This window comes from Sinorhizobium sp. 7-81, from assembly GCF_030124405.1.
GTDB classification, from domain to species: domain Bacteria; phylum Pseudomonadota; class Alphaproteobacteria; order Rhizobiales; family Rhizobiaceae; genus Sinorhizobium; species Sinorhizobium psoraleae.
This window is the reverse complement of sequence record NZ_JASKLT010000001.1, coordinates 670,413-785,159: the sequence shown is the minus strand read 5'-3', so window position 1 is coordinate 785,159 and position 114,747 is coordinate 670,413. Positions and strand designations below refer to the sequence as shown.

Genomic DNA, 114,747 nt, shown 5'->3' with positions numbered 1-114,747 from the left:
ATGCACGTCGACCTGATCGGCTATGATCGCGTTGCGCAGCGCCTGTTCGAGCTGCGTGGCGCGCTTCATCTCCTGGGCGATCTCCTGCGAATAGACGGTGATCTGGCCACGACCGCGCCGTTTCGACCGATAGAGCGCTGTGTCGGCGCTCTTCAGCAGGTCTTCAAAGCTATTGCCGGCGAAAGGATAGACCGCGAAGCCGAAGGACGCCGACAGGCGGACGTTGCGATCGCCGAGATCGAAGGGCGCCGACAACACTTCCTTCAGCACGCGGCCAAGCTTTTCGGCGCCCTTGCGCTCGAAGATCAGCGGCAGGACGAATGCGAACTCGTCGTCCGAGGTGCGTGTCACGGTCGCACCTTCCGGAACGCAGGCTTTCAGGCGGTGTGCGACCTGGCAGAGGATCTGATCGCCGGCTTCCGGCCCGAACAGGTCGTTGATCGGCTTGAACCCATCGAGATTGGCAAGGCCTATCGTGAACGGCGCCGGGTCGCTCGCGCGCTCCGCGGCAAGCTCGCAGACCTTTTGCCGCAAATGCCGGCCATTACCCAAGCCAGTCAGTTGATCGATGAGCGGAACGGGAGGCGGCACCTCGACAATCTCATGACCTGCGGCCTGCCTCCACATCATGGCCGCAAGCTCTCGCGGCGGGCTGGCGCAGGCGCTAGGAAACGGCCGCGGCGCAGCGACCCTCGCCGACGGAGATGGATCTCCCGCGTCGGCGAAAGCAGTGGCTGGGCGGCTGGACGAAGCGCATTCATTGCTGCGAGGCTCTACACTTTCTGGCAGTTCGATGCAGACGATGACAATCGGGGGTTAACAATCCCATATCGCCTCGCTATCAAATCTTCCGTCGGCATCCCTAATTCTGGCGAATTGACAAGATTGGAGCCTCAGCCGACGGCACGCATGTTCCCCATGGGCATGTATTTTCTGAGGATCGCTTCGATCATGTCCGGGCTGACCGGTTTCATGATGTGGTCGTCCATCCCGACCGCTTCACATTGCCGAAGGTCGATATCGAGCGCCTGCGCGGTCACCGCAATGATCGGTGTTCGCCGGTCGGTCCCCTTTTCGGCATCGCGGATGGCCGCTGCGGCATCGAAGCCGTTCATGACCGGCATCGATACGTCCATGAGGACCAATGCCGGCTGAAGTTCGTGCCAGAGCTCTACCGCCTCCCTGCCATTCGCGGCGATCCGATGGGAAACCCCGAGCCCCTCCAGTATCTGGGCGAAGACGAACTGGTTGATCTGATTGTCCTCGGCGACCAGCACTTCAATGTCCGGCGCGTGCGTTCCGGGCGCAACATCGCTTTCAAAGGAGATTTCCCAGTCCGCCTGCGAAAGCGACGCCCGCGCCTGTGGACGCTCGGCGCAAGCGCGAAAGATCTCCGCGAGCAGGTGGCCGGCATCGATGTCGCCGGAGATCTTGAGGACAGGGCTTGCATGCCAGCCGGCAAGGACACGCCTGAGCTCCGAGAAGGCGCCATCGAGCACCAGGATATCGAGCTTTACCCCGGAATGTTCGGCAGCCGATGCGAAAGTCTCGAGTTCGCCGATGTTGCGCACAGCACAAGCATCGAGACCGGAACCGCGCAGACGCGCAACGAGCCGTTCCTCCACGCTTCGGTCGCCGGTCGCCAGCAGCACGCGCAGTCCACGCGCGGGCAGGGTCTCGATCATCGATCCCGCTTCGACCAGTTGCTGAACATTCAATGCACGAAAGGGATCGTAGAAATTCTGTGCCGGCGTAAAGATGCTGTAGTCCAGAATCTGCAGGCCGCTGCCGCCCTTGTTCTCACCCGTGCCGTGATACCAGGCCGCGATATCGGTGACGTCGTTCATGCAGGTCACGACGAAATGGCGGCCGGGCATGCCGATGCGATATTTGCGCGTCACGACCCAGAGATCGCTGCCATCGGCGCGCACGATATGTTCCGCTTCCGAATATGGCTTGCCGGTTTCGAGCACCAGTCGATCCGACTGTTCGAACCGCTCCGCCAGTTCGGCGTCGACGAGATCCCAGGCGGAGCGCCCGAGGATCGTCTCCTGCGTCAGATCATGAATTGTGCAGAACGCCTTGTTGACGGCGATGTAGTTGAGGTTTCGGTCTTTGACGCAGATCGGATTCGGCTGCGCGTCGAGAATCTCTTCCGTCAGTTCCACGCGTTCGAGGTCGGTCTGAACTTGTTCGTCGCGCTTCTTCTGTTCGGAAATATCAGTGACCGACAATATGCCGATACCGCTCGACAACCGGCGCTTGCGCAGAGAGACCCAGCGGGTACGGCCCGCCCGCTCGACATTCTCGTAGCGCTCGCGCCAATGCAACGCCATATGCTCGGCGATCCAATCTTCCCTGTTGGCCCGGCGGCGGCTGTTCTCAGGCAATGTCCCCGGGCGCACACCGGTATCATAGACGGCACCGAGAAAGTCGCGAAGCCGAGTGCCGGGCGCCAAAAGGCGGGCTGGAACCGGAAAGAACTGCAGCATCGAGGGGCTGGCGAACAGGATCGTGTCGTCTCGACCGCAAACAAGCAAAGCAAGACCAAGCGCGTCGCAACTCGACTCGAGAATGACCCTGTTGATGTCTGCGCCGCCCGACGCCACATCGTTCATCGCGCTGTCCTCATTTCGCCCTCTGCATGATTCCTTAAATCGGAAACGATTTAGGGACAAAACGATGCAGCAATCCAAAGTTTTACAGCGGCCTTTGTGAGTCTGAAAAGACACACGGCGCTGTGGCGGCGGTTTCATTCCGGGACATGCTGGTTGGCCTCGGAAGGCGTCTCTTCGGGCGGAATGCGTGACGGCGTCCAGCAACGCCGCGGAGCTCCAAAGATAAAACCCGTTCTCATTCAGGTTGTTGTGGAAAATCGCAGCAGAACGTTAAAGCGGAATTAAATCATGGCCGCATTTTCCACGCCGATCGCCTCGTGATCGCTCCGTCTGCGGCGGCACCGCCGCACAAGCCCCTTTCCCTCGCGCGCCGAATCCGGGAAAATGGGTCATGATCATCAAACAGCTTTCAGAAACACTCATCAACCAGATCGCCGCCGGTGAGGTCATCGAGCGACCCGCCAGCGCCGCAAAGGAGCTGATCGAGAATGCGCTCGACGCAGGCGCGACCAGAATCGAGATCGCAACTGCGGGCGGTGGCAAGACACTGCTCAGGGTGACCGACAACGGCAGCGGCATGTCGCCGGGCGATCTCGCTCTGGCGGTTCAGCGCCATTGCACTTCCAAGATCAGCGACAGCCTAACCGACATCCGGACTCTCGGCTTTCGCGGCGAGGCCCTGCCCTCGATCGGATCGGTCGCGCGACTGTCGATCACGACGCGGACGGCCGGCGCGAATGAGGGCGCGGCGATAACTATCGCCGGCGGCAGGACCGAAACCGTTCGCCCGTCACCTGCCAATGCGGGCACCGTCGTCGAGGTGCGCGACCTTTTCTTCGCAACCCCTGCCCGGCTCAAATTCATGAAATCGGAAAAGGCGGAGGCCGCCGCGATTTCCGAGGTCGTCCGCCGCATGGCGATCGCCTTCCCGAAGGTGCGGTTCGTGCTCTCGGGCTCCGACCGCACGACCCTGGAGTTCCCCGCCACTGGCGAAGACCGCTTGGCCCGGATGGCGCAGGTACTCGGCAAGGATTTCCGGGACAATGCAATAGAGATCGACGCCGAACGGGAGGACACCCGGCTTACGGGGTATGCCGGCGTGCCGACCTTCAACCGCGGCAACTCGCTTCAGCAGTACGTCTTCGTCAACGGCCGGCCGGTGCAGGACAAGCTCATCCTGTCCGCCATCCGCGCCGCCTATGCCGAAACCATCCCCCAAGGCCGTTACCCGGTTGCCGTCCTTTCGATCGTCCTCGATCCGGCGCTCGTCGATGTCAATGTACACCCGGCGAAGTCGGACGTCCGGTTTCGCGATCCGGGCCTGATCCGCGGGCTGCTCATCGGCGCGATCCGCGAGGCCTTGGGGCGCGACGGAGATCGCGCAGCCACGACCGGCGCGAGCGGAATGGTGCGCGCTTTCCGGCCGGAGATGCAGAGGCCATCGGCACCCTGGACGCCAGCGGCCTCGCCCTACCGCCCGGTGCATTTCGACCGAACGGAGAATGGCTTCGCCGAGGCTCCGCAGCAAACCTTTGCGGAATTCTCCCAACCATCGGCACGCTCCGCCGCTCCGACCGAAGAAACACGCCTTTCCGATGCATCTCCTTCGTCTTTTCCACTTGGTGCCGCGCGCGCGCAGCTCCATGAAAACTACATTGTCGCGCAGACGGACGATGGTCTCGTGATCGTCGACCAGCACGCCGCGCATGAGCGACTCGTCTTCGAGACCATGCGAACCGCGCTCCATTCCCGCCCGGTGCCCGCACAGACGCTGCTCATCCCCGAGATCGTCGATCTCCCCGAGGACGATTGCGATCGACTGATGACGCATGCCGATGAATTCGCCCGTCTCGGCCTCGCGATAGAGCGCTTTGGGCCGGGGGCGATCGCCGTGCGCGAAACGCCTGCCATGCTGGGCGAAGTGGATGCGGCGGGCCTGGTGCGGCAGCTCGCCGACGAGCTTGCGGAATGGGATACTGCAACGGGCCTTGCGGGGCGGCTCGAATATCTCGCGGCGACTATGGCGTGTCACGGTTCGGTCCGCTCCGGCCGCCGCATGCGGCCGGAGGAGATGAATGCGCTGCTTCGCCAGATGGAAGCGACCCCGGGCTCTGGCCAGTGCAATCACGGCCGGCCGACCTATATCGAGCTGAAGCTCTCGGATATTGAACGCCTCTTCGGTCGCAGCTGACGAGCGATCGACGGTCCGCAGTTGCACGCCGGGCGCACTGGTGTTTTTTCGGGCACTGGGATAGATCAGGGAAACGATCGAGTGAGAAGGCAGACGCAGGCAATGATGAACCGCTTTGAAGGAAGTTCCTCGCGCGAGGCGAAGATCCGCTATCTCGATGGCGACTTCCAGATCGTGCTTGCCGGATCGCACGTCGTCTGTGCCATGACGGGCAAGGCGATTCCCGTGGACGAGTTGCGCTACTGGAGCGTCGCCCGGCAGGAGCCCTATGTGGACGCCGCAGCCTCCCTCGAAGCGGAAAAACGTGCCGGCGCGCTCCCCAACCAGCGGCGCTGAAGAAGCCGGTTTCGCTATAGCCGCCCAGTCAGAGAGTAACTGCTTTCGCCTCCCGCAGCTTGCGCGATCGCGCGGCGGCAAGCGTCCGGTCGATGACTTTGCCGGGGATTGACGGGTCGTCGAAGCGCACGTCGATTTCGATCACCTTGCTCTTGGCTGCCAGTTCTCCCGCCCGGCCATGTCCGGGTTCGAGACGGACCATGTCCTTCGATGTGGTCACCAGCGTATAGCCCTGGCTCGCGGCGCGATCGAGCAGATCGGCAATTTCATCGTCGGAGAAGTGATGATGATCGGGAAAGCTCCGCGTCTCCTCGATGATCGCACCCGTCTCGCGCACGGTCCGGAAGAACTTCTCCGGATCGGCGATACCGGCCCAGGCAAGAACCTTGACGCCTGCAAGCTGCCCGTCGTCGATCCGGATGGTTTCCGCCGCATAGACGGGCTTGCCTGCCCGGGCCGCGCGGCGGACCAGAGGATCGGCCGCAGATCCGTTACCGATTTTCAGAAGCGCCGTTGCGTGCCGCAACTGGTCGCCGATGGGTGCGCGAACCGGTCCCGAGGGCACGAGGTGTCCATTGCCGATGCCTCGCCCGGAATCGACCACGAGCAAGGCGAAGTCGAATGCAAGCCGCGCGCTCTGAAAGCCGTCGTCCATGATGATGATGTCGGCGCCTTCGGCGGCGAGCTTGCGCGCGCCCTCGACACGGCGGCGACAAACGACGGTCAAGGCTTCACGGGCAAGCAGCAGCGGCTCGTCGCCGACGTCGCGGGCACGGTGGTGATGCGGGTCGACGATCGTCGTGACGTCCAGCGAGCCGCCATAGCCGCGGCTTAAGAAGCCCGGCTTCAACCCCTTCGCCTTGGCGGCTCGCGCAAGCGCGATGGCCGTCGGCGTCTTTCCAGCCCCGCCGACGGTGAAGTTGCCGACACAGATGAGCGGCACCGGCGCCGAGGCGCGGCGGGCGCGATCCATGCGCATGCCGGCGAGGCGGCCGTACACCCAGGAAAACGGCCAGAGCGCATAGGCGCGCCAATCAGCCTTGGTCCACCAGAACGGTGGCGCTTCGGAAACCATTCTGTCTAATCTGCCTCCACGACCTGCCCTGCCCCCAAACCGGCCAGGAAAGCGCACCCCCTGCAGCGCCGTGCGCCCGGAAGACGCGCAGGGGTCGCTGCAGCACTTGAATTGCTGCATGTTCCTATCCTCCAATCGGTTCCGATATAAGGGAACATGCAGTAGCTCCGCCGCAGCCGCGCTGGGCTGAACGACGCGACGGACAAAAAACGTCAGAACGGGAAAAAAGGCAAGCCGGAGGGTGCCAATAGCTAAAGCACCGCCTCCAGTTCGGTTATGTCGGTGAGGCAATGATCCGAGGCGGCGGCAAGGGACTGGCGCGAGCCTGTTCCGGTCAGGACGGCGACCGTCAGGCCGACACCGGCATTGCGACCCATGTACATGTCGTGATTGTTGTCGCCGACGACCGCCACCTGACACGGCTCGAGCCCAGTCGCCGTGCAGAAGCCGAGCACCATGCCCGGCTCCGGCTTGACGCCATGACCGCTGTCATAGCCGGCGACGTAATGCAGGTAGCCGTCGAAACCGAAGCGTCTGGCGGTTTCCCGGATGGATCGTTCATTGTCGCTCGAGGCGACGCCCAGACGATAGCCCTTCGCATGCAGGTCGGCAAAGAAGGCTCCGAGATCGGTCACCGGAACGGCATAGTCCGCGGACTGCGCAAAAAGGCCGTCGAAAAGCGTCGTCAATTGCTCGACGGTGAAGGGCGCACCGGCACAAACCATGCCTGTCGCGATTTCCACCGTGTTGCCGGCGGCAAGCAGGCTGTCCGGTGCAACATACCCGCTGTCCGGGTCCATTCCGCCAGCCTGAAGCAGCACTCTCGCCAGTTGCTCGTCGCCCTTTGCCGCGATGCGCGCCAGTTCGTAGTTCACGGGCACCCAGCTTTTCACGTAGTCGAGGAGCGTGCCGTCCTTGTCGAACAAAATGCCGGCGATTGTTTTCGAGGCCACCATGATCCGATCCGCAAATTGGCGCTTCAGCCTTCGATACGCGGCTCCAGCCGCGCCTTCACGACCAGCGGGTTGATATAGGGCTCGAGTCCCTTGACTGTCGCCGTCAGCGCGCCACGCATCTGTTGCACGCTTTCGAGACCGGCGTCGATCATCGAGCGACGCATGTCGTCGTTGCCGAGCAGATAGTTGACGCCTTTGGCCAGCATTTCGACATCGCGCACGATCTTGGCGCTGCCGTTCTTGGCAAGCATCTGGTAGGTCTCGCGAAAATTCTGGACGTTGCCGCCGGAAAGCACCGCGCAGCCGAGCATGGCCGGCTCCAGCGGGTTCTGTCCGCCTTCGGCGAACAGCGAACGTCCGACGAAGGCGACCTCGGTCAGCCGCAGATAAAGACCCATTTCGCCGATCGTGTCGCCAAGGAAAATGTCGACATCCGGTGTCAGTGGGTCGTTGCGCGTCCGCCGCGCGACCTTCAGGCCCTTGGCGACCAGCGCCGCCTCGATCGCGTCGCATCGCTCAGGATGACGCGGCACGATAATCGTCAAGAGACCCGTCCTGTCCTTCAATGCACCATGAACGGTCGCCGCGGCATTCTCCTCGCCCTCGAAGGTGGAGATCGCCGCCCAGCTCTTGCGGGTGCCGATCTGCTGGCGATACTCCTTGAGCGCCTTCGGATCATGCGGCGGTGCGTCGGTATCGACCTTGAGGTTGCCGGAGACCATGACCGGGAGGGCGCCGAGCGTGCGAAACCGGTCAGCATCCACGTCGGACTGCGCGATGACGAGCGCCAGGTTCTCGAAGAGTGCATCGGCAAGCGACGGCCGCTTTTTCCAACGTGCGAAGGTCCGGTCCGAAAGACGACCATTCACCAGAACCTGCGGAATGTGCCGCTTGCCGAGTTCGATGATGGTCATCGGCCAGATTTCCGATTCAGCGATGATCGCCAGATCCGGTTCCCAATAGTCGAGAAAGCGGCTCACCGCCGGTTTGAAATCGAGCGGCACATATTGGTGGACGACGGTAGAGCCCAGCCGTTCCGCGGCCACTCGGGCCGACGTTGTCGTGCCGGTCGTCAGTACCACCGCAATGCCGCGACGGCGGATTTCCTTGATCAGCGGAGTGACGGCTGCCGTTTCCCCGACGCTCGCGGCATGAAACCAGACAAGCGGCCCCTGTGGGCGCGGCGCACTCGCATAACCGTAGCGCTCGCGGCGGCGCGCCGGGTCCTCCTTGCCCTTCGCTGCGCGTATGGCGAGATAGGACCAGACCAGAGGATAGATTGCCGTCCCGATCCAGCGATAGCTGGAGAGCGCAAGCCGTGCACGAAGACCGCTCATGAAAACGCGCCCTCGCCCATGCGCAACTTCACGCTCGTGTTACTCACAGCCCGGGCGCAGGCACGCCGCATGCGTCCCAACGATACCGACATCAGTCATTTTCCGGATCGAGCAGACGATGCATATGGACAATGAAATAGCGCATATGGGCGTTGTCGACCGTCATCTGCGCCTTGGCCTTCCAGGCGGCAAGAGCGCTTTCGTAATCGGGAAAGATGCCGACGATGTCCAGCTTGTCCAGATCGCGGAACTGGACGTTCGTGAGCGTCGTCAGCTCACCGCCGAAGACGAGGTGCAAACGTTGTTTTTTCACGGAATCTTGAGCCATCGGGAGTCCATTTTTTTGAAGCGTGGCGTTGATTTGCGGCATTCGCCCCCAAAGGTCAATGGGGCTCCAGCAAGCGCGAGGCGGCCAGCAAAGCCGGGAGCGCCGGCCTCGAGGCTGCTCCAAGAAAGCCGTGCGTGACAATGGGGCGATTATAGGACAGGGGCACGCCGTCGAGCCCACAGAGTACGCCGCCTGCCCGCGCGAGAATGAGGTCGGCAGCGGCCAGATCCCAGTCATGCGAGTTCTTCTTGACGATGGTCCCGTCGATCCGTCCATCCGCGATCATCGCCAGCCGGTAGGCGAGCGACGGCACATGCGGCACGCGCACGACTTTTTTGCGATATGCCGGAGCCAACTTGCCGACCAGATCCTCGGCCATCGCGACCTTCAGCGTCCCTTGAGGCTCGAGCGCGCGCACAGCGATCGCGGCGCCGTTCTTTAGCGCCTCGCCGTCGCGGGTCGCCTGAAAAACCTCACCAAGCGCCGGCGCATAGAGCACGGCCGCAACGGGCTGCCCCCGATGAACGAGAGCGACGCTCACACACCAGAGATCGCGGCCGGAGATGAAGGCGCGCGTTCCGTCTATGGGATCGACCACGAAGACGCTTTCACGGGAGAGGCGGCTCTCGTCGTCATCCGTCTCCTCGGAAAGCCAACCATAATCGGGGCGTGCACCAAGCAGCCTTCCCTTGAGGATATCATTGGCGGCGAGAGCAGCCTCGCTCACCGGCGAACGACCCTCGTTCTTCCAGCGGACGTCAAAGGTCTTGCGAAAATATCCGAGCGCCGTGTCGCCTGCGGCGATCGCCGCGGCGAGGATCAGCTCAAGGTCCTCGCTCCAGACGGACGCGAGCGGTCGGGCTGTTTCTGACATTCAACTCCATACGCGCGAGACCGGCCCGCGCGCCTCAATAGTTAGAGGAACACGGCACTCGCGATCAGGTTCCGGCGAGCGTCATGCCTTCAATGGCAAGTGTCGGCGCGGCAATGCCGAATTTCCTGTCGATGTCGTCGGCAGGCGTCAAGGCCATGAACATCTGCTTGAGATTGGAAGCGATCGTTACCTCGGACACCGGAAATGTAATTTCGCCGTTCTCGATCCAGAAACCGGAAGCGCCGCGGCTATATTCTCCCGTCACCATATTCACGCCCTGGCCGATGAGCTCGGTGACGTAGAAACCCGTTCCGACGCTCTTTATCAGATCGTCGGGCGAAATCGCTCCGGGTTCGAGGGCGAGATTGGTCGACGCGGGATTGACTGTGGGGCCGCCGCGAACGCCGCGTCCATTGGTTTCAAGACCGAGTTCCTTGGCCGCCGAGGTCGACAGGAACCAATGCCGCAGCACACCGTCCTCTACCATCGATAGCTTCGAACCGCTGACCCCCTCGCCATCGAAGGGCCGCGAGGAGGCGCCGCGAACGATCACCGGGTCATCGGTGACCACGATCCCCGCCTTCATGATCTGCTTGCCCATCATGTCGCGCAGAAAGCTTGTCTTGCGCGCCACCGACGCGCCGTTGATCGCGCCCGCGAGATGACCGACGAAACCGCGCGCAATGCGCGGGTCGAAGACGACCGTGACATTCTTTGCAGTCGGCACCTGGCGCGGGTTGAGGCGCGCGACCGCCCGTTCGCCGGCGACGCGGCCAATGTCGTCGGCCGTGCGCAAATCATCGTAGTAGAGGCGACTGTCGAAATCGTAGTCACGCTCCATCTTCGTGCCCTCACCCGCGATCGCGCTGACGGAGCGGCCAAAGCGGGTCGCCATATAGGAGCCCGAGAAACCATGCGACGTGACCAGAACGAGCCCGCCCATGCCGGCAGAAGCACCGGCACCGCTTGAATTAGTGACGCCGGACACGGCAAGCGCTGCCTCCTCGGCGGCAAGCGCGGCCTCGGTCAATGCTTCGGTCGACACCGCGCTGGCATCGAAGAGATCGAGGTCCGGATAGGATTTCGCGAGTCGGTCGGAGTCCGCCAGGGACGCGTATGGGTCTTCGGGCGAAGCCTTGGCCATCGCTACCGCCCGCTCCGCAAGCAGCTTCAGATCGAAACCGGGATTGGCGGAGACGCTTGCGACACGTCGCCCGACGAACACCCGCAGCGAAAAGTCATCGCTTTCCGAGGCTTCCGTCGCTTCGACCTTGCCAAGCCGGACCGAAACGGAACGGGAGCGGCCGCGCACGACGACCGCGTCCGCGGCGTCTGCACCGGCCCGGCGTGCGAGTTCGACGAGCTCGGCGGCTTGCTTTTCCAACGCAGCGGAATTGATCATCTCAGACATGATTTGGCCTTTCATTCCTGTCCCATTTATTGTGCACTGGACCATGCATCAAGGGCATCATCTTGATTCCCGTCCCAGCATCCAAATGATATCCGGCAAAAGGCCCCGCGTGTGGGATCCCTGAAGCCGTCACAACGAGAACATCGAGCATGCAAACGACACCGTTTCTTTATACCCAGGCGCTGATGCTGCTCGGCGGCGCCGTGCTCGCGGCGCCGCTCTTCAAACGCCTGGGGCTCGGCACGATTCTCGGCTATCTCGCCGCTGGCATACTGATCGGTCCGGTCGCGCAGCGGATTACCGAGGGAGAGGAGATTCTGCACGTTTCGGAACTCGGAGTCGTGTTCCTGCTCTTCATCATCGGCCTGGAATTGAAGCCGTCGCGTCTGTGGCAGATGCGGCGCGACATTTTCGGGCTTGGCACGGCACAGGTTGTCCTGACCGGTCTCGTCCTGTCTTTGCTGATTTCCTTTGCCGGTCTTCTCGAATGGAGGGGGAGCGTTATCGCGGGCTTCGGCCTCGCGCTTTCCTCCACGGCCTTTGCGATGCAGATTCTCGACGAAGGCAACGACACCAACACCCGCTACGGCCAACGCGCCTTCTCCATCCTGTTGCTGCAGGACATGGCGATCGTTCCCTTGCTCGCCGTGATCCCGTTGATGGCGGCGCAGGCACCGGAAGATGCGACGACGCCGCTTCAGGATTTCGCGATAGCCGTTAGCGCCGTGGCAATCCTCTTCGCCGCGGGTCGGTACCTTCTCAACCCGCTCTTTCAGGTGATCGCCCGCACCGGTGCGCGCGATGTCATGATCGCGGCAGCGCTCCTCGTCGTCATGGGTGCGGCAACATTGATGCAACTCGCCGGTCTTTCCATGGCGATGGGCGCCTTTCTTGCCGGCGTGCTTTTGGCGGAGTCGTCCTATCGCCATGAACTTGAGGCCGACATCGAACCCTTTCGCGGCATCCTTCAGGCCTTGTTCTTCATGGCCGTCGGCCTCTCGCTGCAACTCAACGTCATAGTCGAGAACTATCTCCTGATCATAGTGGCGGTGCCGTTGCTGATGCTGGTGAAGAGCGCCGTGCTCTACTGGCTTTGCCGCATCACCGGCTCGCGCCACAATGACGCGCTCCGCATCGGCCTTCTTCTGCCACAAGGCGGCGAATTCGGCTTCGTGCTCTTCACCGCGGCGGCCGCGGCAGGTGTGTTTTCGCATGGAATCTCGTCCCTACTCGTCGCCATCGTGACGCTTTCGATGGCGCTGACGCCTGTCGCGGCAATGCTCTCGAAGCGGCTGATGCACGAACAGGACGAAATGGCCGACGAGATGGATGAGGATTTCGAGGGCGCCGGCGCCGACGTGCTGATGATCGGCTTCTCGCGTTTCGCCCAGATCGCGGCGCAGATCCTGCTCGCCGGAGGGCGCGACGTGACGATCATCGATCACTCCGCCGCGCGCGTGCGCCAGGCGGCGACCTTCGGCTTTCGCATCTATTTCGGCGACGGCACGCGGTTGGACGTGCTGCGGGCCGCCGGTATCGGGCGCGCGAAGCTCGTCGCGATCTGCACGCAAAAGAAGGAAACGACCGACAGGATCATCGGCCTCGTCCAGGCGGAATACCCGAACGCGCGCATCTTCGCCCGCTCCTACGACCGGCTGCACACGCTGGAACTGCGCGCCAGGGGTGTCGACTATGAGTTGCGCGAGACCTTCGAATCCGGCCTGCTCTTCGGTCGCAAGACGCTGGAAGCGCTGGGTGTGGGCAACGATGAAGCAATCTCCATCATGGACGATATCCGCCGCCGCGACGAAGCGCGGCTCGTTCTGCAGGAGGCCGAGGGCATTACCGCGGGCCGCGACATGCTGCACTCGAGGCCGGTCCGGCCGGAGCCGCTGGTCAAGCCGAAGCGCGAAGTGAACCACTCGGCCGACACCGAGGAGCGGATTCTGCCGACCCTTCCCGCGGAGGATCGGCAACGGCGGGACGAGACGCTGGCGGGGACGGACTGAGCAGCCTCAGCCGATATTCCTCCAGCTCTCGATCCGTTCGGAGAGTGCACGCTTGACCTGTTCCCTGGTGCCGGTCGTGGCCGCCAGTATCTCATGAGCACGGAAGAAATCGAGGACGCGGAACCGGCCGACATCGGGGCGCAGCAGAATGTCGGGTGCGCCCGCCTTCATTTTCATCGCGATGATGGATTGCATCATGAGCTGGCTCGCTCCGAACAGACTGTCGATGCGGCTCGGGATCGTCCTGCCGTCACCATCAGGTCCGCCGACTACATCGATGGCGAGTACGATGTCAGCCAAGCCACGCAGATGATCGAAAGGGATGGGATTGTAGATGCCGCCGTCGATCATGACGCGGCCATCGATCTTCACCGGCATGAAAACGGCCGGCAGGGCGCAGGAGGCCGCAAGTGCCTGGTGCAGATCGCCGCTTTCACAGACGTGTTCCGTCTGGCCGTAATAGTCCGTCGCCATGATTTTCAGCGGGATGAGCAGATCGGAAAAACGGTTAGGGAGCGCTTCGGGCAGGAAGGCTTTCAAGACTCGTTCGATGTTGAACTGGCCGAAACGGAAACCAGTCGACATCGCCTCGGACAGGCTGGCCGGCCTCAAGCGCCAGAGGCGGTTGAGCACTTCACCGCGGTGACCGACGGTCGAGAGGACGTGCTGGCGGATTTCCTCGCCGCTCATGCCGGCCGCCATTCCCGCGCCCATGAGCGCGCCGATTGACGAACCGGCAATCGCCACGGGCCGGATGCCCATCTCGTCGAGGGCCTCGATAATGTGAATGTGCGCCAGGCCGCGTGCGCCGCCGCCGCCCAGAGCCAGTGCGATCGTCGGTCGGCGGTCGGTCGCGGGTGGCATCGTCTCAGACAGGGCTTCCTGTTTCATCAAGGTCTCCGTTCATCCGCCGACCACTCGACCCGCCGCCCGTAGGCGAGCGAGTCAATCGCCACGGAAGCGGTAGAAGTGCATCCGCGTATCGCCAAAGGCGCGCACATCGAGCCGTTCGAATTGCTCGGGCGGCTGAGGCTGCACGTCAGCGCGTTCCTCCAGAATAGCCAAGGCCCCTGGGACGAGCCACCTGCCCGCCGCGGCCGCCGCAAGCGCGCGCTCACCGAGTCCCTTGGCATAGGGCGGATCTGCGAAAACCAGATGAAACGGCTCCATCGTCCCGACCGGCCCGAGGTCGGTCGCATCGCGACGAAAAATCTTTGCACGCCCCTGAAGGCCGAGCGTCTCGATATTGACCCGTAGCAGGCCTCTGCCCTCGACGCCCTGCTCGACGAAGAGCGCCTGTCGGCAGCCACGCGACAGGGCTTCGAGCCCGACAGCGCCGGTACCGGCAAAAAGATCGAGCATCCGGGTGCCGTCAAGCGCCTCCGGATAGGCGTGGCTCAGAATATTGAACAGGCTTTCGCGCGTCCGGTCAGTTGTCGGACGAATATCGTGGGACTTGGGCGTGGCCAGTGCGCGGCCGCGAAACTCTCCGCCGACGATGCGCACGCTCGGTCACTTTCCCTTGCCGCGGGGCTTGCCGCCGCCAGGGCGGCCGCCTGATTTGCCGCCACCCGGCTTACCGCCACCGGGCTTGCCGCCGCGGGGACCACTGGAGCGCTGACCGAAGGGCTTTCCGCCGGCCGGCTTGCCGCCTGCCGGCTTCCCACGAGACCGATCGCCAAAGGAGCGGTCTCCACCTTCACGGCCTTGGGGCCGATCTCCCTCGCTGCGATTTGTCCGTGGCTTTCCGGAAACTGCACGACTGTCGCCTCCAGCCCGCGCCGGACGCTCGCTGCTTTCCCGACGGGGCGGGCGATCGCCGTGGTCCCGTGATTTCCGTTCCGCAGCATCGAAGGATCGGCGCCGCTCGAAGCCGCCTTCGCGCGAATCGTCCTTGCGGCCGACCGGTTCGCTGGCGCTGATCCAGTCCCCATCTTCACCCCCGCGCCTGACGGACGGCCGCGGAGCACGCTCCGGGCGGGCAGCGCCCTTGGCTGCCCCACCTTTGCGGTCGGGGTCGAACTTTCCCGATGTCTTCGTCGCCAAGCCGTCCTTGGTGCGGCCATAGCGTTTTGTCTTCGGCGCGCCTTCCGGACGTTCGCGACGAGCCGGCTTCGCGGAAGCTTCCTCTTCCGCCGATTTCGGCTTCTTTTCGGCTACCGGTCGCGCGCCCGGCGCCATCCAGACATTGGCGGTGCGGCTGCGTTTCGCCGGTGCCCGGGCGGGACGGTCTGCGGACCTGCCGGCGGAACGCTCACCTCGGTCGCGGGAGCGGCCTTCATCGCGCCGCGTATCAAGGCGGGCAAGCGCACGCTCGCGCTTGTCCTCCGGCTTTTCTCGCCGTCCGGCGCGTTCCGCCTTGTCGGCATCCCCGGCGACCTCATCGTGATCATCCTTCTCGGCCGCGGGCTGGTCATTGTAGAGAGGCGCGTCGAAGTTCGCCTTCGCGTCCTCAATGAGGCGCGGACCGAGCTGGTCCCTGAGCGTGCGGCCGCGAATTTCCTGAACATGGCCTTCCGGCAGGTCGCCCAGTTGGAAGGGACCATAGGAAATGCGGATCAGTCGATTCACATCAAGGCCAAGCGCGCCGAGCACGTTCTTGATCTCTCGGTTCTTGCCTTCGCGCAGGCCCATGGTAATCCAGACGTTCGATCCCTGGACCCTGTCGAGCGTAGCCTCGATCGCCCCGTAGAGGACGCCATCAACGGCGATGCCCTCCTTCAACCGGTCGAGCGCTTCCTGGTCGATCTCGCCATGGGCGCGGACGCGGTATCGACGCAGCCAGCCGGTCGAGGGCAGTTCGAGCACGCGAGCGAGACCACCGTCGTTCGTCAGCAGCAGCAGGCCCTCGGTATTGATATCGAGGCGGCCGATCGAAAGCACGCGCGGCAATCCTTCCGGCAGTCTCTCGAAAACCGTCGGTCGGCCCTCCGGATCGGCATTGGTCGTCACCAGTCCGGCCGGCTTGTGATAAAGCCAGAGCCTCGTGCGTTCGATGCCGCGGATCGGATGACCGTCGACCTCTATGCTGTCGGCAAGCGTTGCGTTGACCACAGGCGTGTCGAGCACGACGCCGTTGAGCTTGACGCGCCCTTCCATGATCATCCGCTCGACGTCGCGGCGGGAGGCAACGCCGGCGCGCGAGAGGATTTTCGAGATGCGCTGCGGCTCATCCGCACCGGGCGGCGCGCTTGCAGCCGGCCGAGCCTTGGCGGACCCGCTGGCGCCGGCCTTCTTGTCACCGGAACGAGGCTTCTTTTCCCGGCCGTTGGTCTTGCCGCCGGGCCGCGTGAACTTGTCTTTGGATGTCATTTGTGTTGCCTGCCTTTTGCGGCTGTCCTATCAGGTCAAGCGCCGTGGGTTAAGAGAAATTATTATCGAGCGATGACGGATACGACGCGCTTCATGGATTCGGCCCTCGAAGAGGCCAGGAAAGCGGCGGCACGCGGCGAAGTGCCGATCGGCGCCGTCGTCGTGCTCGACGGCCGGATCGTCGCCGCCGCCGGAAACCGAACCCGCGAACTCAACGACATCACAGCTCATGCCGAGATCGAAGCGATCCGTCAGGCTGCCGCCAGCGTCGGCACCGAACGGCTGACGGGAGCAGATCTCTACGTCACGCTGGAACCCTGCACCATGTGCGCGGCGGCGATCTCCTTCGCCCGAATACGCCGCCTTTACTACGGTGCGGAGGACCCGAAAGGTGGCGCGGTCGACAGCGGCGTGAGATTCTATGCGTCGCCCACCTGCCATCACGTCCCGGATGTCTATTCCGGCCTCGCCGAGCGGGAAGCCGCCGATATCCTTCGCGATTTCTTTGCCGGCAAGCGTTAGATCATTTCATTGTTCCGTTGAAGCAATGCAATGAACCAACCCTTTGAAACTGCACAATTCCGGACGGAAAACCGTTAAACACTTTCCCTGGAATTGCTCTAATCGCCGCAGCGGTCAATTCTCGGCAAATGCCTTCAGCGCCGCCCCCGCGAGCCGGTAACGCTTCCATTCCGACATGGGCTCCGCGCCGATCGCCTCATAGACCCGGATGGCCGGCTCGTTCCAATCGAGAACGCTCCATTCGAAGCGATCGCAGCCTTCGGCGATGGCGGTACGCGCCAGATGCTTCAGAAGCAGCTTTCCAGCACCAGACCCACGGTATTCAGGCGTGACATAAAGGTCTTCGAGATAGAGACCCTTGCGCGCCTGCCAGGTGGAGTAATTGTAGAACCAAATGGCGAACCCGGCAGGTATTCCGTCGACCTCGCAGATGATCGCACGGGTAATGGCGTCCGGACCGAAAAGCGAAGCTTGCAAGCGTTCGACCGTCGCCTCGACTTCATGCTCCGCCTTTTCGTAGATCGCGAGTTCCGTGATGAAGCGCAGAATCGTTTCCGCATCTTCCGGGACCGCGTTGCGAATGCTGGCTGCCATGGCTTAGAACGGCCACCACCATTTGCTGCCGCTGTTGGCGATCTGCGCCTCCTTCTTGCGGCGGCGCTCCTTCACCTTTTCCGGCTCGCCGAGATCCGCTTCGGCGCCCTCCGGAAGACGGCGGTATTCGATCGGTGGATCGCTCAAGAAACGGCGCTTGTCCGAATACGCCCCCATCTCGAGCTTGCGGGCCTCCCGATAGGCCTCCTGTTGCTCGTTGGCCGAAAGACGGCGGCCATTGGCGCTCGCCTTCGCCAGCGGCGAGACATAGTTGGGATCGTTCTTGTTGGCCTCGGCCTCTTCACGCAGGCGCTGGCGGACTTCCTCTGGCGACTCGACCCACTCCGGGTTGGCTTCGCGGCTTGCCAGCGACTTCTGCGGCTCGATCAAGGCAGTCTGCTGTCCTTGCGGCGGCAGCACGAGCGCCGGGCGGGGTTGATATTTGACCGGATCGCGCTTCGGCGGGGCGAGGCTCACGGCGCTGCCGAGGTCGTCGAGCAACTGTTCGCCGGCCGTCTTGTCCGTGCCGTAGGTTGGACCGCCGATGCAGCCCGACAGCACCAGGCCGCCCGCCACGATGGCGGCAATGCTGGCAACAACTCGCAACTCTCGCGTCATTTCCATGAATTTCCTTCCAGCCAGCCGCACATCACATGCCGCGGCCACTCAGCGCCCCTTGGCCGAAAAATCCGCCAAATTTCGGGCAGGGTTGTACCGGATGAACGCGGCAAGCGCAATTCATCCGGTAAAACGATACGTTAAGGCTTGAAACCGAGTTCCCTCAGGGCACCTGCATCGCGGGCGGAAACGTCCGGATAGAGCGGGTCGGACCCGACATCCCTAGTGATTCGCCAGGAGCGGGCGCACTTCTGGCCCTCGGCCAGTCTCGGCACGACACGGACCCTGGCAACCTCGGGCAAGGCGAAGGCATCGGCCGGTCCTTCGGAGCCGACGATCTCGATCGCCGATGTGATGCAGATCTCGGCAAAGTCCTGACCCTCGAGCGCCTGGCGCAAATCGGCGTCCGCCACATGGACGACAGGCGCCGCTTCCAGCGACGAGCCGATGCGCTTGTCCTTGCGTTCGATTTCCAGTGCACCGGTCACGACCTTGCGGACCTCGCGGATCTTGCGCCACTTCTCGGCGAGCGCATCGTTGCGCCACTCCGTCGGCACGGCCGGGAACTGCTCCAGATGCACCGAGACGGCTTCCGGATTGCGCGAAAGCCAGGCTTCCTCGGCGGTGAAGGGCAGCATCGGCGCAAGCCAGGTCACCAGGCAATCGAACAGCGTGCGGATGACATGCAGCGCGGCGCGGCGACGGATGGAGGACGGTGCGTCGCAGTAAAGCGCGTCCTTGCGGATATCGAAATAGAAAGCGGACAGCTCGACATTCGAGAACTCGATGAGCGCACGGGCGATCCGCTTGAAGTCGAAGGCGTCGTAGCCTTCGCGCACCAACCGGTCGAGTTCGGCCAAGCGGTGCAGCATCAGCTGTTCGAGTTCCGGCATGTCTGACAGCGCGATCACCTCGCCCTTGTCATGCGCGAGCGTGCCGAGCATCCAGCGGACAGTGTTCCTGAGTTTGCGGTATGCGTCGATGTTGGTCTGGATGATGGTCTTGCCGAGACGCTGGTCTTCCCAGTAGTCCGTCGTCATCACCCAGAGGCGCAGGATGTCGGCACCGGCATCCTTCATCACCTCCTGCGGCGTGACGGTGTTGCCCTTCGACTTCGACATCTTCTCGCCCTTCTCATCCATGGTGAAGCCATGGGTGACGACGGCGTTGTAGGGCGCGCGGCCCCGCGTCGCGCAGCTTTCGAGCAACGACGAGTGGAACCAGCCGCGGTGCTGGTCAGAACCCTCGAGATAGACGTCGGCCGGCCATTTCAGGTCGGGCCGATCCTCCAGCGTGAAGGTGTGGGTCGAACCGGAATCGAACCAGACGTCGAGAATGTCCATGACCTGATGCCACTTGGCATGGTCATGATCGTTGCCGAGGAAACGCTCCTTGGCGCCTTCGGCAAACCAGGCGTCGGCGCCCTCCTTCTCGAAGGCTTCGAGGATGCGCGCGTTGACGGCGTCGTCGATGAGGATTTCGCCCTGGTCGTCGGCAAAGATCGCGATCGGCACGCCCCAGGCGCGCTGGCGCGAAAGCACCCAGTCGGGCCGCTGCTCGATCATCGCACGCAAGCGGTTCTGGCCGGCACCGGGCACGAAGCGGGTGCCGTCGATCGCCTTCAAGGCGCGCGAGCGCAAGGTCGTGCCATCACCGAAGTCCTTGTCCATGTAGACAAACCACTGCGGCGTGTTGCGGAAGATGACCGGCTTCTTCGACCGCCAGGAATGCGGATAGGAGTGCTTCAAGCGACCACGAGCAAAGAGCGCGTGGCGGGCAATCAGCGCCTTGATCACGCGATCATTGGCGTCGCCCTTCTTGCCCTTGTCGTCGATAACACGACCTGCGCCGCCTTCCGCGTCCGGCCCGAAGCCCGGTGCATCGGCGGTGAAATAGCCGGCATCGTCGACCGTGAACGGGATCGCAGAGGAGATGCCGCGCGCCTCGAGGGCCCGGGCGCTGTCCATCCAGGCATCAAAGTCTTCGCGGCCGTGACCGGGAGCCGTATGAACGAAGCCGGTACCGGCATCATCCGTCACGTGATCGCCGTCGAGCAGCGGCACATGGAAGGCATAGCCGCCGCCGAGACCGTGCAGCGGGTGGGCACAAGTGACTGCCCTGAGCTCGTCTGCCTCGATATCGCGGACGAAATTGAACGTCACCTTCGCCTTGGCGGCCGATTCGTCAGCAAGACGCTTGGCGAAGATCAGTCTTTCGCCCGGCTGCGGGCCGTAGTCGTTTTCGGCCGTCGCGACTTCATAGAGACCATAGGCATAACGGGACGAATAGGCGATCGCCCGGTTGCCGGGGATCGTCCAGGGCGTGGTGGTCCAGATGACGACGAAGGCGCCGGCGAGTGCATCCGGACCTTCGACGACCGGGAACTTCACCCAGATCATGTCGCTTTCGACATCGGCATATTCGACTTCGGCCTCGGCGAGCGCCGTGCGCTCGACGACCGACCACATGACCGGCTTCGAACCGCGATAGAGCTGGCCGGCTTTGGCGATCTTCATCAACTCGCCGGCGATGCGGGCTTCCGCATGGAAGTTCATCGTCGTATACGGCCGCTCGAAATCACCTTCGATGCCAAGGCGCTTGAACTCCTCGGTCTGGACCTCGATCCAGCCGCTGGCGAAGTCACGGCACTCCTTGCGGAACTCGTTGACCGGGACCTCGTCCTTGTTCTTGCCCTTCTCGCGGTACTTTTCCTCGATCTTCCACTCGATTGGCAGGCCGTGGCAGTCCCAACCCGGGACGTAGTTGGCGTCGAAGCCACGCATCTGGAACGAGCGGTTGATCACGTCCTTCAGGATCTTGTTCAACGCATGGCCGATATGGATGTTGCCGTTGGCGTAGGGCGGGCCGTCATGCAGCACGAACTTCTCGCGCCCGGCAGCCGATGCCCGGAGTTTCTTGTAGAGGCCCATCTTCTGCCAACGGGCAACCGTTTCCGGCTCCTTCTGCGGCAGACCGGCGCGCATCGGAAACTCCGTCTGCGGCAGATAGAGGGTGGAAGAATAGTCGATCTTTTCAGCGGTCTCGGTCATGGTTTTCGCAATCGTCTTTTCCGCGCGGATCCGTCACGCATGCGGAAGGGTTCGGTCTTTCGAAGATGATGGGGGCGTTGAAAACGCCAAAATCCCGGACCTTCCGGCGCTGCCTAGTGCGCGCGGAAAGCCGGGCCAATAATTCGCAGATCGATGATCGCTCGATGGTGCCGGATCATAGTGGCGGGTTCTTTAAGGCGTTTTCGGCCTTTTGAAAAGGTCCGCCAACGTCGCGCGACCAAATTCTTTGACAGCGGAAAGGCAGCCTCTTCCAGAGCACTCAGGAGAAGTTGAGCCTTTGGTCGATCTCGCTCAGGGGGGAAACGCCGGCAAGAAGGCGTCGCGCCTCCTCGGCATCGCGCTTGATCTGTTCCATCAGCGGCTCCAGTCCATCGAACTTGAGTTCGTCGCGGAGATAACCGAAGAAGGAAACGCTGCAGACTTCGCCATAGATGTCATCGGAGAAATCGAAAACGAAGGTCTCCAGCAGAGGTTCCCCGTCGCTGTCGACGGTCGGGCGGCGGCCGAAGCTTGCGACGCCGTCATAGAGAGAGCCGTCCGCCCGGCGGAACCGCACGGCGTAGATTCCATTCTTAAGCTCCGCTTCCGGCTGCAGTCTCATATTGGCGGTCGGATAGCCGAGCGTGCGCCCGAGCCGCTTGCCGCCGATCACTTCCGCCTCGACGAGATAACGGTAACCGAGGAGTCCCGCCGCATGCGAGACGTCCCCTTCCGCGAGCAAGGAACGAATGAAGCTCGACGAAATGACGGAAGCGTTTTCGTCGCGGAAGGCATCGACGAGCGTGACGCCAAAACCCTCCCGCTCACCGGCGGCCATCAGGAAGGCCGGGCCGCCTTCGCGCCCCTTGCCGAAATGGAAGTCGAAGCCGGTGACGACATGGGACGCATGCAGCCATTCCCGCAGGATCCGATGGATGAAATCGGACGCAGAAAGCTCGGAAAACGTCCGGTCGAAGGGATATTCGATGACGGCGCCAAAGCCCATGCCTTCGAGGATGCGGGCCTTGAGCGGCGCCGGCGTCAGGCGGAAGACCGGCGTGTCCGGCCTGAAGACCGTGCGTGGATGCGGCTCGAAAGTCAGGACGAGCGCGGGAACGCCGCGTTTCGCCGCCTCATTCAGCGCCCGGTTCAACACCGACTGATGGCCGCGATGAACGCCATCGAAATTGCCGATCGCGATAACGCCGCCGCGCAGGCGCTCCGGAAGCGGATCACGGGTTTCGTTGCGATGAAAAACCGTCATGTCCGTCTTCCCGTCAGCCGAGCCGCGGCATCCACCACTTCGGCGCAGCCCCTTCCCTTTTCAGGAAGGCGGCGAGTTTCGCCTCGTCGGTGCGGCTCTCATGCATGTATTCCTGCGCATGAATGCCTGCGCTGATATAAAGCAGGTCGAAACCCGCGTCCTGCGCGCCCTTCACGTCGGTCGGCATTCCATCGCCGATCGCGATGACGCGGGACAGGTCGAATGCGCCGCGCGCAGCCTTAGCTTCAGCCAAGGCGGCGCGGTAGATCGCGATATAGGGCTTGCCGGCAATGCGGGCCTCGCCACCGAGCTCCTCATAGAGCTTGGCAATGGCACCGGCGCAGGGAATCAGCCGATGCCCGCGCTCGACGACGAGGTCGGGATTGGCGCAGATGAACGGGACCTTCCGTGTGGCGAGCCCCGTCAATGTCGCACGATAATGTTCCGGCGTTTCGGTTTCATCGTCATAAAAACCGGCGCAGACGATGGTCTCGGCATCCTCCGCCGCAACGATCTCTGTGCCGAGGCCTTCGAGCAGCGGAAGATCGCGGTCAGCCCCGATGAAGAAGATCCGTTTCGCCGCGGCCGAGATCAACGCGCGGGTGACGTCGCCGGAGGTAACGATACGGTCATAGGCCTCGTCGGGAACCCCAAGGCCGCGGATCTGCACCTTGACGCCCGGATGCGGCCGCGGCGAATTGGTAATCAGGACGACGGTCAGGCCTCGTGCCCGCGCCTCCGCAAGTGCTTCGCACGCCGAAGCGAAGGCCTGGACGCCATTGTGAAGAACGCCCCAGACATCGCAGAGCACCACATCGTATCGGCTGGTGATTTCCCGAAAACTGTTGATCCTTACGGCCATATCGGCTTCCCGCAAACTCGGCTTCTCGGCTCACATCGCAAGGAAGGGCAAAGAATACAAGCCTCGCGTTCAGAAAAACGCGGCGCTTCCCAAGAATTCGGCCGCACAATGTTGCCGGCAACTCAGAAAGACCTTCGCGGCCTCGGCAAAGAAAGAGCGGGCGTGGGGCCCGCCGGTATTTTCTCGTTCACGTCCGCTTCCCCTTGCCACCGTGCGAGACCCAATCATGCTTCTCCTGGGTGGCATCACGTGCCCAACGGTAAAGCGCATCGTAAAGCGTCATTCCCGCTTCAAGCTGCTCCAGGTCGTCGGAGTACATCCGGGAAAGCCCCAGCGAGACGGCCAGAAGGCCGGCTGCTTCCGCTTCGAGATCGTGCCTGTCGGTGTCCGCTCCACGCACGATCCGCGCGACATGTTCGAGGGCTGGGAAGGAAAGACCGAATTCCTTGACCATCGTATCGAATGTGCAGTCCTCGCCGCGATGGCTCCAGAAGACGCCTTCGATATCGAAAGGTGTCGCGCCAAAACGCTCGCCGACGGCCGAGACCTCCGACGCCGTGACGTAGAGGAAGGTCGCATGCGGATCGACGAAACGGCGGATCAGCCACGGGCAGGCAATGCGATCGATCTTCGGCCGGGACCGGGTGACCCACACGGAGCCACCCGACGGATCGGCGTTCGGCAGGCTCGCGACCGGCACGAGCGGCAGACCTGCCTCGCGCCATGCCTCGACACCGCCTTCCAAAATCTCCGCGGTTGCGCCCGCGTGCCGGAGCCAGGCTGCAACACCCTCGCTGAGCTTGCCGCCGTGCCGGCAGAGGGCGACGACGTTTTGCCCACGGTAGAGCTCCGTCCATTGCCGGGCGCCCGCCTGGGCGCGATGGAAGGAGCCGGGCACGAGATAGGGATCGGCGGCGAGGTCGTCGTCATCGCGCACGTCGATGAGGACAGGTGCTTTAGCGGTTCCGAGAAGCCTGGCCAATTTGTCGGAAGAAATGGAGCTGAAGGATGCCATCGTTTACGTCCTTTAGATGGTTGCTATTGGACGCGAAATTCCGGCATGACGCCTCGTGGGGCATTCGCTTACCCCATGTGATGGTTAAACCAAAAAAGCCCGCGGCGTGTCAACGATCATGGGCAGCAAAAAATCTCGCGCTCGATCCTTGACTCATTTGGCGCACGGTCCTATCTCGGCTGGCGCTAGCACTCGTGAGATATGAGTGCTAACACCCATCCAGTGGATCCATCAGTGATCCGCAGTGTCATTTGATCGAGGGATTAGACAATGGCAAGCACCAATTTCCGTCCGCTGCACGACCGCGTCGTCGTCCGCCGCGTCGAGTCTGAAGAAAAGACCAAGGGCGGCATCATCATTCCGGACACCGCAAAGGAAAAGCCGCAAGAAGGCGAAATCGTGGCTGTCGGTTCGGGTGCCCGTGACGAAAGCGGCAAGGTTGTTCCGCTCGATGTCAAGGCTGGCGACCGCGTCCTGTTCGGCAAGTGGTCCGGCACCGAAGTCAAGATCAACGGCGAAGACCTTCTGATCATGAAGGAAGCCGACATCATGGGCATCATCGGCTGATCGGCCGACACCCTTCAACTTCCGTAATTTGAAACCGGGCACGTCCCGGAACTTCGAAACCAGGAGCTTTCAAAAATGGCAGCTAAAGAAGTCAAGTTCGGCCGTTCCGCGCGCGAGAAGATGCTGCGCGGCGTCGACATTCTCGCCGATGCAGTCAAGGTGACGCTCGGCCCGAAGGGTCGTAACGTCGTCATCGACAAGTCCTTCGGCGCTCCGCGCATCACCAAGGACGGCGTTTCGGTCGCCAAGGAAATCGAACTCGAAGACAAGTTCGAGAACATGGGCGCCCAGATGGTCCGCGAAGTCGCTTCGAAGACCAATGACATCGCCGGCGACGGCACGACGACCGCAACCGTTCTCGCCCAGGCAATCGTTCGCGAAGGCGCCAAGGCCGTTGCTGCCGGCATGAACCCGATGGACCTGAAGCGCGGCATCGACCTCGCCGTCACCGAAGTCGTCAAGGACCTGCAAGCCAAGGCCAAGAAGATCAACACCTCGGAAGAAGTTGCCCAGGTCGGCACGATCTCCGCAAACGGTGAAAAGCAGATCGGCCTCGACATTGCAGAAGCAATGCAGAAGGTCGGCAACGAAGGCGTCATCACGGTCGAAGAAGCCAAGACCGCCGAAACCGAACTTGAAGTCGTCGAAGGCATGCAGTTCGACCGCGGCTACCTTTCGCCCTACTTCGTCACGAACCCGGAAAAGATGGTCGCCGACCTCGAAGACGCTTTCATTCTCCTGCACGAGAAGAAGCTCTCCAACCTCCAGGCGATGCTCCCGGTTCTCGAAGCTGTCGTCCAGAACGGCAAACCGCTCCTCATCATCGCTGAAGACGTCGAAGGCGAAGCGCTCGCAACGCTCGTCGTCAACAAGCTGCGCGGCGGCCTGAAGATCGCTGCTGTCAAGGCTCCGGGCTTCGGCGACCGCCGCAAGGCCATGCTCGAAGACATCGCCATCCTGACGGGCGGCACGGTGATCTCCGAAGACCTCGGCATCAAGCTTGAAAACGTCACGCTCGACATGCTCGGCCGTGCGAAGAAGGTTTCGATCTCCAAGGAAAACACGACGATCGTCGACGGTGCCGGCCAGAAGTCGGATATCGAAGGCCGGGTTGCACAGATCAAGGCCCAGATCGAAGAAACCACTTCGGACTACGACCGCGAGAAGCTGCAGGAGCGCCTGGCCAAGCTCGCTGGCGGCGTCGCCGTCATCCGCGTCGGCGGTGCGACCGAAGTTGAAGTGAAAGAAAAGAAGGACCGCATCGACGACGCACTCAATGCGACGCGCGCTGCCGTTCAGGAAGGTATCGTACCGGGCGGCGGCGTTGCCCTGCTGCGCTCCTCGGTCAAGATCACCGTCAAGGGCGAAAACGACGATCAGGAAGCCGGTATCAACATCGTTCGCCGCGCTCTGCAGGCTCCGGCCCGCCAGATCGTGGAAAACGCTGGTGATGAAGCCTCCATCGTTGTCGGCAAGATCCTCGAGAAGAACACCGACGACTTCGGCTACAACGCACAGACCGGTGAATATGGCGACATGATCGCCATGGGCATCATCGACCCGGTCAAGGTCGTTCGCACCGCCCTGCAGGACGCAGCCTCGGTTGCTGGCCTCCTCGTCACCACCGAAGCCATGATCGCCGAGCTGCCGAAGAAGGACGCTCCGGCAATGCCTGGCGGCATGGGCGGAATGGGTGGAATGGACATGATGTGATAAGGCATCAGCCTTGTCACAGCGATGTTTCAAAGAGCATCGCGTGATCCATTCCGGTACCGGACTGAAAGGGCGGCTTTCGAGCCGCCCTTTTTGTGTTTTGTCAAACCACGCCGCTGATCTCGAACAGGGCGCACGGTAAAAAGAACCCCCGCCCAAATCAGCGCAAAAAATCGTTGAAGTAGGCAAAATACGAACTATAAGGGCGCCCAAAGTGACGCTTGACGCGAGACCGGAGGGCAGACACAACTGAGCGCGCATGTGCGCGTTTTCTTGATGCCGGCTAGTGCACCCGTTTTCGCAGAGAGCATCACCAAGCCTATTGGATATCTGATCGCAACATAGCCGACCTTCTTGCGAAATGACTTCGCTTGGCGGGCTGTCATTTCTGCGCCGGAACTATCGACCAAGTAATCAGCATGGCCGAGGAGCGCGTTCGCCCTCGGGCCAGGCATAGCGGTCTTTCGGAAATGCGTCTGTCCGGCTTGGACACGGATGGTTCGCTGAGGCACATTCTGGGGTAAGCCGTGTTTAAGATCGCAAGAACAAATTCCCTCTCCTCAGGCGTTTACGGGCTCCCGCATCAGGAAATACTTGCGCAATTCTGTGTTTCCGAAGGCTGGTCGGGCGATCTCACCACAGGTCTCTTCATCCTCGGTGACAGGGCTGCGGCCATTCACGGTCTGCGCGACAACGAATGCGGATTGCTCAATTTCGTCCGCTGTTACGATCCGGCCGATCGCAATCACGTGCTCGAACTTTTCGAGCAGGCGGCAACGTCCTGCTCGACCTTCTGCTTTTCCACGACGATCGTCCTGGAAACAGGGCAAAAGCAGCCGGTCTTCTGCATCGGTGAGTCGTCCGGTCTCGAAGAGCGCTATTCAGGCTCGATGGCAGGGGTCTTCTTCTTCCCGCGTTTTATGGTGGAAGGCGCGCAGGTTGTGCTGAGGCAATAGATCATTTCATTGTTTCATCGAAACAGTGAAATGATCTAGTCGCATCAAGCGACAGCGGCTTGCACCCGAGTGCCGACGACGGCGCTGATGGGCGCGGGTCGCCCGAGCAGGTAGCCCTGCGCCTCGTCGCAACCCTCCGCTTGAAGGATCTCGAGCTGGCTCTGCGTTTCGACGCCCTCGGCGAGGACCGGCACGGAAAGGCTTTGTCCAAGGGCGAGAATGGCCCGGACAATCGCTTTCGCCTGAGGACTGCCCTCGACCTCCCACATGAAGCTCTTGTCGAGCTTGATCTTGTCGAAAGGAAACGACCGCAACGTCTCCAGCGACGAGTAGCCGGTGCCGAAGTCATCGATGGCGATGGTGACCCCAAGCTCCTTGATCTGGCGCAGCGTCAGCAGCGCGCGTTCCTTATCGTCGATGATGGTAGACTCTGTGATCTCGAGTTCGAGCCGCTTCGGGCTGAGCCCGGTTTCCGCGAGCACCTGCTGGACGAGGCTGACGATGTCGCCATTGGCCAGTTGCACCGGCGAAAGGTTGACGGCAATCTTGTGTTGGCTGTCCCAGCCGACGGCCCCGCGGCAGGCCTCGCGCAAGACCCATTCGCCGATCGGCAGGATCGCGCCGCACTCCTCCGCCAACGGGATGAATTCGTTTGGCGGCACCATGCCGCGCTCGGGATGGTGCCAGCGCAACAGCACCTCATAGCCGGTGACGTCGCCCGTCATCACCGATTTCTGCACCTGATAGTGAAGCGCCAGTTGCTTCTTTTCGACGGCGTCCCAGAGGTCGTTTGCGAGTGCCCTGCGCTTGCGGGCGGCCTCGTCCATGGAAACCTCGTAGAAGCAGACCGTCTGGTTCAACGCCGCCTTGGCGCGATACATGGCGAGATCGGCATTGTTGATCAGTGTGTCGGCGGTCTCCGCGTCCTGCGGATAGATCGCGACGCCCATGCTGCCGCCGGATTTCAGCTCGAAATCGCCGAAGCGCATTTCCTCATGCAGGCAGTTTTCGATGCGCCGCAGGAAATCATTGAGTTCGGCAAGCTCTTCGAAACGCTTTACTGCCGCGAACTCGTCGCCCCCAAAACGCGCAACGAACTCGCCATCCTGAAGAAACGCCTTCATCCGTTGCGCGAGCGTGACCAGCACGAAGTCGCCCGCCGCGTGGCCGTGCAGATCGTTGACTTCCTTGAACTTGTTCAGGTCGATGCCGATGACGGCCACCTTGCGCGAGAACCAGGCAGCGGCGTCGAGCTCCTCCTCGAGGTAGCTGTTGAACTGCAACCGGTTGGGTAGCCCCGTCAGGCTGTCGTGTCGGGCGAGGAACGAAATCTGTTCCTCAGAGTCCAGTCGCTCGGTGATGTCTTCGTAAGTGGAGACCCACCCGCCGTCCGGCAGCATGCGGTGCTTCGTCAGGATCGAGCGCCCGTTCGGCAGTTTCTCGACGAGATCGGCTCCGCCCTTGCCGACGATGTCGATCCGATGTTTCTGATAGGCTTCCTCCGCCTTGGCCTTCGCCACCGCAGGATCGGGATAGGCCCGGGCAAATGCCCGATCGAGAATTTCCCGGAATGTCAGCCCCCTTCCGGCGAGCGACTCGGGGAGGCTGAAGATTTCGAGGCAACGCCCGTTCGAAACCAGCAGGCGGTCGGCACTGTCGAACAGGCATATGCCCTGCGTCATGTTCTCCAGCGCAATGTCGAGATTCTTGCTGACCTCGGCGATGCGGTCGGCGTTCGCCTTTTCCTTGGTGATGTCCTTGGCAATCTTGATGAAACCGGCGTGCCGTCCGCCTTCATCGATGATCGGTTCGATAACCACATGCGCCCAGAAGCGCGTACCATCCTTGCGGAAGCGCCAGCCTTCCGCCTCATATTTCCCGTTGAGAAGGGCGAGGTGCAGTGCCTGTTGCGGCAGCTTCGCCTCTCTTTCTTCCGCTGCGTAGAAGCAGGCGAAGTTCCTGCCGATGATCTCGTCGGCAGTGTACCCCTTGTTCGCCTCGGCGCCCGCATTCCAGCTGGCCACATGGCCTTCGGTGTCGAGCATGCAGATCGCATAGTCCTTGACGCTGCGGACGAGGCGGGCAAAGTCCATATCCGAGGCGGCGGCCAGGCTCTCCGCCTGCCGGGCGAAACCGGCGGCAATCAGAACGATCGACAGCAGGAAGAAAACCGTTCCGGCAATGACGAAGGCCAAGAGATGCGGCTGTATCATGCCTCGGCTCGCCTCGGCCGCCGGGCCAGCCTCGATCGTCACCGCGCCCATCGCGGTGAAATGCAGTGCCACGATGCCAAGGGTCATTGCCGCCGTGGCAAGGAGCTTGACCCTCAGCCGCTGATTACCGTGGGCGACCGCGAAGAGCGCTGCCACGTCGAACAGCGATCCGGCAAGGATCGAAACGATGACGAGCGTCGCGTCCCAGCGGATGGAGCCGTTCACTTCAAGTGCCGTCATGCCGAGAAAGTGCATCGAGGCGACGCCGGCGCCAAGCACCAGACCGCCGAACAGCCAGCCGCCGCGCCCCGCCACATAGGTCGCGATGCCCAGCGCCGATGTGGTCAGGACAATTGCCACCGCCAGCGACAGCGTCGTGAGGTCGACCTGATATCCGACCACGACACCCGGATCGTAGGCAAGCATGGCGATGAAATGGGTCGCCCATATCCCGAAGCCGCTGGCGATACCGGCGGCGGCGACCCAGACTGCGCGTGGTCTGCCGGTCGCAGCGCGCGCATGCTGAAGCAAGGTGACCGCGCCGAAACTCGACAGGAAGCAAATCAACGCCGCCAATACAACCAGTCGCGGATCGTGTTCCACCGCGAGGCATGTCAGGATCTTGAACATCACGGATCGCCCAAACAAAGCAGTACGCGGACGCAGATCGCCCGCGCCGCCTCGTCGTATCTGTTGGCGTTTGGCCGTTTAAGGAAGCGTGAAGATCCGTCGAAGGCCACTGCTCTGAAACGGAACAGTGCTTTCTTCGTTAACGGATCCCGAAATCCGAGCGATGTCGCCGCCTAAAGCGCGTCGCATGCGACGCGCTTTAGATCATTGCTTTTATGCATGTCGTTGTCCCAAAACCGCTGCCCACTTTTGGGCGACATGCATTAGGCGAGCAGCGACTTGAGGTCAGTGTCAGGGTCGGCAAGTTTCGCTCGATCCGGCGTTATCCCCGCTTCGAGCAGCTTCTTTCCCGTCACATAGGCCTTGGCATCGTTGATGGCATCGACGGCGACGAATTTGCCTTGTCGGAAGTACCAGACCGATACGCTGCCTTCACGTTGACCCGGTCGAACAAGCGTTTCATCGTGACCGAGCCCAAAGCCGGCGATTTGGAGCTTCACGTCATACTGGTCCGACCAGAACCAGGGCTTCGGATCGTAGGGCTCGGAGCTGCCGGCGAGGATGGCAGCAATGGCCTCCGCCTGGTCAACGGCGTTCTGTACCGATTCCAGGCGGATCCGCATGCCCTGCCACGGCAGGACAGCGCAGTCGCCCATGGCAAAGATCGCCGGATCGGAGGTTCGGCCGTGGCTGTCGACGATGATACCATTGGCGGTCTCCAGGCCCGCCTCATGCGCCAGCGCGTCGTTCGCGATAATGCCGATGCCGACGATCACCACGTCGACTGCAATCGTCGAGCCGTCAGCAAGCTCGGCGGCAGTTACGCGACCGTTGTCGCCGATCAGGCGGTGGAGTCCCATGCCTTCACGGATATCGACGCCGCGGGAGCGGTGAATCCCGCGAACGATCGCGGAGGTGGCAGCGGAGGCGACGCGCTGGAGGATGCGGTCCGCCATTTCGATGACGGTTACGTCCATGCCGCAGGTCCGGGCGACTGCCGCAGCCTCGAGACCAATATAGCCTCCGCCGACCACCAGCGCGCGGCGCCCGGGCTGCATCTCCTCGGCCAGCAGGTCGGCATCCTTGAAATCGCGCACGACGTAGACGCCGGCAAGATCGCCACCGACCGAGGCGGGCAACCGGCGCGGCGTCGCCCCCGTTGCGAAGGCGAGCGTCTCATAGCCGAGCACCGATCCGTCGCTCAGCGTTACGTGTTTTGGCCCGCGGTCGATGCGTGTGACCGTCGTCGACAGGCGAATGTCGATGTCGTGCTCCGAATACCAGGCCTCCGGCCGATAGAGCAGCCGATCGAGAGTCATTTCGCGGAGCAGATATTTTTTGGAAAGCGGCGGCCGCTGGTAAGGAAGGCTTTCCTCCGAGGCGACGATCGTCACCGGCCGCTCGTCCTTCAAAGCGCGAAGTTTGGCAACCAAGGCAAAAGCGGCCTGGCCGCCGCCGACAACAACAAGTCTTCCCGACACCTGCTCCACCCGTCAGTTGATGCTCGCGTTCCGCCAGCCGTACCCTCTCCGCCCGAGCTTCGTCAACTCGGACGGAACGGCAAGACCGCCTGCAGGATCAGGGCTTCCGCGGGATTTCCATGCCCTTTTGCGCAGCCGGTCGGGCGAGACCGCGGTCGACCCAGGCCATGACGTTCGGGAAGCTCTCATAGTCGAGCACTTCCTCACCGCCGTAGAATCTGCGGGCCCCCTCTACCCACGGATAGGTGGCAATGTCGGCGATGGTGTACTCGTCGCCCATCAGCCATTGCCGGCCTTTCAGGCGCGTCTCGAGAACGCCAAGCAGGCGCTTCGATTCATCGCGGTAGCGTTCCACCGGATAGGAGTTGTTGGCGACCTTTTCGGCCGCGAATTTGAAGAAATGCCCGAACTGACCGAGCATCGGGCCAACCCCACCCATCTGGAACATCACCCAGCAAAGCGTCTCGTAGCGGCCGGCGGCATCGGCCGGGATAAGCTTTCCTGTCTTTTCTGCCAGATAAACCAGGATCGCACCGGATTCGAAGAGACCGATCGGCTTTCCGCCAGGTCCGTTCGGGTCGATGATCGCCGGGATTCGGCCGTTCGGGTTGAGCGACAGGAATTCAGGCGACTTCTGTTCATTGGCATCGAACGCAATGCGATGCGGCTCGTAGGGCAGGCCCAGTTCTTCCAGGGCGATAGAGATTTTCACGCCGTTCGGGGTCGGCAGCGAATAGAGCTGGATAATGTCCGGGTTGGTCGCCGGCCAGCGGGTCGTGATCGGGAAAGAGGAAAGATCAGCCATAAGGATGCCTCAAGGTGGGATGCTGAAGGTGAGACGTGCCGCCCCTACATAGGTCGTCGCAATTCCATTTGTTAGGCAAAATTTCCGCGAGCGATTGCATCGCTCCGTCATTTCTCCCGAAAGAACCGTGTCAGAGCGCAGCGCGGATGGATGCAATGATCCGGTCGACAACAGGGTCTTCCGCATGGACAGCCTTCCGAGCCCTGACGAAGCAGGCTTCCGACCGTAGAATTACGCCATCCGAAAGGATCTTGAGGTGGTTCGCCTTAAGCGTCGAGCCGGTCGAGGTGATGTCTACGATAATGTCGGCCGAGCCGGAAGCCGGCGCGCCTTCCGTGGCCCCCAGGCTCTCGACGATGCGATAGAGCTGGATGCCATGGCTTCCGGAGAAAAATTGCTGGGTCAGTCGCCAGTATTTGGTGGCGATCGCAAGCCTGCGCCCGTGACGCGCCCGGAAGTCGGCAGCAACATCGCCGAGATCCGCCATGGTATCGACGTCATACCAGATTTCCGGCACGGCCACGACGACGTCGGCATGGCCGAAGCCGAGCCGGGCGCAGAACTCCACGCGTGCATCGGCATCGGCCAGGCCCTCGCGAACGAGATCTTCGCCGGTGACGCCGAAATCGACTGCGCCGCTGCCGATTTCGCGGGAAATTTCCGAGGCCGAGAGAAAGGCGATCTCGACGTCGTCCCAGCCCTCCACGCGGCCGCGATAGGAGCGGTCGTTGCCGACGGCGACGATCTTCATTCCGGCGCGCTCGAAGATCGCCGAAGCATCGTCCTTCATCCGGCCCTTCGAAGGCAGTGCAATCGTGATCGTCATTTCACGCCCCCCGCGGTAGCAACCGCATGCTCGATCCGGTCAAGCCAGAGGGAGAAGCCGACCGCCGGAATATGTTCGCGGGCGCCGAGCAGCGTCAGCAGGCGGTCGAAGCGTCCGCCACCGGCCAGAACTGCCGCCGTCCCTTCGATCTCGATCTCGAAGACGAGGCCGGTATAGTAGTCGAGCGGGCGGCCGAAGGCGGCCCGATAGCGGATGAGATCTATATCGGCGCCCGCACGCGAAAGGGCCGCAACGCGCGCGTCGAAGAGCGACAGCGCCGCTTCGATTTTCAACCCGGACTTCGCGGCGAAGCCGAAAAGCGCAGCTGGCGCGTCGGCCAGCGGCAAGTCCAGCGTCAGGAATTCGCGCATGACGGCGAGCGAGGTCTTGTCGAGCCGCGTGTTCGCCAGCTCCAATTTCTCCTTGAGGCGGCGAGCGATGTCGCGGGGCGACCGGCTGGTATTGGTCGAATAGCCTGTGGCTTCCATGGTCTGAGCTATATAGGCGACGAGCCGGTCTTCGTCCTCAAGCATGCCCATGATCGCAAGCCGCTCGACCTCATGGCCGAAGACGCCCGCGGATTTCGGATCGGCGAGCTCCCCCAGAAGCTTCTGCAGCTGTTTCGGATCGCCAAAGGCATGGATCAGCCGCTTCTGCCAACCGGCCGGCAGCCCGCAGGCGGCGATCACTGCTTCGAACACCGATTGGTCGCCCAGCGTCACCTTCAGCCGCCGTCCCGGCAATCTGTTGGCAAGAACCTGCATCGCGTCGCCGACGGCTCTCGCGTCCGCCCGCGCCGTGTCCGGCTCACCGAGGTCCTCGATGCCGGCCTGATAGAACTCGCCCGATCCCTCGCGTCGCTGGCGGAACACTTCGCCGAGATAGGCATAGCGCTGCGGCGTGCCGGTCGCGGTCTCGATATGTCGAATGCAGACCGGAATCGTGAATTCCGGACGAAGGCAAAGGCTCTCGCCCGTCTCGCTCTGCGTCATGAAAATACGCCGCCGCAGGTCTTCCCCGGCCATGTCGAGAAAGGGCTCGGCCGGCTGGATCACCGGTGTGTCGACACGCAGCGTCTCCATCCGCTCAAAATCGGCAAGCAGGTCGCCAGCAAAGGCGGGGAGATTGATCAGAGGCATCGCGGTCAGTTCGCCCTTGTTCGATCCTCGGCCTGTGCCGCCAGCATCTCGCGCACCTTCGCGACCAGATCAGTTTCCGGCACGGAGACCTGCGCCACGCGCGCCTCGCGCCAGGCGACATTGTCCTGGATTTCGCCCGAGAGGCGCTTGCCCTCGATCAGGTCCTTGATCTGCACGACGCCCGAGGCGCGCTCATCGCCGCCCTGGATGACCGCCAGCGGCGAACCGCGGCGATCGGCGTATTTGAGCTGGTCGCCGAAATTCTTCTTGTTGCCCTGGTACATCTCGGCACGGATGCCGGAATGGCGCAGCTCTTGGACGAAGCGCTGGTAGCGGCCCATGCTTTCGATGTCACGGTCCATGACGCAGACGACCACCGGCGCGATCAGGTCGTCGGTCCCGAGCTTGCCGAGATTTTTCAGCGCCGTCATCAGCCGCGACACGCCTATCGAGAAGCCCGTTGCCGGCACCGGCTGCCCCATGAAGCGCGAGACGAGGCCATCATAACGGCCGCCGCCGCCGACCGAGCCGAAAACGACCTCCTCGCCCTTCTCGTTCGTGACCGCAAATTGCAACTCGGCCTCGAAGACGGGGCCGGTGTAATATTCAAGGCCGCGCACGACCGAGGGGTCGATCTTGATGCGGTCCGCTTCATAACCCGCGCTGAGCACGAGGCTGCGGATCGCATTGAGTTCCTCGACGCCCTCCCCGCCCCTGGCAGTTCCGGCAACGAGATCGGCGAGTTCATCGGCGCTCTTCGCATAGTCGGTGATGCCGACGAAAAACAGGATCTTGCGGATCTGCTCGTCATTCAGACCCGCACCCTTGGTGAAGTCGCCGCTTTCATCCTTGCGGCCTTCGCCCAGCAGCAGCCGGACGCCTTCCGGGCCGAACTTGTCGAGCTTGTCGATTGCACGCAAAACCGTCAGACGCGCATTCGCGTGCTCGTCGCCACCGAGGCCGATTGCCTCGAGCACACCGTCGAGAACCTTGCGATTGTTGACGCGGATCACATAGTCGCCGCGCTGAATGCCGAGCGCTTCCATGGTGTCGGCCATCATCATGCACATCTCGGCATCGGCCTGGACGCCCGCCGCGCCGACGGTGTCGGCGTCGAACTGCATGAACTGGCGGAAACGTCCCGGGCCCGGCTTCTCGTTGCGGAAGACGTAGCCGGCCCGATAGGTCCGGTAGGGAAGCTGGATCTCGTTGAAGTTCTCCGCCACGTGCCGCGCGAGCGGTGCCGTCAGGTCGTAGCGCAGGCTCATCCACTGATCATCGTCGTCCGTCAGCGAGAAGACGCCTTCGTTCGGCCGATCGCTGTCGGGAAGGAACTTTCCCAGCGCGTCGGTATATTCGAACAACGGGGTTTCCACCGGATCGAAACCGTAGCGCTCGTAGACCTCCTCGATCTTGGCGAGCATTTCGTTGACGGCGCGGATATCCGCCGCCGAACGATCGACAAAGCCACGCGGAATGCGAGCCTTGAGCTTCTGCGGTTTCTTCGGTTTCTCGTTCATTGAAAGTATTTCCGGACTGTCAAATTTTATCGGTGCCTTCCCTACCGGATCACGTCAAGGGCGGCAAGGGCAGCCGGAATAAAGGGCGCGCCCGTGGTGGGCGCGAGAAACCTCCTCGACGCACGCTTCAGCTTTCTTTCGAGAGCTCCGTCGCTCCACAACAGGCGTCAATCTCGAATGTAACAAAGCTGTGATTGTACTTATGGCGATATTCTCCTATAGGTTAAGTGCTGGTCGACTGGGTTGTCCGGCAGCCCAATGCGATACGGCGGCAGAAATCATGCAACGCTTTGCCGCGGGCAGACCCCGGGCAATATTCTGCTTGAAAGCCGGAACAAAGGTCGGCGCGACGCGAGAGCGCGCGAACGACGCAAGGGCTTCAGCGGAGATTTTGGCGGCATGCTGAAATTTATGAGACCCGGTCGCGGCGCAATCAAGCCCGCCCATCTGGAGGCCCATGAGGGCTGGACGCGCGATCTGGCGCAAGGGGATTATCTCGTCGAGCCGTGGCACTGCAATCTCGCCAACGGCACCTTTCTTCTGGGGCCGCGGACGCTCGCGCTTCTCGGCGCACGGCAGAACCCGTGCGGTATCATCGACCTGCTGCGCGTCCACGACGGAGACGACAGGTCAATAATTCTGAACATTCTGGAGCAGGCGACCGGGACGCCGTCTTCCTTCTGTTTTTCCACGCGCGTGCGTAGTCGATCCGGACAAGCCTCGCCGCTTTGTTGCGTCGGAAACTCGACGCTTGCCAGTGAAGTCGGAGACGGCATGCTGGAAGGCATATTTGCCTTCCCCGACACCGGGAACTGTTGAGCAGGTGATTGGGGCGGCCTGTCCCTCTTTCACTGGCCGAAATTTATCTTATCTTACATGCATGCTGCGTCGCCTCGCCCTCGTTCTGCTGTTTCTGTCTGCGCCACTCATCGGCGCCCCGTCGGCCGTGGCACAGGCGCGGGATGTTGCCGCGACGGGAGTGGGCCATCATCACTCGGCAGCCGTTGCCGCCGATCATCACGCTTCAGCAAATCATGACGCGCGCTGCGAGACGACAGAGCGCTGCGATCTTCCCACGAAGCCTCTGCATCCGGCGCTGTGCTCGGCGTGCCTGGCAATCAGCCCCGCTCAGTCCAAATTGACGCGGCCCGAAACCCCGTCCACCCGCCTTTCCTTGCGGCATTACGCGAAACCTCTCGGCGAGAGCGTGAGGCCGCAGGTTCCGCCGCCCAGGCCCTTCCTTTCGATCTAGGGAACCACGCGGTCGCTCCGCGAGGAATGTTCCGAACGTTTGAAATGAAACATCTCTCCGTTTTTGGCGAAACCGCCCGGAAGCGAAACAATCCCGCATATCGCGGACAAGCGCCCGCGAATGCCGGATAGGATTTCGAAAGGAAAATATCATGTCCCTGAAAACGATCGCCGCCGCCCTCATGCTGGCAGCACTTGCGACCACCCCTTCCCTTGCGCAGGAAAGCGGCCACGGAACCATGCACGGCTCGACGGAGGCGGCAAACCCGGCCGGCGATGTTTCGCCGTCCAGCAAGGCCTTTGCCGCAGCAAACGCCAAGATGCACAAAGACATGGATATCGCCTTCACCGGCAAAACCGACCTCGACTTCGTGCGCGGCATGATCGCTCACCACCAGGGAGCGATCGACATGGCCAAGATCGAGCTGGAACACGGCAAGGATGACGAGATCCGCAAGCTGGCGGAGGACATCATCAAGGCCCAGGAAGGCGAGATCAAGATGATGAAGGAATGGCTTGCCAAGAACGGCGGCCAATGAACAAGATCTTCTCTCCCGTCAAGGCATTCTACTGTTGAACAAAGCAGGAGGCCCGACGGGAGAGGTTTTCCGGCTGGCGCCGCCGGTTCACGCGGACTGACGCGCCGGCCTTTTTAATTGCTGCCGCATATCCTCGATGCCTGCGCGGCAAAAACACCCTTCGATATGGTCGTTGACGAGGCCCATGGCCTGCATGAAGGCGTAGATCGTCGTCGGTCCGACAAAGGTCCAGCCGCGTTTCTTCAGGTCTTTCGAGATGCGCGTGGACGTTACGGTCGTCGGATTGGCGATCAAGGCCTCGTAGCTCACGACCTTCGGACGCTCGCTCTGATCCGGCTCATGGGACCAGAAATAGGAGGCGAGTGAGCCGAACTCCGTGCGCAGTTCCTTGGCCCGCCGCGCATTGTTGATGGTCGAGACAATCTTGCCGCGATGGCGCACGATGCCGGTGTCCGCGAGGCAACGCTCGATATCGGCCTCGCCGAATTCGGCGACACGGTCGAAATCGAAGCCGGCGAAGGCGGCGCGAAACGCTTCGCGCTTCCGCAAGATCGTCAGCCACGACAGGCCCGACTGAAAGCCTTCCAGGCAGATCTTCTCGAACAGCCGGTGATCGTCCGTAACCGGCCGGCCCCATTCCTCGTCATGGTAGCGCCGGTAGTCCTCGAGATTGCCGTGCCAGGCGCAGCGATCAAGTCCATCATCTCCGGTAATCAAGCCTTTGGCGGCCATTGTTTCATTCTCTCTCGGTTGCTCTTTTGTTCTGTTTACCACTCGCAAACCACTTTCATAAAGTGGCCGATAACCCTACCCAGAGCTTTATCCGCGCGCCGGCCTTTTAATGAATGGCCGTTTACCTTTCGGTGGCAACGCGATGCCACGATCAGGCCATTGCCAGGCGCGCCTGGCCGGCGAAAGCGCCGCTTTCCCGGCCATGGAGCCTTTCTTTGAAAATTTTCGGCGCAATGTAGCGAGTCCGCCCATGATGAAAAAATCCCTTTTTCTTGCCATATCCCTCCTCTGTGTCGTTGCCGGCGAGGCCGGCGCGCGCGACCGGTATCACAATCGTCCGCCCGTTATCGTCAGCCCGGATCTCACCGCCCCCTGGTTGATGCAGCTTGGCGGGCAGCAGGCGCGTCCGGTCGCCTACCGTCCGCAGATGCCGACGGCCACCCGAAAGCAGTTCGACGGACGTCAGGCAAAGCGCCTAACTGCGCCGGCATTGGTGCAGCCGGTTGCGGCCGTGCGCGCGCAAAAGCCGACGAAGACGAAGTTCGATCCGCAGTTCCTGCCGCAAACCGTGGCCTATGATGGTCCGGAGAAGCCTGGCACGATCGTGATCGACACCAACAACCGCTTCCTCTATCTCGTCACAGGCAAGGGCGAAGCCCGTCGCTATGGCGTCGGTGTCGGCAAACCTGGCTTCGAATGGGCCGGCGCGCACAAGATTACCCGGAAGGCGGAGTGGCCGACCTGGACGCCGCCACAGGAAATGATCGCGCGGGAAGCCGCGAAGGGGCATTATCTGCCGGCCCGCATGGAAGGCGGCCCCGGAAACCCGCTCGGCGCCCGGGCCATGTATCTCGGCTCCACGCTCTACCGCATTCACGGCACCAACGCGCCCTGGACGATCGGCTATGGCGTCTCGTCCGGCTGCATCCGCATGCGCAACGAAGATGTCGTCGATCTCTATGAACGCGTGAACGTGGGCACGAAGGTTATCGTGATATAAAACCGCCCTTCACCTGAATAACCCGCGTACAGATTGCGTTCGCCCTGGCAACAGTGCTCCAAACGCAACAGCTGTTCCCAGAGATACAAGTTACGCCGGTGCCTATGCTCTATCGGATATGGCGCAGGCTTGAGCTTGCAGGTAATTTGCCGAACCTGCACGCGATTAGGGTTGAGAGGGAATCGTTAATGAAATTTCATGCCAAGAAGGTGGTTGCGCTCGCTGTCGCGGCCACGGCACTGTTTGGTGCGACGAATGCATCGGCGTTCACTCCGGCGAATGCACTGGAGGCCACCGCCAAGCGTTCCGACATTCTGCTGGCCGCCTATCAGAAGCGGCCGCCGCAAAGATATTGGCGCACCAAGGTCCGTTTCCGGACGAATGAAGCTCCCGGCACCATTATCGTCGATACGAACAACAAGTACCTCTATTACATCGACGGCCCGAACCGCGCGACGCGTTACGGCATCGGCGTCGGTCGCGAAGGCTTCGGCTGGTCCGGTGTCGTCAAGGTCGGCCGCAAAGCCGAGTGGCCAAGCTGGACGCCTCCGGCGGAAATGCGCGTGCGAGAAGCCGCGAAGGGCCGCATCCTGCCAATCACCCAGCAAGGCGGCATCGACAATCCGCTCGGCGCCCGCGCGCTTTATCTCTACAAGGGCGGCCGCGACACGATCTTCCGCATTCACGGCACGAACCAGCCCTGGACCATTGGCCAGAACATGTCGTCGGGATGCATCCGGATGATGAACGAGGACGTCGAGCACCTTTACGACCGTGCCGGCATCGGGACGAAAGTGATCGTCATCGGCCCGGGCAACAAACACGGCGACGTCAATTACGACGATCGCGGCGTGGACATTTTCCGCCAGATCTTCGGCGGCTGAGTTTATCAAGGCAGCAACGTGACGAATGCCGGCACCGATCAGTGCCGGCATTCGTATTTTTGACGTCAGAGACCGGCAGGTTTCGGCCCGCCATAAGCCCAGTCCAGGAGTTCGACCGTGTGCAAGATCGGAAGCGCCGTTCCGGTCGCGATCTGCGTGATGCAACCGATATTGCCGGTCGCAATCACATCCGGTTTCGTCGCTTCGATGTTGCGCACTTTGCGCGCCTTGAGTTTCTCCGATATCTCGGATTGCAGGATGTTGTAGGTGCCCGCGGACCCGCAACAGAGGTGGCCCTCGGCCGGCTCGCGAACCGTGAAGCCGGCCCGCTTCAACAGCTCTTTCGGCGCCGCGGTGATCTTCTGGCCATGCTGCATCGAGCAGGCAGAATGATAGGCAACCGTCATCCCGCGCTTCTCCCGCTGCGGCAATTCGAGACCCGCCAGGTATTCAGTGATGTCCTTTGCCAATGCGGATACTTTCGCTGCCTTTTCCGCATATCCCGGATCCAGCCGCAGCATGTGACCATAATCCTTGATCGTGGTGCCGCAGCCCGAGGCGGTAATGATGACGGCATCAAGACCGTCTTCGTCTTCCGCCTTCAACCAGATATCGACGTTACGGCGAGCGGCCTCGAGCGCCTGTTCCTCCCGCCCCATGTGGTGGACCAGCGCTCCGCAGCAGCCCTCGCCGGCGGAGACGACAACCTCGATGCCCTGTCCCGTGAGCAGCCGGATCGCCGCTTCGTTGATCTCAGGCTTCAAGACCGGCTGCGCACAGCCGGTCAGGATCGCCACCCGGCCACGGCGCTCGCCCTTCGCTGCGTAGGTAGCGGGCCTGGTCCCTGCGGAGGCCGGTGGCACCGCTTTCGGAGCCAGGTCGAGCATGACGCCAAAGGTCTTCATCCAGGGAATTCGCTTCACCAGCCCCGCCAATGGGCGGGTAACGCCAGCCGCCCGTAGCGCGAACCGAAACCGCCTTGGGTAGGGCAGCACCGCGGCGAGAACGGCGCGCGCGAAGCGATCCTTGAACGGCCGTTTGTAGGTCTTTTCGATGTGGATGCGGGCATGGTCGACCAGATGCATGTAGTCGACGCCCGATGGACAGGTGGTAAGGCACGACAGACAGGAGAGGCAGCGGTCGATATGCGTAACGGTCTCGCGGTCCGCCGCCCGGCCGTTTTCGAGCATGTCCTTGATCAGGTAGATCCGCCCGCGGGGACTGTCGAGTTCATCGCCGAGGACGACATAGGTCGGACAGGTTGCCGTGCAGAAACCGCAGTGGACACACTTGCGCAGGATCTTTTCGGATTCGGCGACACGCGGATCGGCGAGTTGCGCGGGTGAGAAATTGGTCTGCAACCGAATACTCCAATTAGCGACGGTCCCGGATCAAGGCGACCCGGATTCGTTGCACTATTCCTATAACCTAGGGCGGGATCCGGGCGAAGACTTGCGCGCCCCGCCGCATTCCACCCTGCAATCCCGAGTCTAGACCAGCCAGCTCTCGGGATTGGTGATCGGTTCCTCCCGGGCCGCTTTCTGCAAGCCGACAACGCATCTGACGACGATCCATACCGCTGTGGCCACAAAGCCTAGAACGCCAATGACCATAACGGTAAGCAGCGCCGAAATTATGCAGAAAAGCAAGGCGATCCAGAAGGTGCGGATCGCCCAGGTATAGTGGGTCCTTGCCCATGGCTCCGCCTTTTCGCGGTTGAGATAAGCCAGCACGATCCCGATGAGCGCGGTGATGCCGATGGCAAAGCTGACGAGATAAAGCACATAGATGATCTGAATGTTGACCTTGCCCGGTTCCAACCAGCGATCGGTCTGGCGGGAAAGCGGTGTCCGGGGACCGGTATCGCTCATCGAGTTCTCCCATGGCACGTTTCGAACGGATCGCGCCTGTCGGCGAGATCGGCGGCAGAAGAAGTCTTTTCACTCACTCCCTACTCCTGCCTGGGCGCCTATTGCCATCCGCCCCGGGTTGAAAATCCGCGACGGATCGAACCTGGCGCGGATGCGCTCCGTCAATTGAGCGACGGCCGGCGCCTGCGGTTCGAAGGCCGGAACGCTTGCGCGCGCATCGTCGCTGGCCCTCACCAGGCTCGCATGGCCGCCGCCGAGCGCGGCGACATAGCGGCGCACGAGCTCCGCCTCAGCGTCCGCTTCCATCCGCAGCCATACAAGCCCGCCCTGCCAGTCATAAAACGCATCGACGCCGGTTTGCAGGCGCAGCGCGGCAACGAGCTGATGGCCGGCGGACGGCGCGACCGAGACCCGCCACAATGGTCGCCTGGTGCCATCGGCATAGGGCTTCACGTCGCGGATTTCCGCCCACAATGCATCCGTTGCCGCCGCGTCGAGTCGAGAAACCGGCCCGATCCGGGAAAGCGCCGCAGTGAGTTTCTCAGCACGTATGTCAACGGATTCCGCCAAGCCCTCCAGCCTCAGAACAGTTGCCGCGCCTTCGGGAAGCGCGCCGTCCAGGAAGCGTCCGCGCACGCTCTCCGGCAGATGGGCCGCGCCGGAAGCCTCCACCGGAAGCGCCATCGTCTCGGCCATGGCCGCCGCAGCTTCTGCATCATTGAGACCCGAGACGACCACCGTCGCGGCCGTTGGCGGCAGCGGCAGCACCTTGAAGGTGACTTCCGTCAAGATCCCGAGCGTGCCGTAGGAACCTGCCATGAGCTTGACGAGGTCGAGCCCGGTGACGTTCTTCATGACCCGGCCGCCAGCCTTGATCACGTCGCCGGCTCCATTGACGAATCGCACGCCGAGCAGGCTGTCGCGCGCGGCACCGGAGACATAGCGCCGGGGACCGGAAACATTCGCCGCGAACACGCCACCGATTGTCGGCTCGCCCGACGTGGCGAAGATCGGCCGATGATCCACCGGTTCGAAGGAAAGCATCTGGCCGTTGGCGCGAAGCGCGGCTTCGACCTCGGCAAGCGGCGTTCCGGAGAGCGCGCTCATGGTCATTTCCGCCGGATTGTAGCTGACGATGCCGGAGAGGCGGCGGGTCGAGAGCGTTCGGTCCGTCCGCACCGGATTGCCGAGGCCCGAGCGCGTGCCACCGCCGACGATCGCCAGCGTAACGCGCTCTGCCGCTGCGGAGCGCACGATCGAGGCGATCCCCTCCTCGCTGGCTGGTTCGAAGTGAACGATCATGCTGCCGGCCGCCCTTCGAGCGGAAAGACCTTCGACGGGTTGAGGAGCCATTCGGGATCAAAGGCCGCGCGTGCCGCCATCTGCTGGTCGAGATCGGCCCGACTGTATTGATGCAGCATCAGGTCACGCTTCTCGATGCCGACCCCGTGCTCGCCCGTCAGGCAGCCGCCGGCATCGACACAGAGCTTGAGGATGTCATTGCCGGCCGCCTCGGCGCGGGCGGCATCGTCCGGATCGTTGATGTTGTAGAGGATCAGCGGATGCATGTTGCCGTCTCCGGCGTGGAAGACGTTCGCGACACGCAGGCCATAGCCGGCGACGATCTCGCCGGTCTTGCGCAACACATGCGAGAGCTGGCTGAGCGGAACCGTACCATCCATGCAGATATAATCCGCGACGCGGCCTGTTGCGCCGAAAGCCGATTTCCGGCCTTTCCAGATCAGCGCCGCCTCGAGCGCCGATTGGCACTCCCGGATCGTGGTGACGCCATGACGGCGAGCGACCTCGATGATGCTTTGAAGCATCGCGTCCATCTCCGCCTCGGATCCCTCGACTTCCACGATCAGCAGAGCCTCTACATCGAGCGGATAACCGGCATGCGCGAAGGCTTCGCAGATCTCTATCGCCGGCTTGTCCATGAATTCGATCGCGACAGGAATGATGCCCGCTCCGATGACATCGGCAACGCAGGCACCGGCCGCCTCGGACGAAGCAAAACCGAAGAGCACCGGCCGCGCGCCTTCCGGCTTGGCGATCAAACGCACCGTTGCTTCCGTGACGATGCCGAGCTGGCCTTCCGAACCGCAGACGAGGCCAAGCAGGTCATATCCGGCCGCGTCCAGCGCCTTGCCGCCGACTTCGATCACGGTACCGTCGAAAAGCACCATCTTCACACCCAGGAGATTGTTGGTGGTGACGCCATATTTCAAGCAATGAGCGCCGCCGGAATTCATGCCGATATTGCCGCCGATGGTGCAGGCGAGCTGCGAACTGGGGTCGGGCGCATAGAAGAAGCCATCGCCGGAGACCGCCTCGGAGATATTGAGGTTGGTGACGCCCGCCTGAACCGTTGCCGTTCTGTTGAAGAGATCGATATCGAGAATGCGCGACATCTTCGAAAGGCCGATAACGACGGCATCCTCCTGCGGGATGGCGCCGCCCGAGAGCGATGTGCCGGCGCCGCGCGGCACGACGGGGATGCCGTAGCGGCTGCAATATTTGAGTACGGCGGCTACCTGTTCCGTCGTTTCCGGCAGAGCCACGGCAAGCGGCAACCGCCGATAGGCGAGGAAAGCATCAGTCTCGAAGGGCTTCAGCTCGCGCTCCTCGCTGATCAGACAGCCTTTGGGCAAGAGATCCTTGAGGTCCGCGACGATTTCCTGCCGGCGATCCAGAACGGCTTGTTTCGGTTTCAGAAACCCGATCGTCTCCGGCATGAGATACTCCCAAACAAAACTGCCACAGAGTGGTATTTTTTGTTTACCACTAGATCGCCACGCATTCAATGAACGCGCAAGCGCGTTGGCAGTTTGAATCTAGAGCATCTTATCCGTTTTGTGAAAGCGGGATGTACGAGATCGCCACGCGTCGTATCAGACGCGCAAAACTCGCGGCAGCACTTTGAACCGCCGCATGTTTCCTAACATCGGCTCCGATTTAAGAAGACATGCAGTAGGATCGACAGCCAGCAAATGCTAATGAGCTTTTCGTTTTCGGCAATAATGGACAAGATTGATGACAAATCTCGGCGATCTCGAGATCTTCACGCGGGTCGTCTCCGCCGGCAGCATGTCCGCCGCGGGGCGCGCGCTCAGCCTTTCTCCGGCGGTGATCTCCAAGCGCGTCAAACGACTGGAGGACAGGCTCGGCACGCGGCTCCTGCAGCGCACGACACGGCAAATTTCGCTGACGGAGGCGGGACAGGGCTTTTATGACCGCGTCCTCGGCATTCTGGCCGGCATCGAGGATGCGGAAGCCTACGCTTCCGGCCGCTCGTCGCAGGCGCAGGGTACGCTCAGGATTACTGCCCCGACATCCTTTGGCCGCATGCACATCGCGCCGCATCTGACCGGCTTTATGAAGGATCATCCGGACCTGAAACTCCACATCGTTCTCAGCGACGATTTTGCGGACATCGTCGCGGAAGGTTTCGATCTCGCCGTGCGGATCGGCGAACTCACCGATTCAAGCCTCGTCGCGCGGAAGCTCGCGCCGGTCCGTCGCCTCCTCTGTGCGGCACCGAGCTATGTGGCCCGCCACGGTCTTCCGCATGAAATCGGCGATCTCGCAAACCATGTCTGCCTGCCGGCGCACAACAACGACAATTGGAAGCTCGAGGGCCCCGGCGGCAGCCTGAGCTATCGCCCGGAGGGGCCGCTCGTCACCAATTCGTCGGAGATCATCCGCGAGGCGGTGATCGCCGGCGCCGGCATCGCGCTGCGCTCCACCTGGGACATCGGCAAGGAACTGCGCGCCGGGCAGCTGGTCCAGGTGCTGCCGCAATGGGAAGGGTCCCATAACCTGACGCTCTCTGCCGTCTACCCAAGCCGGCAATTCCTGCCCGCCAAGGTCCGCCTGTTTATCGACTACCTGGCGGCACTCTACGGACCGGTGCCCTACTGGGAGCAATAGGCGCGCGTGGCGGATCGAGCGCATTCCCAGACGCCATTCGTGGAATTGCTTTATTTCTGCGCGCTTTCCTCGTGGTGGCGGCGAATACGCCGGACCACGAGCCAGACGCCGATGACGGCAAAGGGAACCGCCAAACCGGTCAGCAGGCCTGGATCGACCGGCAGTTCGTAGCTTACGGCCTTGGCAAGGTAACCGAACAGGCCAACGACGTAGTAGGAAATGGCGGCGACCGACAGGCCTTCGACGGTCTGCTGCAGGCGCAACTGCAGCTTGGCCCGACGGTCCATCGAGTTTAACAGGGCGCTGTTCTGCTTTTCGAGCTCGACGTCCACCCAACTGCGAAGCAGCGCCGTGGCGCGCGAGAGCTTGCGCGACAGGTTCGCCTGGCGTTCCTCGACCGACTGGCAGGTTCGCATGGCCGGTGCCAGTCTGCGTTCGAGAAACGTGCCGATCGTCTCGTAACCGGGCACGGCCGTCTCGGACAGCGTGCGGATGCGCTCCTGTACGATACCGTAATAGGCGCGGCTGGCGCCGAAGCGATAGAGGCTGAGGGCGGCACCGGCCTCGACGTCGGCGGCAAGCCGGGTGATTTCGGCGAGCATCTCGTCGGCCTCTTCGCGGACGTTCTCCTTCATTCGCTGCGTAATCGCGGTCAGGCCGTCCTCCGTCCGGCGGATTTCCGGCGACAGCGATTGCGCCAGCGGCAGGCCAAGCATAGCGAGGGTGCGATAGGTCTCGATATCGAGCAGGCGCTGCACCAGCGCGCCCGTGCCCGCTTCGGTCAGGCCGCAGTCAATGACGAGTATCTGGGTGAGCCCATCGCCGTTCTGGCGAAAGTCCGTCACGAGCACGGCCTGGCCGTTCTTGGTTTCGCTGTAACAGAGGCTGGTCGGATCGAAGGCCTTGATCGCCTCGCGCGCCTCGGGCGTGTCCGCCCGGATTTCGAGACGTATGCCGGAAATCAGCGTTCCCGGCGGCGAAAACCCGTCGCCGAACGGGTGAATGGGCACCTCGCCGCCGAACTGTTCCGGCGCCGGTGCGTCCCAGAAATAGGTCGAGAATTCCGTATGCCGTTCCCAGCGCAGCGTGCCCTGCCCCCAAGGCATGGCGTGGTGGTTGGCGTCGCGGCCGGGCGGAGCGATACCGCGCGAACGCGACAGCTCGGACAATGCGGCGTGGTCAACGACCGAGCCGCCTTCTGTCATGAAGGCAAGCTGAAAAATGACGCGGGGCGTCGTCACCAGCGCGTAGGGCCGCGAGTGAACTTCACCGAGAACCTGCGCACGCAGCGGCGCGGACGGAAATGCGAAACTGCCCTTTGCCATGAAGCGCTTCATCCCCCTCACGCGTTCATCATCACTCTCTTATCAACCAAGTGCGCAAAATGAACAGGACGCATTGACGCAGTTTGACTTTTATCAGTCTGTGTCGCCGACAAGTGGACAATCAATTTGACCAGTTGGGCGAGCCTGCCTAGATTGCCTCGCCAAGGAGAGTTTCGCCGTGACCGAAGAGCAAATCGACCTCTACTCCCGCATCAGCCATAGCCGGACCGCGGACGAGGTCGTGCAGCAGATCGAGCTTCTGATCCTCGAAGGCGTGTTGCGCGATGGCGACCGCTTGCCGGGCGAGCGGGAACTGTCGAAGCGTTTCGACGTGTCGAGACCGATCCTGCGCGAAGCCCTCAAGGAACTGGAGGCGCGCGGACTTGTGGAAAGCCGGCATGGCGGCGGCACGTTCGTCGCCGACGTGGTCGGCCAGATCTTCTCGAAACCGCTGATCGAGCTCATCGGGCGCCACCCCAAGGCGACGCAGGACTACCTGGAGTACCGCCGGGAGCTCGAAGGCCTGACGACGGAGCTGGCGGCGAGCCGCGCAACCGATTTCGACCGTGACATTCTCACCCGCATCATCGAGCGGATGCGGGCGGCCCATCGCAACGGCGACTTCGACGAGGAACTGGAGGCTGACGTCGAGTTGCACAACGCGATCGGCGAGAGCGCCCACAACATCATTCTCCTGCATACGCTGCGCGCCTGCTACAGGCTTCTGACCCAGGGGATATTCTTCCACCGAACATCGGTGTTCGGCGCTCCGGGCGCACGCGATCGGCTTCTCGCCCAGCATGAGGCGATCTACGCCGCTATCATGGCCGGTGACCCGCAGGCCGCCAAGGCGGCGGCGCAAAGCCACATCGACTTCGTCGCCGCCGCGGCCCACGAAGCGGAGCGCACCGGCGAGTGGGCACGCATCGCGCGGCTGCGGCTTCAGCAGCGGGATCGCGCGGGATCCTAGTATCCCTCAGGCTTACCCGTCTTGCGTTCGTCGTAAAAATCAGCGGAATGCAGCCCGCAGGCCTAGCGGGGCTGTTTTTTTGGCGAAATGAAAGCGCGTACATATATTTAGTGCTGAAGTAGCGATGCCTGTCGGAACCGCGACGCCGTCTCGCCAGTTAACCGCTGGACCGACGTCATTTACAGGCAAGATAGGCGCGTCATACTTGTCCAGTAATTGATGTCTATTGATTCGCAGGAGTAATAGCGCCCTTGAACTTCTTGAACCGGCTAGCTGCTGATGTGCATCTGATGTTGCGCCGCCCGGCGCGCATGCAATATGCCGCGCTCTGCTACCGTTTTCGCAAGAAGACGCGTGCGCTGGAAATCCTCCTCATCACCAGTCGCGACACCGGCCGCTGGGTCATTCCAAAAGGCTGGCCAATGCAGGGCAAACGGGCACACGAGGTCGCGGAGCGCGAAGCCTATGAAGAGGCGGGCGTGAAAGGCAAGGTGCACAAGACCGCAATCGGCGCCTATGTCTACCAGAAGCGCATGAATCATGGCCTGAAGATCTCCTGCAAGGTTCAGGTGCACGCGCTTGAAGTCGATGACTTCTGCAAGAATTTCCCTGAGAAGGGTACACGGCGACTTGAATGGGTCACTTACCAGGAGGCGGCAAACCGCGTCGCCGAACCCTCGCTGAAAAGCCTCATCCTGAACTTCGGCGAACGGATGTCAGCGCTTCCCGCGCCCGTGCCCAAGAGCGCCAACGGCTGACGGCCGGATTTGGGTGGGCGGTGCCCGGCCCGCGTGAAAAAAGCGCCCGTTGGCCATAGCCGCCATTCTCCCGCCAATTCCGCTTGAACACGCTGACCTGTAGCGCTACTGGCGACTAAGTGAATGGAGATCGACTGTGGCCAAGCCGCGTCCGCGCCTGGAAAAGCTGACCCTGGACAAGGACCTCGACAAGCTCAGCCTTGCCGAGGAAGCATCGCATCACGTGATGCGCAGGTTGGCTGCCCCCGGCCTCGCGCTGCTCTTCCTTCTTCTCAGCATGGCATTCGCGGCGACCTATGTGACCGGCTCGTCCGGTGCCGCCATCGTCGTCGCGGCGGCGGCGATAGCTGGTTACATGGCGATGAACATCGGCGCCAACGACGTGACGAACAACGTCGGCGCCGCCGTCGGCGCGAAAGCGATGACGATGGCAACGGCCTTGGGCATTGCCGCTGTCTTCGAAGTCGCGGGCGCCCTGATCGCGGGGCGGAAGGTCACGCTTACGATCGAGGCCGGCATCGTCGATAGCGGGCTCATCGATCCTCCCGCGCTCGTCTGGGTGATGATGGCCGCGCTTATCTCCTCCGCAGCCTGGATCAACATCGCCACCTATTCGCGCGCGCCGGTATCAACCACTCACTCGATCATCGGCGGCATCGTCGGCGCCGGCATGACCGCCGCCGGTCTTTCCAGCGTCAACTGGTGGGCGCTCGCCGGCATCACGGCAAGCTGGTCTATATCGCCGCTGCTTGGCGGCGTCGTCGCGGCGATTTTCCTCGCCTTCCTCAAAGAATTCATCATCTATCGCGAGGACAAGATCGGGGCCGCGCGGCGCTTGATGCCGGTCGTCCTGGGTGTGACGGCGGGGGCCTTCACCGCCTATGTGGCGGTTTTCGCGCTCGTTCATGTGGCCGTCATTTCGCTCTCGAGCGGTCTACTGATCGGCCTGCTCACAGGCATCTTCTGTTACCTATCGAGTAAGCCCTGGATCCATCGCCAGTCGGTAGGACTCGACAACCGCAACCAGTCGCTTCGCAAGCTGTTTCGCATGCCGTTGATATTCTCCGCGGCACTGCTTTCCTTTGCGCACGGCGCGAATGACGTCTCCAACGCCATTGGTCCGCTGTCGGCGATCGTTTCTGCCGTCAGTGGCGCCGCATCGACAGAAAGCGCGAGGGCACCGTTCTGGGTCCTGCTCATCGGTGCGCTCGGCATTTCACTCGGCCTCTTGCTCTACGGGCCGCTTCTGATCCGGGTCGTCGGCGAGGAGATCACGCGCCTCAATCCCATGCGCGCCTTTTGCGTCGCGCTTGCCACCGCCGTTACCGTGTTACTCGCATCTGCTTTCGGGCTGCCGATCAGTTCCACGCACACGGCAGTCGGCGCAGTCTTCGGCGTCGGCTTCTTCCGCGAATGGTACACGCGCCACTCCAGACGGCGGCTGGAATATGTTCGCCAAAAGACCGGACAGGCGGATTTCATGGGCTCGGCGGAGACCAATTTCGCCGAAGTGCGTCGCCGTCGGCTGGTGCGCCGCTCCCATTTCCTGACGATCGTTGCGGCCTGGGTCATTACCGTTCCAGCGTCCGCCCTGCTCTCCGCAGTCGTCTACATCATCCTGTCCGGCCTTTTCCTCTGAAGGTGACCGAATTGCGTGCCAATTTCCGTATGCAGCGCCTGTTTGTCGAAAGCCCGCTTCACGCCGGCTCGGCACATGAGGCCACCAAGGAACAGTACAACTACCTCGTCAACGTGCTGCGCTTCGCCGAGGGGGCGTCCGTGCTGGTCTTCAACGGCCGCGACGGCGAGTGGCGGGCCGAATTGTCGCTGCCGTCCAGGAAACGCCTCCTTCTCACCGCGGTCGAACAGACGCGTCCGCAGCCCGCCCCTTGCGACCTCGTCTACCTGTTTGCGCCGCTCAAGGTCGGCCGGCTCGATTACCTCGTCCAGAAGGCAGTCGAGATGGGTGCCGGTCGTCTGCAGCCGGTGATGACACAGCACGTTCAAGGCAAGATCGGCAGCCTCGACCGGGTTCGCGCGAATGTGATCGAAGCAGCCGAACAATGCGGCGTCCTTGGCATTCCTCAGATCGACCACCCGAGAAAACTCGAAGACCTCCTTGCGACCTGGCCGCGAGATCGCCGCGTCATCTTTTGCGACGAGGGCAACGAGAGCCAGAATCCGCTGCCGATCCTGCAGGCAATCAGCGAGCGTCAGCTGGCCCTGCTGATCGGCCCGGAAGGTGGCTTTTCCGAAGCCGAGCGGACACTGCTGCGCAGCCTCGACTTTGTAACAGCGATACCGCTCGGGCCGCGGATCCTGCGCGCGGATACGGCAGCGGTCGCGGCGATGGCGCTCATCCAGGCTGCGGTCGGCGACTGGCGATGATCCCCCGCCCTCTTGGCCACCCTACGGGGCCGCATGTCTCATCAGACGCGCAAAGATTGCTGTAGCGCTTTGAATTGCTGCATGATTTGCCCTTGAATCGGCTCTGGTTTAAGAAATGCGGGCGGTGGGAAGTTTTTTTGAGGAGATCTTGAAAGAAATTCACTTGCGCCGCACCTGATTACGGTTCAAGCACCCACCATCGCCCCTGCTGCCCGGCAGAGCCGCTCAAACAAAGAAGACGCTTATGGCCCGAGACACCACCGACCAGACGCCGGTTACCTCTGTCGCTGAACTGACCGCCTATCTGGCGTCGGGATCGAAGCCGAAAGAGAAGTTTCGGATCGGGACGGAACACGAGAAATTCGCCTTCTTCAAGGCGGACAACAGCCCTGTACCTTATTTCGGCGAAGCCAGCATTCAGGCGCTTTTGAACGGCATGGCCGAAAGGTGCGGTTGGGAACCGATCGTCGACGAGGGCAACATCATCGGGCTTGCCGAGCATTCGGGCAACGGCGCGATCTCGCTGGAGCCGGGCGGACAGTTCGAACTCTCCGGCGCGCCGCTCGAAAACCTGCATCAGACCTGCAAGGAATCCAACCAACACCTGGCCGTTCTTCGGGAAATTGCCGAACCGCTAGGGATACGCTTCCTAGGCATTGGCGGCAGCCCGAAGTGGACACTTGCCGAAACGCCGCGCATGCCGAAGTCGCGATACGATATCATGACGCGCTACATGCCGAAGGTCGGCACCAAGGGCCTCGACATGATGTATCGCACCTGTACGATCCAGGTGAACCTCGACTTCTCGTCCGAGGAGGACATGCGGCGCAAGATGCAGGTTTCGATGAAGCTGCAGCCTCTTGCAACCGCTCTCTTCGCAAGCTCGCCTTTCACCGGCGGCAAGCCGAACGGCCTTCTTTCCTGGCGGGGCGACATCTGGCGCGATACGGACAATCAGCGCGCCGGCCTGCTGCCGGCTGCCTTCAAGCCGGAATTCGGCTTTGCCGACTATGTCGAATGGGCGCTCGATGTGCCGATGTATTTCGTCGTTCGCGACGGGCATTATCATGACTGTACCCATGTAACGTTCCGCCAATTCATGGCCGGTGCGCTCAAGGGCGAGGTTGCCGAGTGGCAGCCCAACATGGGCGACTGGGCCAATCACCTTTCGACGCTCTTTCCTGATGTCCGGTTGAAGCGCTTCCTCGAGATGCGCGGCGCCGACGGCGGCCCTTGGCGCCGGATCTGCGCGCTGCCGGCCTTCTGGGTCGGCCTGCTCTATGACGACGAGGCGCTCGCGGACGCCGAGACGCTGACGCGCGGCTGGAGTTACGACGATGTGCAGGCGTTGCGGGACGCCGTACCCGCCCAAGCGCTTTCGGCAAAGCTCGGCACAACCTCCCTCTTCGATATCGCGCGTGAAGTTTTGACGATTTCGCGTGCCGGCCTGAAGCGGCGCAATCGGCTCAACGGCGACGGAATAGACGAAAGCCAATTCCTGGCGCCGCTCGACGAAGTGCTGGCGAAAAAAGCGACGCTCGCCGAGGACCTGCTGGCCCTTTACAACGGCCGTTGGAACGGCTCTGTCGAACCGGTCTTCGCCGAATACCAGTATTGAGCAATTCCAGAAAAAGTGTGTAACGGTTTCCGTCCGCAATCGCGCAGGCTCAAATACCTAGAGGCTGCTTTTGCTACGGCCCGGTGCTGCCCACGCCGTTTAAAAAGCGGTTTGAAGTCCACCAATTCCCGTTATAGTGCAGCGACATGCGTCGTTCGGCCGGGAAGGAAATGCGATGGCACCGCTTTTTGACATGTTCGCGCAGGCGCAGAACGGCAAGGCCATCGAAATGATGGCGAAGCAGTTCGGCCTCGCCCAGGAACAAATGGTGAAGGCTACGGCGGCGCTTCTGCCCGCTTTCTCCACGGCCTTCAAGCGCAACACGGCCAATCCCTATGATTTCGGTGCGTTGCTGGGTGCGCTTTCGACCGGCAATTACGCAAAGTATTTCGAGGACATGAGCCAGGCATTCACGCCACAGGGCATGGCGGATGGCAACGGCATCCTCGGCCAACTTTTCGGCTCCAAGGAGATGTCGCGGGCGATCGCCGCGCAAGCGGCGCAGATGACTGGCATCGGCCAGGAGATCTACAAGCAGATGCTGCCGGTAATGGCGAGCACATTGATGGGCGGCCTCTTCAGACAAACGACCGGCACGTCCGGCGATGCCTTTGCCAACAATCCAATGATAGTGATGATGCAGCAATGGATGGAGGCAACCGGGCTGGCCAAGAAGCCAGAACCTGCCCAAACCGCCTTCGACAATCCCTTCATTCAGGCGATGCAGGGTTTCTTCGGCACGGCAAAGACGGAAGATAAACAGAAGACGCCCGATATCTTCGCCGGCAATCCTTTCGTGAAGGCATTTCAGGACATGATGCAGGGCGGCGCGGGCGCACCTGAAAAAGCCCCCGCGGAAAACCCGGCCTTCGCGCAATTCTCCGAAATGATGAACACGATGTTCGACAGCGGGCTCGAAATGCACAAGGAATACCAGAAGAACATCGACGCTCTGTTCGAGAGCTACAGGAAAAGTTCGGGCGACAAGGCCTGATTCCGGAAGAACGGTTTTCCCTGCGGAATTGCGCAGTTTCAAACAGTCAGATCGTTGACGGGCGAGAAGCAGGGTCCAAGCTTTGCTTCCTCCGATGACTGCAGCCTTGGCAGCAATCCTCGCAGAATCGTGCAAAAAAAGCCCGGTACATGTCTTGGTCATGTACCGGGCAAGCGGCAGGGTCTATTGGCTCATACCCTGCGGGGAACGTTCGGTGCGGTCGACGCACCGCAAACCGGAATCTCACGGCATGATCCGCGAAGGCGGCAACCTCTGGCGGATCATGCCGTATTGGCGCATCCAAGGCGGCGGGATGCGCCTACAGCGCCGGACGTCTCTTCAGACGCATTACGGCCCTGTAATACTTTGAGTGCTGCATGTTAAATCGGCACCGATTTGAGGAAACGTGCAGCAGGATGGTCAATCGTGGCGCACCCCCCGGTAGAAGAGGTTCGCCCGGTTTCGGGACGCGCGCGTCAGATAGCTTCCCGGGTTGTCAAAGAAGGAGGAGGTCAAAGCCTCCTGCAGGTCTTCGCGTTTCAATCCCATGTCGAGCAACTGCCGGTCATCGAGATCTTGCAGACGTGCGATCTGGCAACGGTTTCGGAACAGGCGCCAGACAGCCGTCAGCACGCCGGTCACGCCTGCGGTGCGGGATGCGAGCGGCTGCTTTCCTGCAACGAGGTCGAGATTGAAGGCGTGTTGGGTCGTGCTCATGGCGGTACTCCTTTTTCAGGCACGAAGAAGCCCACCCCCTGCGGGGAGGTCATACGCAGGGGCAGGCCGGAAGTTTTAGGGTCAGCGATGAATTTCGCGGACAGGACTTGATGTGATTTGCACGCTATTAGTCGCAAATCCTTATTGATCAGTCCAACGAATGTTTTTAATGATATTCATCAAACAATCTTATGGGTATACGGCCATGTCAGCACCGCTCGATATCGACCAGTTGCAAACCTTCGTTGCCATTGCAGATACCGGTAGCTTTACCAAGGCTGCCGATCGTGTGTTCAAGACGCAATCGGCTGTGTCGATGCAGATGCGGCGTCTGGAAGAGCGGATCGGCAAGGCGCTTTTCATGAAGGACGGACGCGGCAACCGGCTGACCGTCGAAGGCGATAGACTCCTGAATTTCGCTCGCCGGATGATCCGCCTCAACAACGAGGCGATTGCCTCCTTCGACGACAACCGTCTCGAGGGTACGCTCAGGATCGGTACGCCGGACGACTATGCCGATCGCTACATGCCGGAGATCATCGTCCGTTTCGCCAAGACACATCCGAATGTCGAACTCTACATCGTCTGCGAACCCTCGGTCGACCTCGCCGAAAAAATGGCAAAGGGCGATCTCGACATCGCGCTCGTCACCCATAACCCAAGGGCAAGGGCTTCCGATGTTGTACGGACGGAACCGCTTTGCTGGGTGAGCTCCATCAACCATCCGCTGCCGGAAAACGCGCCGATCCCGCTTGCCGTGGGCCGGCGCGACTGTCAGTGGCGGCAGGCCGCCTGCGCGGCGCTCGACGCCACGGGCAAGGAATATCAGATCCTGTTCACGAGCTGGTCGTCGACCGTCGTCGCCGCGGCCGTGCTCGCCGGCATGGCGGTTTCGGTGTTGCCGGAATCGGCGCTGCGGCCCGGCATGAAGGTGCTGACGCAGGCCGATGGCTTCCCGGCGCTGGCGCCGGTGCAGATCGGTATCATGAAGCGCCCCGGCCTGTCGCCGTCGCTCTCCAACGCGATCACCAACCACATCACCGCCTGCCTCGACAACATCACGCCAATCACGGTCAATGACGACCTTGACGGCGACCTGAAGAGCTATCCGCGTTATCCGCGCCTCAGGCAGAGCCATATGCTGCCCGGCTGGTAAAAAGTGCGTCCAAAGTGAAGCCACGCCCGAGGCGTGGCTTTCTGCTTTGATTATCCGGCGGTATTTGCGGAGCCGCGACCACGAACCGCAGTCCGCTTGGAAAATCTCAGGCGAGTTTTGCCTTGAGGAATTCGACCGTCCGGCCCCAGGCGAGATCGGCCGCGGCCTTGTCGTAGCGGGCGGCCGACGTGTCATTGTTGAAGGCGTGGTTGACCCCGTCATAGACGTGAATCGTGGCGTCCTTGCCGTTCGCCGTCAGCGCCTTGCGATAATCTTCGATGCCGGCATTGATGCGTTCGTCGAGCCCGGCATAGTGCAGCAGCATTGCGGCCTTGATCTTCGATACATCCTCGGCCTTCGGCTGAGCCCCGTAATAGGCGACCCCGGCCTTGAGATCGGGCGAGTTGACGGCCAGGCGGTTGACGAGACCGCCGCCCCAGCAAAAACCGATGGCGCCGACATTCCCCGTGCTCGCTTCGTGCCCCTGCAGGAAAGTGACGGTTGCAACCGCGTTCTCGTTGGTTGCGGCGGCGTCAAGCGCGCCGATCATCTCGCGTGCCTTGTCCTCGTCGCTTGGCGTTCCGCCGTCGGGAGAAAGAAAGTCGGGCGCAAGCGCGACAAAACCTTCCAGCGCCATGCGGCGGGCAACGTCGCGGATATGCGGATTGAGACCGCGGTTTTCGTGGATGACAATCACCGCCGGCAGCTTGCCGGAGGCGTCGGCCGGACGGACGAGGTAACCTTTCATGTCACCATCACCGCCCGGATAGGTGATGTCCTCGCCCTTGATGCGCTGATCGGTCTCGGCGATCATCTCAGCCTTGGCACTGTTTGCAGCCAGCATCGGAGCAATCGCCGCAGCGGCCGCAGCGGAACCGGCCAACGCCGTCAGTGTCTCCATGAAACGGCGGCGGTCCAGTGTCAGGTGCGTATATTCGTCATAGGCATCGATCATCGCTTGGGTAATGACAGGTTCGTTCATTACGCCCTCCTTCGGCTATCCTCTCCGTAGGCGGTACCGGAAGGAAAGCCGCCCGGCGACAAGATAAGTCAACCGGCGCGCGCATGGCGTACAAAACTGCGTTACCGGCAGCACCGGATCGGGCGAAGCGGGGCGAAGAACCGCCCCGTCCCGTTTCACCGCCTAGCCGTTGAGATCGAGGACGATGCGGCCGTCGATCCTGCCCTCCTCCATGCACTCGAAGATGGCGTTGGTGTTCTCAAGCTTGTCCCAGGAAAAGTGGGCCGCGACCTTGCCCTCGCCCGCAAATTCCAGAGCCTCACCACAGCGGCTTTCATGGTCATATCAATCTCCTCCGATGCTTGACGTTGGCGCCAGCGCGGCCGGCAATCGCGCACATCCTCCTCTGCGGGGGCGCTGACGACGAAAGCTTAGCGGCAGAAAAAACCGCGGTTCCTTGACGCGCATCAGGGAGCGGCCATTCGGCGGGAATTCGTCGCAGATCTGAAACAGTCGCGCCGGCAAACAGCGATCAGCTGGTCGCCATCCAGACGCAGAGCCAACCCCACATCGCGAGGAGTGTCACGAAACCGGTGATGAAAAGCGGGCGGCGATAACGGAGACGGTTGCTGGTCACATGAACGGCGGCATGGACGTAGCGCAGAGCGACGAAGAGCCAGGCGAGACCGAGCGAGACAAGGTTGTCGGCTTCGGTGATGTAGAGCAGCACGCAGCAGATATGGAAGAGCACCGGCAACTCGAATTGGTTGGCGATGCTGTTGCGGACGACAAGGCTCTCGGCCGGCTCGTGGCGGTTTTCGCGGAACTGCGACGCCTCAACCTTGCCCGTTCGAACAAGCGAAACGCGACGCGCCGAGAGCAGCGCATAGAGCGCGAAAACCAGCAAAGCATGGGCGACCATCGGCCAGAAGATCTCGAAGCCTGTCATCGCTGCTCCGCGTCAAAGTATCGGATGGGAGTATCCGGGTGGAGTGGGACGCCGGACGGCGTCCCGTGGAAGATATCAGACGGCGCCCGGATAGTTCGGGCTCTCACGGGTGATCGTCACGTCGTGCGCGTGGCTCTCGCGAAGGCCGGCGCCGGAGATCCGCACGAAGGTCGCGCGCTCCTGATAATCCTTGATCGTCGCGCCGCCGACATAGCCCATGGAGGCCTTGAGACCGCCGGCGAGTTGATGCAGGACGCCCGCGACCGGCCCCTTGTAGGGGACTTGACCCTCGATGCCTTCCGGCACGAGCTTCAGCGTGTCGCGAACCTCGGCTTGGAAGTAGCGGTCGGCCGAACCACGCGCCATGGCGCCGACGGACCCCATGCCGCGATAGGCCTTGAAGGAACGACCCTGATAGAGGAAAACCTCGCCCGGGCTTTCGTCAGTGCCGGCAAGCAGCGAACCGATCATGACCGCGGAGGCGCCCGCCGCAATCGCCTTGGCGAGGTCGCCGGAGAACTTGATGCCGCCGTCGGCGATCACCGGGATAGCGGACGCCTGCGCAGCCTCGACCGCCGCCATGATGGCCGCAAGCTGCGGCACGCCCACGCCTGCGACAATGCGCGTGGTGCAGATGGAGCCGGGACCGATACCGACCTTGACGGCATCGGCACCGGCATCGATCAGCGCCTTGGTGCCGTCAGCCGTCGCGACATTGCCCGCCATGATGCGTACGGAGTTCGTCAGCTTCTTGATCCGGCCGACAGCATCGAGCACGCGCTGCGAATGGCCGTGCGCGGTGTCTACGACGATCAGGTCGACGCCGGCGTCGATCAGCCGCTCGGCACGCTCGAAGCCGTCGTCACCGACGCTGACGGCGGCGGCGGCGCGAAGCCGGCCCTGCGCGTCCTTCGACGCGTTGGGGTTCAGCTGCGACTTTTCGATATCCTTGACCGTGATCAGACCGACGCAACGGCCGTCCGGATCCACTACCAGAAGCTTCTCGATCCGATGCTTGTGGAGGAGACGCTTGGCTTCCTGCTGGTCGACGTTTTCCTTGACCGTGATCAGGTTTTCCCGGGTCATCAGTTCGTAGATCTTCTGAGCCGGATCGGAGGCGAAGCGGACGTCGCGATTGGTGAGAATGCCGACGAGGCGGCCCTGCTTCTGTCCGCCGCTGCCGCCGTTTTCAACGACCGGGATACCGGAAATGCCGTGCACCTTCATCAGGCTCAGCGCGTCTGCAAGCGTCGCATCCGGACCGATGGTGACCGGGTTGACGACCATGCCGCTCTCGAACTTTTTCACCTGCCGAACCTCTTCCGCCTGTTCGACGGGGGTCAGATTGCGGTGAATGACGCCGATGCCGCCGGCCTGAGCCATGGCGATCGCCAGGCGGCCTTCGGTGACCGTATCCATCGCGGAAGACAAAATCGGAAGGTTGAGATCGATATCCTGCGCGATGCGGGTCGAGATGTTCGTCTGGCCCGGCATGACCTCGGAATGTCCCGGCTGAAGCAGAACGTCGTCGAAGGTCAGGGCCTCCAGACCGGTTGCCGTTTCGATGATACGCGCCATGGCCAGTTCCTCTTCAATAAACGAAAATCCCCGGGGACGGTCAGCGATTTGTCCACCGGGTGACTTCAAAGCTTGTCTTGGAAGTTGGCGAGGGCTCGTAACACGGATATGTCAGAATGAAAATAGTCAAGGCCCGGAAATCTCCCGGGCCGCGGAAATTGTTGTTGCAGGGCAACATTTCTCTGCCGGTCAAATATCGAACTGATAGGTCGCCGGCACGAAGCGATAGCCAAGGTCGCTCCGCTCGACGAAGCCTACCGCCGGGAACGGCATGTGATAGCCGATGAAGGGCAGACGGTCCGTGGCGATCATGTCGAAGACCTTGCGCCGTGCAGCGGCCGCAGCCGCCTTGTCCATGTCGAAGCGAACGTCCCAATCGGGCCGTTGCAGCGACAGGACATAATGATTGGCCGTGTCCGCGGTCAGCATCAGCGCCTTATTGTCGGAATCGAGCCGGAACACCATGTGTCCCGGAGAGTGGCCGAAAGCGGCGAGGGCCGTGATGCCCGGCACCACTTCGGCACCATCGGCAATGAAGGTGGTCTTCTCCGCAAGCGGCACGACCTTTTCGAGCACGGCCTTGTGGCCGTTTTCGGCCGGCGTGCCGGCACGCGCCTCGTCCTTCCAGAAATCGTACTCGACCTGCCCGGCAACGTAGCGCGCGTTTGGAAAAGTCGGCTTGCCGGCGGTCATGAGACCACCGATGTGGTCGCCATGCATATGGGTGATCACCACCACCGAGACCTGTTCGGGCATGTAGCCGGCGGCTTTCAGTCCATCGACGAGCTTGCCGGTCCCCATTTCCCGGCCGGCCTCGCCAAGGCCGGTATCGAAGAGCACGACATCGGTTCCGGTATCGACGAGCGCCGGTGAAAAACCGTTGACGAAGCCGTCGGCGGGCAGGAAATTTTCCGTCAGCAGGGCGGAAACTGCGTCAGCCGGCTGATTGAGACCATAGGTCTCGTGCGGCTTTCCCGACATGCGCGTGCCATCGCTGATCACCGTGACCTTGGCGGCGCCGAGCTTGAGCGTCTTGAAGGCGGTGCCGTCCGTCGTTGCCGAGGTTTCCATCCTGTCTTGAGCCTTGGCGAAATGCGTCAACAAGGTCGGGGCCGCCAGGGCGCCCACTGCTCCCGTTCCGAACAGCGTTCGGCGCGTCAGCGAAAACGTCATCTTCTTCCCTCCATCCAGAAAGTGAGCCCATTGCCACGACGTGCCGTGGCAGGCAGGAAGTAGGGCTCCAAAGAAAAAGCACAGGCGGCATCACAGGCTTTTGATCTGCAATCGCTGGTTTGGTTTGCGCTTCGACCGCTTTCGTGTTTTTAGACGTCCAAAAAGGTCGCGCCTTGACCGACCGTAATTTCCTGAAATCGATTCCGCTTCCGGGAATTATGCTGTAGGCGATCATCGCCGCGCCATCCCCGCGCCACTCAGCCTAGGGCATTCCGCATGAATCGTGTCGTCCCGTTGATCCTCGCCGTGGCTCTCTTCATGGAGCAGATGGATTCAACGGTGATTTCGACATCACTGCCGGCGATCGCGCGCGATATCGGTGTCGGCCCGATCACATTGAAGCTGGCGCTGACGTCCTACATGGTGGCGCTCGCGATCTTCATACCGTTGAGCGGCTGGATGGCGGACCGCTTCGGTGCCAAGCGCATTTTCCGGGCGGCGATTCTCGTCTTCATCGTCGGCTCGGTGCTCTGCGCCATCTCGAACAGTCTGATCGCTTTCGTCCTCTCGCGCTTCCTGCAGGGCATGGGCGGCGCAATGATGACTCCGGTCGCTCGCCTCGTTCTGGTCCGCAGCGCCCCACGCAGTGAGCTGGTCTCGGCCATGGCCCTGCTGACGATCCCGGCACTCGTCGGACCGCTCGCCGGGCCGCCGCTCGGCGGCTTCATCACGACTTACTTTTCCTGGCACTGGATCTTCCTGATCAACGTGCCGGTCGGTATCGCCGGCTACGTGCTTTCCGGCCTCTACCTGCCCGAGATGGAGCGGCGAAACCCGCCGCCGGTCGACATTCTCGGCTTCCTGCTCGGCGGCATCGCCGCCTCGGGCATCGTCTTCGGCCTGTCGGTCATCAGCCTGCCGGCGCTGCCGCCGGCGATCGGCTTCGCATCCGTCTCGGCCGGCATCGCGGCCACGTTCCTCTACATCGTCCATGCCCGCCGGCATCCGGCGCCGGTGCTCGATCTGAAGCTCTTCAGGGACAGTGCGTTTCGCGCGGCCACGATCGGCGGCACGGTCTTTCGGATCTCGGTCGGCGCCGTTCCCTTCCTGATGCCGCTGATGCTGCAGATCGGCTTCGGCCTCAGCCCCTTCCAGTCGGGCCTGATCACCTTCATCGGTGCCGTCGGGGCCATCACCACCAAGTTCCTCGCCCGCCGCGTTCTGGCCTTTGCCGGCTTCCGCACCACGCTGATCATTGCCGCGATCATCGCCGCCCTGATGACTTTCGCCAACGGCTTCTTCACGCCGGCAACGCCCTATCTGGTCATGCTCTTCATTCTGCTGGTTGCCGGCTTCGCCCGTTCGTTCTTCTTCACGAGCGTCAACGCCCTCTCCTTCGCCGAAATCGAGGACGAAGATGCCAGCAAGGCGACGTCGATGAGTGCCGTGCTGCAGCAGATCAGCCTTGCCCTGGGGGTTGCCCTCGCAGGCGCGATCCTGGAGATCGAAACGGCGGTGAGCGGTCGCCCGCTGAGTCTCGAAGACTTCCAGATCGCCTTCATGATCATCGCCGCCGCCAATCTGCTGGCGGCAATTCCCTTCCTGCGGATGGCGAAGGACGCCGGCGCCTCCATCTCCGGACACCGCCTGCAGCTGCGTGAAGTCGAGACGACGGCCGGCAAATAGAGCGGCTAATTCGTTATTTCCGTCTGAATCCGGGCGTGGGCGGAAAACCGCTCATACTTGCCTCGCCCTCTCTATTCCGGCCGCTCGCAGACGGCCGACAGCTTGTTTCCGTCCGGATCGCGGACGTAAGCCGCATAGAAATTCGGATGAAATGGCCTTAGGCCGGGTGCGCCCTCGTCCGTGCCGCCATTCGCAAGTGCCGCCACGTAGAAAGCATCGACGGCGGCGCGGTTTTCCGCCTCGAGCGCGACCATGGAACCGTTGCCGATCGTCGCCGCCTTGCGGTTGAACGGCGTCACCACCCAGAGGCGGCAGCGGATATCGCTTTCGGCGCCGTAGCCGATTTCGACTTCGTCCTGCTTCCGGCGCGTTAGGCCAAGTGTTCCGAGCGTCTTGTCATAAAACGCGCCCGCCCGATCGAGGTCGTTCGTGCCGAGCGTCACGTAAAGCAGCATGTTCTACTCCGTTGCAGCGTCTTCCGCCGGTTCGCTGGGTTCTTCCGCGCGCCGACCCTTGAAGCTCTTGGCGAGCAGGAACATCTCGACCGATTCGGCGCGAGACGAGGCCGGCTTGACGTGGATGACCTGGCGGAAATTCTGCTTCAGCATGTTCAAAAGATCGCGTTCGGTGCCGCCCTGGAACGTCTTTGCCAGGAAGTGGCCGCCGGGCGCGAGTACATCGACGGCAAAATGGGCCGCGACCTCGCAAAGATGCATCGTGCGCAGGTGGTCGGTCTGGCGGTGGCCGGTCGTCGGCGCCGCCATGTCGGAGATGACGAGGTCGGGCGTTCCGCCGACCGCTTCCTTCAGCCTGTCGGGAGCCTCCGGATCGAGAAAATCCATTTGCAGGAAGCATACGCCGGGGATCGGGTCCATTTCGAGGAAGTCGATCGCTGCCACACGTGGATCGGCATCGGTCGAATTGGTCACCTTGGCGGCGATCTGCGACCAGCTGCCGGGCGCGGCGCCGAGATCGATGATGCGCCGGGCGCCGGCAAGAATCTTGTGCTTTTCGTCGATTTCGAGAAGCTTGAAGGCCGCCCGGGCGCGATAACCTTCGAGTTGAGCCCGCTGCACGTAAGGATCGTTGATATGGCGCTCGATCCAGCGGCGCGAAGAAGCCTTGAGCTTGCCCTTCTTCACCTTCTGGCCGAGCTTACGGCCGCTGCGGTTACCGCCGATCGGCGATTTCGTCATACCTTGTTCCCCTCATGGGCCCTGTTCCCCTGATGGGCCTTGTTCCCGTCGTGGGCCTTGTTACCTTCGTGCGCTTTGCTTCCTTCCTGGTTCGCCGTTCCGCCATTGAAGTTACGGTGCCGGCGCGGACGCGCGCGGCGCCAGGCGCCATCGTCAGCCATCATGTCCGTCAGCAGGCCTTCGCGCAGACCGCGATCGGCCACGCGCATGCGCGTCGAAGGCCAGCGGCGGCGGATTGCCTCGAGGATCGCGCAGCCGGCGAGCACCAGATCGGCGCGATCGGGCCCGATGCAGGGATTTGCGGCGCGTGCCTCGAAATCCCAGGAGAGCAGCCGGGACTGCATCGCCGAAACCTCGTCGTCGGAGAGCCACAGCCCATCCACCTTGCGCCGGTCGTACCGCGGCAGATCGAGATGAACGCCTGCAAGCGTCGTGACCGTTCCCGACGTTCCGATCAGATGAAAGCCGTTGCCCGATGCGCCGTTCGCCAAAGCCTCTACCGGAGGGCTGTCGAAGCGGGCGAGCATGCCCTCGACCTCGCGCACCATCTCCTCGAAGCTCTGCGGCGTCACATGCTCGCCGCCGTGGCGTTCGGAAAGGGTCACTACGCCGACGGGAAGCGACGTCCAATGGGTGATGTGATTGGCAAGCCGGCTCGACCGGTTGTCGCCGATACGGATGATGGCGATCTCCGACGAGCCGCCGCCGATATCGAAGAGGACGACGGACCGCGTCTCGCGATCGACCAGTGACGAGCAGCCGGAAACCGCCAGCCGCGCTTCCGTCTCGCGATCGATGATCTCCAGGTCGAGCCCGGTTTCCTCAGCCACGCGCTTCAAAAAGGTTTCGCCATTGGCGGCCGAGCGCGCAGCTTCCGTCGCGATCAGCCGACGGCGGCGGATCGAACGGGCATTGAGTTTCGCGGCACAAATCTTGAGTGCCTCGACGGACCGCTCCATTGCATCGTCCGAAAGGCGCCCGCTCGCTCCGAGCCCCTCGCCGAGCCGAACGATACGGGAGAACGCGTCGACGACCCTGAACTGGCCCGGCCGGGTCGGTTGCGCGACCAGGAGGCGGCAATTGTTGGTGCCGAGATCGAGGGCCGCGTAAAGCGGTGCCGGTGGTTCGCCCGCTGTAACAAAGGGAGCGCGGAGATTTTCCGGCCGAGATGCCTGTGCCGACTGCGAAGCCGCGGCGGTCTCGGCACCGCGCTGATCGCCCGGTCGCTCGGTGACATGCGCTTTGCCGTTCGACGCCAGCGGCCGCCCCTGAAGCCCGCGCCGATGCCGCGCCTTCTTGCTGCGCTTGTGGCCCTTCTTGTCGGGAATCGCCGCATCGACAAGCTCGACGCTTCCACCGGAACCGGCGGTCGCTGTCTGGCCCTGCGGTCTTGCTGCTTTCGAGCGTCGGCGCCGTTTGCGCTTGCGCGCCGGCTCCGCCACTTCCAGTCCTGCGGGACGCCCTGCTTCTCCGGCCTGGCCGGATTGGCTGGCAACTGCAGACGGCGAGCCGGACGGCCTGCGCCGTCTCCGCTTGCCTTTTCCGCCGCGCGGCACATGCTTGTGCCCCTCGCCACGGTCTGCTGCCGACGCCCCGTTCTCAGACGGCCTTGCGCCGTGATCGGGGTCTCTCACTTGTCTCAACCATCGCGCCGGGCGAAGACCTTTCGGCCGCTCAAGGCGCTCTCTCGATTTTACGTTGCGGCGACTGTACCAGCGCCGTCCCTTTTCGCCAAACCTTTTTTGACGCTGCCGCAAGACCGATAAACTGAACCGCCACCGACGTTTGCGGGCGCGTGATTCACCCCTTTCCACGTCCTGCCCGCCGCTATCGCGTGGAAAAGCATGGCTGGCCACAGGCCAGTCGCATTTTTTTGCCAAAAGGTATTTGCATCGGGCGTTCTTTTGTTTATAAGCCCGCCACACCGACGCGGCGGCCACGCCCAGCCAGCGATCCTTGGGGAATAGGTTAACGGTAGACCAGCGGACTCTGACTCCGTTAGTCCTGGTTCGAATCCAGGTTCCCCAGCCAATTCTCGCTAAACCTTTTATTTCCTTGATTTTTCAGTCTTGCCGGATCCCGTTTTGGGACCATTGGCGACCTAATGCCCAGAACTGATGCCTACACGCGATGCACCCTTTCGCAGTAGCAGGCTGCCATGAGCCGGGGCAAAGGGCGCTCGCGAGCGAACTCGTCGCTCACGTCGATGCGACCAGGTTCTTGTCTGTCAAGGGTACGACGGGGCGCACGTTCTGTTTGCTGACTTCGGATCATGCCCGCCCGTGCCGGGATCCAAATTCCTGCCGGCCACACACATAGACAATGCTCTCCGTAGGGCACGAGCGTCCCTAAAACCGCAGCACGAGCCCTAGAATCGGCCCCTGCTGAACGGCGTCGAACACGAACCCGTCGTTGCTATAGTCCACGCCCAGTGCGCGGTAGCCGGCGACCGCCGAAATCGTGTCACTGAACCGGTAGCCGATCGCCGCGGCGACGTCCCAGTCGAGATCGGCGGCACCGGCACCGATGAGCCCCCATCCCGTCAGGTAGATTTCAGGTGTCAGCGAATAGGTTCCACGAAAGCCGCCCAGACCGTCTACCCAGGTTGCATCATCGCTTCTGGTGCGCCCATCGAGAAGCCCGCCGCGGAAGGAAAGTTCGCTTTCGACGGACCAGACGCGCAGGCCGCCGACCACGTCCAACCGCGCCGCCCCGCTCTCGAAGACGGAGTATCCCGCGCCGAGCAGCCCGGCGAAGGTTTCCGATGTGAGCTCGACGTCCGTCGCGAGAATACCTCTTGGTGTGCCCGCCTGCCCCGAAATCTTGGTATACATGACATCAGCGAAGATGCTGTACGGGCCGTTGCGGGCTTCGCCTATCGCCATCGCGCCGAACTCGAGATGGTCGAAGATGTCGCTGAAACTGGCATCGACATCCACCGCCGGCAGCCCGAACTGCGCAACGTCGCCCGACAATCCGGCCGCCCAGAAATAAGGGGCGAAGGAAAAGGTCCATCCGTTTTCGGTGGTCGTCTGCTGAAGCTCCGGCGTCATCGGGGAATAAATGTCCGCGGCCTTGACCGTGCCTGCAGCGAGGCAAGTTCCGATTGCCGCTAGAGTACGAACGATGCAAATCTTCATGATATCTCCCTGTGACGATCGCTGTTGCGAGCAACCTTTCTGCTAGTGCTCCGGCTGGAGACCGCAGCTTGATGAAGTGTCTTCCGAATGCCGTTCTCTGCCGGCCTATCGATTGCAGTTTCCGGACATCGTCTGACTTTCCTTCCCGCACGCGCTATCGGCCGTGTTCGAACTTGCCCCGCCGGATGGTCCGACGAGTGTCTCGACGTGGTGGACGTAATTCTGCCGCGTGTTCTGATCAACGATTGCTGCCGGAGCAGCAACGACCAGGCCTGCGGCGGTTCCGACGGTGTGCGCGGCACCGGCGGTCGCCGCCACGATATGGTCGCCAAGCCCCAGGCGGCTGTCGGTCAAGGCTTGGCCGCTGGACAGGCGGCTGCCAATCAGTTGTACGATTTCAGGCGACTCCGCGAACTTGGTGTGGTGCAGATTGTCGCCCGCCTTGATTTTGGTGAGGTCGACGACGGTGATTCCATTCGCGGCCAGCTCTTCCTTGTAGGGCGACTGCTCCGGATCGATCGCTCCCAACCGGGAGACATTTCCCCAGACGCGACGAGAAACGGCGAGTGCACGGTCATCGCGCGAGACGAAGAGGGTGAAGCGCGGGCGTTGCTTGCCCATGTCGGCAATCTGCGAGCCGAAGACGTCTACGTCTACATCCGGCGCCGCCAGCATGACGTTTTTGAACTTGGCCGGCAGCCCATCGTTGCGAATGGCCATCTGGCGCAAGGATTCCAACGCCAGCCAGTTGCCCATCGAATGCGCCAGGATCGATACTTCCTTGACCTCGGGATCACGCGCCAGATACTGGAACAAGCGCTCCACGGCGTTGCGGGTATAGTTGGTGCTTTCGCGATCGTAGCCATAGGCCAACAGACTCCCGCGTGACGGCCACGTCGCGAGCACCGGCACGCTGCGCGCGCCCGAGTCGTGGATGATCTGCGCGAAGCGGAAGACAGCATCCTCGAAGTGGTTGTTGAACCCATGGATAAAGACGAGGACGCTGCCGTCCGGACTCTTGCGCACATGACTGTTCAGCCATTTCTCGGCCGCACCGCGATCGACTTCCGCGGCCTTCAGCGTTGCGAAATCAGTCCCCGGATCCGGCGGGAGCTTGCGCGGCCAAGCGACTTCACCCGCCTTGCGTGCGGTCTCAGGCGGAATCGACACTGTAATTTCCGCGAATGTCGGGCTGAGCGCGCGCTCTCCGCTGAACATCTCGCCCGGCTTTTCCGCCCGGCTTCGGGTTGTCGTGACCAGCATCTCGACTTGAGCGGCTGACGGATTGGCCGCTACCGGCTCGAGGACCCCTGTCGGGCGGCCCGCACATGCGGAGAGCATCGTGACGCTCAAGGCTACGACGCACGGCAGCAGCGGCCATAATGGTGGTTCTCCGCCTTTGGCGTTCCGGGAGAAGTGCCGCGTCAATTCAATTACTCCTGTTCAACACCGCCGGCGGAAAGAGGAGCGGCAAACGAAGAGTTTGCCGCTCCAAGGCTTCAGCATCACCTTCGACCGAAACCGGTGCTCACTTCAAGTATTCGACCTTCAGACGTTCGATCTTGCTGTTGAAGGCGAACGGCTTGCGGTCAAAGTATGCGAGGGAGACTGGAGAGTAGCTGTCTCTGCCCACGTCGAAGGCGTCATTGGCGGTAAAAGCGAGCGGAGCGGAGCGCGGCACGCGGCCTTTCGCCACCTCTTTGTCATCGATGCGAATAACGACATCCAGCGGTGCGTCGCGATTGCTGCCGGCCCTGCGTGTTTCGACCTCTATGTTGACCTTGCCGCTCGGCAACGGTTCGGAGGATTCAAGACGTGTCCGCTCGATCTCGAACAGATTGTACTCGTAGGTGAGCTTGCCGTTCTCGACCCACAAAGCGACACCACCCGAAAAGGCACCCAATGCGTAGAGCACGCCCTCCGAGTCCGGCTTCAATTCCGCCTCGATGGTTACAAGATTGCTGCGGGCTCCAACTTTCGGCGCGGTGAATTCGGGAACACCGACGACGTCCTGCGTGAACTGGAACTCGGTCGCGGGATTAGACGGTGCATCTTCCGGATGGAAGACGGCAGACCATAGCCCTCCCCCGACGGGGAACACCTTGTTGGCTTCGGCCTGCACGCCAAACGCCTTTTTCAGTTCCTCGACTTTTTCAGGATGGTCGGCCGCGACGTCCTTCGCCTGGGAGTAGTCCTTGCTGAGATCGTGAAGTTCCCATACGTCATTGTCCGGCGACCATTTGAAGATGGCGGGATCAAGGCCGGGAGTCCATGGTGTACGGGGCCCGAAGACGGATGCGATCCACTCTTCCTGATAGATTGCACGGCTGCCCATGATCTCGAAGTACTGCTCCCTCTTCTGCCCCTGAGCCTCGGGAGAGTCGAAGGTGTAAGTCATGCTGACGCCATCGAGGGGGTCCTGGGTGATGCCGTCCACGAGCTTCGGCGGCTGGATGTCCAGAACGTCATAGATCGTGGGCACGATGTCGTTGAGATGATGAAACTGGGAGCGCGGTTTCTTGTCCGGCTTGATTCTGCTCGGCCAGGAGACCACGAGCGGCGTTCGCGTTCCGCCGAAATGGGCAGCGACCAGCTTGGTCGATCGATGCGGCGTCGAACCGGCCCAGGCCCAGCCGGCATGATACATATTGTCGGCCTTGGGTGACCCGAGAACATCCATTCCACCCAAATCATTCATCGCACGAATGTGATCCTTGATTTCCGTAGCGATGCCGTTCTGCGCCAGAAGCTCGCTGATCGTGCCGTTCTGGCCTTCCGCGCTGGACCCGTTGTCGCCCCAGACATAGAAGATGAGGGTATTGTCGCGAATTCCCAGTTCATCGAGGGCTTCGAGCAGCCTCCCGGCCTGAGTGTCCGCATGTTCGGTATACCCTGCGAAAACCTCCATCAGCCGGCGCTGGAACGGCTTCTCGTCTTCTGGAATATCCTTCCATCCCGCAAGCGTATCAGGACGGGTTGTTAGCTCCGTGTCCCCCGGAATCCATCCGAGTTGTTTTTGGCGGGCATAGATGCGCTCTCGCATGGCATCCCAGCCGTCATCGAATTTGCCTTTGTACTTGTCCGCCCATTCCTTGAAGATGTGATGCGGACCATGTGCGGCTCCGGGCGCCCAGTACATGAAGAAGGGCCGGTCCGGCGTCAGCGCGCGCACCTGCTTCATCCAGGACACCGCCTTGTCGGTCATGTCCACGGTGAAGTGGTAGCCTTCCTTCCCGTGAGACGGATCGACGCGAACTGTGTTTTCGACGACGGCAGGTTCCCACTGCGAGGATTCCCCGGCGAGAAAACCATAGAAATAATCGAACCCGATCCCTTCGCCCGCTGGCCAGTCCGTGTACGGGCCGACCGCCGTCGTTTCGTTGGCCGGGGTATTGTGCCATTTGCCGAAGGCTGCGGTCGCGTAGCCGTAATAGCCAAGGACTTTCGCGGCGGTTGCGGAGGTGCGTGGTATCCTCCCGGTATATCCGTCCCAATCGTTTGCCAACTCGGCGATCTGGCCATTCCCGACGCGATGATGGTTGCGCCCCGTCAGCAATGCCGCCCGCGAGGGGGAGCACATGGCGGCATTGTGGAAGCGATTGTAGGACACTCCGTCTTCCGCAAGACGGCTCAACGTCGGCGTTTCGATCACTCCGCCGAAGGTGTCCGGCAACGCCGGGCCGACGTCATCGAGCATGATGACGACGATGTTTGGGGCGTTCGCGGGAAGGCGCGGCTGCGCAGGCAACGGGCTGTAGGTGGACTGGGCTATTGTCGGGCCGGCTTTGCTCCCGGAGGGCTTCGGCGGAAAAGGCAGCGATTCCTGGGCCACTGCGGGAGCGCTCAAAAGCAGGAGTGCCGTGCTCACTCCCAACCAACGTGTTCTCGCGTGCTTAGGTGACTTCATGCGACCCTCCTGGTCTGATAACGCATCTGAAACCGACGTGACATGTCGAGGTGTCTATAGGCTCGGCATGCCGCGCCGCTGGACGATAGCGGCGGCAGTAGTTGGGCGCACATAGATGCGACCCGCCCTTCAACACCTTGCGCGGAATTCTTATCTCGGGCTGGCAGGGATCATGGCTGTCGGCTTCGCGCCCGCCGCGCGGGTTTCTGGGAATACAGCACGCCTTCGAGGGGTCTGCCTCGTGCCGCGGCGAAAACCAGTCGGACGTCCACTCCCAAACGTTCCCGATCATGTCGTAGAGGCCGTATCCGTTCGGCGGGAAGACTTTGACCGGAGAGGTGCGCGAATAGCCGTCCTCAACATCATTGGCTGTCGGGAACGCCCCCTGCCAGGTATTGGCCAGATGACGCCCGGCAGGGATAAATTCCGAGCCCCAGGCATATTCGGCGCCATCGAGGCCGCCCCTGGCAGCAAACTCCCACTCAGCCTCCGTTGGAAGATCCTTGCCCCTCCACCGCGCGTAGGCGAGCGCGTCGTGGTAGGAAACATGAACGACCGGATGGTCATCCAACCCTTTGATGTTGCTTCCGGAGCCGTATGGGTGACGCCAGCAGGCCCCCTGCAGAAAGGACCACCATCGAGTCCAGTCTTGCAGGTCAATGGCCTCGTTCGGCTGATGAAATACCAATGAACCGGCATACAGCATCTCCGGCAAAATACCGGGGTAGTCCCGTGGATCAGGAGGAGATTCCGAAAAGGTGCGATAACCGGTCGCCTCAACAAACTCCGAAAACTCGGCATTCGTCACAGGCGTTTCATCGATTTGAAAACCATCGACACGAACGCGATGCACCGGCCCCTCTTCGGGATAGTGTGCGTCGGACCCCATCGAGAAGGTTCCGCCCTCGATGAAGATCATGCCGGCGCGCGCGCACCCAGCAACGCCGGTTCGGTGAGCCGCTTCCAAGGTCACGCTTCCCCCTTGCCCGTGGCGACAACGCGTTCGCAACGCTTGGTCACAGAGTTACAATACGCGCAAGCGCGGCGCTTGCCATTTGATGCCAACTGCGGGCAGAAACGGCCTGTTCAAGTAGTCTCGACGGGTACCAGTGAGAGTCGCCCGAAACGCTGTAGTTTCGGCGATCCCGATAGCGGGGAGATCAGTCAGTCTTGTTCTGCGGCTGCCCGTTCGGATCTGCCGCAACAAGTCCCGCCCGGCGATAAGCAATTCAAACAAGAATGCAACAAGCGATGGTCTCGGTGACCTCGCAAGGCGAGCGGCGTAGGTGTTCACAAAGCCCGCTGTGCCACAGGGATCATTATCGCTGTACCTCAATCGCACCATGCTTCCAGTTGAGACGTGAGAAATCGATGGTTGGCTTTTGCAGCCGCCACGACGGAGCCGCCGCGGCTGCATGCGCGTCAATACGGATATCAACTCACCTTCTTCACGGGCGGTATCGTCCAAGAACCGTCAATGATGGACGGATTGCTCTCGTTGGGCCAATAGAGGCGCATCATGAGGATGAATTTTCCTTTGGGCGCCGGGAGCCAATTCGATTCCTTGTCCGCCCCCGGCGATTCGTGCTGGATAAACAGGTCGATCGAGCCATCCGGATTTGCCTTGAGCGGCTGCCGTGCACTGATCGAGTAGCGATTCAGCGGATTGTCGACAAAGAAGTAGTCCGCATCATACATGGTCAATGACCAGAAGCCCGAAACGGGCGGCGTGAGGCCTTTCTTGAACGTCAGAACGTACTTCTCGGACCCGTTATATGCCCGCTTGATCACTCCGCTGTCGGACTTCAGCGACGTTGGGTAAATCGCATCCTGCGGCCGGTTTGCCCCGAGACCGATCGCGGTGATCAGGGCACGCTGGATATAGTTGGTGCCGTAGATACCCGTCTTCGTCGTGAAGCCCCAGCCATCAATATCCTGCACGTCGCCGCCGCTGAATTTGAAATGCGTCATGATGCGCGCGAAACCGAGCTGCGGCACGCGTTTTACGAACGCCGGATCGAACTTGGTCTTGTCGAAGTCCTGGCCAGGAACGATGCCAAGTTCGGCGAGCTTGACGACCATGGGCGCATCCGCATCGGTCGGCGGATTTCTTTTCAGAAGCTCGGCGAAGAGCGTGAAGTACTCGATGGCGTCCATATTGTTGACCTGCTCGCGAACGGCAGTCTTCATGTCGATCGACGGATCGACCTTGCCCTTCGGTGGAGTCCAGTCCTTCCCCCATGCGCTCAGAGGGTAGAGCTTCACTTCATCCTGCAGCTTATGAACTTCAGCGTAGTCCTCCTGGGTGCCCGTGCAGTAGATGCGTCCAAGCAGCCAAACGATGCTCGTCGGAGACTTATATTGGGTCACGCCCTCCGGGAGCGTCCCCTCCCAACCTGGGCCAGTAACCACGAACGTCTGAGCGTCCGTGCCCGTGGTGCGCTTTCCGGGGACGTCGAACACTGTGGTCCAGCCATCCAGCATCGGAAACAGGGCATAGCGGTCTTTCATGTCGGGCAGGCTGACGACCCAAGGCTCATCCCCCACATCGAAGAACGCGGTCGTGTAGAGGGTGTCGGCGTTTGGCGCCGTCACATCTCGGAACTCGGCGTCAGGATACTGGCGCAACTTGATCAGATGCCCCATGGGACCACGGCTTCCCTCCGCCTCGGCGACGTTGGTAATTACCCGCCTTGTCATTTCCATTGTCACGAGAGGATATGCATAAATATAGGCCTCGACAGCCAGCGCGAACTCATCGAGTCCTTCCGGCAAATCTGCCACTAGCCCTTCTGCGGCCATCACCGGTGTACCGAGAGACCCAGCCGCCAGCGCCCCAAGACCGGCTGCCGTCAAGTCACGACGCGTAATATCCATTCTATCTCTCCAGCGAAAAATTGAGTTGCGACGCAATGCACTGAGTTCAATCGATGTAAACGACGACGTAGCGCCCATCGTACGGTTGGTAGTAGACCCCGCCGCAACGCCACACCACGGCACCGTTGACGCTGGTCCTGACGCAGCCGGCTGGCAGCGTGGCGGCATAAATCGTGGAGCGGCGGATCACTCTACGCGTGGTACGGCGGGCGACGCCGGCCACACTTCCCGGGGTTATCGGTCGCCCTATGACTGCGTGCGCCTCGGATACGAACGAGCCGAACGGCATGAGACCGAGATTGTCCGCCGCAAGCATTGCTAAACCGGCGATGGCGACTGAAACGACTTTCAACTTGCGCCTCTTCATTGCCCCGCCTCCATTGAAAGCTCGCCGGTGACGTCGGCATGGACGTGCTCGACTTTGTTCGCGTCCGCTGGCGGCGTGAATTTAAACTGCGCTGCTTCGATCGCATCGGAGTTCCAGTTGCTCAGCCGCAGCGTGTATTGCGGCGCGCCGGTCATCCATTTGGTCGTGATGACGTATTTGAGCGGCAATGGCTTGCTGCCCTTGCTGATCCAGATTTGCCAATCGACGACGTCGGTCCTGAAGGCGAGATGATCGCATTCGACACCATTGACGAACGCCGATCCGACAAGAGTCCCCTCGGTGACGCCATCGGTGAGGACGGTATAAGGGTCGCTTGCCAACAAGTCCGCTCCGGGAGCGTCAAGTTCGGTTGCGGCGCGAAGCTCCTCTGTCGCATCTTCAACGCTGCGGCCAGGACTTTGCAGTTGTGCGTAAGCGTTTGTGATCCGGTCGTGAAGCGATATCGTGTTGCCGTCGAATATCACCTCCGCCCGGGCAAATGGGCCCATACGCTTCATCCGGAAACCCTTCGCACGATCGAGTGCAATCGAGCCGGATGCGCTGTACTGGATCTTCTGGCCATCCAGAGTGAGGATTTCCTGATCCGCGTCGTAGTCGACACTAAGAGTGCGCATCGACTTGAGATTTTCGCTTGCCGCAGCGAGGATTCGATCGGCCTCCGGGTCGATCCCATCTCGTGCCGAGACGGGCCATGCGACCGCGCTGGCTGCGAGCATCGTTATCAGTGTGCACGAGCGCCATGCCGCGCGGGGCCATCTCATCATGCGTCGATTCATTTGCTCACCTAGAGGACTCGTTTCTTTCTGACTTCGCTCGCCGCCCAAAGACGGAGGACAGTTCCGGCCCGCTCCGATCAACTTCCCGCAAAACCCTTCACAGTCGGTTGCATACTGCTATAGTGCTCAACTTACGTCTTGCCTTTTCACGCCAACTTTGCTGCTCGGATGTTACATTCTGCACCCTCGATCAAGGTTAGGGCCTTCCTGCCGATGGCGCCCTATCTGGCCAAGCACGATATCTCGGCGATCGAATTCTGCGCGCGCCTCGGCATCTCACCGAACGTGTTTCAAAACGCGGACGGCTGGCTTCCGCGCGCCCAATGCTTTCACATGGCCAACGAGGTGGCAGCCCTCCTGGGAGACCCATTCGCCGGCGCGCATGTCGGACGCTTGACCGAACTGCGAGATCTCGGCCCATGGGGACGATCGGTTCTCGCAGCGGAGAACGTGGCCGATGCATGCGTGCTCGCGGCAGCCAACGTGTCATCGATCCATCACGGATCGGATATACGCTTCTTGGTGGAAGGCGGCACCGCTCGCATCATCTTCCGCTTCGCTGATCGTTTCGAGTTCGATCCCCGGCATTTCATTTTCGGCAGCCTCGCTGTGCTGCGGAAGGTGCCGCTTTTGGCGGGTGAACCCTCCGCGATAAGGGTTCGGCTGACAGCTTCGAGAACGCGTGGGAGCGAGGCGCTGGAGGAGTGCTTGGGCTCCAACATCGAAACGGGATGCGACTACGATGTGATCGAGTTCGATCGGGAGTTGCTCGACCTTCCTCTGAAAACCCCCGGAAATCGGCCCTCGAAGGTGACAGAGGCACTGGCTGCGGCGATAGAGGCGGCGAAGATGCTCAGCGAAAGGCTTTCCGACGGTCATGAGCTTGGATTGGAGGCCGTAGCGAGAAGCCTTGGCATGTCGGCTCGGACCCTGCAGCGGCGCCTGAAGTTTTGCGGTGTCGATTTCGAGGAGTTGCTCGACGAGACGCGCCGCAGTGAGGCCATCCGATTGATCTGCGAAGGCGTTCACAGCATGACCGACATCGCCTTTAAGGTGGGCTACAGCGATTCCGCGCATTTCACACGCGCGTTCAAACGCTGGACGGGAGTGGCGCCATCGCGCTTTCAGATGGGTCGGGAATGACAGGCGGCGCCCTCCAGCGAGACGGTCGTGCAGAGGCTGCGGGGTTTTGAACGGCCAAACCTTATCCCAAGCCCAACTGCAGGCCCATTACTCGCGTCAACGGGCTCGAACTGCGGATCTTGAATCCGCGCTTGAAGCATCCTGCTCCAGGCGATCCATTGACAACTTTGTGAAACGAGAACGTGTCTTCACGCGCCAGGAAGAAGCGTTCGTGTTGAAAACTCCTTTTCACCACGCGATACCTCGCTTGGGTGAATGACTCGCCTCCGGATCTAGTCTAATGCAGCAGGTGCACAACTTCTAGCCGCACTCGTTATAGGCGAGTCGCGTGGGGCGCAATTGAGGGGACCATGGCCAAGCTGACGTATTTCTTTCCGGACGGTCAATATCCGATGGACTACACGCCATCCGTTGACGGCTTCGATTTCAACCCGATGTTTGCGGACTTAATCAATCTCGAAACCGCCATTCTGGTCGGGACACCGAGTTCGACCACGATGACCTTTCAGCTCGACAACGGGCTCAAACTTCGGATCGTGGGCACGGGCTTCTCATTCGATTCGGATGGAGCCACGGGCGGCACAATTGCCAGAATCGACCTCCTCCAGAGCAACGGAACGACTCTCGTCCAGAGGCTCGAAAGCCTGAATTTGTCTCTGATCTCCTTCGAAAACGCGGCTGCGACCTACAACCCGTACCAACTGGAACAATGGCTGATGAGCCGAAGCGATACGCTTGTTGGATCCGCCGGCGACGACGATATTTTTGGTTGGGGTGGGAACGACACGTTCTCCGGAGGCTCGGGCGACGACTATATGGTCGGAGGACAAGGAAAAGACACCTATAACGGGGGTGCTGGTTACGACTACTTGAGCTTCGGCGACGCCAATGGCGACCCCGCCGCATTCCAGGGCATTGTTCTCGACGCAGCGGCTGGAACCGTCACCGACCCTTACGGGAATGCCGAGACATTCACGAGCATGGAATCGTTCCGTGGAACACAGTTCGCGGACACGATGCGGGGCTCAGCCGCGGATGAACAGTTCGACGGGATCGGGGGCCGAGACTATATCGACGGTCGGGGCGGTTTTGACGTGATCCGTTTCCATCGCGACGCCGATAATGGCGGCGCGCTCGGTGTCACCGTCAATCTTGCGACCGGCGTCGCCATCGACGGGTTCGGAAAGACCGACAAGTTTGCAAACATCGAAGCAGTTCACAGCACAAGCTTCGCCGACAAACTGACCGGGAACGCCGGCAACAACTTCTTCCGGGCCGAAGCCGGCAATGACTATATTGATGGCGGTCTCGGCGCCGACACCATGAATGGCGGCAGCGGCAATGACACATACGTGGTGAATGAAACAGGAGATGTGATCGATGAAATCGCGCAGGGAGGAAGCGGCATCGACACGGTTCGATCTTCTATTTCTTTCAGCCTCGTCTCTGGCGCAAGGCTCGTGGGAGCGGTCGAGAACCTGACGCTGGTTGGCACTGGAAACACGAACGCCGTAGGCAACGCCCTCGCAAACACGCTGGTCGGCAACAGCGCAAACAACATTCTGAATGGCGGCACCGGAAAAGATAAGCTGACGGGCGGCCTTGGAAACGACACGTTCTTCTTCAACTCCGCGCCGAATGCTTCCGCCAACGTGGATACTATTACGGACTTCAGCGTCGTCAACGATACGATCCGACTGGAGAACGCTGTCTTCACCGCGATTGTGGCCACAGGAGCGTTGGCCGCGGCGCAGTTCGTCAAGAACACGACCGGACTGGCCGCGGACGCCAACGATCGAATTATTTACGAAAGTGATACCGGCAAGCTGTTCTACGACAGCAACGGAAATGCCGCCGGAGGATCTGTTCATTTCGCGACTGTAGGAACAAACCTTGCGCTCACCGCTGCGGATTTCTTCATTGTCTAAGAGTGGGGCGCGGCTTCGGCCGCGCCCGATTTGACACGCGAGATAGAAGGCATGGATTGCAGAAACACTGCGAATATTGCGACGGGCGGAAAATAGGCTCTCCAGCCCTTCGCCCCCCAAAGTCAAGCAATGTTCAAACGTGACAGACGACGGGGCAGCAATGCGGATTGCCGTACGCCACGCCCCGCTACTCGGCAGACCTGTATTGCAGCGTGAACACATTTCCGGCGATCTCGTCGGCGAGTGTCTTGGAAAACTCCAGCGGCGTGCAGCCTTGCAGCGCATCGGTCGCCGCGGCGATGAAGGCCTTTCGTTGGGCTGCGTCGCCGGTGACGTTGATGGCGGTCGGTTGCGGGGGGCCCATCAGCGTTCCGTTGCCCCTGAAGCCGAACCTCAGCGTGACGAAGGAACTCTTGATACCGGCCGGTGGCGTCCAGCATTTGCTGAGTGCTGCGCCCAGGTCTTCCACGGAATTCAGTGGTTCCGCCCGGACCTGATCCGTTGCGGAAAGGAGAAGTGCTCCGGCAAGAGCCGTTCTGACGAGAGCGTTCATATCACCCACCCCTGCGCGGAGCGGACATGGGCCGCGGGATCATCGAAATCGAGGAGATCGCGCATCGTCGGCACGGCCTTCGAAGTGATATCGACGAGTTGTCCCTCTCTGAGGATCACAAGACTTGGCCCTTCCGATGTCCGGATGCCAAACCCGGCCGACGAAGGTTCCCGTTTCATATGCAGCAGTCATTTCCCCATTCCCGATGCATGCAGCGTCTTCGCCGCATCCAGACGAGCTTTTTTGCAGTTACGATACGTATCTGTAAAGCACCTTTGCGAGGCAAATTGTAGCTCGGCCGGCCCGCAGCGGAACCTGGCAAGATCTGGAGCGTTTAATATTTGCCGTCGGTCCACCCGGCCGCGGCAGGGTCGCAACTATACTTGCGATGGTACGGAGTCCCTCCTTAAGTCACCGCTGATTTAGGGAGCCATATGCCGGCGATTTCTTATCGATCGGCGATGGATGACGTCCAGAAAGGATGTGAATGCGATGAATCAGCGTGAAGAATTGAAGGACAAGCCGCTCATCGATCCCGTGACGGGCCAGCCGACACCCCGGGACCCGGAGGTAACCCGGGAACCTGAGACGCGTGGCAGATGGTCGGGCCGCAGCAGTTGGCCGTTGCTGATCATTCTGCTCGCGGGCCTGGTGCTGGCGTTGATTGCCTGGTTGCCTGCGGAATTGACAAGAGATACGGAGGAGGCGACGCCGCCACCGGCAACCTCCGACCAGTCAACGACGCAGCCGGCACCGACCGACCAGGCAACGCCTCCGGCCGGAGAAGCGACCCCCGGGACGCCACCCGCACCGGAAACCCCCGCAGCCCCGGCTACACCACCGGCAACCCCGGCCCCGCAGCCGCAGACCACGCCGGCGCAACCAGCGCAATAAGCTTGGCCGAAGGTGCTATCAAATACGGGGAGAGCCAGCTCTCCCCGTATTTTGGCGACGACCGAAATCTCGCTTAGGCTTTGCTGCTCATGGAACAGATTCTCGCCGACATTCTTGTCGCAACGGAGATCCCCTATCCGGTGATCTTCGCCCGGTTCTGCGGCGCTATCCTGTTTGGTGCGCTGATCGGTATCGAGCGTGAAAAGCGGCAGCGGCCGGCGGGGCTTAGGACGCACATTCTCGTCAGTCTCGCCTCGTCGATTTTCGCCGTGATCGCTGTCGAAAGCGTGCACATGATGAGCCTTTCGGGACCTGAAGTGCGCATCGATCCGATTCGCGTCGTGGAAGCCGTCACCGCCGGCGTCGCCTTTCTCGCCGCCGGCATGATCGTGTTTTCGAAGGGCGAGGTCAAAGGACTGACGACCGGGGCCGGCATGTGGCTCGCCGGTGCGGTGGGCCTTTCTGTCGGCTTCGGTTTCTGGTTTATCGCCGCCTTCGCCGCCTGCGCCAGCCTTGCCGTGCTTTTCATCCTCTGGCGCTTGGAGGTCGCTCTCCAATGGAAGCCGCCGGAGCCGTCCGAAAGCGAGGGCGGCAATGAACACGCCGCCGTCCCGCACGAAGCCGCGGCCGTTTCGAAAGAACGTTAACTGCTGGAAACAACGGACGAATTTTTTGCTTCAGAACGACCTGCGAAGGATGTTGGGCCTGCACGCGAATCCCTCCGCACGGCCGGCCCTCCCGGTCGAAGTGCCTGCAGCATGGCGACTGCCCTGCGAGCATCTTCAGGCGTTTCGAATACCCGGCCGTCGAGCGGCCAGACGCTGTATTTAACAGCGACAAAACGCAATTGCCCGTTGTCAGGCATCAGTGCGCCGACCGCCTCGCCTGCGAATTCTATCGTCTGCTTGCTCATAGGTGTGAAACTCCCTCCAGGCGGGTCGCGGAGCGACGGGCATTCTTCGCCGGCACGCGCCAGCGGACCGAACCCTCGCCTTCAGCCACCAGCGAAACACATGAGCGGGTGTTTGGTTCCACAAAGGACAACAAAAACGGCAGCGCGCTATCCGCGGCGGGAGAAACCATCACGCAGCTTCCAGGCGCAAAGACAGCTCCAGGAGGGACGAACCTCGCACGCGCTGACTACGCCCAATAAAGGCGTAATTTCAAAGCGTTATGACCGCTTCAGGTGAAACGATGAAAGGGGTCTATGCCAGAAAGCGCTCTGGCCGATAGGGCGCGATGTCGATCACAGTCTTCTCGCCCGTCATGGCCTCCGCCAGCGCACGGCCGGTGACCGGGCCGAGGGTCATACCGTGATGCGCATGACCGAAGGCGAACCAGAGACCTTCGTGCCGGGGGGCCTTGCCGATGATCGGCATCATATCCGGCGTGCAGGGCCGCGCGCCCAGCCACGGCTCCTCGTCGCGCCGCTCGGCCAGCGGGAAGAACTCGCGCGCAACCCTTTCGGCCCGGGTCAACTGCACCGGCGTTTTCGGCGCATCGCGAAGCGCGAATTCGGCACCAGTCGTCAAGCGAATACCGCGCAGCATCGGCGCCAGGAAATAGCCCTTTTCGGCGTCGAGCACCCAGTTGTTGAGCGCCGCCCCTTCCTGGACCCCATAATGCATATGGTAGCCGCGCTTGACCGCGAGCGGAAAATGATAGCCGAGCTTGCGCGTAACCGTATCGGCCCAAGGCCCGAGCGCCACCACGACCTCGCGGGTTTCCAGCGGACCTTCCGGCGTGGCGACCCGCCAGCCGGCACCCTCGAGGATGTGTTCCAGCGTCGCGGCATCGCCCGAGACGAGCCGGCCACCAAGCGACTGGAAATAGCCGAGATAGGCCTTGTTCAGACTATGCGGATCGCGGATCGACCAGGGGTCTGTCCAGCGCAGGCCGCCGGCGAGTTCGACGCGGATGGAGGGCTCAATCGTCTTGAGCTCGCTCGTCGAAAGCTTCTGATGGTTGACGCCAAAACCGGCGGAGAGCTTCTCCGCGTCCTTGTAGGCGGCATCGCGCTCCTTTTCCGTGCGGAACACCTTCATCCAGCCGTCCTTGCGGATGAGGTCGCCGGCACCGGAGGCGTCAATCAGGTCCTTGTGTTCGGCAATCGAGTTCTCGATCAGCGGCGCATAGAGATGCGCGATCCTCTGGTGCTGAGTGAAGCCGGAGTGCCACCAATAGCGCGCCAGAAAAGGCACCAGCCCCGGCAGCGCACGGAAATGATAGCTCGCGTCGATGGTGTTGTTCAGCGCGTAGCGGAAGAGCGCACCGAAATCATGCGGAAAGCCGTAGGGAAAAACGCCTTCGCGCTGGATCAGGCCGGCATTGCCGTAGGACGTCTCTTCTCCCGGGCCACGTCGATCGAGAAGCACCACGGATTTCCCGCGTCGCGCCAGGTGGATGGCCGCGGAAATGCCGACGATGCCGGCGCCCAGTACCACTACGTCAGTCTTCATATGCCGATGCCCCGCTTGCTCACTCGGAATCCGCCGCGGCCGCCGGAGGCCGGCCACGGCATCTGCGCCGCTACTTTTTCAACTTGCTCATAATCTGCTCCAGGGAACCAAGGAGCAGAGCCGAAACGACAAAGGCCAGATGCATGATCGTCGCCCACATCAGCTTGTCGCTCGTGAATTGCTGGGCATTGAGGAAGATCTGCAGCAGGTGGATCGACGAGATCGCCACGATGGAGGAGGCGACCTTGATCTTCAGGCTGCCGGCATCGAGCTTGCCCAGGAAAGAGACCTCGCCCTCCCCCTCGTCGAAGCGGCTGACGAAGTTCTCGTATCCGGAAATCATCACCATGACGATCAGGCTTGCGACAAGTGCCGCGTCGATCAGGCCGAGCATTGCGAGAATCATCTCGGCATCGTCGTAGGAGAAGACCAGGCCTGCAACCTTCAGGAACTTGTAGATGAAGGAAACGCCGTAGAGAGCAAGCGCTGCAACCAGCCCCAGATAAAAGACGACCAGTAGCCATCGGCTCGAGAGAATGATGCGCTCAACGATAAGTTCCAGGGACTTCATGGGATCGTGTTGTTCCTGACCAATGGCGGATACCCGCATGAATAGCCAAGCGCATTGGCCAGAGCAAGCGACGGAACATTGCGCACACGGAAAGGGCGAAGCATCATGCTTCGCCCCTATCTCACCCACGAGCCCGCAGACTTGTTTTGTCAGGTCCTACGCATCAGTCCGGCAATAAGCGAAATCACCAAGAATACGAGGAACAGGAAGAACAAGACCTGGGCAATGCCCGCCGAAGCGCCGGCAATACCACCAAATCCGAGAATCCCGGCGATGATGGCAACGATCAGAAAGACGAGAGCATAGTAGAGCATCTATTATCTCCATGTCTGCGTTAGTGAAACTGAAAACGCCTAGCTTGTCGCCTTTGTTCCCATTTCGGTGTTTTCTGTACGCGCCACCTCGAAAGACTTTTGAGACGAATGAAAACCTTTCATTAACCAAAGAACGGGAAACAGTCCAAGATCGGCACACCTGGACAAAATTTGCCAGGAACCTTCGATAGGGCTTGGCGTTGTTCCGGTAACGAAAGCTCTTGGGAATGCAATGAAGATTCCGTCGCGACATATATGGAAATCAGTGACCGAGCTCGCCCGGCACAATGCGGCCTTGCGCAACCATAATCTGCACATCGGCAGAACGATACGCGACCTTCACATGCACACGGAAGAGAAGCGCAACAAACGGCTCAAGACCCTGCTTGAGGCTCTGGAAAGAGCCGAACGCGACACCCACTGACAATGAAAGAAGGGCATGCATCGCAAGATGCATGCCCGCGTCTAACGAGTTCGCCGTCCCGTCAATGACGAGATGCCCATTCGTCGATCTGGCGCTCAGCCTCTTCCTTGGCAATTCCGTAGCGCGCCTGAATGCGCCCGGCGAGTTCCTTCCGGTTGCCGTTGATGACGTCGAGATCATCCTTGGTGAGCTTTCCCCACTGCACCTGTGCCTTGCCCTTGAATTCGGTCCAACGGCCTTCAATCATGTCCCAGTTCATGAAAACGCTCCTTTTCAATCGGTGATGCGGAAATCACTCCTTGCCGGACGGAGGACGGATACCACCTGCAACCTCATAAGGCTCCTCATCTGGCGTCACCGTCACTTCAAGCTTCTTCGCGGGCGTGACCGTCCATTCGATTACGGCACTCTCGACGAGCAGCGCAGGGTCGATCGCGGCGCACTTTCCGTATGCCGCCTTGAAGACCTTGCCGACCTCCTCCATCGCCGGAGGAAGCAAGGTTTCGCATTCCTCCGCGGTTTCGAATGCAACGACCGGCGACGGTACCTCGCGGCAGGCTGACGTCGCCTGCATGCAACCGACGAGAATCATGATGGCGGCAACATGTTCCATTTCCGCGCTCCTTCAACGCAACATCCAGAACAAACGGCAGAGACCCGCCGCCGGTTCCTCGGTCGCGTGAACAATCGCTTCGGGACCGCTCGAACCGCCTGTTCATGGCTGCGCCAGCTCGTCTGCTGCACGGCACCAAAGTTGAACACGCAGCAACCCTCGCGCGCGTCGGCGGCCGAACTGCGGAACAAAAAGGCGGCGATCGGCGTTTGCGCAGCATTAACAAACGGCAATATTCAAGGAGATTAGGAATGAGAGCGCCGACAGCGCCGGGTGCGACTAGCCCCACAACAGCGGAAGCGCTCGATGGTCGCCGGCAGCACGGAAGGTTGGGACGCGAACCTTTCTCATGACGTCTACCTCACGATGGTCGCCGTGTCCGGACCGGATGCGGCTTGTTTTTTCTTAAAGTTCAGTAACCAAACCTCGGATAGGAACGCACCATGAAGAAGATACTTCTCGTAGCAAGCCTGATCCTTCCCCTGGCTGCCTGCACGGCAACGGAAAGGGGCGCCGGCATCGGTGCCGCATCGGGCGCGATTATCGGCGGGGCAGCCACTGGAAATGTTCGCGGAGCAGCCGTTGGCGCCGGCATCGGCGGCGTAGCCGGCGCGCTTATCGGCCGTGCGAACGAGCCCGGCTATTGTTACTATCGCGACCAATACGGCCGCCGCTACACCGCGCGTTGCTGATCGGGATAGGCCATTAGATCATTCCATTGTCTTGTCGAGGCAATGAGATGGTCCAACTCCTTGAAACGACGCGATTCCGGGCAGAAACACCCTTCCTGGAATCGCTTTCCTGCGTCTTTTCAGACGTGCGAGAGTCGAATTGGTGCATGTTTTTGTCTTTGGTGCGAAACCCCGGTCGGCGCCGAAACGTGCCGCCGGGGTGCCATGGCACCTTGCAAGCTCGCGTGCCATCGCAACTCTCATGCCAAGCGGCTTAACCTCGCGGCAATTTATTCCCGTGATTGGGCGACCTCGGCCGCGTCAAGACGCTCGAGCAGTTCGATGAACTGCTGCGGAACGGGCTCGTTCTCCAGAGCCTGGTAAAGCGCCTTCAGCCCCGAAGCGATCTGTGCGCTGGGGTCCGTCATCGAGGGAAGCTTGGCGGCGGCGCGTGGCGCCTTGGGCTCATTCATTTTCCGGTTCCGCACGCCGAAGGCCGTATCCCCCTGTTTCGGCCATTCCTGTTCCATATGCCGTCATCTGCTCGCTCAAGGCTTTCCATAATCCGAAAGACGTGCTCAAAACATTGACGTATCCTGCTGCACGTCCGTTGTCCGCAAGACCGGGACTATACCGGCACAATAGTTTAGGAAGGCCTAAATGTCACTTTCCACAAGGATTGCGCCACATCTTCCCTATCTGCGGCGTTATGCTCGCGCCGTGACAGGCTCGCAAGCCGCGGGCGATGCTTATGTCGCCGCCGTTCTCGAAGCGCTGATCGAGGACGTCAGGCTCTTCCCAACAGCTTCCAATGACCGGATCGGCCTCTACAAGCTGTTCTGCTCCCTGTTCGAGAAGCTCGAAATCGATCGTACGCAATTGACGTCGCCCTTCGCCTGGGAGCGAAATGCGGCCGCCAATCTGTCGCTGATCGCGCCGGCACCACGCCAGGCTTTCCTCCTGATCGCCGTCGAAGGCTTCTCGACGAGCGAAGCATGCGAGATCATGAATCTCGACACAGGCGCCTTCGCCACCCTCCTCGCCGGGGCGTCGCAGGAGATCTCGCGACAGGTGGCGACCGACGTCATGATCATCGAAGACGAACCGCTGATTGCCATGGATATCGAGGACATGGTGACGAGCCTTGGACATCGCGTCACCGGCATCGCCCGAACCTATCGCGAGGCGCTCGAACTCTATCGGACGACATCGCCAAGAATGGTTCTTGCGGACATCCAGCTCGCCGACGGCAGTTCCGGTATCGACGCCGTCAACGATATCCTGGCCGAAACTGCCGTTCCGGTGATCTTCATTACTGCCTTCCCCGAACGGCTCCTGACGGGCAAGAAGCCGGAGCCGGCTTTTCTGGTAACGAAGCCCTTCAATCCGGAAATGGTGAAGGCATTGATCAGCCAGGCTCTGTTCTTCGAAGAACAGGCACGGGCCGGGCGCTCGTAAACTCGAGGCCTCCATCACGGCGATCGGGTACGGATCGGAAATCACTCCGGCAATTGCCGCTCCGGCGGCAGTTCGCGCACCTGCTCGAAAATGGTCATCGCGATAAGCGAAAGTGGCAGCGCCAGAATCGCCCCGACGGCGCCCCACATCCATGTCCAGAAAATGATCGCGACGAAAATCAGAAAAGGATTGACCTCGAACCGGCGCCCCAGGATCGCCGGCACGACAAGATTTTCCATGACCAGATGCACCAGGAAGAAGGCAGCGGCGGGCGCAATCCCCAGAAGCAGCGCGTCATGCGTCATTAATCCGCCAACGAGCAGCGACAGCGTCATGAAGGTCACACCCAGATAGGGAATGAAGCTCGATACGAAGGCAAAGAGCCCCCACAAGGGCGCCATGGTCAATCCGCCGACAAGCGCGATCACCATCGTCATCACGCCGAGCGCCAGATAGATGAGGCTCGCTGTCGAAAAATACTGAGCGAGGGCATCCTCGGTCGCATTCATGACGCGGATCGCGCTCAAGCGATGCTCTCTGGCGGCAAAGGCAAGGATGATCGTGCTGCGCAGTTGAAGGCGGCCGAGAAGGAAAAGAACAAGGGCCGCCAGAAAAATCAGTGTCTGGACGAGTGCCGGCGTCAAGCCCGCCGCAACGGCTCCAAGCAACGGCCCCGCGTTCTTCACGAAAGTGTCGGCGAGGGCCGCCTCGTCGGCGTTGCGCAGCAGGGCCATCCTCAACCAGGTGAACCGCTCGATGAACGGCAATATGCGCTCCATGACGCCCTCGGCAAGCCGGGGCGCCTCGCGCGCGAGGTCGGTGATCGGGGCAAGAAGCGCATTCACCAACGAGGACAGCCCGAGCACGAAGAGAAGCGCCAGCAACAGACCGCCGAAGATCGGCGGCAGGCCGAATCTCTCCAATTCGTCGGCCGCCCTGCCGAGCACGATGCCGACGATAATCGCCAGCGTGATCGGCATCAGTATCGCTTCCATGGAATAGACGGCGGCCGAACAGGCGATGATGAAGAGACCGATCGTGCTCAAGGCGACCAGCAACTCCATGCCGTTGCGCTTTCGCGCGGCGGCCGTCGGCGATGCGATCAGGACGATTTCCTCCGCGCGACGCTTCCGTTTGCGGTCGGTCGTGACGTGCCTTGCTGTCTCCATCGGCGTCCTTCGCTTTCGCTACCGGTTCGCAACATCGCCACGGCCATCGACCGGACGATGCCAATGCCGTGCAGGAAATCCGGAACCGTACGCCGTCGCCCCGCGCACCCGGCAAACCAGCCTTCCGCCCATGGTGCGCTCAATATTGCCCGGGTGGAAATATGTGTAGCGTCAGGGACAGCAGGCCCAGCCCCAGAACGATCATCAGCAGCGTGCGCGCCACTTCATCCGTTGTCTGCGGAATGAGTCCGAAACCGATAAGGATCCCGGCGAGCGCCAGCACACAAAGCCTCGGCAGCCAGTAGAGCATTGGTCATTCCTTCCAACTGCGGAACGACCGATAAACGTCCGAGCGAGTGCTTGGTTCCTAAAGCGCCGTGCGTCTTCCCAGGCGCACAAAGGTCGCTGCAGCACTTTGAATTGCTGCATGTTTTTATCCCTAAATCGCTCTGATTTAAGGAAACATGCAGTCGGGCGGAAGCGGGCGAGCGGCCGAAGCAGAACGCCGCCGTGCACAGGGCACGACGGCGCGCTTCAATGTGGCCTACAAAAGCTCAAAAAAGGAAGAAGCTTAGACGGCTGCGGTGACAATGACTTCGACGAGGTATTCCGGCGTTGCGAGCTTGGCTTCGCCGGTTGCACGAGCGGGGGTATGGCCCTGCGGAACCCAGGCATCCCAAACGGAGTTCATCTTGGCGAAATCCGCCATGTCCGCGAGCCAGATCGTTGCCGACAATATGCGCGTTTTGTCCGTGCCTGCGAGGGCGAGAAGACGATCGACTTCGGCGAGGGCCTGCTTCGTCTGGGTGACGACGTCGTCGCCGGCGTTGCCGACCTGACCGGCCAGATAAACCGTGTTGTTGTAAACCACGGCCTGGCTCATCCGCGGGCCGGTTTCAAAGCGCTTGATTTCCATTGTCGTCATCCTGAAGTTTGGGCCGGACCTCTTCCGTCCGGCCGATGGCGTCCGCCGCCGAAGGTGAGTGATGATGGCGGCGATGAAGCTCTACACGAAAGGGAAGTGAAGACCAAGGAGCCGCGGTCGACCCGACATATGGAAAATTGAAGGGCGGCTGCGCCCTGCCCCGGGTAGGGGACAGGGCGAATATCCTAGGCGGCTTTCCGTGCGAGGCGCGCTCGGATGCTGGCGACGTCTGCGCGCGGCGTGGCGGCAAACAGGGTCTTGGTATAGCTGTGCTTGGGATCCGCAAAGACCTCGTCCCGACTGCCGTATTCCACCGCCTCGCCGTAATACATCACCATCACGTCGTCGGCGATATAGCGTACCACCGAGAGATCATGGCTGATGAAGACGTAGGTCAGATGGAACTCGTCCTGCAGGTCCGCGAGCAGGTTGAGCACCTGGGCCTGGACCGACAGATCGAGCGCGGAGACGGGCTCATCCAGCACGAGGAGACTAGGATTGAGCATCAACGCGCGCGCAATGGCGATGCGTTGACGCTGGCCGCCCGAGAACATGTGCGGATAGCGGTTGTAGTGTTTCTCGTCGAGACCCACCTTCTTCAGCATCGTCATGGCGCGGTCACGTCGCTCGTCGGCCGGCGCCTTGGTGTTGATGACCAGCGGCTCCGCGAGGATGTCGCCGATCTTCTGCCGGGGGTTGAGCGAACCATAAGGATTCTGGAAAACGATCTGCACCTTGCGGCGCATTTCCGATGTCAGGCCGTCTCTGGCGATATCGACCTTCTTTCCGTCGATCAGCAACTCGCCCGCGGTCGCTGGATCGATCAGCGTGATGATGCGGCCAAGCGTCGACTTGCCGCAGCCGCTTTCGCCAACGATCGCCAGCGTCTTTCCTTCGTCCACCGTGAAGCTTACGCCTTTCAGTGCATGAACGGTGCGCGCCTTGCGGAACAGGTTGCCGGGAATGTGATAGTCGCGCACCAGGTTGCGGGCTTCGAGAACATGGGTCATCGAGTGGCTCCCTCCAGCATCTGCTGTTCGTTGAAGAGTTCCGAGATCGTCGGCAACCGGTCTCCCGTCGCGTTCTCCGGCAGGGCAGCAAGCAGCGCACGCGTGTAGTTGCTCTTCGGCGATTCGAACAGCGACAGCACATCCGCCTCCTCGATCTTGCGGCCCTTGTACTGAACGACGACGCGATCCGCCGTTTCCGCGACCACGCCCATGTTATGGGTAATCATGATGAGGCCCATGCGGTATTCCTGCTGCAGTCTCATCAGAAGGTCGAGGATCTGCTTCTGGATCGTGACATCAAGTGCGGTCGTCGGCTCATCCGCGATGAGGAGCTTCGGATTGCAGGCAAGGGCTATGGCGATCATGACGCGCTGGCACTGCCCGCCCGACATCTGATGCGGAAAATGGCCGAGGCGTTCGGCCGGCTCGGGAATACCGACGGACTCGAAGAGCTCGATCGCGCGCTTGCGTCGTGCCTTACGGTCGAGTCCCATATGGATGCGCAGCACTTCCTCGATCTGGAAGCCGACCGTGAAGCACGGATTGAGGCTGGCGATCGGCTCCTGGAAGATCATTGCGATGTCCTTGCCGACGATCCTGCGACGGTCCGCCGCCGACATTTTCAGGAGATCCCGTCCGTTGAAGGCAAGTTTGTCCGCCGTGACCTTCGCGGTCCAGGGCAGAAGCCCCATTGCGGCAAGCATGGACACGGATTTGCCCGAGCCCGATTCTCCGACGATCGCCAGGACTTCGCTCTCATGAACCTTGAGCGAAACGCCGTCGACGGCCCTGAACGGCCCGGTGGCCGTCTGGAATTCAACGACGAGATTTTCAATTTCGAGAAGCGCCATGTCAGGACCTCTTCAGCTTGGGGTCGAGAGCATCACGCAGGCCATCGCCCATCAGATTGATTGCGAGCACGGTCACGAGGATAGCGAGACCGGGGAGCGTGACGACCCACCAGGCACGCAGAATGAATTCGCGCGCTTCCGCGAGCATCGTTCCCCATTCCGGCGTCGGCGGCTGCGCACCCATGCCGAGAAAGCCGAGTGCCGCCGCGTCGAGGATCGCGCTCGAAAAGGAGAGCGTCGCCTGGACGATGAGCGGCGCCATGCAGTTCGGCAGAATGGTCTTGAACATCAGTCTCAAGTGGCCCGCGCCGGCGACCTTTGCCGCCACCACGTAATCCCGGGTCTTCTCCGTCATCACGGCTGCTCGCGTCAGGCGAACGAAGTGAGGCTGGAAGACAAGGGCAATCGCTATCATCGCATTGGTGAGACCCGGCCCGAGCACCGCGACCAGAACGAGCGCAAGTAGCAGAGACGGGAAGGCCAGAATGATGTCCATGATGCGCATGATCACGGTGTCGACCCAGCCGCGGAAGTAGCCGGCAATGACGCCTACGAGGATGCCGCCGACAAGGGACAATGTCGTCACGATAACGCCGACGAACAGCGAAAAGCGCGTGCCGTAGATGAGGCGGGAGAGCATGTCACGGCCGACCGCGTCGGTTCCGAGAAGGAAAGCAGCGCGACCGCCCTCCTCCCAGAAGGGCGGAAGCAGGACGGACTCGCGGTACTGAATGGTCGGATCATGCGGCGCGATAAGCGGAGCACATAGCGCAAGCAGCACCAGGAACACGAAGAACACCAGGCCGATGACGGCCCCGCGGTTTTCGGAAAAATAGTACCAGAATTCGGCGAGCCTCGCCCGGCGGGACGGATCGGTCGATATAGCGGTTGTTACGGTAACTTCGGTCATATCGCCCTCCTCAATGCCGGATACGAGGGTTGATCAGGCCGTAGAGCAGATCCACGGCAAGGTTTACCAGCATGATGACGCCGGCGATGATCAGGAGGCCGCCCTGGATGACGGCATAGTCGCGCCGGAACACCGAGTCGACCATCCATTTGCCGATACCGGGCCAGGAGAAGATCGTCTCCGTCAGGATCGCGCCCGCCAGCATCACACCGATCTGCAGGCCGATGGTGGTCACCACCGGGATCATCGCGTTGCGCAAGGCGTGAATGCCGACCACCCGGAACGTGGAAAGTCCCTTGGCGCGCGCCGTGCGCACATAGTCCTCGGAAAGCACCTCGAGCATCGCCGACCGGGTCTGGCGCGCGATCACGGCGAGCGGAATGGTGCCGAGCACAATCGTCGGCAGAATGAGGTGATTGAAGGCCGACTGGAACGCTCCCTCCTGCCCCGACAACAGCGAATCGATCAGCATGAAGCCGGTCACCGACGGAAAGAAGAACATCAGCGAGATACGTCCGGACACCGGAGTCCACTGCAACATGCCGGAGACGACGATGATCAAAAGCAGGCCCCACCAGAAAATCGGCATCGAGAAGCCGACGAGCGCAGTGCCCATGATCATCTGGTCGAAGATGGACCCGCGCTTGATCGCCGCAACGACACCCGCCGGGATGCCGACGACGACGGCGAAGATAATGGCGCAGAGCGAGAGCTCAACCGTCGCCGGGAAGAGTTCCAGGAACTGATCGATCACTGGTTTCTTGGTGACGATCGACAGTCCGAAATCACCGCGAAGAACGCCCCAGAGATAATCCAGGTACTGCACGACGATGGGGCGATCGAAGCCCAATTGGTGAGAGATTTCGGCGTGTCGCTCCGGCGACATCACCCGTTCGCCGGAAAGCAGCGCAACCGGATCGCCAGGAAGCAGACGAATGAAGGAAAAGGCGATGATAGAGACCCCGATGAATGTCGGAATCAGCACTGCCAAGCGCCCCAGAAGGAATCGGAACATAGTCAAACCTCATGCCAATCGTGCAGCGGACTCGCTTAAGCGGCGGCACTGGCAAAAAGGAAGAGGGGCGCTCGCCCAACGGCAAACGCCCCCTTCGGGTCAGTCGGTAAGATTACTCTACAATATCAACGCCGTCGAAAGCAAAGTCGCCGAGCGGGCTCTGCACGAAGCCTTCGACGTTCTTGCGCATCGGGACGATGGAGAGCGAGTGGTCGAGCGTTGCCCAGGGCGCTTCCTTCTTGAAGACGGCCTGAGCCTGTTCGTAGAGCTTGGTGCGCTCCGCAACGTCAGTTGCTTCCTTGGCCTTGGTCACCAGGTCATCGAACTCCTTGTTGCACCACTGAGCGCGGTTGTTGCCGCCCACAGCGTCGCAGCCAAGCAGCGTGTCGAGGAAGTTGTCCGGATCACCATTGTCACCCGTCCACCCGAGGATCACCGCACCGTCGCGATCCTTTGCCTTGGACTTTTCGAGATATTCGGCCCACTCATAGGAGACGATCTCGACCTTGACGCCGACCTTGGCGAAGTCGGCCTGCATCAGCTCCGCAGCGCGGCGAGCGTTCAGCATGTACGGCCGCGCAACCGGCATCGCCCAGACCTTCATCGAGAGATCCTTGACGCCGGCATCCTCAAGCATCTTCTTGGCGACTTCCGGCTCGTAGGTATCGTCTTCGATGGTGTCATCATAGGACCACATCGTCGGCGGGATCGGGTTCGTCGCCGGGGTGGCCTGACCCTGGAAGACGGCGTCGACGATCGCCTGCTTGTTGATGGCTTTATTCAGCGCCTTGCGGACTTCAACCTTGTCGAAGGGGGGCTGCGTCGTGTTGTAGGCGAGATAGGCGACGTTGAGGCCGGCCTGCTCCATCACCTTGAGGTTCGGATCGGCCTTCATGGCTTCGACATCGGCCGCATTCGGATAGGGCATCAGGTGGCATTCGCCGGCCTGCAGCTTCTGGAAGCGAACGGCTGCATCCGTGGTGATCGCGAATACCAGATCGTCGATCTTCTGTTTTCCGCCCCAATAATCCGGATGGGCCTTGTAACGAATGACCGCATCCTGCTGATAGCCGACGAAGGCGAACGGACCGGTGCCGAGCGGCATCTGGTTAAGCTGGTTCATCTTGCCTTCAGCCTGCAGCTTGTCGGCATATTCCTTCGAGATGATCGAAGCGAAGGGCATGGCCAGGTTGGCGAGGAACGGTGCTTCCTTGCGCTTCAGCTTGACCTTCACGGTCATGTCGTCGACCTTCTCGATCGACTCGAGCACATCCGGCAGACCCATGCCCGCGAAATATTCCCAGGAACCGCCGGTCACGTAGCCATGCCACGGATGGTCGGATTTCCACTGACGCTCGAGCGAGAAGATCACGTCGTCGGCGTTCAGTTCACGGCTCGGGGTGAAGAACTCGGTGGTCTGGAATTTGACACCCGGACGGAGCTTGAAGGTGTATTCGAGGCCATCGTCGGAAATCGTCCAGCTCTCAGCAAGCCCCGGCTCGGTCTCCGTCGTGCCCTTCTTGAATTCGAGAAGGCGGTTGTAAACGGTATGCGCGGCAGCATCGAATGTCGTACCGGCCGTGTAGAGGCCGGGATCGAAGCCTTCCGGTGAACCTTCAGAGCAGTAAACGAATGTCTTCGACCAGGCGGAGCCGGCCATCAGCGTGGCAAGCGCCGTCGCTGCGAAGAGAGTAGTGAGCTTTTTCATGAGCTTGCTTCCCAGATTTGTTTTTTGTTCTCGTATTTGCCTGACGCGGTGTGCGTTTTACACCCGGTCAAGGGCGGATGGAACGACATTTGGCGTCGCAATGCAATAAGTCACTGCAGAAATTTGTCTATGCGAAAAATTCTTCCTTAAGTAGAGCTTGCGCGCCTATCCACGATTTTCGAAGACGACCTCGATGCACCGCGACCATTAACGGCGCGTTTACCGCCTGCATAAGCGAATTGACAGCAATTTCCGCGTGGCGCGCCAGATAGACGCACCGCTTCTTCAGAGCAATCTCGCACTGGTGATAGCGCTTCGCGGTGCCGGGCGGTCACCCCAAAATAGTGCAGTGGAAATGCCGCTCCTGTCGTGCAATAGAATGCATACGGATTTCGGGGAACATTCGGCGTGGGTGACGTCCATGTGGAGGATTTGGCCGGCGACGTGGAGCGAGTAGTGTCCATGTCAGCTTGGCCGGCTAACTGCCGCGCGGCTATTGGGAGATAGCCGGAGCGTGGCGGTCTTGCAGGAAAATCACCGGCGGTATGACCTTTACGAGGAGCTGGAAACGGCTCTCAACCGTGTGGATTTCTTCCGCATTTTCCACACATTGGCGCTGCGTTTCGGCTTCGGGCACTTCGGCGTCCTGCAACTCGGCAACGAGAACGATGCCTGCATGCTGTCCGCTCGACTGGTCCTCCACGACCTTCCCTCCGGCCTCGCCGAGGAATACGACAAACGTTACCGTTTCGGCGATTCCATCGTCTACAGGGCCTTGCATGCCTCGAATATCTCGTCGGTATGGCGGGCGGATGATCCGGTCCTGGTATCCGGCCAGAATCTGCCAGCCCAACTCGGTTTCGAGCTTCTGCTTTGCGTGCCCGTCAGCGCGGCAACGACCGGAGCGCGCTACGCCGTGCTCTTTTTCGGTGACGGCGGGGACCTCGGGCAGGCCGCGCACTACGAACTGTGCTACAGCGCGACGTCGGCCTTCGACTATTTCCATCGGGCAACGCTCGCCAACAAGGCCGGCATGGGCCTGACCCCCAGGGAGACCGAGATACTCAAGTGGATTTCCCACGGAAAGACGGCCAGTGAGATCGCCTTGATCGTCTCGGTCTCGGAACACACCGTGAATTCCCATACCGCGACGATCCTCAAGAAACTCGACGTGGTCAATCGGACGCAAATGGTCGCGAAAGCGATACGAGAACAAATTATCCAGTGAAGTTGCCGGCGCGCCGCCGGTAGAGCCAGGCGCACATGCTTCCCGCATGCGAGCCGATCAATCAGGGATGTGAACCGTCATGACGCGAAAAGCGCACATCTTGCTCATCGACGACAACCCGGCGGAGAACCTGATCCTCAGCGGACTGATCAGGAAAGTGGACAGCATCGACATCGAATTGCACTACTGCCGGACGATGGACAGCGCGATCGCGTTTCTTCTCTCCGGCGAACCGGTCTCGATGGTGCTGCTCGACAATCTCGTGCATCCTCGGGGCGACTTCCGCGAGACCGTTCCCGCGCTGAGGCATCAGGGCTTCATTGGCCCGATCGGCGTCATATCGTCGTCGCCGGGCGACCCTTACTTCCAGAGCCTGGAAGAATACGGCGCCGACTTCCGCATCGACAAATCGGAAATCGATGCGACGGCTATCGAGTTCATTCTAAGGGAATACTTGCCGGACTAATCGCGGCCGCAAGGCACGGCCGCCATGGCGGCGCGCCAATCAGGCCGCCGTGGTCCGCACCTGTGCCGTTTCGTCAAGGCCCAGAAGGAAGTTGATCTGCGGTCTGGCCTTGACCAGATCGTCGATTGAATAGCCCTGAAGCACCTCGAAAAAAGCATTCAATGCCTTGCGCAGGGCCGAATTGAGGCCGCAACTATCCACCAACGGGCAGTCGATTTCACCCGCCTCGAAGCATTCCGCCATGGCAAAGCTGTCTTCGGTGACCTTTACGACGTCGAAGAGGCTGATTTCCGATGCCGGCTTCGGCAGTCGTACACCGCCATTGCGGCCGCGGACCGTTTCCACCAGACCCGCTTTGGTCAAGGGCTGCAAAATCTTGAACAGGAACAACTCGGAGACGCCATAGGCCTTGGCGATCTCAGGGATGCGGCTGAGCTTCTCGCCGTTCGCTGCACAGTACATCAGCATGCGAACAGCGTAGTTCGTTTGCTTCGTCAGACGCATAATTCACTCCGGGATCGAGAAATTCATCTTTTCATCATATAGGACGGATCACAGTTTGGAACAATTCCAAAAAACAGCAAAAAATCACTTCTGGTTGACGGCCACCGTTTCGCTGTTGACTGTCCGCGCGCGCAGCGTCAGAAAGATGAGCGATTTTGTTAAGTTACATGCAAAGCGAAAGCGGAGGGCAACATGCGCATGTCAAGATTGATGATCGGGGCGCTGTCGGTAACGGCGACACTATTTGCTTCGACGGCACCCGTCTGGGCAGACGGCGAGGTCAACATCTATTCCTATCGCCAGCCGGATCTCATCCAGCCCCTGCTGGATGCCTTTACCAAGGAAACCGGCATCACCACCAACGTGCTCTTCCTTGACAAGGGTCTCGTCGAGCGCATCCAGGCGGAAGGGGCAAACTCGCCTGCCGACGTCATCCTGACTGTCGACATCAGCCGCCTCACGGAGGCGAAGGACGCCGGCGTTACGCAGCCGGTCACCAACGAGACGATCAACAAGGACATTCCGGCGCATTTCCGCGATCCCGATGGCAACTGGTTCGGCCTGACGACGCGCGGCCGCGTCGTCTACGCCTCGAAGGAGCGCGTCGCCGAGAACGACATCACTTACGAAGAGCTCGCCGATCCGAAGTGGAAGGGCAAGATCTGCACGCGAGACGGCCAGCATTCCTACAATGTCGGCCTCTTCGCCTCGATGGTCGCCCATCATGGCGAAGCCGAAGCGGAGAAATGGCTGACGGGTCTCAGGAACAACCTCGCCAAGAAGCCGGACGGCGGCGACCGCGACCAGGCGAAGGCCATTCTCGCGGGCGAATGCGACCTCGCCCTCGGCAACAGCTACTACGTCGGTCTCATGATGACCAACGAAAAGGAGCCGGAGCAGAAGGAATGGGCAGCGGCCATCAAGGTCCTGTTCCCGAACAGCAAGGACCGCGGCACCCATGTCAACATCTCCGGCATGGCGCTGGCCAAGAACTCGCCGAACAAGGACAACGCCATCAAGCTGATGGAATTCCTGTCCGAAGGCGAAGCGCAGACGATCTATGCCGAGCAGGTGTTCGAGTACCCGGTGCTCGCCGGCGCCGAGCCATCCGAAATCGTCAAGTCCTTCGGAACGATCAAGCCGGATACACTGCCGCTCGCCGACATCGCGGCCAACCGCAAGAAAGCGTCGGAACTGGTCGACAAGGTCGGTTACAACGACGGCCCGCAGGATTAAGCGGAGGAAACTCTACAGCGCCGCGCGTCTTATCAGACGCGCGGCGCTGTAGCACTTCGAATTGCTGCATTTTTCCTTAAGTCGGCTGCGATTTAAGGAAACATGCAGTACACGGTGACAACAGCGGGGCTGCCCGCTGTTTTCATTTGCGCGGCTAGATCCTTTCACGGTTTCTTCGAAACAGTGAAATGATCTGACTCTTTCAAACTACGCAATTCCGGACGGAAAACCGCTATACACTTTTCCCTGGAATTGCTCTATCGCGGCTGCGTCCGCAATTCGGCTATCAGATCCAGGATCGCCTCGCGCCGCTCCGGCGTGCCGGGATGCGTTGAAAACATGCTGGTTTCCGAGTGATCTTCGAGCTTCGTTTCAAGCAATTGGAAGAAACGAGCGATCGCCGCCGGATCGCGGCCAGCCTTCATCATCAGCTCGACCGAATGCCGGTCGGCCGCAGCCTCCGCTGAGCGCGAGTAGGAAAGTGACAGGAGGCCGCCGCCTTGCACGAGCACGTCCTCGGCGCCGGAGCCAATATCGCCGGCGATCAGCATGATGAGCGCGGCAACGCCCGCGGCGCGATAGATCTGCCGGAGACTGTGCTTCAGTTCGACATGCCCGATTTCATGGGCGAGCACACCGACGATCATCTCAGTGTCGTTTTCGGCGAGTTCGACCAGTTCGTCCGTGAGGATCAGCGTACCGTCCGGCAACGCAAAGGCGTTGGGGCCGATTGCGCCGCCCTTGCGGAAGTTGAGCGTGTAGTCCTCCTCCCCTCCGCCGGAGAGCGCCGCTATAGCCCGGAAGCCCTCGAGAATCCTGCCGCGCCGTGCCTCGTCCAGCTCCGAGTCGTCGAGCACTGTCCTATCCAGAGCCTCCAGCGTGCTCGCCGACATGATACGCGGCACGACGGGCGGGGTGACGGCCACGGCGACTTCCACGAGGGCGGGCAAGGCGAAACGATAGATCAACGCGCCAAGCAGGATGGCTGCCGCGACGAAGGCGATCAGCCGCGGATGAAACCGCTCCATCCGGTGGATGATCCCTTCTCTGCCCCGGCCCCTTCGCGCGAGGAACCGATCGATCGCGTCGTTGTCGCTCGTCTCGAAAAGCGATCCATCGGGAAAGATGATCCGACGCGGAACAGCGCCGACCCGCGCCGAAATCTCGACGGCCGACGATTTGCCGCTGCTGAGTTCCGCGCCTGTTTCGTCGTGCACGACCAAGCGCTCCCCAGTCTCGGCGAAGCTCGAAGGCACCGAACGGCTCGAACCGGCCGGATGCCACTCGCCAAGCGCAATTGCCGGATTGTCAGAAGCCAAAGTCGAAACCTTCTATATCCATGAACTCCGCGCCGACCGCTGATCCCTCCCGCTGGATGGCCGAGAAAATCTCGCCGACGTCGCCCTCGAAATGGATAGCCGTGTGCTCGTTGACGTAGGTGGCCATACGAACCGCGGCCCATGGCCGCATCAATCCGAGAGTTACGAGCGTGATAAGGAAATTCGAGACCGCAATCCAAGTATAGCGAACCCGCGAGAGATCGCTCATCAAGCGATGCTTGCCATCGAAGGTCGTGGCGGACCAAGCGACATTGCGCACCCCGGCACGGTAGAAGAGCGCCGCTGTCCCGAAGACGGCAAACATAAAAACGTAGATGAACACCGCCAGCATGCCGATCGAGGCCTGAAGCTCACCCGAAATCGAGTCGGGGTCGTCGATCAAGGGCGCCATTGCGGTAACGTTGATGGCGAAGATAACTCCGATGATCAACAATCCCAGCAGTATCATCGCCGCCGAGAGCAGCCACGTCTTGTAGATCGCACCCACGGATGGATCGGTCGCAAAGGCTTTCCCTCCATAGCGCAGGTTGTTGCCGATGTACCGGTAGGACCAGCGGCTGGCTAGTGGCGCAAGGAGGCCGAGCGTCAGCGCCGCAAGCACCGGCCCGACAATGAAGGCCACAAACGCCCCGCCGGCCCGTCCTGCGAAGTCGAAGCGCACGTTGCGGTAGCTCGTAACCCGGGCGCTGAAACGCAAACCTCGGGCAAGAAGCCACGGCACGAAAAGGAAGAACAACAGGCCGAGCACGATGCCGACGAGCGGCATGACAGTCAGCATCACGTTGTAAAAAGCGAGATACGCAAGCACGATCAAGCGGCCAATGAGGATTTGGCCGCCCTTTGCGTGATACTCGAAGCCACGGCCGAGCAGGACGGTGTTGCCGTAGAAATAACGGTTGCGGCGAACCTTCGCCCAGGCCGAATAAATCCCAAGCGTGACAATCGTCAGCAGGATATTGACGATCCAGATCCCGAAATATTCGCTGGCGCTGCCGCGAAAGGACAGGCGCTGGAAATCGCCAGCGGCCGAACGCCCGAAATTGTTGCGGCCGTCACGAAATGCCGGCACCGTTGGTGGCTCGCTCAAAGCCATGATCTTCCCCCCGTATCAAGCTCGAAACGCCAGCGCAGAGACATTGGCAGCGCCTGGCACAACAGAATGCATAAGTCCGGGAGCGACCCGCTATCCCCCGATAGTCCCCCGAGCCGCGAATCTCCGACCGATGCGTATCGTCGCACGTTAGTTGTACCACCGCGGGAGATGCAACAAAAAAGGGCCTCCCGAAGGAGGCCCAGACGGGAGGATCTTTCTTGTTTCCTCACTTCATCGTCGGGATGGAGAACTCGGCACCATCCTTGATGCCGGACGGCCAACGAGAGGTGATGGTCTTGGTCTTGGTCCAGAACTTGAACGAATCCGTTCCGTGCTGGTTGAGATCGCCGAAGGAAGAGGACTTCCAGCCGCCGAAGGAGTGATAGGCGAGCGGAACCGGGATCGGCACGTTGACGCCGACCATGCCGATGTTGATGCGGGAAGCGAAGTCGCGCGCCGCATCGCCCTCGCGGGTGTAGATCGCGACACCGTTGCCGTATTCATGCTTCATCGGCAGGGACAGCGCCTCTTCGTAGTTCTTCGCACGGACGACCGAGAGAACCGGTCCGAAGATTTCCGTCTTGTAGATGTCCATGTCCGGCGTCACGTGGTCGAACAGGCAACCGCCGATGAAATGGCCGTTCTCATACCCCTGCAGCTTGAAGTCGCGGCCGTCGACGACGAGCTTCGCGCCCTGCTCGATGCCGCTGTCGATCAGACTCCTGATGCGCTGTTCGGCCTCCTTGGTGACGACCGGGCCCATGTCGGCCTTCTCGTCGGTATAGGGACCGATGCGCAGGCTTTCGACCATCGGCACGAGCTTGTCGATCAGCCGGTTTGCGGTTTCCTCGCCGACCGGAACGGCGACCGAGATCGCCATGCAGCGCTCGCCGGCGGACCCATAGCCCGCGCCGATCAGCGCATTGGCAGCCTGGTCGAGATCGGCGTCCGGCATGATGACCATGTGGTTCTTGGCGCCGCCGAAGCACTGGGCGCGCTTACCGTTCATCGCCGCGGTGCCATAGACGTAGCGGGCGATCGGCGTCGAACCTACGAAGGAAACGGCGGAAATATCCGGGTGCGTCAATATTGCGTCGACCGCGCCCTTGTCGCCGTTGACGACATTGAGCACACCGGCCGGCAGACCGGCCTCGATCATCAGTTCAGCCAGGCGAATCGGCACGGACGGATCACGCTCCGACGGCTTCAGGATGAAGGCGTTGCCGCAGGCGATCGCCGGGGCGAACATCCACATCGGGATCATCGCCGGGAAATTGAACGGGGTGATGCCGGCGCCGACGCCGACGGCCTGACGGATCGAGTACATGTCGATGCCCGGGCCGGCGCCTTCGGTGAATTCGCTCTTCTGCAGGTGCGGAACGCCGATAACGAATTCGCAAACCTCAAGACCGCGAACGATGTCGCCCTTGGCGTCTTCTATCGTCTTGCCGTGCTCACGCGAAAGGATCTCCGCCAACTCGTTCATATGTTCGTTGAGAAGCTGGACGAATTTCATGAAAACGCGAGCGCGGCGCTGAGGATTGGTGGCCGCCCACTTCGGCTGTGCGGCCTTTGCGCTTTCGACCGCTGCGGCGAGTTCCGCCTCGCTTGCGAGCGCCACGGTCCCCTGAACCTCACCTGTCGCAGGATTGAAGATGTTGCTCGTGCGGCCGCTTTTGCCGGCAACGCGCTTGCCATCGATGAAATGTCCGATTTCGTACATTGGGTGCTCCTCCTGATCTTGATTGTGCCTCGATGATCGCACTACGATTTCAACAATTCAATTTCCGATATTCAGGAACCGTTGTGCAAAAATTAAAGCCCATGGAGCTACAGCATGGACTGGGACGATGTCAGAGTATTTCTCGCGGTTGCGCGAACGGGCCAGATCCTCGCTGCCTCGAAGAGGCTCGGCATCAATCACGCCACCCTCAGCCGCCGGGTAACGGCGCTTGAGGAAACACTGAAAACGAGACTTCTCGTCCGGCGCCCCAATGGCTGCGAGCTGACCGCCGAGGGGGAAGTCTTCCTTGCCGCAGCCGAGCGCATGGAAACCGAGATGCTCGCGGCGCAATCGCAGATCGGCCGGATCGACACGGCGATCGCCGGCACGGTTCGCATCGGCGCCCCGGACGGTTTCGGCGTCTCCTTTCTTGCGCCGCGGCTCGGGGCACTGACCGCGCGCTATCCGGAACTGAAACTCCAGCTCGTTCCGGTCCCGCGTTCCTTTTCGTTGTCACAGCGCGAGGCCGACATCGCGATCACCATCGAGCGACCGGAACAGGGGCGTCTCGTTTCATCCAAGCTGACCGATTATACACTCGGGCTCTACGCATCGGCAGATTATCTTGCTCGCCATGGCAGGCCGCGAACGATCGACGATCTCAAGGACCATCGCCGGATCGGCTATGTCGAAGACCTGATCTTCACGCCTTCGCTCAATTTCTCCGCCGAAATCATGCGAAGCTGGGACGCTTCTTTCGAAATCTCCAGCGCGACCGGGCAGACGGAGGCGGTCCGCTCCAGCGCCGGCGTCGGCATTCTGCACAACTACATTGCCCGCCAGGTGCCCGAGCTCGAACGCATCCTGCCGGAAACGACCATCCGGCGCGCCTATTGGACGACTTATCACGAAAGCGCGCGTGATCTCGTGCGCGTGCGCACGGTCGCTTCTTTTCTGCAGGAGCTTGTGACGGCGGAGCATCAGATCTTCGTGTAGACGCAGCTGGTGCACGCGGGTGCGTTACCCAAATGGGCGATGTGACAGAACAATCCCGATCTGCTATTTAGAACAACCTAAAATTGACAAGCCACATATGAGAAATTCCGTCCTTAACCCGCAAACACAACGTTGAGCCGGGGAGCGCCCCCTGGCATGGGGGCACACATGGCCACTGTTACCTACAGCTTCCCTGGGGGATTATATCCCAACCAATACAACCCGCCGCTCGTCGACATCGACTACAACGCCTCGTTCGGCGAACTGGTTGACATGAGTACGGCCACGCGCTTGAGCACGAGCACGACGCAGGTCGTCTTCGGACTTGGCAACGGCTTGAAATTGAAGCTGGTCGGCACCGGATTCGCGTTCGACGCCAATGGACATGCTGTTGGCGGGACGATCTCGTCCATCCAGATTCTTCAAAACAATGGAACGACGTTGGTCCAGGCAATAAGCGGTTTGAGCGTGTCTCTCGAACTGTTTCAGGATGCGGCCATCGGGTTCGACAACTGGGGCCTGGAGGATTGGCTTTTCAACAGAGCAGATACATTCAACGGATCCGCCGGCGATGACTCGATGGAAGGCCGCAGCGGCAATGACATCCTGAACGGCAACGGCGGCGACGACTTCATTACCGGAGGCGAAGGCGACGACACTTACAACGGCGGCGCCGGCTTCGACGTGCTCAGCTTCCAGGACGCTTACTACACTCCAGAAGCGTTTCGCGGCGTCAATCTCAACGCCACCACCGGGATCGTTAGCGACCCCTACGGTTTCTCCGAAACTTTCACGAGTTTCGAACAGTTTCGCGGCACGCAGTTCGCCGACATTTTGACGGGCTCGGCCGTGGACGAAGAGTTCGTGGGCCTTGGAGGAAGAGACACGATCAACGGCGGCGGCGGCATCGACGCCGTGAGATACGACAGGGACGTTGACCGCGGCGGAAATGCCGGCGTCAACGTCAATCTCACCACTGGCGTTGCAAAGGATGGCTTTGGCAGTCAGGACACGCTGACAAGTATCGAGGACGTGCGCGGCACCATTTTCGCCGACACCATCGTCGGTAGTTCCGCTGCAAACTTTCTCAGAGGCGGCGCTGGCAATGACTCGATCAACGGCGCCGGCGGTTCCGATGAAATGCGAGGCGGTCAGGGGAATGACACCTACTTCGTAAACAGCACCGGCGACATCGTTGACGAAAGCGCCGATGGCGGCGCAGGCGCCGACACGGTTCGCTCGTTCATATCGTTCAATCTCAGCAGCGCCACCGCCGTCCGCGGCAGCGTCGAGCATCTCGCCCTGCTCGGCACCAGCAACATCAGCGGCACCGGGAACAGCTTGAACAATGTCTTGAGCGGGAACTCAGGCAACAATGGTCTCAATGGCGCCGCCGGCAACGACCTCATCAACGGTGGTCTCGGCAACGATAGCCTGACGGGTTCTACCGGCCTGGACACGTTTTTCTTCAGTACTGCGCTCAACGCCACGACGAATGTCGACACGATCAACGGCTTTATCGTCGCGGACGACACGATCCGGCTGGAAAACGCGATATTCTCCGCAATCCTCGGTACTGGCACGCTGACGGCGGCACAGTTCGTCAAGAACACGACGGGTTTGGCCGCTGACGCCAACGACCGCATCATCTACGAGAGCGATACCGGAAAGCTGCTCTACGACAGCAACGGAAATGCGGCTGGTGGATCCGTTCACTTTGCGACGATAGGAACCAATCTTGCGCTTACCGCAGCCGATTTCTTTATCGTCTGAAACGGACGTTCGCGCGAATCGACGGTTTCGCGATCAGTCCAGAGGACTTGCAATCTGAAGGTGACAAAGGGAGATGGGCGAGAATGGTACGGTTGGGTGGTCTCGAACCACCGACCTCAGGTGCCACAAACCTGCGCTCTAACCAACTGAGCTACAACCGCACGCGGATGCGACATGTGTCGCTTGGCGGCTCACATACGGGCACTCCCGCTGATTTGCAAGCCTTAACTTGTGATTATCCTGCAAAAAGACCGGATGGCAAGCCATCCGGTCTTCCGATGGTGCTCCTGCATGTTTCCTCAAATCGGAACCGATTGAAGGATGAAAACATGCAGCAACCTAAAGTGCGACAGCGACCTTTGTGCGCCTGAAAAGACGCACGGCGCTGTAGGCGCTGAGATCTACCGGATCAGGCCTTCTTGAAGCTCGACATTGCCTTTTCGGCCGCTTCCTTGCCCGGCTTCGCAACGTTTTCCGCGACCTTCTTGGTCGCTTCCTGCATGGTCTTCGCCTGCTCTACGGCGAGCTCGGCCTGCTTGCGGATGAAAGTGGTCTGGAGTTCGACCAGCTCCGAAAGCGACTTCACGCCGAGCAGCGCTTCCATGTGCGAAAGGGAATTTTCCGCATTGGTGCGGAGCGCATCGATGGCCTTGAGACCGAGTTCGACGGTGCCGGTCTGAGCGCTTTCAAACGTCGCTTCGACGGTCTTCGTCGCTTCTTCGGCAGCGGTCTTCATCTTGGCATAAGCTTCCTTCGACTGCGCGGCGCCCTTTTCGGCGAACTCGCGGAAGCTGTCGGTCAGCTTGGCCGGATCGAAGGAGGAAAGGGAAAATGCGTCGTCGGTCTTCTTGGTAGCCATGGTAAGCGCTCCTTGGTGTGGCCCTCTTAAGAGGCGCCGGTTTGTTACTGCCCCCTATATAATCAATTTCATTGTGCATTGCAACATAATTGTGCATTGCACAATCCGACTGCTATTAACCTTGCGCGGCGAAAGGCGTTGTCGACCCCGCGCCTTTGCTGGACCCTCGCAGATGGGCCGGGTATTAATAGAGTGTTAACGCGCAAGCGATCCGTCAATAGGCCTGCCCATGCCCGAGAGACAGTATCCCTTCATCGACATTGCCGTGCATGCACGGGTGCGGGATCATTTTGCCAAAGGGGATGCCTCCGTCCTGTTTTCGAAGGATCTCGGCCGCGTATTGTGGGCCAATGACCAGGGTGCGAGCCTGTTTGGCGTGGCATCCGTCTATGATTTCATCGATGCCGCCCTTGATCAAAGCGATCTCTCGCTTCGCCAGTTGCGTGCAGCGGCAACGCAGCTTTCAGCCGTCGGAGACCGGCGGCAACTGCTGATCCGAATGTCCAGCGGCTTCCGGCGCCTGCCTTTGAATGCGTCCGTGGAATTGATCCGCATCCGGCCGGGCGAAGACGCGGTCCTCTTCACCACACCGCATAACGGAAAGGCACTGACGACCGAGGAGCGGGCAGCCCGGATGATCGCGGGGCTCGACGGGCCTGACACGCACATGGCTGTGCTCGACAGTGACGGCGCGATTCTTGCGCAATCTTCCGGGTTCGATGATTTGGGTTTGTCGGAAGAGGTTCGCCGCACACTCGTTTCCGATGTCGCGCGCGACAGGGACCGGCTGATCAAGCGCCCGGTCACGACAAGTAAGGGCGAACTGCCCGCTGCCATCGGCAAGGTATCCGACCACCCGGCCCTGCATCTCCTGTTTGCCGTGGAAGCCATCCTCGAGGATATCGACTCCGATGCGGCACCGGACGTAGCGGACGACTATATGCCGTCGTCGATCGAAAGCGTCGACGAGCCGAACGCCGGTGATCTGCCGGAAGCCCCGGACACAGCATCGACGCCGGCGGATGCAGAGCAATATGCGCCCGAGGGCGCGAGCGTTTCGGATGAACAAGGCGTATTGGCCCTGGAGTCCGACGAAGTCACATCGGCGTCGGCCGAGCCTGCCGATCAAGAGGAGCCTCCCGCAGAGCGCGAGCCAGCCGCAGCACCTGCGAAGCAAGACAATGCCGGCGATGCTGACGCTCCCGAGTTCGCATTCACGCCCGGCGGCCGAGCCGTTCGCTTCGTGTGGAAAATAGACGCGCAGGGACGTTTCAGCGAGATCTCGGAGGAGTTTGCATCGGCCGTCGGCCCGAGCGCCGCCGATGTGATAGGCGAGACGTTTGCCGACCTCGCCGCGCGCTATGGTCTCGACCCCGACAACCGGATCAGCGAACTCCTGCGCCGGCGCGACACCTGGTCGGGCAAGACGATCCTCTGGCCGATCGAGGGAACGAGCCTCAAGGTGCCCGTCGACCTCGCCGCCCTCCCCACCTATTCGCGGTCTCGCGAATTCGACGGCTTTCGCGGGTTCGGTATCGTCAGGGTCGCGGACGCGGTCAGCGACGACAAGGCCAGCGGGTTGGCGCTCGGCCGCACTGCCGAACCTCGGCCGGCTGCCCTGCCCCAAGAGAGCGAGGGCGAGGCCGCCGAGCAGACGGTCACCACCGCAGCAGAATCCGGTTCAGACATCACGGCCTCTGACCAGCCGTCCGGCCGCGATGAGAAATGGGCAGACTCCGACGCCGCAGCAACGGTTTCGCCAGGCCCGGAGGATCCCTTCCGCGGCGAGCGTCCGGCACTGCATGTCGCCGAAGCACCGGAGCGCCCCTCGTCCAACAAGATCGTGGATCTCGATGAGCGCCGGTCGGGAACGGCCGGAACGCTGACGCGAGGCGAACAGGCCGCCTTTCGCGAAATTGCGAGACAGCTCGGCGAACATTTCGTCGCGCGCGGAGAGGACGAGGGTATCGAGGAGCCGGCCTCCACATCCGCACCGGCCAAGGAAACGCCCTCTCCCGTCGTCGCATCCGATACCGGCGACGCGAGCGAGACGGAAGCGACCGTCGAGCAGAACGAGCCTGCGCCATCAGCCGACGATGAAGCGCCTTCGACATCGCGAACGCCCGTCGGCATGAGCAGCGAGATTCTTGACCGCCTGCCTCTCGGCCTTCTCGTCCACTATGGCGACGAGTTGCTACATGCCAATCCGGAATTCCTGCAACTGACGGGATACGATGACCTCGCGAGCCTGTCGCAGGAGGGCGGCATCGACGCGCTCTTCGCCCACGCCGACGACCTGGTCGACAAGCAGCCGGAGGGGCAGCCGGAGAAGCAGCCGGACGGGACGATGACGCTGATCCGCAGGAACGGCCAGCTTGCATCGGTCAACGCTCATCTTCATTCGATCCGATGGGAGGGCAAAAGCGCGCTCATGCTCGCGCTGGCGCCGGTGAGCGGAAGCGAAGACGCACAAACAAAAGGCGAAGACGATGTGGCGGCAAGCGAAGCAAGCCGCCTGCGGATGGAAATCGAGGAACTTCGCTCCATTCTGGAGACCGCGACCGACGGCGTCGTTATCCTCGGGCAGGAAGGCGACGTGCGGACGATGAACCGCTCGGCGAGCGCGCTCTTCAACTACGACGAAGACGAGATCCGGGGGAAGCCCTTTGCCGCACTCTTCGCCCATGAGAGCCAGAGGGCGGTGCTCGACTATCTGCAGGGTCTCTCCGGCCATGGCGTTGCAAGCGTGCTCAATGACGGCCGCGAAGTCATCGGCCGCGAGGCAAACGGAGGCTTCATCCCGTTGTTCATGACCATTGGACGGCTTTCATCGTCCAATGGCTACTGTGCCGTCATCCGCGACATCACGCAGTGGAAGCGGACCGAAGAGGAATTGCGGAATGCGAAGCGCGCCGCCGAAACGGCCAATGCCCACAAGACGGAGTTCCTGGCGAGGGTGAGCCACGAGATCCGCACGCCGCTGAACGCCATCATCGGCTTTTCCGACATGATGGCGAGCGAGCATTTCGGCCCGGTCGGCCATCCCCGTTACATCGAATATGCCGGAGATATCGGCCGATCCGGCAGGCACGTGCTCGACATCGTCAACGATCTGCTCGACATCTCGAAGATCGAGGCCGGTGAGATGGACCTCGATTTCAGCGCCGTGGATATCAACGACGCGGTTTCCGAGGCGGTCTCGCTGGTGCAGCCGCAGGCCAACAGTCAGCGCGTGATCATCCGCACCTCGCTCTCGGCGTCTGTTCCGACGGTCGTAGCAGACGGCCGATCCATCAAGCAGATCGCGCTCAATATCCTGGCGAACGCCATCCGTTTCACCCCCTCCGGCGGCCAGATCGTCGTGTCGACGTCCTACGAGGCAAACGGAAGCGTGATCCTGCGGATCCGCGATACCGGGATCGGCATGACGCGCGGCGAGCTCGATCAAGCGATGAAACCCTTCCGTCAGGTAACGACAGGCGGCCGCAAGCGTGGCGACGGCACCGGCCTCGGCCTGCCGCTGACCAAAGCCATGACCGAGGCGAACCGCGCGCAGTTCTCGATCAATTCCACGCCGAACGAGGGCACGCTCGTCGAAATTTCCTTCCCATCGCAACGCGTCTTGGCGAACTGAGGACGAATGCTGTAAGGAAATGTTGACTCGCGGGAACCAGTTTGCCGGTCCCCGGCAGCCTTTACCTTACCGCTTCGTCTCGGGACCGATCGCTTGCAGTCCACATCCAGGAGCCTCAGAAAACGCTATGCCCGCTCGGGAACGGGTCTTGGCCACCCGTTGCTCGCGATCTGGGCCATAGTCGCCTCGGCAGTCGTGCTGATGCCGATGATCGCCATTGCCTGGCTTGCTGTTTCGGGTGGCAGCGCGGACTGGCCGCATCTCATTGAAAACGTCATCCCCCGCGCCACGGGACGAACACTGCTGCTCGTCGTGCTGACGGGTGCGGCGACGGCCTTTATCGGCATTCTGACCGCGTGGCTGGTGGCGAGTTGCGAATTTCCGCTACGCCGTTTTCTTTCCGCCGCGCTCGTTCTGCCTCTTGCGATACCCGCCTATCTCGCGGCTTACGCCTTCGGCGAACTTCTCACCTTCACGGGTCCTGTCCAGGGGCTGATCCGGGTCGTCTTCGGTTTCCAGACGAGCCGGGACTACTGGTTTCCGGATGTGCGCTCGCTCGGCGGCGCGGTACTCGTGTTGAGCTCGGTGCTCTACCCTTATATCTATCTCGCCTGCCGCTCGATGTTCCTGATGCAGGGGCGCGCGGCCGCAGACGTGGCGCGCACGCTCGGTGCCGGGCCGCTCAAGGTGTTTTTCCGGATCCAGATCCCGATGGCGCGGCCCGCCATCATGATCGGCCTGACGCTTGTCGCCATGGAAACGCTGAACGACATCGGAGCGGTCGAGTTTCTGGGCGTTCAGACATTGACCTTCTCGATTTTCGACACCTGGCTCAACCGCGGCAGCCTGGCCGGCGCCGCGCAGATCGCTTGCATCATGCTGCTCTTCGTCGTTGCACTGATGATGGTTGAGCGTGCTGCCCGCCGCAGGCAGCGCTTCGCCAGTCAGAAGACGACGGCCGCCGTGCACGATCTTGCCAGGCTTACGCTGTCGGGCTGGAAAAAATGGGCCGCGACGATCGTCTGCCTGCTCCCGATGCTGTCGGGCTTTGCCATTCCCTTCTTCGTGCTGGGGAATTACGCGCTGAAACGTCTCGATCAGTTTCTGGCGCCACGCCTTCTGAATGCGCTGTTGCATAGCATCCTGGTTTCCGGCCTGACCGCGCTTGTCGCGGTGCTTCTGGGATTTGTCCTTGCCTACGCCGCGCGGACCGGGCGTTCCCGCATCACCGATGCCGCCGGCCGCCTGGCCTCCTTTGGCTATGGCGTTCCGGGTACGGTTCTCGCGATCGGCGTGCTTTTTCCGCTCGCGGCGCTCGATAATGCCATTGATGCGCAGGCGAGAGATCTGTTCGGAATTTCGACCGGGCTCCTGATGAGCGGCACCGGCTTTGCTATCATCTATGCCTGCACAGTCCGCTTCCTCACCATGGCAGAAGGCACGCTCGAGGCCGGCTTCCAGAAATTGTCGCCGCATCTCGACATGGCGGCGCGTGCGCTCGGACGTACGAGCGGCCAGACGCTGCGGACAGTGCTTCTGCCGATGATGCGACCCGCGGTGCTGACGGCGGCACTGCTCGTCTTCATCGAGACGATGAAGGAACTCTCGGCAACCATCATGCTGAGGCCCTTCAACTTCAACACCCTTGCCACTCTGGTCTACGAGGATGCCTCGCGCGCAAAGGTCGAGGACGCCTCCGTCGCGGCGATGATCATCGTCATCGCGGGCATGGTCCCGGTGATCCTGGTGTCGAGATCACTTGAACGCCGTCCCTGACCATAACCGCCGAAATCGATTGCGCGTAACAAAAAAAGAGGCAGCCGAAAGCCGCCTCTGGAGTCAATGCTAACCAACAAATGCTCGAGAAAAGGTGACATCATGTCTGCGGCAACATCGCTGCTGCGGCACCGGCCCTTGACTGGTCGGCCTCAAGTTGGTTCGACCATGCACCGCCAAATGTAAACAGGATCTTACTTTTTGATCCAACAATCTTAAGCAATCGCGCGCAAGTCCGACGATTTGGTTAATTCGCCGGACGTGGACCGGTTAACGCGCGAGGACGTGGTCTATGGGGTGGAACAGGCGGGAAAGCAGCGGGATAGCGCAGCAGCCGCAATCCCGCTCCAAGGATCAGCTTTTCAATGCATCTAGCCCGGCAAAGAGGTCGAGCGCCTCGGGATTGGCCAGCGCTTCCTTGTTCTTGACCGGTCGGCCATGCACGACGTCGCGAACCGCAAGCTCGACGATCTTGCCCGATTTGGTCCGCGGAATATCCGCGACGGCAATGATCTTCGCCGGCACGTGACGCGGCGAGGCGCCGGTGCGGATGCGGTTCTTGATGGCCCTCGTCAGTTCGTCGGTCAATTCGACACCCGGCGACAGCCGGACGAAGAGGATCACCCGGACATCATCCTCCCAGTCCTGGCCAATGCAGAGGGCCTCGGCGACCTCTTCCATCTGCTCGACCTGATTGTAGATCTCCGCCGTGCCGATGCGCACGCCGCCCGGGTTGAGCGTCGCATCGGAACGGCCATGAATGATGATGCCGCCATGAGGTGTCCATTCGGCAAAATCACCGTGGCACCAAACATTGTCGAAGCGCTCGAAATAGGCTGCGCGGTACTTGGTGCCCTCGGGGTCGTTCCAGAACATGACCGGCATCGACGGAAACGCCTTGGTGCAAACGAGTTCGCCTTTCTCGCCGCGCACGGGTTGGCCTTCGTCGTTCCAGACGTCCATGGCGAGCCCCAGGCCGGGCCCCTGGATTTCGCCGCGCCATACCGGTTTCAGGGGATTGCCGAGCACAAAGCAGGATACGATGTCGGTGCCGCCGGAGATCGAGGCGAGTTGCACGTCCGACTTGATGCCTTCGTAGACGAACGTGAAGCCTTCCGGAGAAAGCGGCGAACCTGTCGACGTCAACAGCCGCAGGGCGGACAGGTCATGGGTGCTTACCGGCGTGAAGCCACCCTTGCGCACCGCATCGATATATTTTGCCGACGTGCCGAAGATCGCGAAACGTTCCTCCGCCGCATAGTCGAAGAGAACGTTGCCATTCGGATAGAAGGGCGAGCCGTCGAAGAGACAAAGGGTCGCTCCCGAGGCTAGCCCGGAGACCAACCAATTCCACATCATCCAGCCGCAGGTGGTGAAGTAGAAGAGCTTCTCGCCCTCCTGCAGACCGCAATGGAAGCGCTGTTCCTTCAGGTGTTGCAACAGCGCACCGCCGGCCGAATGCACGATGCATTTCGGCACGCCGGTGGTACCGGAGGAAAACAGGACATAGAGCGGATGGCTGAACGGCAGCCGCTCGAAAACGAGCGGCTTGGCTTCGAAGCCCGCGATGAAATCGGCAAGCGTCACTCCGCCCTCAACCGCGCCGGCCAGCGAGACGCTGTCGCCCGCATAGGGAACAATGACGGTGGGCACGGCCAGCCTGGAGGCTACAGCGCCCACCTTGCCGGCGACATCCTGCCGCTTGCCGTTATACCAATAGCCGTCGCAGGCGATGAACAATTTGGGGCCGATCTGGCCGAAGCGGTCGAGAACCCCCTGTTCGCCGAAGTCGGGCGAGCAGGACGACCAGATAGCGCCGATCGACGCGGTCGCAAGCATCAGCGCAATCGTCTCAGGCATGTTCGGCATCATCGCGGCAACGCGGTCGCCTTTACCGATGCCCTGCGCTTTCATTGCCTGCTGGAGGCGCGACACCAAGGCGCGCAATTCGTCCCAGGAAAGGCGATAGCTAACCTTGTCCTCGCCACGAAAGACCAGCGCGTCGCCAGCGCCGCTGTTGCGCAGCAGGTTTTCTGCGAAATTCAGCGTGGCGTCCGGAAAGAAGCGGGCGTCAAGCATGCGATCGCCGTTGATGAGCGCGCGCTCCCCGCGATCACCGACAACCCCGCAAAAGTCCCAGACCGCAGTCCAAAAGTCGCCGCGCTCGGCCACGGACCACGCATGGAAGGCGTCATAGTCGGCAAAATTCCGGCCGAACCGTTGCCCGCACCACGACATGAATTGAGCCATTGGGCTTCGCTCGAGAATCTCGGCACCAGGAACCCACAAAGGTCGATCTGCTTGCATGCTTTCCTCCACTCCTCTGCGTGTTTCTATACCATGCTGCAACGCAAAATAAACAGCATGCGGCTAGGTTCGGCATCGCGATGACGACATTTCCCTGTCAGCCGTATTTGCTTTATCAAAACCGAAGGCCTATCCAGACGGCTTGACCCGAGAGCAAGCGAAAATCCGACCGAAATGACGAGACAGATCCTGCATATATGGCGCAGTTCCAGCCTTCGGTCGCGGATCGGCCGGCGTCACCTCGTCTGGTCCGCCGGGATCGGCATCGGCCTCGCCATCGCGTACAACGCCGCGCTGCCGCTGGTCATTTCCACGACCGATGCGCGCGCGACGATGGAACGGATGCTCGACGGCTGGTCGGGCGGCAAGAGCAGGATTGGCGGTGAACCGGAAATCCGCTTCTGGCCGGAGCCTGAGCTGACGCTGTCCTCGGCGACGATCGAAACCGACGAGGCAACCCCGCGCCCGCTTGCGCATATCGGCCGCATTACCGCATCCTTCAGCTTGCTTGCGGCGCTTCGCGGCGAACCGGCGCTGGACGATATCCGCTTCGTCGATCCGGTCGTCACCATCGAGCGCGCCGCCGACGGAACCGTCAACTGGAAACGGCCGCACTGGCTGAGCCTGGCTGAGGAGACGACGGTCGAGGAGGATACACCCTTCGGCGACATAACGATCGAAAACGGCCGGATCCGCGTCCTCGACCGAATGGCCGACAGCGCCCTGGACATCGACGTTCCGGCGATCTCCGGAACCGTCAAATGGCCATCCTTTGCTGAGCGCGTGAGCGCCCAGCTTTCAACGACCATCGGCGGCCAGGCGATTGACTGGGCATTGATCTGCGACGAGCCGCTCGCCCTCTTTGCCGGTCGCAATGCATCGCTCAGGACATCGCTGACCTCGGCCCCGTTGACCTTCTCCTTCGAAGGCATCGGCAATCTTTCGATGTATCCCTTTGCCTCCGGCCATCTGCAGGCATCGGCACCGTCGCTGTCCGCGCTTCTCGCCTGGTATCGGGGCACTTCGTCGGGCACGCTTCCTGCAGGTGCTTTCAGCATCGATGCCATGGTGGCAACTGGCGAAAAGACGCTCAAGCTCGACGATCTGCAACTGGTGATGGGCGGCGCCACGGCAACTGGTGTCCTGGACATCGCGTTTCCGGCCGGCGACACGCCGCGTGTCGAAGGAACGCTCGCCTTCGACCGCATCGATCTCAACGGCATCACTCCCCCGAATGCAAAGTCTGCGGGCACCAGCGACCCCGAATGGCAAATGGCGGAATCCCTCTTCGGCGCCTGGCGTGCAGACGTGCGGCTTTCATCGCAGGAAGTGCTCGTCGGTCCGCTGCATCTCACAGAGGTGGCAGCCGGCGTGATGATCAATGGCAACCGGGTGTCGCTCGATATCGGTGACAGCACCTATGCAAACGGCATTCTCAGCGGCCGCGCGGTGCTCTCCGACAAGGGGCCGGAACATGGCGGCAAGTTGCAGATGAGCCTGAAAGATGCCGACTTTGCCGCCGTACTCGACGGTTTCGGCCTGAAGGGCCCGACGCCAAGCGGCAGGGGCACCCTCAATCTCGATCTTGCTACCGATCATCCTGTCTGGGCGACCGGCGCGTCCGACCTTTCAGGTCGCCTGACATTTTCGCTGGCGAATGGCAGCCTCGCCGGATTCGATGCGAACGCCTTTATCGACCTCGTCCGAAGAGGAGAATTCTTCTCTCTTTCTGAGGCGAGCGACGGGGCGTTCAACTTCCAGGCAGCCGATATCGAGGCGATCTTCGGCGCGGGCGTGGCGCGACTGAACCGGGCGAATTTTACCGGACCGTCGGGCGGCATGGCGATCACCGGCGTTATCCCTTACCGCACGGGCAGCCTCGCGCTCGCCGGAACACTCGAAAATCCGACGACGGTCAACCAGCCGCTGCGCTTCTTTGTCGGCGGGACCTGGCCAAATGCGGTTATCTCGCCGATCTCCGTCCTTGTGGAACCGCAATAGACGGCCAGCGCCAAACCATACCGTCGGTGGGTCAGCCTATCGCGGCAAATGCGGCGCGCTCGTCCCTCTCTCGCTGGACCTCCCGCCGCTTCGTCACGATCGACGCGACGAGCACGCCGAGTGCAACGACACCGATCAGGATCGTGCAGATCGCGTTGATTTCGGGCGTCACGCCGAGACGGACCTGGCTGTAGATCTTCATCGGC

Annotated in this window: 100 protein-coding genes, 2 tRNA genes and 4 pseudogenes (1 of these 106 cut by a window edge); 35 read left to right on the top strand and 71 right to left on the bottom strand. The window is 61.4% G+C overall.

The genetic code is table 11. The features are described from left to right. Together QN224_RS03765 and QN224_RS03760 are read right to left on the bottom strand one after the other, a co-directional pair. On the bottom strand, positions 1-627 hold the 5' portion of the coding sequence (locus QN224_RS03765) for a bifunctional diguanylate cyclase/phosphodiesterase (RefSeq protein WP_283976090.1). The gene continues 717 nt to the left of window position 1, outside the view; only the first 627 of its 1,344 coding nucleotides appear in the window; it begins with the start codon at positions 625-627; the stop codon falls past the left edge of the window. A gap of 266 nt (positions 628-893) precedes the next feature. Beyond that, a complete protein-coding gene (locus QN224_RS03760; RefSeq protein WP_283975587.1) occupies positions 894-2,618 on the bottom strand; it encodes a response regulator in 1,725 nt (574 codons plus the stop codon). Positions 2,619-3,009: 391 nt separating this feature from the next. Here QN224_RS03760 and mutL point away from each other — a divergent pair, with 391 nt between their 5' ends. Together mutL and QN224_RS03750 are read left to right on the top strand one after the other, a co-directional pair. After that, positions 3,010-4,809 (top strand): DNA mismatch repair endonuclease MutL, encoded by a 1,800-nt coding sequence (mutL, locus tag QN224_RS03755; protein WP_283975586.1) that lies wholly within the window; start codon positions 3,010-3,012, stop codon positions 4,807-4,809. Between the two features lie 102 nt (positions 4,810-4,911). Continuing rightward, entirely contained in the window at positions 4,912-5,145 is a 234-nt protein-coding gene (locus tag QN224_RS03750) for a DUF2093 domain-containing protein (RefSeq protein WP_136507310.1), read from the top strand. Between the two features lie 28 nt (positions 5,146-5,173). On the opposite strand, the gene lpxK is transcribed toward QN224_RS03750, so the two are convergent. From lpxK to QN224_RS03720, 6 genes are all read right to left on the bottom strand, one after another. Further along, complete coding sequence (gene lpxK / locus QN224_RS03745; RefSeq protein WP_283975585.1) at positions 5,174-6,220, bottom strand: tetraacyldisaccharide 4'-kinase; 1,047 nt, start codon at positions 6,218-6,220, stop codon at positions 5,174-5,176. Between the two features lie 251 nt (positions 6,221-6,471). Then, a complete protein-coding gene (locus QN224_RS03740) occupies positions 6,472-7,176 on the bottom strand; it encodes an HAD family hydrolase (protein WP_283975584.1) in 705 nt (234 codons plus the stop codon). Positions 7,177-7,199: 23 nt separating this feature from the next. Beyond that, positions 7,200-8,513 (bottom strand): lipid IV(A) 3-deoxy-D-manno-octulosonic acid transferase, encoded by a 1,314-nt coding sequence (gene waaA, locus QN224_RS03735; protein WP_173510708.1) that lies wholly within the window; start codon positions 8,511-8,513, stop codon positions 7,200-7,202. Between the two features lie 91 nt (positions 8,514-8,604). Then, a complete protein-coding gene (locus tag QN224_RS03730) occupies positions 8,605-8,841 on the bottom strand; it encodes a DUF4170 domain-containing protein (protein WP_269284330.1) in 237 nt (78 codons plus the stop codon). Between the two features lie 55 nt (positions 8,842-8,896). Beyond that, complete coding sequence (locus QN224_RS03725) at positions 8,897-9,715, bottom strand: 3'(2'),5'-bisphosphate nucleotidase CysQ (protein ID WP_283975583.1); 819 nt, start codon at positions 9,713-9,715, stop codon at positions 8,897-8,899. 64 nt (positions 9,716-9,779) lie between these two features. Beyond that, positions 9,780-11,126, bottom strand: a complete 1,347-nt coding sequence (locus QN224_RS03720; protein WP_283975582.1) for a TldD/PmbA family protein — start codon at positions 11,124-11,126, stop codon at positions 9,780-9,782. A 149-nt stretch (positions 11,127-11,275) separates the two neighbouring features. Here QN224_RS03720 and QN224_RS03715 point away from each other — a divergent pair, with 149 nt between their 5' ends. Next, entirely contained in the window at positions 11,276-13,135 is a 1,860-nt protein-coding gene (locus tag QN224_RS03715; RefSeq protein WP_283975581.1) for a monovalent cation:proton antiporter-2 (CPA2) family protein, read from the top strand. A 6-nt stretch (positions 13,136-13,141) separates the two neighbouring features. On the opposite strand, the gene QN224_RS03710 is transcribed toward QN224_RS03715, so the two are convergent. The 3 genes from QN224_RS03710 to QN224_RS03700 are packed head-to-tail and all read right to left on the bottom strand — an operon-like array spanning position 13,142 to position 16,447. Beyond that, positions 13,142-14,026, bottom strand: coding sequence for a patatin-like phospholipase family protein (locus QN224_RS03710; RefSeq protein ID WP_283975580.1), 885 nt, complete (start codon positions 14,024-14,026; stop codon positions 13,142-13,144). A gap of 54 nt (positions 14,027-14,080) precedes the next feature. Beyond that, a complete protein-coding gene (rsmD, locus tag QN224_RS03705) occupies positions 14,081-14,641 on the bottom strand; it encodes a 16S rRNA (guanine(966)-N(2))-methyltransferase RsmD (protein WP_283975579.1) in 561 nt (186 codons plus the stop codon). 6 nt (positions 14,642-14,647) lie between these two features. Continuing rightward, positions 14,648-16,447 (bottom strand): pseudouridine synthase, encoded by a 1,800-nt coding sequence (locus QN224_RS03700; protein ID WP_283975578.1) that lies wholly within the window; start codon positions 16,445-16,447, stop codon positions 14,648-14,650. Between the two features lie 72 nt (positions 16,448-16,519). Here QN224_RS03700 and QN224_RS03695 point away from each other — a divergent pair, with 72 nt between their 5' ends. Continuing rightward, on the top strand, positions 16,520-16,969 hold the full coding sequence (locus tag QN224_RS03695) for a nucleoside deaminase (protein ID WP_283975577.1): 450 nt from the start codon (positions 16,520-16,522) through the stop codon (positions 16,967-16,969). A 114-nt stretch (positions 16,970-17,083) separates the two neighbouring features. Here the strand turns inward: QN224_RS03695 and QN224_RS03690 are convergent, their stop codons facing one another. The 6 genes from QN224_RS03690 to QN224_RS03665 all read right to left on the bottom strand — a co-directional run bounded on the left by QN224_RS03690 (position 17,084) and on the right by QN224_RS03665 (position 24,372). After that, complete coding sequence (locus QN224_RS03690; protein ID WP_283975576.1) at positions 17,084-17,563, bottom strand: GNAT family N-acetyltransferase; 480 nt, start codon at positions 17,561-17,563, stop codon at positions 17,084-17,086. Positions 17,564-17,566: 3 nt separating this feature from the next. Then, positions 17,567-18,187, bottom strand: coding sequence for a hypothetical protein (locus QN224_RS03685; RefSeq protein ID WP_283975575.1), 621 nt, complete (start codon positions 18,185-18,187; stop codon positions 17,567-17,569). A 134-nt stretch (positions 18,188-18,321) separates the two neighbouring features. Further along, positions 18,322-21,231, bottom strand: coding sequence for an isoleucine--tRNA ligase (gene ileS, locus QN224_RS03680; protein WP_283975574.1), 2,910 nt, complete (start codon positions 21,229-21,231; stop codon positions 18,322-18,324). 280 nt (positions 21,232-21,511) lie between these two features. Continuing rightward, positions 21,512-22,495: a bifunctional riboflavin kinase/FAD synthetase gene (locus QN224_RS03675; RefSeq protein WP_283975573.1), complete on the bottom strand. Its 984-nt coding sequence runs from the start codon at positions 22,493-22,495 to the stop codon at positions 21,512-21,514. Between the two features lie 13 nt (positions 22,496-22,508). Then, the gene (locus QN224_RS03670; RefSeq protein WP_269277673.1) at positions 22,509-23,357 is read right to left on the bottom strand and encodes a TIGR01459 family HAD-type hydrolase; all 849 of its coding nucleotides are present in this window, start codon (positions 23,355-23,357) and stop codon (positions 22,509-22,511) included. 187 nt (positions 23,358-23,544) lie between these two features. Further along, the gene (locus tag QN224_RS03665) at positions 23,545-24,372 is read right to left on the bottom strand and encodes a sulfurtransferase/chromate resistance protein (protein WP_283975572.1); all 828 of its coding nucleotides are present in this window, start codon (positions 24,370-24,372) and stop codon (positions 23,545-23,547) included. 270 nt (positions 24,373-24,642) lie between these two features. Here QN224_RS03665 and groES point away from each other — a divergent pair, with 270 nt between their 5' ends. From groES to QN224_RS03650, 3 genes are all read left to right on the top strand, one after another. Next, complete coding sequence (gene groES, locus QN224_RS03660) at positions 24,643-24,939, top strand: co-chaperone GroES (RefSeq protein ID WP_012706990.1); 297 nt, start codon at positions 24,643-24,645, stop codon at positions 24,937-24,939. Between the two features lie 75 nt (positions 24,940-25,014). Beyond that, on the top strand, positions 25,015-26,652 hold the full coding sequence (gene groL, locus QN224_RS03655) for a chaperonin GroEL (protein ID WP_173510721.1): 1,638 nt from the start codon (positions 25,015-25,017) through the stop codon (positions 26,650-26,652). 527 nt (positions 26,653-27,179) lie between these two features. Next, a complete protein-coding gene (locus QN224_RS03650) occupies positions 27,180-27,608 on the top strand; it encodes a hypothetical protein (RefSeq protein WP_283975571.1) in 429 nt (142 codons plus the stop codon). A gap of 44 nt (positions 27,609-27,652) precedes the next feature. Here QN224_RS03650 and QN224_RS03645 read toward each other — a convergent pair whose 3' ends face one another. The 6 genes from QN224_RS03645 to hisS all read right to left on the bottom strand — a co-directional run bounded on the left by QN224_RS03645 (position 27,653) and on the right by hisS (position 36,222). Continuing rightward, complete coding sequence (locus tag QN224_RS03645; protein ID WP_283975570.1) at positions 27,653-30,451, bottom strand: EAL domain-containing protein; 2,799 nt, start codon at positions 30,449-30,451, stop codon at positions 27,653-27,655. A gap of 263 nt (positions 30,452-30,714) precedes the next feature. After that, positions 30,715-31,932: an FAD-dependent oxidoreductase gene (locus QN224_RS03640; protein ID WP_283975569.1), complete on the bottom strand. Its 1,218-nt coding sequence runs from the start codon at positions 31,930-31,932 to the stop codon at positions 30,715-30,717. 97 nt (positions 31,933-32,029) lie between these two features. Further along, positions 32,030-32,737, bottom strand: coding sequence for a glutathione binding-like protein (locus QN224_RS03635; protein ID WP_283975568.1), 708 nt, complete (start codon positions 32,735-32,737; stop codon positions 32,030-32,032). Positions 32,738-32,867: 130 nt separating this feature from the next. Continuing rightward, positions 32,868-33,563 carry an ATP phosphoribosyltransferase gene (hisG, locus tag QN224_RS03630; RefSeq protein WP_283975567.1) on the bottom strand — a complete coding sequence of 232 codons (696 nt, stop codon included), beginning with the start codon at positions 33,561-33,563 and terminating at the stop codon, positions 32,868-32,870. Continuing rightward, entirely contained in the window at positions 33,560-34,702 is a 1,143-nt protein-coding gene (locus QN224_RS03625) for an ATP phosphoribosyltransferase regulatory subunit (protein ID WP_283975566.1), read from the bottom strand. The genes hisG and QN224_RS03625 overlap by 4 nt, the downstream gene beginning before the upstream one ends. 5 nt (positions 34,703-34,707) lie before the next feature. Beyond that, positions 34,708-36,222: a histidine--tRNA ligase gene (gene hisS, locus QN224_RS03620; RefSeq protein ID WP_283975565.1), complete on the bottom strand. Its 1,515-nt coding sequence runs from the start codon at positions 36,220-36,222 to the stop codon at positions 34,708-34,710. Between the two features lie 399 nt (positions 36,223-36,621). Here hisS and QN224_RS03615 point away from each other — a divergent pair, with 399 nt between their 5' ends. Next, positions 36,622-37,041 carry a hypothetical protein gene (locus QN224_RS03615; protein WP_283975564.1) on the top strand — a complete coding sequence of 140 codons (420 nt, stop codon included), beginning with the start codon at positions 36,622-36,624 and terminating at the stop codon, positions 37,039-37,041. 584 nt (positions 37,042-37,625) lie between these two features. Next, positions 37,626-38,012: a DUF305 domain-containing protein gene (locus tag QN224_RS03610; protein ID WP_283975563.1), complete on the top strand. Its 387-nt coding sequence runs from the start codon at positions 37,626-37,628 to the stop codon at positions 38,010-38,012. 87 nt (positions 38,013-38,099) lie between these two features. On the opposite strand, the gene QN224_RS03605 is transcribed toward QN224_RS03610, so the two are convergent. Continuing rightward, positions 38,100-38,744 carry a DNA-3-methyladenine glycosylase I gene (locus QN224_RS03605; protein ID WP_283975562.1) on the bottom strand — a complete coding sequence of 215 codons (645 nt, stop codon included), beginning with the start codon at positions 38,742-38,744 and terminating at the stop codon, positions 38,100-38,102. A 250-nt stretch (positions 38,745-38,994) separates the two neighbouring features. Here QN224_RS03605 and QN224_RS03600 point away from each other — a divergent pair, with 250 nt between their 5' ends. Next, positions 38,995-39,744: a L,D-transpeptidase gene (locus tag QN224_RS03600; protein WP_283975561.1), complete on the top strand. Its 750-nt coding sequence runs from the start codon at positions 38,995-38,997 to the stop codon at positions 39,742-39,744. A gap of 188 nt (positions 39,745-39,932) precedes the next feature. Further along, positions 39,933-40,628, top strand: coding sequence for a L,D-transpeptidase (locus tag QN224_RS03595; RefSeq protein ID WP_283975560.1), 696 nt, complete (start codon positions 39,933-39,935; stop codon positions 40,626-40,628). A 65-nt stretch (positions 40,629-40,693) separates the two neighbouring features. Here QN224_RS03595 and glcF read toward each other — a convergent pair whose 3' ends face one another. The 4 genes from glcF to QN224_RS03575 all read right to left on the bottom strand — a co-directional run bounded on the left by glcF (position 40,694) and on the right by QN224_RS03575 (position 45,237). Next, positions 40,694-41,989 (bottom strand): glycolate oxidase subunit GlcF, encoded by a 1,296-nt coding sequence (glcF, locus tag QN224_RS03590; RefSeq protein ID WP_173510734.1) that lies wholly within the window; start codon positions 41,987-41,989, stop codon positions 40,694-40,696. Between the two features lie 129 nt (positions 41,990-42,118). Further along, positions 42,119-42,499: a hypothetical protein gene (locus tag QN224_RS03585; RefSeq protein WP_283975559.1), complete on the bottom strand. Its 381-nt coding sequence runs from the start codon at positions 42,497-42,499 to the stop codon at positions 42,119-42,121. Between the two features lie 69 nt (positions 42,500-42,568). Beyond that, the gene (gene glcE, locus QN224_RS03580; protein WP_283975558.1) at positions 42,569-43,801 is read right to left on the bottom strand and encodes a glycolate oxidase subunit GlcE; all 1,233 of its coding nucleotides are present in this window, start codon (positions 43,799-43,801) and stop codon (positions 42,569-42,571) included. Then, the gene (locus QN224_RS03575) at positions 43,798-45,237 is read right to left on the bottom strand and encodes an FAD-linked oxidase C-terminal domain-containing protein (protein ID WP_283975557.1); all 1,440 of its coding nucleotides are present in this window, start codon (positions 45,235-45,237) and stop codon (positions 43,798-43,800) included. Before QN224_RS03575 ends, glcE begins: the two co-directional genes overlap by 4 nt. Before the next feature lie 298 nt (positions 45,238-45,535). Between QN224_RS03575 and QN224_RS03570 the strand changes: the two genes are divergently transcribed. Continuing rightward, positions 45,536-46,432, top strand: a complete 897-nt coding sequence (locus QN224_RS03570; RefSeq protein WP_283975556.1) for a LysR family transcriptional regulator — start codon at positions 45,536-45,538, stop codon at positions 46,430-46,432. Positions 46,433-46,482: 50 nt separating this feature from the next. Here the strand turns inward: QN224_RS03570 and QN224_RS03565 are convergent, their stop codons facing one another. Continuing rightward, complete coding sequence (locus QN224_RS03565; protein ID WP_283975555.1) at positions 46,483-47,757, bottom strand: DUF3422 family protein; 1,275 nt, start codon at positions 47,755-47,757, stop codon at positions 46,483-46,485. Between the two features lie 178 nt (positions 47,758-47,935). On the opposite strand from QN224_RS03565, the gene QN224_RS03560 reads away from it, so the two are divergent. The 6 genes from QN224_RS03560 (at position 47,936) to QN224_RS03535 (ending at position 54,485) form a co-directional block, all read left to right on the top strand. After that, positions 47,936-48,727 (top strand): FadR/GntR family transcriptional regulator, encoded by a 792-nt coding sequence (locus QN224_RS03560; protein WP_283975554.1) that lies wholly within the window; start codon positions 47,936-47,938, stop codon positions 48,725-48,727. Positions 48,728-48,978: 251 nt separating this feature from the next. Continuing rightward, on the top strand, positions 48,979-49,485 hold the full coding sequence (locus tag QN224_RS03555; protein ID WP_173510741.1) for an NUDIX hydrolase: 507 nt from the start codon (positions 48,979-48,981) through the stop codon (positions 49,483-49,485). Positions 49,486-49,621: 136 nt separating this feature from the next. Next, positions 49,622-51,124 (top strand): anion permease, encoded by a 1,503-nt coding sequence (locus QN224_RS03550; RefSeq protein ID WP_283975553.1) that lies wholly within the window; start codon positions 49,622-49,624, stop codon positions 51,122-51,124. An 11-nt stretch (positions 51,125-51,135) separates the two neighbouring features. Continuing rightward, entirely contained in the window at positions 51,136-51,873 is a 738-nt protein-coding gene (locus QN224_RS03545; RefSeq protein ID WP_283975552.1) for a 16S rRNA (uracil(1498)-N(3))-methyltransferase, read from the top strand. A 244-nt stretch (positions 51,874-52,117) separates the two neighbouring features. Then, positions 52,118-53,491, top strand: a complete 1,374-nt coding sequence (locus QN224_RS03540) for a glutamate--cysteine ligase (protein ID WP_283975551.1) — start codon at positions 52,118-52,120, stop codon at positions 53,489-53,491. 175 nt (positions 53,492-53,666) lie between these two features. Next, positions 53,667-54,485 (top strand): DUF937 domain-containing protein, encoded by an 819-nt coding sequence (locus tag QN224_RS03535; protein WP_283975550.1) that lies wholly within the window; start codon positions 53,667-53,669, stop codon positions 54,483-54,485. A gap of 420 nt (positions 54,486-54,905) precedes the next feature. Here the strand turns inward: QN224_RS03535 and QN224_RS03530 are convergent, their stop codons facing one another. Further along, positions 54,906-55,202: a DUF1127 domain-containing protein gene (locus QN224_RS03530; protein ID WP_283975549.1), complete on the bottom strand. Its 297-nt coding sequence runs from the start codon at positions 55,200-55,202 to the stop codon at positions 54,906-54,908. A gap of 205 nt (positions 55,203-55,407) precedes the next feature. Between QN224_RS03530 and QN224_RS03525 the strand changes: the two genes are divergently transcribed. Beyond that, positions 55,408-56,358 carry a LysR substrate-binding domain-containing protein gene (locus QN224_RS03525; RefSeq protein WP_173510747.1) on the top strand — a complete coding sequence of 317 codons (951 nt, stop codon included), beginning with the start codon at positions 55,408-55,410 and terminating at the stop codon, positions 56,356-56,358. A 106-nt stretch (positions 56,359-56,464) separates the two neighbouring features. On the opposite strand, the gene QN224_RS03520 is transcribed toward QN224_RS03525, so the two are convergent. The 5 genes and pseudogenes from QN224_RS03520 to QN224_RS03500 all read right to left on the bottom strand — a co-directional run bounded on the left by QN224_RS03520 (position 56,465) and on the right by QN224_RS03500 (position 61,019). Next, positions 56,465-57,340, bottom strand: a complete 876-nt coding sequence (locus QN224_RS03520) for a dienelactone hydrolase family protein (protein WP_283975548.1) — start codon at positions 57,338-57,340, stop codon at positions 56,465-56,467. 162 nt (positions 57,341-57,502) lie between these two features. Continuing rightward, a pseudogene (locus QN224_RS03515) lies at positions 57,503-57,640 on the bottom strand (zinc-dependent alcohol dehydrogenase); the annotation flags it as partial. Between the two features lie 211 nt (positions 57,641-57,851). Beyond that, positions 57,852-58,268, bottom strand: a complete 417-nt coding sequence (locus QN224_RS03510) for an MAPEG family protein (protein ID WP_283975547.1) — start codon at positions 58,266-58,268, stop codon at positions 57,852-57,854. A gap of 75 nt (positions 58,269-58,343) precedes the next feature. Then, a complete protein-coding gene (guaB, locus tag QN224_RS03505; RefSeq protein WP_283975546.1) occupies positions 58,344-59,846 on the bottom strand; it encodes an IMP dehydrogenase in 1,503 nt (500 codons plus the stop codon). A 189-nt stretch (positions 59,847-60,035) separates the two neighbouring features. Then, on the bottom strand, positions 60,036-61,019 hold the full coding sequence (locus QN224_RS03500) for an MBL fold metallo-hydrolase (RefSeq protein ID WP_283975545.1): 984 nt from the start codon (positions 61,017-61,019) through the stop codon (positions 60,036-60,038). 240 nt (positions 61,020-61,259) lie between these two features. Between QN224_RS03500 and QN224_RS03495 the strand changes: the two are divergent. Beyond that, positions 61,260-62,705: pseudogene (locus QN224_RS03495) on the top strand (DHA2 family efflux MFS transporter permease subunit); the annotation flags it as partial. A 71-nt stretch (positions 62,706-62,776) separates the two neighbouring features. Here QN224_RS03495 and QN224_RS03490 read toward each other — a convergent pair. From QN224_RS03490 to QN224_RS03480, 3 genes are read right to left on the bottom strand one after another with little or no spacing between them, the layout of a single operon-like run. Next, positions 62,777-63,160, bottom strand: coding sequence for a VOC family protein (locus QN224_RS03490; RefSeq protein ID WP_283975544.1), 384 nt, complete (start codon positions 63,158-63,160; stop codon positions 62,777-62,779). A gap of 3 nt (positions 63,161-63,163) precedes the next feature. Continuing rightward, on the bottom strand, positions 63,164-63,901 hold the full coding sequence (locus QN224_RS03485) for an RlmE family RNA methyltransferase (RefSeq protein WP_283975543.1): 738 nt from the start codon (positions 63,899-63,901) through the stop codon (positions 63,164-63,166). Further along, the gene (locus QN224_RS03480; protein WP_283975542.1) at positions 63,898-65,535 is read right to left on the bottom strand and encodes a Ppx/GppA phosphatase family protein; all 1,638 of its coding nucleotides are present in this window, start codon (positions 65,533-65,535) and stop codon (positions 63,898-63,900) included. Before QN224_RS03480 ends, QN224_RS03485 begins: the two co-directional genes overlap by 4 nt. A 323-nt stretch (positions 65,536-65,858) precedes the next feature. Here QN224_RS03480 and QN224_RS03475 point away from each other — a divergent pair. Continuing rightward, positions 65,859-65,932, top strand: a tRNA-Gln gene (locus tag QN224_RS03475). A gap of 317 nt (positions 65,933-66,249) precedes the next feature. Here QN224_RS03475 and QN224_RS03470 read toward each other — a convergent pair. From QN224_RS03470 to QN224_RS03440, 7 genes are all read right to left on the bottom strand, one after another. Beyond that, positions 66,250-67,041: a hypothetical protein gene (locus QN224_RS03470; protein WP_283975541.1), complete on the bottom strand. Its 792-nt coding sequence runs from the start codon at positions 67,039-67,041 to the stop codon at positions 66,250-66,252. A 105-nt stretch (positions 67,042-67,146) separates the two neighbouring features. Next, the gene (locus QN224_RS03465) at positions 67,147-68,469 is read right to left on the bottom strand and encodes an alpha/beta hydrolase (protein ID WP_283975540.1); all 1,323 of its coding nucleotides are present in this window, start codon (positions 68,467-68,469) and stop codon (positions 67,147-67,149) included. 100 nt (positions 68,470-68,569) lie between these two features. Further along, on the bottom strand, positions 68,570-70,948 hold the full coding sequence (locus QN224_RS03460) for an arylsulfatase (protein WP_283975539.1): 2,379 nt from the start codon (positions 70,946-70,948) through the stop codon (positions 68,570-68,572). Beyond that, positions 70,935-71,867, bottom strand: coding sequence for a formylglycine-generating enzyme family protein (locus QN224_RS03455; protein ID WP_283976089.1), 933 nt, complete (start codon positions 71,865-71,867; stop codon positions 70,935-70,937). Before QN224_RS03455 ends, QN224_RS03460 begins: the two co-directional genes overlap by 14 nt. 515 nt (positions 71,868-72,382) lie before the next feature. Beyond that, positions 72,383-73,825 carry a DUF1254 domain-containing protein gene (locus tag QN224_RS03450; RefSeq protein WP_283975538.1) on the bottom strand — a complete coding sequence of 481 codons (1,443 nt, stop codon included), beginning with the start codon at positions 73,823-73,825 and terminating at the stop codon, positions 72,383-72,385. 46 nt (positions 73,826-73,871) lie between these two features. Further along, positions 73,872-74,141 carry a hypothetical protein gene (locus tag QN224_RS03445; protein ID WP_283976088.1) on the bottom strand — a complete coding sequence of 90 codons (270 nt, stop codon included), beginning with the start codon at positions 74,139-74,141 and terminating at the stop codon, positions 73,872-73,874. 47 nt (positions 74,142-74,188) lie between these two features. Next, entirely contained in the window at positions 74,189-74,977 is a 789-nt protein-coding gene (locus tag QN224_RS03440; protein WP_283975537.1) for a DUF2092 domain-containing protein, read from the bottom strand. Positions 74,978-75,202: 225 nt separating this feature from the next. Between QN224_RS03440 and QN224_RS03435 the strand changes: the two genes are divergently transcribed. Next, complete coding sequence (locus QN224_RS03435) at positions 75,203-76,132, top strand: helix-turn-helix domain-containing protein (RefSeq protein WP_312841713.1); 930 nt, start codon at positions 75,203-75,205, stop codon at positions 76,130-76,132. A 350-nt stretch (positions 76,133-76,482) separates the two neighbouring features. Beyond that, entirely contained in the window at positions 76,483-78,060 is a 1,578-nt protein-coding gene (locus QN224_RS03430; RefSeq protein ID WP_283975535.1) for a calcium-binding protein, read from the top strand. Positions 78,061-78,247: 187 nt separating this feature from the next. Here QN224_RS03430 and QN224_RS03425 read toward each other — a convergent pair whose 3' ends face one another. Then, a complete protein-coding gene (locus QN224_RS03425) occupies positions 78,248-78,613 on the bottom strand; it encodes a hypothetical protein (protein WP_283975534.1) in 366 nt (121 codons plus the stop codon). A gap of 17 nt (positions 78,614-78,630) precedes the next feature. Next, positions 78,631-78,805: pseudogene (locus tag QN224_RS03420) on the bottom strand (fumarylacetoacetate hydrolase); the annotation flags it as partial. Between the two features lie 291 nt (positions 78,806-79,096). Between QN224_RS03420 and QN224_RS03415 the strand changes: the two are divergent. Further along, a complete protein-coding gene (locus QN224_RS03415; RefSeq protein ID WP_283976087.1) occupies positions 79,097-79,507 on the top strand; it encodes a hypothetical protein in 411 nt (136 codons plus the stop codon). Positions 79,508-79,596: 89 nt separating this feature from the next. Beyond that, positions 79,597-80,154, top strand: a complete 558-nt coding sequence (locus tag QN224_RS03410) for an MgtC/SapB family protein (RefSeq protein WP_283975533.1) — start codon at positions 79,597-79,599, stop codon at positions 80,152-80,154. Here QN224_RS03410 and QN224_RS03405 read toward each other — a convergent pair. The 7 genes from QN224_RS03405 to QN224_RS03375 all read right to left on the bottom strand — a co-directional run bounded on the left by QN224_RS03405 (position 80,151) and on the right by QN224_RS03375 (position 83,888). After that, a complete protein-coding gene (locus tag QN224_RS03405; RefSeq protein WP_283975532.1) occupies positions 80,151-80,420 on the bottom strand; it encodes a hypothetical protein in 270 nt (89 codons plus the stop codon). The two genes, QN224_RS03410 and QN224_RS03405, sit on opposite strands and share 4 nt — an antisense overlap. A gap of 292 nt (positions 80,421-80,712) precedes the next feature. Further along, positions 80,713-81,966 (bottom strand): FAD-binding oxidoreductase, encoded by a 1,254-nt coding sequence (locus tag QN224_RS03400; protein ID WP_283975531.1) that lies wholly within the window; start codon positions 81,964-81,966, stop codon positions 80,713-80,715. Between the two features lie 70 nt (positions 81,967-82,036). Next, positions 82,037-82,537: a TIGR00645 family protein gene (locus QN224_RS03395; RefSeq protein WP_173510823.1), complete on the bottom strand. Its 501-nt coding sequence runs from the start codon at positions 82,535-82,537 to the stop codon at positions 82,037-82,039. A gap of 149 nt (positions 82,538-82,686) precedes the next feature. Continuing rightward, positions 82,687-82,851 (bottom strand): DUF1328 domain-containing protein, encoded by a 165-nt coding sequence (locus tag QN224_RS03390; protein ID WP_153438296.1) that lies wholly within the window; start codon positions 82,849-82,851, stop codon positions 82,687-82,689. A gap of 262 nt (positions 82,852-83,113) precedes the next feature. Next, the gene (locus QN224_RS03385) at positions 83,114-83,308 is read right to left on the bottom strand and encodes a hypothetical protein (RefSeq protein ID WP_283975530.1); all 195 of its coding nucleotides are present in this window, start codon (positions 83,306-83,308) and stop codon (positions 83,114-83,116) included. Positions 83,309-83,336: 28 nt separating this feature from the next. Then, on the bottom strand, positions 83,337-83,534 hold the full coding sequence (locus QN224_RS03380; protein ID WP_269277887.1) for a CsbD family protein: 198 nt from the start codon (positions 83,532-83,534) through the stop codon (positions 83,337-83,339). A gap of 33 nt (positions 83,535-83,567) precedes the next feature. Further along, positions 83,568-83,888 carry a hypothetical protein gene (locus tag QN224_RS03375; RefSeq protein ID WP_283975529.1) on the bottom strand — a complete coding sequence of 107 codons (321 nt, stop codon included), beginning with the start codon at positions 83,886-83,888 and terminating at the stop codon, positions 83,568-83,570. 443 nt (positions 83,889-84,331) lie between these two features. Here QN224_RS03375 and QN224_RS03370 point away from each other — a divergent pair, with 443 nt between their 5' ends. Next, on the top strand, positions 84,332-84,580 hold the full coding sequence (locus QN224_RS03370) for a glycine zipper domain-containing protein (RefSeq protein ID WP_153438302.1): 249 nt from the start codon (positions 84,332-84,334) through the stop codon (positions 84,578-84,580). A gap of 269 nt (positions 84,581-84,849) precedes the next feature. Here QN224_RS03370 and QN224_RS03365 read toward each other — a convergent pair whose 3' ends face one another. Beyond that, positions 84,850-84,987: a NepR family anti-sigma factor gene (locus QN224_RS03365; RefSeq protein ID WP_283976086.1), complete on the bottom strand. Its 138-nt coding sequence runs from the start codon at positions 84,985-84,987 to the stop codon at positions 84,850-84,852. 232 nt (positions 84,988-85,219) lie between these two features. Between QN224_RS03365 and QN224_RS03360 the strand changes: the two genes are divergently transcribed. Beyond that, on the top strand, positions 85,220-86,017 hold the full coding sequence (locus QN224_RS03360) for a response regulator (RefSeq protein ID WP_283975528.1): 798 nt from the start codon (positions 85,220-85,222) through the stop codon (positions 86,015-86,017). A gap of 41 nt (positions 86,018-86,058) precedes the next feature. On the opposite strand, the gene QN224_RS03355 is transcribed toward QN224_RS03360, so the two are convergent. The 8 genes from QN224_RS03355 to QN224_RS03320 form a co-directional block, all read right to left on the bottom strand. Continuing rightward, on the bottom strand, positions 86,059-87,186 hold the full coding sequence (locus tag QN224_RS03355; protein WP_283975527.1) for an AI-2E family transporter: 1,128 nt from the start codon (positions 87,184-87,186) through the stop codon (positions 86,059-86,061). Between the two features lie 139 nt (positions 87,187-87,325). Further along, positions 87,326-87,496, bottom strand: a complete 171-nt coding sequence (locus QN224_RS03350; protein ID WP_173510829.1) for a hypothetical protein — start codon at positions 87,494-87,496, stop codon at positions 87,326-87,328. A gap of 261 nt (positions 87,497-87,757) precedes the next feature. Further along, positions 87,758-88,102: a RidA family protein gene (locus QN224_RS03345; RefSeq protein ID WP_026613150.1), complete on the bottom strand. Its 345-nt coding sequence runs from the start codon at positions 88,100-88,102 to the stop codon at positions 87,758-87,760. A gap of 194 nt (positions 88,103-88,296) precedes the next feature. Then, on the bottom strand, positions 88,297-89,121 hold the full coding sequence (locus QN224_RS03340) for an ABC transporter ATP-binding protein (protein ID WP_173510830.1): 825 nt from the start codon (positions 89,119-89,121) through the stop codon (positions 88,297-88,299). Beyond that, a complete protein-coding gene (locus QN224_RS03335) occupies positions 89,118-89,972 on the bottom strand; it encodes an ABC transporter ATP-binding protein (protein WP_173510831.1) in 855 nt (284 codons plus the stop codon). Before QN224_RS03335 ends, QN224_RS03340 begins: the two co-directional genes overlap by 4 nt. 1 nt (position 89,973) lies before the next feature. Continuing rightward, complete coding sequence (locus tag QN224_RS03330) at positions 89,974-90,882, bottom strand: ABC transporter permease subunit (RefSeq protein ID WP_173510832.1); 909 nt, start codon at positions 90,880-90,882, stop codon at positions 89,974-89,976. A gap of 10 nt (positions 90,883-90,892) precedes the next feature. After that, positions 90,893-91,897: an ABC transporter permease subunit gene (locus QN224_RS03325; protein ID WP_283975526.1), complete on the bottom strand. Its 1,005-nt coding sequence runs from the start codon at positions 91,895-91,897 to the stop codon at positions 90,893-90,895. 112 nt (positions 91,898-92,009) lie between these two features. Continuing rightward, entirely contained in the window at positions 92,010-93,605 is a 1,596-nt protein-coding gene (locus QN224_RS03320; protein WP_283975525.1) for an ABC transporter substrate-binding protein, read from the bottom strand. Positions 93,606-94,119: 514 nt separating this feature from the next. Between QN224_RS03320 and QN224_RS03315 the strand changes: the two genes are divergently transcribed. Both QN224_RS03315 and QN224_RS03310 read left to right on the top strand, forming a co-directional pair. Further along, complete coding sequence (locus QN224_RS03315) at positions 94,120-94,833, top strand: helix-turn-helix transcriptional regulator (protein ID WP_283975524.1); 714 nt, start codon at positions 94,120-94,122, stop codon at positions 94,831-94,833. Between the two features lie 79 nt (positions 94,834-94,912). Next, positions 94,913-95,299: a response regulator gene (locus QN224_RS03310; RefSeq protein WP_173510836.1), complete on the top strand. Its 387-nt coding sequence runs from the start codon at positions 94,913-94,915 to the stop codon at positions 95,297-95,299. Between the two features lie 39 nt (positions 95,300-95,338). Here the strand turns inward: QN224_RS03310 and rirA are convergent, their stop codons facing one another. Next, entirely contained in the window at positions 95,339-95,803 is a 465-nt protein-coding gene (rirA, locus tag QN224_RS03305) for an iron-responsive transcriptional regulator RirA (protein ID WP_173510837.1), read from the bottom strand. A 192-nt stretch (positions 95,804-95,995) separates the two neighbouring features. Here rirA and QN224_RS03300 point away from each other — a divergent pair, with 192 nt between their 5' ends. Beyond that, a complete protein-coding gene (locus tag QN224_RS03300) occupies positions 95,996-97,039 on the top strand; it encodes a Fe(3+) ABC transporter substrate-binding protein (protein ID WP_173510838.1) in 1,044 nt (347 codons plus the stop codon). A 257-nt stretch (positions 97,040-97,296) separates the two neighbouring features. Here QN224_RS03300 and QN224_RS03295 read toward each other — a convergent pair whose 3' ends face one another. The 3 genes from QN224_RS03295 to QN224_RS03285 form a co-directional block, all read right to left on the bottom strand. Continuing rightward, a complete protein-coding gene (locus QN224_RS03295; protein ID WP_283975523.1) occupies positions 97,297-98,358 on the bottom strand; it encodes a M48 family metallopeptidase in 1,062 nt (353 codons plus the stop codon). Beyond that, entirely contained in the window at positions 98,348-99,472 is a 1,125-nt protein-coding gene (locus tag QN224_RS03290; protein ID WP_283975522.1) for a YjgN family protein, read from the bottom strand. The genes QN224_RS03295 and QN224_RS03290 overlap by 11 nt, the downstream gene beginning before the upstream one ends. Before the next feature lie 226 nt (positions 99,473-99,698). Beyond that, positions 99,699-101,195 carry a CoA-acylating methylmalonate-semialdehyde dehydrogenase gene (locus QN224_RS03285; RefSeq protein ID WP_283975521.1) on the bottom strand — a complete coding sequence of 499 codons (1,497 nt, stop codon included), beginning with the start codon at positions 101,193-101,195 and terminating at the stop codon, positions 99,699-99,701. Positions 101,196-101,309: 114 nt separating this feature from the next. On the opposite strand from QN224_RS03285, the gene QN224_RS03280 reads away from it, so the two are divergent. Both QN224_RS03280 and QN224_RS03275 read left to right on the top strand, forming a co-directional pair. Beyond that, the gene (locus QN224_RS03280) at positions 101,310-102,191 is read left to right on the top strand and encodes a LysR family transcriptional regulator (protein WP_269277940.1); all 882 of its coding nucleotides are present in this window, start codon (positions 101,310-101,312) and stop codon (positions 102,189-102,191) included. Between the two features lie 168 nt (positions 102,192-102,359). Further along, positions 102,360-103,964: a calcium-binding protein gene (locus QN224_RS03275; RefSeq protein WP_283975520.1), complete on the top strand. Its 1,605-nt coding sequence runs from the start codon at positions 102,360-102,362 to the stop codon at positions 103,962-103,964. Between the two features lie 84 nt (positions 103,965-104,048). On the opposite strand, the gene QN224_RS03270 is transcribed toward QN224_RS03275, so the two are convergent. Both QN224_RS03270 and QN224_RS03265 read right to left on the bottom strand, forming a co-directional pair. After that, a tRNA-His gene (locus QN224_RS03270) sits at positions 104,049-104,125 on the bottom strand. Positions 104,126-104,373: 248 nt separating this feature from the next. Next, positions 104,374-104,823: a phasin gene (locus QN224_RS03265; protein WP_283975519.1), complete on the bottom strand. Its 450-nt coding sequence runs from the start codon at positions 104,821-104,823 to the stop codon at positions 104,374-104,376. A gap of 229 nt (positions 104,824-105,052) precedes the next feature. Between QN224_RS03265 and QN224_RS03260 the strand changes: the two genes are divergently transcribed. Together QN224_RS03260 and QN224_RS03255 are read left to right on the top strand one after the other, a co-directional pair. Beyond that, entirely contained in the window at positions 105,053-108,457 is a 3,405-nt protein-coding gene (locus QN224_RS03260; protein ID WP_283975518.1) for a PAS domain S-box protein, read from the top strand. A 93-nt stretch (positions 108,458-108,550) separates the two neighbouring features. Beyond that, positions 108,551-110,233, top strand: a complete 1,683-nt coding sequence (locus QN224_RS03255) for an iron ABC transporter permease (RefSeq protein WP_283975517.1) — start codon at positions 108,551-108,553, stop codon at positions 110,231-110,233. A 354-nt stretch (positions 110,234-110,587) separates the two neighbouring features. Here QN224_RS03255 and QN224_RS03250 read toward each other — a convergent pair whose 3' ends face one another. Then, a complete protein-coding gene (locus tag QN224_RS03250; RefSeq protein WP_283975516.1) occupies positions 110,588-112,540 on the bottom strand; it encodes an acetoacetate--CoA ligase in 1,953 nt (650 codons plus the stop codon). A gap of 174 nt (positions 112,541-112,714) precedes the next feature. On the opposite strand from QN224_RS03250, the gene QN224_RS03245 reads away from it, so the two are divergent. Further along, positions 112,715-114,541, top strand: coding sequence for an AsmA family protein (locus QN224_RS03245; RefSeq protein ID WP_283975515.1), 1,827 nt, complete (start codon positions 112,715-112,717; stop codon positions 114,539-114,541). A gap of 31 nt (positions 114,542-114,572) precedes the next feature. On the opposite strand, the pseudogene QN224_RS03240 reads toward QN224_RS03245, so the two are convergent. After that, positions 114,573-114,747, bottom strand: a pseudogene (locus QN224_RS03240) (putrescine ABC transporter permease PotI); the annotation flags it as partial.

Excerpts from the sequence above, each read along its gene's own strand:
- QN224_RS03635 (WP_283975568.1), bottom strand. The coding sequence starts at position 32,737 with ATGGCTGATCTTTCCTCTTTCCCGATCACGACCCGCTGGCCGGCGACC.
- QN224_RS03750 (WP_136507310.1), top strand. The coding sequence starts at position 4,912 with ATGATGAACCGCTTTGAAGGAAGTTCCTCGCGCGAGGCGAAGATCCGC.
- QN224_RS03710 (WP_283975580.1), bottom strand. The coding sequence starts at position 14,026 with ATGAAACAGGAAGCCCTGTCTGAGACGATGCCACCCGCGACCGACCGC.
- QN224_RS03575 (WP_283975557.1), bottom strand. The coding sequence starts at position 45,237 with ATGCCGGAGACGATCGGGTTTCTGAAACCGAAACAAGCCGTTCTGGAT.
- lpxK (WP_283975585.1), bottom strand. The coding sequence starts at position 6,220 with ATGGTTTCCGAAGCGCCACCGTTCTGGTGGACCAAGGCTGATTGGCGC.
- QN224_RS03410 (WP_283975533.1), top strand. The coding sequence starts at position 79,597 with ATGGAACAGATTCTCGCCGACATTCTTGTCGCAACGGAGATCCCCTAT.
- QN224_RS03685 (WP_283975575.1), bottom strand. The coding sequence starts at position 18,187 with ATGGAAATGACGCGAGAGTTGCGAGTTGTTGCCAGCATTGCCGCCATC.
- QN224_RS03310 (WP_173510836.1), top strand. The coding sequence starts at position 94,913 with ATGACGCGAAAAGCGCACATCTTGCTCATCGACGACAACCCGGCGGAG.
- QN224_RS03440 (WP_283975537.1), bottom strand. The coding sequence starts at position 74,977 with ATGATGAGATGGCCCCGCGCGGCATGGCGCTCGTGCACACTGATAACG.
- QN224_RS03600 (WP_283975561.1), top strand. The coding sequence starts at position 38,995 with ATGATGAAAAAATCCCTTTTTCTTGCCATATCCCTCCTCTGTGTCGTT.
- QN224_RS03485 (WP_283975543.1), bottom strand. The coding sequence starts at position 63,901 with ATGACGAAATCGCCGATCGGCGGTAACCGCAGCGGCCGTAAGCTCGGC.
- QN224_RS03250 (WP_283975516.1), bottom strand. The coding sequence starts at position 112,540 with ATGCAAGCAGATCGACCTTTGTGGGTTCCTGGTGCCGAGATTCTCGAG.
- QN224_RS03670 (WP_269277673.1), bottom strand. The coding sequence starts at position 23,357 with ATGGCCGTAAGGATCAACAGTTTTCGGGAAATCACCAGCCGATACGAT.
- QN224_RS03390 (WP_153438296.1), bottom strand. The coding sequence starts at position 82,851 with ATGCTCTACTATGCTCTCGTCTTTCTGATCGTTGCCATCATCGCCGGG.
- QN224_RS03625 (WP_283975566.1), bottom strand. The coding sequence starts at position 34,702 with ATGCCTCTGATCAATCTCCCCGCCTTTGCTGGCGACCTGCTTGCCGAT.
- QN224_RS03535 (WP_283975550.1), top strand. The coding sequence starts at position 53,667 with ATGGCACCGCTTTTTGACATGTTCGCGCAGGCGCAGAACGGCAAGGCC.
- QN224_RS03645 (WP_283975570.1), bottom strand. The coding sequence starts at position 30,451 with ATGTTCAAGATCCTGACATGCCTCGCGGTGGAACACGATCCGCGACTG.
- QN224_RS03395 (WP_173510823.1), bottom strand. The coding sequence starts at position 82,537 with ATGAAGTCCCTGGAACTTATCGTTGAGCGCATCATTCTCTCGAGCCGA.
- mutL (WP_283975586.1), top strand. The coding sequence starts at position 3,010 with ATGATCATCAAACAGCTTTCAGAAACACTCATCAACCAGATCGCCGCC.
- QN224_RS03520 (WP_283975548.1), bottom strand. The coding sequence starts at position 57,340 with ATGAACGAACCTGTCATTACCCAAGCGATGATCGATGCCTATGACGAA.
- QN224_RS03290 (WP_283975522.1), bottom strand. The coding sequence starts at position 99,472 with ATGGCTTTGAGCGAGCCACCAACGGTGCCGGCATTTCGTGACGGCCGC.
- groES (WP_012706990.1), top strand. The coding sequence starts at position 24,643 with ATGGCAAGCACCAATTTCCGTCCGCTGCACGACCGCGTCGTCGTCCGC.
- QN224_RS03400 (WP_283975531.1), bottom strand. The coding sequence starts at position 81,966 with ATGAAGACTGACGTAGTGGTACTGGGCGCCGGCATCGTCGGCATTTCC.
- QN224_RS03610 (WP_283975563.1), top strand. The coding sequence starts at position 37,626 with ATGTCCCTGAAAACGATCGCCGCCGCCCTCATGCTGGCAGCACTTGCG.
- QN224_RS03380 (WP_269277887.1), bottom strand. The coding sequence starts at position 83,534 with ATGAACTGGGACATGATTGAAGGCCGTTGGACCGAATTCAAGGGCAAG.
- QN224_RS03340 (WP_173510830.1), bottom strand. The coding sequence starts at position 89,121 with ATGACCCATGTTCTCGAAGCCCGCAACCTGGTGCGCGACTATCACATT.
- QN224_RS03500 (WP_283975545.1), bottom strand. The coding sequence starts at position 61,019 with ATGACGTTTTCGCTGACGCGCCGAACGCTGTTCGGAACGGGAGCAGTG.
- QN224_RS03730 (WP_269284330.1), bottom strand. The coding sequence starts at position 8,841 with ATGGCTCAAGATTCCGTGAAAAAACAACGTTTGCACCTCGTCTTCGGC.
- QN224_RS03525 (WP_173510747.1), top strand. The coding sequence starts at position 55,408 with ATGTCAGCACCGCTCGATATCGACCAGTTGCAAACCTTCGTTGCCATT.
- QN224_RS03355 (WP_283975527.1), bottom strand. The coding sequence starts at position 87,186 with ATGGAGACAGCAAGGCACGTCACGACCGACCGCAAACGGAAGCGTCGC.
- QN224_RS03760 (WP_283975587.1), bottom strand. The coding sequence starts at position 2,618 with ATGAACGATGTGGCGTCGGGCGGCGCAGACATCAACAGGGTCATTCTC.
- QN224_RS03690 (WP_283975576.1), bottom strand. The coding sequence starts at position 17,563 with ATGGCAGCCAGCATTCGCAACGCGGTCCCGGAAGATGCGGAAACGATT.
- groL (WP_173510721.1), top strand. The coding sequence starts at position 25,015 with ATGGCAGCTAAAGAAGTCAAGTTCGGCCGTTCCGCGCGCGAGAAGATG.
- QN224_RS03565 (WP_283975555.1), bottom strand. The coding sequence starts at position 47,757 with ATGGCAAAGGGCAGTTTCGCATTTCCGTCCGCGCCGCTGCGTGCGCAG.
- QN224_RS03265 (WP_283975519.1), bottom strand. The coding sequence starts at position 104,823 with ATGGCTACCAAGAAGACCGACGACGCATTTTCCCTTTCCTCCTTCGAT.
- QN224_RS03445 (WP_283976088.1), bottom strand. The coding sequence starts at position 74,141 with ATGCTTGCGGCGGACAATCTCGGTCTCATGCCGTTCGGCTCGTTCGTA.
- QN224_RS03470 (WP_283975541.1), bottom strand. The coding sequence starts at position 67,041 with ATGAAGATTTGCATCGTTCGTACTCTAGCGGCAATCGGAACTTGCCTC.
- QN224_RS03665 (WP_283975572.1), bottom strand. The coding sequence starts at position 24,372 with ATGGCATCCTTCAGCTCCATTTCTTCCGACAAATTGGCCAGGCTTCTC.
- QN224_RS03570 (WP_283975556.1), top strand. The coding sequence starts at position 45,536 with ATGACAAATCTCGGCGATCTCGAGATCTTCACGCGGGTCGTCTCCGCC.
- QN224_RS03450 (WP_283975538.1), bottom strand. The coding sequence starts at position 73,825 with ATGGATATTACGCGTCGTGACTTGACGGCAGCCGGTCTTGGGGCGCTG.
- QN224_RS03435 (WP_312841713.1), top strand. The coding sequence starts at position 75,203 with ATGGCGCCCTATCTGGCCAAGCACGATATCTCGGCGATCGAATTCTGC.
- QN224_RS03370 (WP_153438302.1), top strand. The coding sequence starts at position 84,332 with ATGAAGAAGATACTTCTCGTAGCAAGCCTGATCCTTCCCCTGGCTGCC.
- QN224_RS03460 (WP_283975539.1), bottom strand. The coding sequence starts at position 70,948 with ATGAAGTCACCTAAGCACGCGAGAACACGTTGGTTGGGAGTGAGCACG.
- QN224_RS03405 (WP_283975532.1), bottom strand. The coding sequence starts at position 80,420 with ATGAGCAAGCAGACGATAGAATTCGCAGGCGAGGCGGTCGGCGCACTG.
- QN224_RS03275 (WP_283975520.1), top strand. The coding sequence starts at position 102,360 with ATGGCCACTGTTACCTACAGCTTCCCTGGGGGATTATATCCCAACCAA.
- waaA (WP_173510708.1), bottom strand. The coding sequence starts at position 8,513 with ATGAGCGGTCTTCGTGCACGGCTTGCGCTCTCCAGCTATCGCTGGATC.
- QN224_RS03455 (WP_283976089.1), bottom strand. The coding sequence starts at position 71,867 with ATGATCTTCATCGAGGGCGGAACCTTCTCGATGGGGTCCGACGCACAC.
- rirA (WP_173510837.1), bottom strand. The coding sequence starts at position 95,803 with ATGCGTCTGACGAAGCAAACGAACTACGCTGTTCGCATGCTGATGTAC.
- QN224_RS03695 (WP_283975577.1), top strand. The coding sequence starts at position 16,520 with ATGACGGATACGACGCGCTTCATGGATTCGGCCCTCGAAGAGGCCAGG.
- QN224_RS03260 (WP_283975518.1), top strand. The coding sequence starts at position 105,053 with ATGCCCGAGAGACAGTATCCCTTCATCGACATTGCCGTGCATGCACGG.
- QN224_RS03280 (WP_269277940.1), top strand. The coding sequence starts at position 101,310 with ATGGACTGGGACGATGTCAGAGTATTTCTCGCGGTTGCGCGAACGGGC.
- QN224_RS03320 (WP_283975525.1), bottom strand. The coding sequence starts at position 93,605 with ATGAAAAAGCTCACTACTCTCTTCGCAGCGACGGCGCTTGCCACGCTG.
- QN224_RS03725 (WP_283975583.1), bottom strand. The coding sequence starts at position 9,715 with ATGTCAGAAACAGCCCGACCGCTCGCGTCCGTCTGGAGCGAGGACCTT.
- QN224_RS03325 (WP_283975526.1), bottom strand. The coding sequence starts at position 91,897 with ATGTTCCGATTCCTTCTGGGGCGCTTGGCAGTGCTGATTCCGACATTC.
- hisG (WP_283975567.1), bottom strand. The coding sequence starts at position 33,563 with ATGACGATCACGATTGCACTGCCTTCGAAGGGCCGGATGAAGGACGAT.
- QN224_RS03285 (WP_283975521.1), bottom strand. The coding sequence starts at position 101,195 with ATGTACGAAATCGGACATTTCATCGATGGCAAGCGCGTTGCCGGCAAA.
- QN224_RS03490 (WP_283975544.1), bottom strand. The coding sequence starts at position 63,160 with ATGCTGCTTTACGTGACGCTCGGCACGAACGACCTCGATCGGGCGGGC.
- QN224_RS03360 (WP_283975528.1), top strand. The coding sequence starts at position 85,220 with ATGTCACTTTCCACAAGGATTGCGCCACATCTTCCCTATCTGCGGCGT.
- QN224_RS03350 (WP_173510829.1), bottom strand. The coding sequence starts at position 87,496 with ATGCTCTACTGGCTGCCGAGGCTTTGTGTGCTGGCGCTCGCCGGGATC.
- hisS (WP_283975565.1), bottom strand. The coding sequence starts at position 36,222 with ATGAACGAGAAACCGAAGAAACCGCAGAAGCTCAAGGCTCGCATTCCG.
- QN224_RS03585 (WP_283975559.1), bottom strand. The coding sequence starts at position 42,499 with ATGAGCGATACCGGTCCCCGGACACCGCTTTCCCGCCAGACCGATCGC.
- QN224_RS03385 (WP_283975530.1), bottom strand. The coding sequence starts at position 83,308 with ATGCATCTTGCGATGCATGCCCTTCTTTCATTGTCAGTGGGTGTCGCG.
- QN224_RS03365 (WP_283976086.1), bottom strand. The coding sequence starts at position 84,987 with ATGACGGACCCCAGCGCACAGATCGCTTCGGGGCTGAAGGCGCTTTAC.
- QN224_RS03720 (WP_283975582.1), bottom strand. The coding sequence starts at position 11,126 with ATGTCTGAGATGATCAATTCCGCTGCGTTGGAAAAGCAAGCCGCCGAG.
- QN224_RS03540 (WP_283975551.1), top strand. The coding sequence starts at position 52,118 with ATGGCCCGAGACACCACCGACCAGACGCCGGTTACCTCTGTCGCTGAA.
- QN224_RS03375 (WP_283975529.1), bottom strand. The coding sequence starts at position 83,888 with ATGGAACATGTTGCCGCCATCATGATTCTCGTCGGTTGCATGCAGGCG.
- QN224_RS03530 (WP_283975549.1), bottom strand. The coding sequence starts at position 55,202 with ATGAGCACGACCCAACACGCCTTCAATCTCGACCTCGTTGCAGGAAAG.
- QN224_RS03335 (WP_173510831.1), bottom strand. The coding sequence starts at position 89,972 with ATGGCGCTTCTCGAAATTGAAAATCTCGTCGTTGAATTCCAGACGGCC.
- QN224_RS03605 (WP_283975562.1), bottom strand. The coding sequence starts at position 38,744 with ATGGCCGCCAAAGGCTTGATTACCGGAGATGATGGACTTGATCGCTGC.
- QN224_RS03245 (WP_283975515.1), top strand. The coding sequence starts at position 112,715 with ATGACGAGACAGATCCTGCATATATGGCGCAGTTCCAGCCTTCGGTCG.
- QN224_RS03615 (WP_283975564.1), top strand. The coding sequence starts at position 36,622 with ATGCTGAAATTTATGAGACCCGGTCGCGGCGCAATCAAGCCCGCCCAT.
- QN224_RS03425 (WP_283975534.1), bottom strand. The coding sequence starts at position 78,613 with ATGAACGCTCTCGTCAGAACGGCTCTTGCCGGAGCACTTCTCCTTTCC.
- QN224_RS03700 (WP_283975578.1), bottom strand. The coding sequence starts at position 16,447 with ATGACATCCAAAGACAAGTTCACGCGGCCCGGCGGCAAGACCAACGGC.
- QN224_RS03430 (WP_283975535.1), top strand. The coding sequence starts at position 76,483 with ATGGCCAAGCTGACGTATTTCTTTCCGGACGGTCAATATCCGATGGAC.
- guaB (WP_283975546.1), bottom strand. The coding sequence starts at position 59,846 with ATGGCGCGTATCATCGAAACGGCAACCGGTCTGGAGGCCCTGACCTTC.
- ileS (WP_283975574.1), bottom strand. The coding sequence starts at position 21,231 with ATGACCGAGACCGCTGAAAAGATCGACTATTCTTCCACCCTCTATCTG.
- QN224_RS03510 (WP_283975547.1), bottom strand. The coding sequence starts at position 58,268 with ATGACAGGCTTCGAGATCTTCTGGCCGATGGTCGCCCATGCTTTGCTG.
- QN224_RS03595 (WP_283975560.1), top strand. The coding sequence starts at position 39,933 with ATGAAATTTCATGCCAAGAAGGTGGTTGCGCTCGCTGTCGCGGCCACG.
- glcE (WP_283975558.1), bottom strand. The coding sequence starts at position 43,801 with ATGATCGTTCACTTCGAACCAGCCAGCGAGGAGGGGATCGCCTCGATC.
- QN224_RS03740 (WP_283975584.1), bottom strand. The coding sequence starts at position 7,176 with ATGGTGGCCTCGAAAACAATCGCCGGCATTTTGTTCGACAAGGACGGC.
- QN224_RS03330 (WP_173510832.1), bottom strand. The coding sequence starts at position 90,882 with ATGACCGAAGTTACCGTAACAACCGCTATATCGACCGATCCGTCCCGC.
- QN224_RS03675 (WP_283975573.1), bottom strand. The coding sequence starts at position 22,495 with ATGACGGTTTTTCATCGCAACGAAACCCGTGATCCGCTTCCGGAGCGC.
- QN224_RS03715 (WP_283975581.1), top strand. The coding sequence starts at position 11,276 with ATGCAAACGACACCGTTTCTTTATACCCAGGCGCTGATGCTGCTCGGC.
- QN224_RS03345 (WP_026613150.1), bottom strand. The coding sequence starts at position 88,102 with ATGGAAATCAAGCGCTTTGAAACCGGCCCGCGGATGAGCCAGGCCGTG.
- QN224_RS03300 (WP_173510838.1), top strand. The coding sequence starts at position 95,996 with ATGCGCATGTCAAGATTGATGATCGGGGCGCTGTCGGTAACGGCGACA.